The organism is Pseudomonas sp. NY15181, assembly GCF_048068055.1.
In the GTDB taxonomy this organism is placed as follows: domain Bacteria; phylum Pseudomonadota; class Gammaproteobacteria; order Pseudomonadales; family Pseudomonadaceae; genus Pseudomonas.
Window position 1 is genome coordinate 1 of sequence record NZ_JBLUPT010000011.1, and the last position, 114156, is coordinate 114156.

92 protein-coding genes and 1 pseudogene (1 of these 93 only partly in view) are annotated in these 114156 nt (G+C 67.2%); 38 read left to right on the plus strand and 55 right to left on the minus strand.

From position 1 onward, the window contains the following. Nucleotides 1-151, plus strand: a 151-nt coding sequence (locus ACNFBT_RS22400; protein WP_416753124.1) for a muconolactone Delta-isomerase family protein, incomplete at its 5' end; no start/stop codon positions are given. 37 nt (nt 152-188) lie between these two features. After that, nucleotides 189-1121 (plus strand): catechol 1,2-dioxygenase, encoded by a 933-nt coding sequence (gene catA, locus ACNFBT_RS22405; protein ID WP_416752938.1) that lies wholly within the window; start codon nt 189-191, stop codon nt 1119-1121. A gap of 351 nt (nt 1122-1472) precedes the next feature. Here catA and ACNFBT_RS22410 read toward each other — a convergent pair whose 3' ends face one another. The 25 genes and pseudogenes from ACNFBT_RS22410 to paaF all read right to left on the minus strand — a co-directional run bounded on the left by ACNFBT_RS22410 (nt 1473) and on the right by paaF (nt 28030). Continuing rightward, nucleotides 1473-2228 (minus strand): methyl-accepting chemotaxis protein, encoded by a 756-nt coding sequence (locus tag ACNFBT_RS22410; protein WP_416753125.1) that lies wholly within the window; start codon nt 2226-2228, stop codon nt 1473-1475. Nucleotides 2229-2330: 102 nt separating this feature from the next. After that, nucleotides 2331-3683 (minus strand): annotated as a pseudogene (locus tag ACNFBT_RS22415) (HAMP domain-containing protein); the annotation flags it as partial. A 12-nt stretch (nt 3684-3695) separates the two neighbouring features. Continuing rightward, entirely contained in the window at nt 3696-5021 is a 1326-nt protein-coding gene (locus ACNFBT_RS22420) for a hypothetical protein (protein ID WP_416752939.1), read from the minus strand. Nucleotides 5022-5273: 252 nt separating this feature from the next. After that, on the minus strand, nt 5274-6221 hold the full coding sequence (locus tag ACNFBT_RS22425) for a helix-turn-helix domain-containing protein (protein ID WP_416752940.1): 948 nt from the start codon (nt 6219-6221) through the stop codon (nt 5274-5276). Between the two features lie 92 nt (nt 6222-6313). Continuing rightward, nucleotides 6314-7333 (minus strand): phosphotransferase enzyme family protein, encoded by a 1020-nt coding sequence (locus ACNFBT_RS22430; RefSeq protein WP_416752941.1) that lies wholly within the window; start codon nt 7331-7333, stop codon nt 6314-6316. A 25-nt stretch (nt 7334-7358) separates the two neighbouring features. Continuing rightward, the gene (locus tag ACNFBT_RS22435; protein WP_416752942.1) at nt 7359-8633 is read right to left on the minus strand and encodes an aspartate aminotransferase family protein; all 1275 of its coding nucleotides are present in this window, start codon (nt 8631-8633) and stop codon (nt 7359-7361) included. Then, nucleotides 8626-9942: an amino acid permease gene (locus ACNFBT_RS22440; RefSeq protein ID WP_416752943.1), complete on the minus strand. Its 1317-nt coding sequence runs from the start codon at nt 9940-9942 to the stop codon at nt 8626-8628. Before ACNFBT_RS22440 ends, ACNFBT_RS22435 begins: the two co-directional genes overlap by 8 nt. A 612-nt stretch (nt 9943-10554) precedes the next feature. Next, the gene (locus ACNFBT_RS22445; protein WP_416752944.1) at nt 10555-11079 is read right to left on the minus strand and encodes a cytochrome C; all 525 of its coding nucleotides are present in this window, start codon (nt 11077-11079) and stop codon (nt 10555-10557) included. A 7-nt stretch (nt 11080-11086) separates the two neighbouring features. Beyond that, entirely contained in the window at nt 11087-11608 is a 522-nt protein-coding gene (locus ACNFBT_RS22450; protein WP_152223868.1) for a methylamine dehydrogenase light chain, read from the minus strand. Nucleotides 11609-11629: 21 nt separating this feature from the next. Next, nucleotides 11630-12259 carry a methylamine dehydrogenase accessory protein MauD gene (gene mauD, locus ACNFBT_RS22455; RefSeq protein ID WP_416752945.1) on the minus strand — a complete coding sequence of 210 codons (630 nt, stop codon included), beginning with the start codon at nt 12257-12259 and terminating at the stop codon, nt 11630-11632. 3 nt (nt 12260-12262) lie between these two features. Continuing rightward, nucleotides 12263-12802 (minus strand): MauE/DoxX family redox-associated membrane protein, encoded by a 540-nt coding sequence (locus tag ACNFBT_RS22460; RefSeq protein WP_416752946.1) that lies wholly within the window; start codon nt 12800-12802, stop codon nt 12263-12265. Between the two features lie 14 nt (nt 12803-12816). Beyond that, nucleotides 12817-13968: an amine dehydrogenase large subunit gene (locus tag ACNFBT_RS22465; protein WP_416752947.1), complete on the minus strand. Its 1152-nt coding sequence runs from the start codon at nt 13966-13968 to the stop codon at nt 12817-12819. Nucleotides 13969-14646: 678 nt separating this feature from the next. After that, entirely contained in the window at nt 14647-16698 is a 2052-nt protein-coding gene (gene paaZ / locus ACNFBT_RS22470; RefSeq protein ID WP_416752948.1) for a phenylacetic acid degradation bifunctional protein PaaZ, read from the minus strand. Between the two features lie 258 nt (nt 16699-16956). Then, nucleotides 16957-18033, minus strand: coding sequence for a 1,2-phenylacetyl-CoA epoxidase subunit PaaE (paaE, locus tag ACNFBT_RS22475; protein ID WP_207886818.1), 1077 nt, complete (start codon nt 18031-18033; stop codon nt 16957-16959). A gap of 25 nt (nt 18034-18058) precedes the next feature. Further along, nucleotides 18059-18592, minus strand: coding sequence for a 1,2-phenylacetyl-CoA epoxidase subunit PaaD (gene paaD, locus ACNFBT_RS22480; RefSeq protein ID WP_207886817.1), 534 nt, complete (start codon nt 18590-18592; stop codon nt 18059-18061). After that, nucleotides 18579-19340 (minus strand): 1,2-phenylacetyl-CoA epoxidase subunit PaaC, encoded by a 762-nt coding sequence (paaC, locus tag ACNFBT_RS22485; protein WP_416752949.1) that lies wholly within the window; start codon nt 19338-19340, stop codon nt 18579-18581. Before paaC ends, paaD begins: the two co-directional genes overlap by 14 nt. A 10-nt stretch (nt 19341-19350) precedes the next feature. After that, complete coding sequence (gene paaB / locus ACNFBT_RS22490; protein ID WP_017520939.1) at nt 19351-19632, minus strand: 1,2-phenylacetyl-CoA epoxidase subunit PaaB; 282 nt, start codon at nt 19630-19632, stop codon at nt 19351-19353. A 20-nt stretch (nt 19633-19652) separates the two neighbouring features. Then, a complete protein-coding gene (gene paaA / locus ACNFBT_RS22495) occupies nt 19653-20645 on the minus strand; it encodes a 1,2-phenylacetyl-CoA epoxidase subunit PaaA (protein ID WP_207886815.1) in 993 nt (330 codons plus the stop codon). Between the two features lie 423 nt (nt 20646-21068). Beyond that, the gene (locus ACNFBT_RS22500) at nt 21069-21422 is read right to left on the minus strand and encodes a DUF1428 domain-containing protein (protein ID WP_416752950.1); all 354 of its coding nucleotides are present in this window, start codon (nt 21420-21422) and stop codon (nt 21069-21071) included. A 344-nt stretch (nt 21423-21766) separates the two neighbouring features. Beyond that, nucleotides 21767-23086, minus strand: a complete 1320-nt coding sequence (paaK, locus tag ACNFBT_RS22505; protein ID WP_416752951.1) for a phenylacetate--CoA ligase PaaK — start codon at nt 23084-23086, stop codon at nt 21767-21769. Between the two features lie 173 nt (nt 23087-23259). Next, nucleotides 23260-24465: a 3-oxoadipyl-CoA thiolase gene (gene pcaF / locus ACNFBT_RS22510; RefSeq protein ID WP_416753126.1), complete on the minus strand. Its 1206-nt coding sequence runs from the start codon at nt 24463-24465 to the stop codon at nt 23260-23262. A 5-nt stretch (nt 24466-24470) separates the two neighbouring features. Beyond that, entirely contained in the window at nt 24471-24911 is a 441-nt protein-coding gene (paaI, locus tag ACNFBT_RS22515) for a hydroxyphenylacetyl-CoA thioesterase PaaI (RefSeq protein ID WP_416752952.1), read from the minus strand. Then, nucleotides 24904-26421 carry a 3-hydroxyacyl-CoA dehydrogenase PaaH gene (gene paaH, locus ACNFBT_RS22520; protein WP_416752953.1) on the minus strand — a complete coding sequence of 506 codons (1518 nt, stop codon included), beginning with the start codon at nt 26419-26421 and terminating at the stop codon, nt 24904-24906. Before paaH ends, paaI begins: the two co-directional genes overlap by 8 nt. 3 nt (nt 26422-26424) lie before the next feature. Further along, a complete protein-coding gene (paaG, locus tag ACNFBT_RS22525; protein WP_416752954.1) occupies nt 26425-27216 on the minus strand; it encodes a 2-(1,2-epoxy-1,2-dihydrophenyl)acetyl-CoA isomerase PaaG in 792 nt (263 codons plus the stop codon). 40 nt (nt 27217-27256) lie between these two features. After that, nucleotides 27257-28030 (minus strand): 2,3-dehydroadipyl-CoA hydratase PaaF, encoded by a 774-nt coding sequence (paaF, locus tag ACNFBT_RS22530; RefSeq protein ID WP_207886808.1) that lies wholly within the window; start codon nt 28028-28030, stop codon nt 27257-27259. Nucleotides 28031-28434: 404 nt separating this feature from the next. Here paaF and paaN point away from each other — a divergent pair, with 404 nt between their 5' ends. From paaN to ACNFBT_RS22560, 6 genes are all read left to right on the plus strand, one after another. Further along, the gene (gene paaN / locus ACNFBT_RS22535) at nt 28435-30129 is read left to right on the plus strand and encodes a phenylacetic acid degradation protein PaaN (protein WP_416752955.1); all 1695 of its coding nucleotides are present in this window, start codon (nt 28435-28437) and stop codon (nt 30127-30129) included. Nucleotide 30130: 1 nt separating this feature from the next. After that, complete coding sequence (paaY, locus tag ACNFBT_RS22540; RefSeq protein ID WP_416752956.1) at nt 30131-30730, plus strand: phenylacetic acid degradation protein PaaY; 600 nt, start codon at nt 30131-30133, stop codon at nt 30728-30730. 77 nt (nt 30731-30807) lie between these two features. Beyond that, a complete protein-coding gene (gene paaX / locus ACNFBT_RS22545) occupies nt 30808-31731 on the plus strand; it encodes a phenylacetic acid degradation operon negative regulatory protein PaaX (protein WP_416752957.1) in 924 nt (307 codons plus the stop codon). 139 nt (nt 31732-31870) lie between these two features. After that, complete coding sequence (gene feaR, locus ACNFBT_RS22550) at nt 31871-32785, plus strand: transcriptional regulator FeaR (protein WP_416752958.1); 915 nt, start codon at nt 31871-31873, stop codon at nt 32783-32785. A 561-nt stretch (nt 32786-33346) separates the two neighbouring features. Continuing rightward, nucleotides 33347-33754 (plus strand): c-type cytochrome, encoded by a 408-nt coding sequence (locus ACNFBT_RS22555; RefSeq protein WP_416752959.1) that lies wholly within the window; start codon nt 33347-33349, stop codon nt 33752-33754. A gap of 49 nt (nt 33755-33803) precedes the next feature. Continuing rightward, nucleotides 33804-35294, plus strand: a complete 1491-nt coding sequence (locus ACNFBT_RS22560; protein ID WP_416752960.1) for an aldehyde dehydrogenase family protein — start codon at nt 33804-33806, stop codon at nt 35292-35294. Nucleotides 35295-35659: 365 nt separating this feature from the next. Here the strand turns inward: ACNFBT_RS22560 and ACNFBT_RS22565 are convergent, their stop codons facing one another. After that, complete coding sequence (locus ACNFBT_RS22565) at nt 35660-37129, minus strand: PAS domain S-box protein (protein ID WP_416752961.1); 1470 nt, start codon at nt 37127-37129, stop codon at nt 35660-35662. A gap of 214 nt (nt 37130-37343) precedes the next feature. Between ACNFBT_RS22565 and ACNFBT_RS22570 the strand changes: the two genes are divergently transcribed. From ACNFBT_RS22570 to ACNFBT_RS22605, 8 genes are all read left to right on the plus strand, one after another. After that, nucleotides 37344-38495: an acyl-CoA dehydrogenase family protein gene (locus tag ACNFBT_RS22570; protein ID WP_416752962.1), complete on the plus strand. Its 1152-nt coding sequence runs from the start codon at nt 37344-37346 to the stop codon at nt 38493-38495. A 30-nt stretch (nt 38496-38525) separates the two neighbouring features. Continuing rightward, complete coding sequence (locus tag ACNFBT_RS22575) at nt 38526-38897, plus strand: hypothetical protein (protein ID WP_416752963.1); 372 nt, start codon at nt 38526-38528, stop codon at nt 38895-38897. A gap of 3 nt (nt 38898-38900) precedes the next feature. Further along, nucleotides 38901-39401, plus strand: a complete 501-nt coding sequence (locus ACNFBT_RS22580) for a nuclear transport factor 2 family protein (protein WP_416752964.1) — start codon at nt 38901-38903, stop codon at nt 39399-39401. Next, complete coding sequence (locus tag ACNFBT_RS22585; RefSeq protein WP_416752965.1) at nt 39398-40546, plus strand: amidase; 1149 nt, start codon at nt 39398-39400, stop codon at nt 40544-40546. The genes ACNFBT_RS22580 and ACNFBT_RS22585 overlap by 4 nt, the downstream gene beginning before the upstream one ends. Nucleotides 40547-40556: 10 nt before the next feature. Then, entirely contained in the window at nt 40557-41825 is a 1269-nt protein-coding gene (locus ACNFBT_RS22590) for an aromatic ring-hydroxylating oxygenase subunit alpha (protein WP_416752966.1), read from the plus strand. Beyond that, nucleotides 41822-42322 (plus strand): aromatic-ring-hydroxylating dioxygenase subunit beta, encoded by a 501-nt coding sequence (locus ACNFBT_RS22595; protein WP_416752967.1) that lies wholly within the window; start codon nt 41822-41824, stop codon nt 42320-42322. The genes ACNFBT_RS22590 and ACNFBT_RS22595 overlap by 4 nt, the downstream gene beginning before the upstream one ends. Before the next feature lie 10 nt (nt 42323-42332). Continuing rightward, a complete protein-coding gene (locus ACNFBT_RS22600) occupies nt 42333-43073 on the plus strand; it encodes an SDR family NAD(P)-dependent oxidoreductase (RefSeq protein WP_416752968.1) in 741 nt (246 codons plus the stop codon). Nucleotides 43074-43169: 96 nt separating this feature from the next. Continuing rightward, nucleotides 43170-44123: a PDR/VanB family oxidoreductase gene (locus ACNFBT_RS22605; RefSeq protein WP_416752969.1), complete on the plus strand. Its 954-nt coding sequence runs from the start codon at nt 43170-43172 to the stop codon at nt 44121-44123. Nucleotides 44124-44405: 282 nt separating this feature from the next. Here ACNFBT_RS22605 and ACNFBT_RS22610 read toward each other — a convergent pair whose 3' ends face one another. After that, complete coding sequence (locus ACNFBT_RS22610) at nt 44406-45308, minus strand: LysR family transcriptional regulator (RefSeq protein WP_416752970.1); 903 nt, start codon at nt 45306-45308, stop codon at nt 44406-44408. A gap of 127 nt (nt 45309-45435) precedes the next feature. On the opposite strand from ACNFBT_RS22610, the gene ACNFBT_RS22615 reads away from it, so the two are divergent. From ACNFBT_RS22615 to ACNFBT_RS22625, 3 genes are all read left to right on the plus strand, one after another. Further along, nucleotides 45436-46131: a CoA transferase subunit A gene (locus ACNFBT_RS22615; RefSeq protein WP_416752971.1), complete on the plus strand. Its 696-nt coding sequence runs from the start codon at nt 45436-45438 to the stop codon at nt 46129-46131. A gap of 153 nt (nt 46132-46284) precedes the next feature. Further along, a complete protein-coding gene (locus tag ACNFBT_RS22620; protein WP_416752972.1) occupies nt 46285-46941 on the plus strand; it encodes a CoA transferase subunit B in 657 nt (218 codons plus the stop codon). Nucleotides 46942-47123: 182 nt separating this feature from the next. Beyond that, on the plus strand, nt 47124-48305 hold the full coding sequence (locus ACNFBT_RS22625) for an acetyl-CoA C-acetyltransferase (protein ID WP_416752973.1): 1182 nt from the start codon (nt 47124-47126) through the stop codon (nt 48303-48305). A 411-nt stretch (nt 48306-48716) separates the two neighbouring features. Here ACNFBT_RS22625 and ACNFBT_RS22630 read toward each other — a convergent pair whose 3' ends face one another. Genes ACNFBT_RS22630 through ACNFBT_RS22650 form a run of 5 tightly spaced genes read right to left on the minus strand, consistent with a single transcriptional unit; the run spans nt 48717 to nt 65096 of the window. Then, nucleotides 48717-50816, minus strand: a complete 2100-nt coding sequence (locus ACNFBT_RS22630) for an HlyD family efflux transporter periplasmic adaptor subunit (protein ID WP_416752974.1) — start codon at nt 50814-50816, stop codon at nt 48717-48719. Then, on the minus strand, nt 50816-52156 hold the full coding sequence (locus ACNFBT_RS22635; RefSeq protein ID WP_416752975.1) for an efflux RND transporter periplasmic adaptor subunit: 1341 nt from the start codon (nt 52154-52156) through the stop codon (nt 50816-50818). The genes ACNFBT_RS22630 and ACNFBT_RS22635 overlap by 1 nt, the downstream gene beginning before the upstream one ends. Further along, nucleotides 52149-52931, minus strand: coding sequence for an efflux RND transporter periplasmic adaptor subunit (locus ACNFBT_RS22640; protein ID WP_416752976.1), 783 nt, complete (start codon nt 52929-52931; stop codon nt 52149-52151). The genes ACNFBT_RS22635 and ACNFBT_RS22640 overlap by 8 nt, the downstream gene beginning before the upstream one ends. After that, entirely contained in the window at nt 52912-54462 is a 1551-nt protein-coding gene (locus ACNFBT_RS22645; RefSeq protein ID WP_416752977.1) for a TolC family protein, read from the minus strand. Before ACNFBT_RS22645 ends, ACNFBT_RS22640 begins: the two co-directional genes overlap by 20 nt. Before the next feature lie 38 nt (nt 54463-54500). Further along, nucleotides 54501-65096, minus strand: a complete 10596-nt coding sequence (locus ACNFBT_RS22650) for a VCBS domain-containing protein (RefSeq protein WP_416752978.1) — start codon at nt 65094-65096, stop codon at nt 54501-54503. Between the two features lie 289 nt (nt 65097-65385). Between ACNFBT_RS22650 and ACNFBT_RS22655 the strand changes: the two genes are divergently transcribed. After that, entirely contained in the window at nt 65386-67029 is a 1644-nt protein-coding gene (locus tag ACNFBT_RS22655; protein WP_416752979.1) for a mechanosensitive ion channel family protein, read from the plus strand. 28 nt (nt 67030-67057) lie between these two features. Here ACNFBT_RS22655 and ACNFBT_RS22660 read toward each other — a convergent pair whose 3' ends face one another. Together ACNFBT_RS22660 and ACNFBT_RS22665 are read right to left on the minus strand one after the other, a co-directional pair. Then, nucleotides 67058-67348, minus strand: coding sequence for an antibiotic biosynthesis monooxygenase family protein (locus ACNFBT_RS22660; RefSeq protein WP_416752980.1), 291 nt, complete (start codon nt 67346-67348; stop codon nt 67058-67060). 163 nt (nt 67349-67511) lie between these two features. Continuing rightward, the gene (locus ACNFBT_RS22665; protein WP_416752981.1) at nt 67512-68945 is read right to left on the minus strand and encodes a PLP-dependent aminotransferase family protein; all 1434 of its coding nucleotides are present in this window, start codon (nt 68943-68945) and stop codon (nt 67512-67514) included. A 150-nt stretch (nt 68946-69095) separates the two neighbouring features. Between ACNFBT_RS22665 and ACNFBT_RS22670 the strand changes: the two genes are divergently transcribed. Next, entirely contained in the window at nt 69096-69536 is a 441-nt protein-coding gene (locus ACNFBT_RS22670) for a carboxymuconolactone decarboxylase family protein (protein WP_416752982.1), read from the plus strand. 226 nt (nt 69537-69762) lie between these two features. Here the strand turns inward: ACNFBT_RS22670 and ACNFBT_RS22675 are convergent, their stop codons facing one another. Further along, on the minus strand, nt 69763-70920 hold the full coding sequence (locus ACNFBT_RS22675) for a YbfB/YjiJ family MFS transporter (RefSeq protein WP_416752983.1): 1158 nt from the start codon (nt 70918-70920) through the stop codon (nt 69763-69765). After that, nucleotides 70917-71789 (minus strand): LysR substrate-binding domain-containing protein, encoded by an 873-nt coding sequence (locus ACNFBT_RS22680; RefSeq protein ID WP_416752984.1) that lies wholly within the window; start codon nt 71787-71789, stop codon nt 70917-70919. The genes ACNFBT_RS22675 and ACNFBT_RS22680 overlap by 4 nt, the downstream gene beginning before the upstream one ends. Nucleotides 71790-71887: 98 nt before the next feature. Between ACNFBT_RS22680 and ACNFBT_RS22685 the strand changes: the two genes are divergently transcribed. Continuing rightward, nucleotides 71888-72940, plus strand: a complete 1053-nt coding sequence (locus tag ACNFBT_RS22685; RefSeq protein WP_416752985.1) for an NAD(P)H-dependent flavin oxidoreductase — start codon at nt 71888-71890, stop codon at nt 72938-72940. Here the strand turns inward: ACNFBT_RS22685 and ACNFBT_RS22690 are convergent, their stop codons facing one another. Beyond that, the gene (locus ACNFBT_RS22690; RefSeq protein ID WP_416752986.1) at nt 72941-73834 is read right to left on the minus strand and encodes a DMT family transporter; all 894 of its coding nucleotides are present in this window, start codon (nt 73832-73834) and stop codon (nt 72941-72943) included. Between the two features lie 94 nt (nt 73835-73928). Between ACNFBT_RS22690 and ACNFBT_RS22695 the strand changes: the two genes are divergently transcribed. Continuing rightward, nucleotides 73929-74726, plus strand: a complete 798-nt coding sequence (locus ACNFBT_RS22695; RefSeq protein ID WP_416752987.1) for an AraC family transcriptional regulator — start codon at nt 73929-73931, stop codon at nt 74724-74726. Between the two features lie 32 nt (nt 74727-74758). Here the strand turns inward: ACNFBT_RS22695 and ACNFBT_RS22700 are convergent, their stop codons facing one another. From ACNFBT_RS22700 to ACNFBT_RS22710, 3 genes are all read right to left on the minus strand, one after another. Further along, entirely contained in the window at nt 74759-75235 is a 477-nt protein-coding gene (locus ACNFBT_RS22700) for a Bro-N domain-containing protein (RefSeq protein ID WP_416752988.1), read from the minus strand. A gap of 368 nt (nt 75236-75603) precedes the next feature. Next, on the minus strand, nt 75604-76848 hold the full coding sequence (gene lysA, locus ACNFBT_RS22705) for a diaminopimelate decarboxylase (protein ID WP_416752989.1): 1245 nt from the start codon (nt 76846-76848) through the stop codon (nt 75604-75606). Nucleotides 76849-76927: 79 nt separating this feature from the next. After that, nucleotides 76928-77863, minus strand: coding sequence for a LysR family transcriptional regulator (locus tag ACNFBT_RS22710; protein WP_416752990.1), 936 nt, complete (start codon nt 77861-77863; stop codon nt 76928-76930). 143 nt (nt 77864-78006) lie between these two features. On the opposite strand from ACNFBT_RS22710, the gene ACNFBT_RS22715 reads away from it, so the two are divergent. After that, nucleotides 78007-78612, plus strand: coding sequence for a hypothetical protein (locus ACNFBT_RS22715; protein WP_416752991.1), 606 nt, complete (start codon nt 78007-78009; stop codon nt 78610-78612). A gap of 25 nt (nt 78613-78637) precedes the next feature. On the opposite strand, the gene ACNFBT_RS22720 is transcribed toward ACNFBT_RS22715, so the two are convergent. The 8 genes from ACNFBT_RS22720 to ACNFBT_RS22755 form a co-directional block, all read right to left on the minus strand. Then, nucleotides 78638-81727 carry an error-prone DNA polymerase gene (locus tag ACNFBT_RS22720; protein WP_416752992.1) on the minus strand — a complete coding sequence of 1030 codons (3090 nt, stop codon included), beginning with the start codon at nt 81725-81727 and terminating at the stop codon, nt 78638-78640. After that, complete coding sequence (locus ACNFBT_RS22725; protein WP_416752993.1) at nt 81724-83133, minus strand: Y-family DNA polymerase; 1410 nt, start codon at nt 83131-83133, stop codon at nt 81724-81726. Before ACNFBT_RS22725 ends, ACNFBT_RS22720 begins: the two co-directional genes overlap by 4 nt. 7 nt (nt 83134-83140) lie before the next feature. After that, nucleotides 83141-83755, minus strand: coding sequence for a translesion DNA synthesis-associated protein ImuA (imuA, locus tag ACNFBT_RS22730; RefSeq protein WP_416752994.1), 615 nt, complete (start codon nt 83753-83755; stop codon nt 83141-83143). 434 nt (nt 83756-84189) lie between these two features. Then, on the minus strand, nt 84190-86505 hold the full coding sequence (locus ACNFBT_RS22735) for an ATP-dependent DNA helicase (protein WP_416752995.1): 2316 nt from the start codon (nt 86503-86505) through the stop codon (nt 84190-84192). Beyond that, nucleotides 86502-88151 carry a VRR-NUC domain-containing protein gene (locus ACNFBT_RS22740; RefSeq protein ID WP_416752996.1) on the minus strand — a complete coding sequence of 550 codons (1650 nt, stop codon included), beginning with the start codon at nt 88149-88151 and terminating at the stop codon, nt 86502-86504. Before ACNFBT_RS22740 ends, ACNFBT_RS22735 begins: the two co-directional genes overlap by 4 nt. 444 nt (nt 88152-88595) lie before the next feature. Beyond that, nucleotides 88596-89534, minus strand: a complete 939-nt coding sequence (locus ACNFBT_RS22745; RefSeq protein ID WP_416752997.1) for a class I SAM-dependent methyltransferase — start codon at nt 89532-89534, stop codon at nt 88596-88598. A 52-nt stretch (nt 89535-89586) separates the two neighbouring features. Beyond that, on the minus strand, nt 89587-90072 hold the full coding sequence (locus ACNFBT_RS22750; RefSeq protein ID WP_416752998.1) for an AAA family ATPase: 486 nt from the start codon (nt 90070-90072) through the stop codon (nt 89587-89589). Continuing rightward, nucleotides 90069-90485 carry a YybH family protein gene (locus ACNFBT_RS22755; RefSeq protein WP_416752999.1) on the minus strand — a complete coding sequence of 139 codons (417 nt, stop codon included), beginning with the start codon at nt 90483-90485 and terminating at the stop codon, nt 90069-90071. Before ACNFBT_RS22755 ends, ACNFBT_RS22750 begins: the two co-directional genes overlap by 4 nt. A 271-nt stretch (nt 90486-90756) precedes the next feature. Here ACNFBT_RS22755 and ACNFBT_RS22760 point away from each other — a divergent pair, with 271 nt between their 5' ends. Beyond that, on the plus strand, nt 90757-91380 hold the full coding sequence (locus ACNFBT_RS22760; RefSeq protein WP_416753000.1) for a DUF4157 domain-containing protein: 624 nt from the start codon (nt 90757-90759) through the stop codon (nt 91378-91380). Here ACNFBT_RS22760 and ACNFBT_RS22765 read toward each other — a convergent pair. The 5 genes from ACNFBT_RS22765 to ACNFBT_RS22785 are packed head-to-tail and all read right to left on the minus strand — an operon-like array spanning nt 91377 to nt 97918. Then, nucleotides 91377-92870, minus strand: a complete 1494-nt coding sequence (locus tag ACNFBT_RS22765; RefSeq protein WP_416753001.1) for an efflux transporter outer membrane subunit — start codon at nt 92868-92870, stop codon at nt 91377-91379. The two genes, ACNFBT_RS22760 and ACNFBT_RS22765, sit on opposite strands and share 4 nt — an antisense overlap. 10 nt (nt 92871-92880) lie before the next feature. Continuing rightward, nucleotides 92881-93984: an ABC transporter permease gene (locus tag ACNFBT_RS22770; RefSeq protein ID WP_416753002.1), complete on the minus strand. Its 1104-nt coding sequence runs from the start codon at nt 93982-93984 to the stop codon at nt 92881-92883. A gap of 6 nt (nt 93985-93990) precedes the next feature. Next, the gene (locus ACNFBT_RS22775) at nt 93991-95133 is read right to left on the minus strand and encodes an ABC transporter permease (RefSeq protein ID WP_416753003.1); all 1143 of its coding nucleotides are present in this window, start codon (nt 95131-95133) and stop codon (nt 93991-93993) included. Continuing rightward, nucleotides 95130-96917: an ATP-binding cassette domain-containing protein gene (locus ACNFBT_RS22780; protein ID WP_416753004.1), complete on the minus strand. Its 1788-nt coding sequence runs from the start codon at nt 96915-96917 to the stop codon at nt 95130-95132. The genes ACNFBT_RS22775 and ACNFBT_RS22780 overlap by 4 nt, the downstream gene beginning before the upstream one ends. Further along, nucleotides 96917-97918 (minus strand): HlyD family efflux transporter periplasmic adaptor subunit, encoded by a 1002-nt coding sequence (locus ACNFBT_RS22785; protein WP_416753005.1) that lies wholly within the window; start codon nt 97916-97918, stop codon nt 96917-96919. The genes ACNFBT_RS22780 and ACNFBT_RS22785 overlap by 1 nt, the downstream gene beginning before the upstream one ends. Before the next feature lie 178 nt (nt 97919-98096). On the opposite strand from ACNFBT_RS22785, the gene ACNFBT_RS22790 reads away from it, so the two are divergent. Further along, on the plus strand, nt 98097-98339 hold the full coding sequence (locus ACNFBT_RS22790; RefSeq protein WP_416753006.1) for a hypothetical protein: 243 nt from the start codon (nt 98097-98099) through the stop codon (nt 98337-98339). Between the two features lie 151 nt (nt 98340-98490). Here ACNFBT_RS22790 and ACNFBT_RS22795 read toward each other — a convergent pair whose 3' ends face one another. Further along, nucleotides 98491-98685, minus strand: coding sequence for a hypothetical protein (locus ACNFBT_RS22795; protein WP_416753007.1), 195 nt, complete (start codon nt 98683-98685; stop codon nt 98491-98493). A gap of 208 nt (nt 98686-98893) precedes the next feature. Between ACNFBT_RS22795 and ACNFBT_RS22800 the strand changes: the two genes are divergently transcribed. The 7 genes from ACNFBT_RS22800 to ACNFBT_RS22830 all read left to right on the plus strand — a co-directional run bounded on the left by ACNFBT_RS22800 (nt 98894) and on the right by ACNFBT_RS22830 (nt 105211). Further along, complete coding sequence (locus tag ACNFBT_RS22800; protein WP_416753008.1) at nt 98894-99874, plus strand: quinone oxidoreductase family protein; 981 nt, start codon at nt 98894-98896, stop codon at nt 99872-99874. 11 nt (nt 99875-99885) lie between these two features. Further along, entirely contained in the window at nt 99886-100734 is an 849-nt protein-coding gene (locus tag ACNFBT_RS22805) for a TauD/TfdA dioxygenase family protein (RefSeq protein ID WP_416753009.1), read from the plus strand. Nucleotides 100735-100778: 44 nt separating this feature from the next. Then, complete coding sequence (locus tag ACNFBT_RS22810; protein WP_416753010.1) at nt 100779-101831, plus strand: 3-keto-5-aminohexanoate cleavage protein; 1053 nt, start codon at nt 100779-100781, stop codon at nt 101829-101831. 92 nt (nt 101832-101923) lie between these two features. Further along, nucleotides 101924-103213, plus strand: coding sequence for an MFS transporter (locus ACNFBT_RS22815; RefSeq protein WP_416753011.1), 1290 nt, complete (start codon nt 101924-101926; stop codon nt 103211-103213). Next, nucleotides 103210-103872 (plus strand): DsbA family protein, encoded by a 663-nt coding sequence (locus ACNFBT_RS22820; protein WP_416753012.1) that lies wholly within the window; start codon nt 103210-103212, stop codon nt 103870-103872. Before ACNFBT_RS22815 ends, ACNFBT_RS22820 begins: the two co-directional genes overlap by 4 nt. After that, entirely contained in the window at nt 103869-104204 is a 336-nt protein-coding gene (locus tag ACNFBT_RS22825) for a Rieske (2Fe-2S) protein (RefSeq protein ID WP_416753013.1), read from the plus strand. Before ACNFBT_RS22820 ends, ACNFBT_RS22825 begins: the two co-directional genes overlap by 4 nt. Continuing rightward, entirely contained in the window at nt 104201-105211 is a 1011-nt protein-coding gene (locus ACNFBT_RS22830; protein WP_416753014.1) for a YeiH family protein, read from the plus strand. Before ACNFBT_RS22825 ends, ACNFBT_RS22830 begins: the two co-directional genes overlap by 4 nt. Before the next feature lie 309 nt (nt 105212-105520). Here the strand turns inward: ACNFBT_RS22830 and ACNFBT_RS22835 are convergent, their stop codons facing one another. Next, entirely contained in the window at nt 105521-106525 is a 1005-nt protein-coding gene (locus ACNFBT_RS22835; protein WP_416753127.1) for an AraC family transcriptional regulator, read from the minus strand. Between the two features lie 357 nt (nt 106526-106882). On the opposite strand from ACNFBT_RS22835, the gene ACNFBT_RS22840 reads away from it, so the two are divergent. The 5 genes from ACNFBT_RS22840 to ACNFBT_RS22860 all read left to right on the plus strand — a co-directional run. Next, the gene (locus ACNFBT_RS22840) at nt 106883-107446 is read left to right on the plus strand and encodes an RBBP9/YdeN family alpha/beta hydrolase (protein ID WP_416753015.1); all 564 of its coding nucleotides are present in this window, start codon (nt 106883-106885) and stop codon (nt 107444-107446) included. 132 nt (nt 107447-107578) lie between these two features. Then, nucleotides 107579-109426 carry a DUF1302 domain-containing protein gene (locus tag ACNFBT_RS22845; protein WP_416753016.1) on the plus strand — a complete coding sequence of 616 codons (1848 nt, stop codon included), beginning with the start codon at nt 107579-107581 and terminating at the stop codon, nt 109424-109426. Nucleotides 109427-109467: 41 nt separating this feature from the next. Continuing rightward, nucleotides 109468-110826 carry a DUF1329 domain-containing protein gene (locus tag ACNFBT_RS22850; RefSeq protein WP_416753017.1) on the plus strand — a complete coding sequence of 453 codons (1359 nt, stop codon included), beginning with the start codon at nt 109468-109470 and terminating at the stop codon, nt 110824-110826. Between the two features lie 62 nt (nt 110827-110888). Beyond that, nucleotides 110889-111953: a WD40/YVTN/BNR-like repeat-containing protein gene (locus ACNFBT_RS22855; protein ID WP_416753018.1), complete on the plus strand. Its 1065-nt coding sequence runs from the start codon at nt 110889-110891 to the stop codon at nt 111951-111953. A gap of 25 nt (nt 111954-111978) precedes the next feature. Further along, nucleotides 111979-114156 carry the 5' portion of an efflux RND transporter permease subunit gene (locus tag ACNFBT_RS22860; protein ID WP_416753019.1) on the plus strand. Its footprint extends 258 nt past the window's final position, so only the first 2178 of its 2436 coding nucleotides appear in the window; the start codon lies at nt 111979-111981; the stop codon falls past the right edge of the window.

Genomic DNA, 114156 nt, shown 5'->3' on the forward strand with positions numbered 1-114156 from the left:
CGGGCACTACGCCAACTACAGCGTGTTCGACCTGCCCAGTGTCGAGGAGCTGCACGACACCCTGATGCAGCTGCCGCTGTTCCCCTACATGGACATCGAGGTCGACGGGCTCTGCCGCCATCCGTCCTCGATCCATGCCGACGACCGTTGATTCCACGCCAAATAAAAACAAGACGAGGTAACGCCGAATGACCGTGAAGATTTCCCATTCCGCCGACATCCAGAAGTTCTTCGAGCAAGCCGCCGGTTTCGGCAACGACCAGGGCAGCCCGCGCTTCAAGGCGCTGATCAATCGCATCCTCATCGACACCGTGCGCATCATCGAGGACATGCAGGTCACCGACGACGAGTTCTGGAAGGCGGTGGACTACCTCAACCGCATGGGCGCTGGCCAGGAAGCCGGCCTGCTGGTGGCCGGCCTGGGCCTCGAGCATTTCCTCGACCTGCTGCAGGACGCACGCGACGAACAGGACGGCCACACCGGCGGCACCCCGCGCACCATCGAAGGCCCGCTGTACGTGGCCGGCGCGCCGTTGTCCGAGGTCGAGACCCGCATGGACGACGGCAGCGAGGAGGGCGTCGCCACTCCGATGTTCCTCGAAGGCCGGGTGCTGGACCTGGACGGCAAGCCCATCGCCGGCGCCACCGTCGACCTGTGGCATGCCAACACCAAGGGGATGTACTCCTACTTCGACCAGAGCCAGTCCGAGTTCAACCTGCGCCGCCGCATCGTCACCGACGCCGAGGGCCGTTATCGCGCCCGTAGTATCGTGCCCAGCGGCTATGGCTGCCCGCCGACCGGCACCACCCAGGAAGCCCTGAATCTGCTCGGCCGCCACGGCCAGCGTCCGGCGCACATCCACTTCTTCATCTCGGCGCCGGGCTATCGCCACCTGACCACCCAGATCAACCTGGCCGGCGACCAGTACCTGTGGGATGACTTCGCCTATGCCACCCGTGATGGGCTGGTGGGTGAGGTGGAGTTCCGCGAGGACGGCGCGCGGGGTGTGGCGGGGCGCTATGCCGAGCTGCAGTTCAACTTCCAGCTGCAAAACGCGGCGGGTGCCGACGCCGAACAGCGCAGCCAGCGTCCGCGCGCGCTGCAGGTGCAGGGCGCCTGATTTCGCTGTGATATCCCCGTAGGAGCGGACTCCGTCCGCGATGCTCTTGTGCTTGGGCTATCGCGGACGGAGTCCGCTCCTACGAGATACATCTGTGCTGGGGTCGGCCCTCACCCTAACCCTCGGCTTTGGCATCCTGCGTCGCCCTACCTCCTGCATCCCTGCAGTCGTCTCCCAGGGGGAGAGGGGACCGTTCGGTGCAGGATGAAACCTTCGCGTCAGCCGGCTCGGACTGCCCCCTCTCCCTACGGGAGAGGGTTGGGGTGAGGGGACAAGCCTCGCCCCATCCCTCCAGAATTGCACGCTCCTACTTAAGAGCCTGTCGTGTCACCCGCCAGCACGATCAGCCCCTCAAACCCTGAACCGCTGAATCAACTGCCGCTGGTAGTCCGCCATCTCGTTCAACCGGTGGCTGACCTGCGCCGACTGCTCCGCCTGCCCCGACAGCGAATGGGTCACATCGCGGATGGCTTCGATATTGCGGTTGATCTCCTCGGCGACGCAGCTCTGCTCCTCCGCGGCGCTGGCGATCTGCAGGTTCATCTCGCTGATCAGGTTGACCGACGCGGCGATGCGTTGCAGCGCCTCCACCGCCTGTTGCACCTGGCCGACGTTGTGCTGTGCCTGGCCGTGGCTGCCGTGCATGGCCTGGGCGACTTCACGGGTGCCGGTCTGCAGGTTGGCGATGACCTGGCGGATTTCCTCCACCGAGCTCTGCGTGCGTTGCGCCAGGCCGCGCACCTCATCGGCGACCACGGCGAAGCCACGGCCCTGCTCGCCGGCGCGGGCGGCTTCGATGGCGGCATTCAGCGCCAGCAGGTTGGTCTGTTCGGCGATAGAGCGGATCACCTCCAGCACCTGGCCGATCTGCTCGCTGCGTTCGGCGAGGTCCTGTACCTGGCCCATCGCCGCGGTCATGCCCTGGGCGAGTTCGCCGATGCCGTGGGTGGCGTGGGCGATGACGCCGAGGCCTTCGCGTGCCGCCTGGTCGGCCTGGTTGGCGGCTGCGGCGGCCTGGGCGGCGTTGCGCGCCGAGTCCTGGGCGGTCGCCGACATCTCCTGCAGCGCCGTCGCCACCTGGTCGATCTCGCGGAACTGCTGCTGCATGCCATCGCTGGCCTCGCGGGCGACCAGCGCCGACTGGTCGGCGGTGGCGCGGGTGTCGCTCACGGCACCCTGCAACTGGCCGATCACCGGTTGCAGCTTGTCGAGGAAGCGGTTGAAGCCCTGGGCCACCCGGCCGAGTTCGTCGCGGCGGCTGTAATCGAGGCGACGGGTGAGGTCACCGTCGCCATCGGCAATGGCCTCGACCATGCCGGCCAGGCGCAGCAGCGGGCGGGTGACACCGAGCGCGGTGAGCCAGACAAGCAGGATGCCGAGCAGGCTGAGCGCCAGGCCGACGCCGAACTCGACCATCGAGCCGTGGGCGCGTTCGTCATCCATGGCGCGTTGCAGGCTGACGGAGGGCGCCATCAGGGTGTCGTGCGGCACGCCGAGCAGCACGCCCCAGGGCGCGGCGCCGGTGATCGGCTCCAGCGGTTCCAGTACCTGGATCTGTTCGGCATCGCTGAGGGTGAACGGCTGGTTGCGCTGCTGGGCTGCGAGCAGGGCTTGGGCCTGGGCAGGCTGCACGTCGGGCAGACGCTTGCCGACTGTCGCGGCGTTCTGGCTGTTGCCGGCGATCACCCCGTCCGGGCTGAGGATGCTGATGCGCCCACTGCCGTCGTACAGGCCGGCGGCGCTTGTACGGGCATTCTGCTGCAGGCTGTCGAGGCTGATGTCGAGGCCGACCACGGCAATCACCCGGCCGTCTTCCAGCAGCGGGAAGGCGATGCTGGTAACCAGCCGGCGGGTGCCGGACGCATCGTCGCTGTAAGGGTCGAGTACGCATGCCTGCCGGCTGTCGCGCGGACAGGTATAGAAGGCGTTGTAGGGCTTGCCGCTGGGGCCGGGGGAGGTGTCGGAGAGGGTCTTCTCGTCGCCAATCACCGGCGTCGGCACGCCGCCTTCTCCACGTACCCAGTAGACGGAGAAGCGCCCGGTCTCGTTGCTGCCGGCCTCGGCGTCGCCGTGGAACTGGGCATCGGCCTTGTCCAGCGCCTGGGGCTCGAAGACCAGGTAGAGGCCGAGCAGGTCGGCCCTTTCGGCGATGGCGTCGCGCAGTTCACGGGTGAGGCGCTGGCGCAGGGTACGCGTGTCGATCTCGCCGCGCGCCGCCTGGGCGCGCAGGCTCAACAACTGGCGACTCAGGCCCTGGCCATAGTCGTAGGTGCGCAGGAACAGGCGTTGCAGTTGCAGCGCCTGCACCTTGCCCTGCGCCTGCAGGTTTGTTTCGGCGGCGCGGGCCAGCATCTGTCGGCTGGCGTCCTTCACGCGCGCGGTGCTCTGCTGGGTCTGGTACAGCGACAGGCCGACCAGCAAGGTGACCACCAGGGTCAGGCACAGGCTGGCGAGCAGGACGATCTTGTTCTGGATATTCAGGGTGGGAAGGGGCATGGGAAGGCACCTGATGCAGAAACAGGAACGGGGCGGCGCCTTGCAGCGACCGCCCCGTGGAGTCATGCGCGACCGTGGTCAGTACATGAAGGAGAAGACCACCTGGCTGTACAGGTTGGTGTCGTTGTTGCCCAGCTGGGTGCCGCCTTGCTCGGCGCTCTTGTCCGGCTGGTAGAGGCCGATCAGCGGCATCACCATCAGGTTCTGGGTGACACCCCATTCGGCGTACAGGTCCAGCTCCTGGCCGTCGGTGTTGCCCAGGTCCTTGTCGAGGGTCTTGAAGTCGAACAGCATCGCGCCGAGGTTCAGGTTCTCCAGCGGGGAGACCTTGAAGGTGAGCTGCTGGATCTTGCTGTTGCTGTTGAAGGGGCCGGCGTAGTTGCCCGCGACTTCACCCTGGAACCAGGTGCCGTAGCCACGGCTGAAGCCATAGAACAGGGTGTCGTAGTTCTCCGAGAAGCGGCTGTAGCGGTAGCTGACGCCTGGCGTCCAGGCCACGTCCTTGAAGGTCCAGCCGGCTTCGAGATACCAGGCGTCCTCATTGTCGACGTGGCGCTTGTCCTGCTCGGCGTATTCGCCGGAGAGGAACAGGTTCTCCACGCCGGCGTTGCCGGTGGCGCGCAGGCTGTAGGTCTTCATGTCGCGGCGGTCGAGCTGGAGGGGCGAGGCGTATTGCTCGTCGATGTCGGTGACGTCGATGAAGGTCAGGCCGACGGTGGCTTCCTTGGCCACGTGCTCCAGGGTGCCGACGTAGAGTTCGGACTTGGCCTGGGCGCGGTTGTCCGACTTCAGCCACATCAGGTCGCTGCGCCAGCCTTCCTTGCCACCCAGACGCAGCACGGCGGTTTCGTCGAAGTTCTTGCGTGCCGCCAGGTAGTAGGCGCCGCCGCGGTTGAACTCGCCATCGGCCACGCCGTTGCCGAGGTTCAGCGCGTCGCCGTCGATCAGGAAGCCGTCGCCGACCACGATGTTCTGCCGGCCGAAGGACAGGTCCACGCCATCCTCGCCCAGGGCGGAGAACAGGTTGCCGGAACGCCAGCCGAGGGAGGCGTCCTCGATCTTGGTGGTGCGCTCGGAGCCATCGCTGAAGCCGGCGGCGTCGCCGTCGCCCCAGGTGCCGGAGCTGAGCAGGCCGAAGGCGCCGTAGGTTGTGCCCGCGCCAGCCAGGCCCTGGTCGAAGCTCAGGCCGTACTTCACATAGCCCTCGCGCCAGGACGACGAGCCCTCGCTCAGCCTGCCGCTGGGAGCGTAGTTCTCCTGGCTGTGGAAGATGCCGAAGGTGGCTTCCAGGTTGGCGTTCAGGTGGGTGTCGTCGTCGGCATACAGCTCGTACGCGCTGGCATTGCCGGCCCCGGCGATGAGCAGGGCGAGCAGGGTGGGGCGCAGCATGGCGGCGTGGGTCATGGTGAAGGCATCCGTTTCGTTATTGTCGATTGAGGGGATGTGTCTTCTGCCGATGCTAAGGAAGGGCCGGCCCTGCGCCGTTGCTCCTGTCTGCCAAGTGATTGTGTGTGATTGCCAGATCGGTGGGCCGTTGCGGCGCCGTCTTTTGTAGGAGCGAGCTTGCTCGCGAACGAGCCATCCGGCGGCGCCAGCGTCGAGCGGGTTCGCGAGCAAGGACTGGGCGTCCCCCTCGCTCCTACAGGGGGGCAGGACTTAGCGCGAGCGGGAGATCAGTGACGGCTGTTCGGCGTAGAGACGCTTGTACAAGGCCGAGAAATGGCTGGAACTGGCAAAGCCCAGGTCCAGCGCCAGGTGGGTGATGCTCTGCTGCGGCTCCTGCTTGAGCCGGCGCCGCGCCTCGGCCAGGCGCAGGCTGAGGAAGAACTGTTGCGGTGTGCTCTGGCAGATCTGCCGGAAGCAGTACTGCAGGGTGCGCTGGCTGGTGTTCAGGCTCTGGCTCAGCTCCAGCAACGACAGTGGCTCGGCGAGGTCCGCCTGCATCCGTTCGATGGCCGCCAGTACCAGCCGGCGATGCTGCTGCAGCGAGCGCGGTGCGCCATCGCGGGCGCTGCCGGGGAGGACTTCTTCCAGCGCCTGCAGCACGTGGCTCAGCACCAGGTCGACAGCGTGGCCGGCCTGTTGCGGGTCGGCCACCCGCCAGGGCTCGCTCTCGAAGACGGCGATGGCGTCGCACAGGCTGCGGCGCAGGTCGCCCGCGCCGGTTGGTGAAAGCTGCAATCGCCGCTGCTCCAGCGCGCGCTCGAACAGCTCGCGTTCCTCGGCGCCGAGCAGGCGTTCCAACTGCGGCTGGCTGAAGGTCAGGCCAAGCATGTGGATCTCTCCGGCGGCGCAGATTTCCAGCTCGCGGCCGCCTTCGAGCACCAGCAGGGTGTCGTCGTGCAGGGCCTGGCCGTTGAAGCGTGAATCGCCGTTGGCGCGCAGGGGAATACCGATCACCAGGTGGCCGGCGGGTGGCGCCATGTTCTCCTGCAGGTGCAGGTTGGAGTGTTCGTAGATCAGCGAGGCGTCAGGCAACTGCACATGCAGCAGCTCCGCCTGCAGGCGGCCGTGGCCGAGCTGGGTGTAGTCCTGGCTCCAGCCGGCGAGGGCGCAGGCCAGTTCATCGGAATCGGTTGCCTGGTGGCGGGCTATGCCGGTCATGGCGGTTCACCTCGGTTGTGCGCCGAGTATCGGTCAGCACTGGCGCGCAGGATTGTGCCTGCGCGCCAGGGGCTTGTAGCTGGCTGCCAGATTCAGCGGCCGGCGAGGTAGGCAGCGGCCAGTGTACAGGCACGCTCGATCAGCATGGGCGCCAGTTCCCGAGCGGTTTCGCTGTTGCGCCGGGTGTGCACCCAACCCAGGTAGGTGGTGCCGCGCAGGGCGAGGAACAGTGGCAGCGCGGCGCGATCGGCGGCGGCCAGCGGCTTGACCGAGTGGTAGCCGGCCAGCAGCGCCGCCTGGATCTGTTCAAGGCGCGGGTCGTCCAGGCAGAAGTACAGCGCGGTGGCCAGCTCGAACATGTGCCAGCCGAAGCCGGCATCGTCGAAGTCGATCAGTTGCAGCTCACCGCCGTCGAGCAGCAGGTTCTCCGGCACCAGGTCGGCGTGGATCATGCCGAAGTTGCTCAAGGTTCGGCCGTAGCGGCGCAGGTCCAGGCGGGCTTCCTGGCGGGCGTGCTGGAGCAGCTCGCGTTGCTCCTCGCTGAGAAGGTCGAGCTCCCAGAAACGCCCCCAGAACGGGTTGGCGCCCACCAGGCCTTCCTCGTCCCAGGCGTGCCGGGTGAACTCGTTGGGCTGGCGCCACTGGGCCGAATTGAGGTGGATGCGCGCGGCCACCGCGCCGGCCTGGTGGAACAGCGCCTCGATGTCGCCATCGGCGCTCAGGCCCTGTTCGGCGGAACCCAGGGTGCTGCCGCCGAGCCAGCCGAGCATGTCGACGAAGCGCGGCTCCGCCAGCGCGGCGCTGCGCACTTCGGCCAGGTGTTCGCCGTTGCGGGTGCGGATGATGCTCGGCACGCCGATGCCGGCGGCGGCCAGTTGCTCCATCCAGGTCAGCTCGGAGCGCAGCGCCGCTTCGCTGTGGTAGCCGCCGCGATGCACGCGCAGGGCGCTGCGCGTGCCGTCGCTGCGGGTGGCGCAGAACACCGCGTTCTCGCGGTACTTGAGCAGTTCCAGGCCGACGAAATCGCCGTCCCAGTGGCGCAGGGCGTCCAGCGCCAGTTCGCGCAGGCAGGCGAGCTGCTGGTCGTGGTCCAGCGTTGAGAAGTCAGTCATGGGCATTCTCTCCATCGGTATTGTCTCAGAGCTCGCTCAGGACCTGGTCCAGGGTGTCGATGAAGCGCTCGCCGTGCTCGGCCTCGAATACCAGCGGCGGGCGGATCTTGAGGATGTTGTCGTCGCCGCCGATCTTGCTGATCAGCACGCCGCGCTGACGCATGGCGTTGACGATGCGCCGCGCCTCGAGGCCGGCCGGCTCGCGGCTGGCACGGTCGCGTACCAGCTCCACGGCGAAGAACAGGCCCTGGCCGCGTACGTCACCGATGATCGAATGGCGCTCGGCGAGGCGGTGCAGCTCGGTGCAGAGCTTCGCGCCCTGGCGCCGTGCGTTGCCTTGCAGGTTCTGCTCGGCGATCACGTCCAGCACCGCCTGGCCCACGGCGGCGGCCACCGGCGAGCCGCCGAAGGTGTTGAAGTACATATTGCTGCGGCCGAAGGATTCCACCCGCTCGCGGTTCGTGACCACGCCCGCCAGGGGGAAACCGTTGCCCATGGGTTTGCCGAGGGTGACGATGTCCGGCACCAGCGGGTGCGACTGGTGGCCCCACATGTGGTCGCCGGTGCGGGCGAAGCCCGATTGCACCTCGTCGGTGATCAGCAGGCCACCGGCGTCGCGCACCAGTTTCGCCACGCGTTCCAGGTAGCCGGCCGGCAGACGCGGGATGCCTTCGTTGGCGAACAGCGTGTCGATCAGCATGGCCGCGAGGCCCACGCCAGCCGCCTGCAGTTCGGCGATGGCTTCGGCGACCCTGGCCACATAACGGTCGGCGACCTGCTCGGGCGTGCCGTCGGCATGGTAGAGGCAGGGGATCGGCACGGCCCGCGCATGGGCCGAGAACGGCTCGGAACTGGGCAGCGCGGTGGTCACCGCCGCCAGGCTGGTGGTGTTGCCGTGGTAGTTGTAGTCGCTGACGATCACGCCCTTGTTGCCGGTGGCGAAGCGCGCCATGCGCAGGGCCAATTCGTTGGCCTCGCTGCCGGTGCAGGTGAACATCAGGCTGTCCAGGGGCTCGGCGAAGGTCGCCGTGAGGCGCTCGGCGTAGCGCACCACGCGTTCGTTGAGGTAGCGGGTGTGGATGTTCAGCGTCGCCGCCTGTTCGGCCATTGCCGCCACCACCCTGGGGTGGCAGTGGCCGACGCAGGGCACGTTGTTGTAGCAGTCCAGGTAGCGCTTGCCGGCGGCGTCGATCAGCCAGACGCCTTCGCCTTTCACCAGTTCCAGCGGCTCGTCGTAGAACAGCGGCGACGCGTCGCCCATGACCTGATGGCGGCGTTGCAGCAGGGTTGGTTCAGACATTCTCTGCATTCTCCAGGGGCTTGCCCGCGCGGGTGGCGCGCAGCAGGTAGTTGAGGACAAGCGCGGCGACCACCAGGGCCAGCGTGCTGAGCATGGCCACTTCCAGCTGGAAGCAGGCGGCGATCACCACCAGCGTCAGCAACATGCCGACGCTCGCTACGACGGGACCGCCGCGCAGGCGGAATGGACGGGCCAGGCCCGGCTGGCTGCGGTGCAGGCGCAGGTAGGCGGCGAACAGCACCAGCTGGCAGCTGCCCAGCAGCAGGACGATGCAAAGCAGGAGTTTTTCCGGCGGCACCAGGGTCAGCGGCAGGCCGATCACGGTCAGCACCAGCAGGGCGATGTAGGGCGAGCCACGGCCGTTGGTGCGCGCCAGCGCGGCGGGGAAGAAGCCGTCACGGGCCAGGGCGAACAACTGGCGGGAGGCGGAGAACACCACCGAGAAGAAGGTCGCCAGCAGGCCGCACACGGCGCCGGAACCGACCAGCAGCGGCAGCCAGTCGCGCTCGCCGTAGAGCCCTCCGTGGGTCATGGCGGCGTACAGCGGGTCGCCGGCGTTGCCGACCACCTCCACGCCGGCCGCGCCCGGCGCGCTGATCACCACGGTCAGGGCGGTCAGCAGCAGGGTGGCGACGGCGGCGATGATCCCGCGCGGCATGCTGCGGCCCGGATCGGCGGCTTCCTCGGCGGCGGAGGCGACCTGCTCCAGGCAGATGAACATCCAGATGGCGAAGGGCACGCAGGCGAACACGCCGGCGACGCTCACGCCCGGCAGGGCCGCGCTGGCACTGGGCAGCAGGTTTTCCCAGTGTACGTGGGGCAGCATGGCGCCGCCGAAGGCCAGCAGGGCGATGGCCGCCACGGCGCCGGCCAGCAGGGTCAGCCCGAGGGCTTCGCCGACGCCGATGATGTGGATGCCGATGATCACCGCGAACAGGCCGATGCGCACCGGCCAGCCGCCGAAGCCGAACACCGACTCCATGTAGGCGGCGAGGAAGTTGGCGGCTGCTCCCGTGCCGATGGTCAGCGCCAGCGCGCAGGCGGCGCCGACCAGGTAGCCGACGAAGGGCCCGAAGGCCAGCTGCGCGTAGGCGAACACGCCGCCGGCATGGGGCCGCGCGGTGGAGAGTTCGCACACGCACAGCGCCAGGCCACCGCAGAGCACGGCCATCAACAGGGTGGCGACGAGCATGTTGGCCCAGCCGCTGCTGGCCAGACCATAGTTCCAGCCGGAGAACTGCCCGGCGATGACCAGTGAAATGCCGAGCCCTGCAATTTGGGGCCAGCGGAGTACGCCTTGTTTGAGCATGGTGATTGTCCCTTGCCTGTGAGTGATGGGGAGTGAACGGCAGTCAGCCGCGAGCGCCGGAGCGCAGCGGGCAAGGGAGGGCGTCGGCGTGCGCCGACGGTTGGATGCGTGGATTCATGGAGCGGGCCCTTCTTGTTGTTTTATGGGGTTTGCACGCGCCCGCCGTGATGTGCGGCGGGCAGGGAAAAGGTACGAAGGGCGCGGGGTGGGGCGATATCAGAAATGCGCAAAGACGCGGAGTGGGGAAATTTGCGGGTGCGAGCCTGGTGCCAGCCTTGCCGGCGACGGAACATTTACGCTCGGGTTTGCCGTCACCCTGGCCCTCTCCCGGAGGGAGAGGGGACCGATCGGAGTTCGCTGAGGGATCTGCGTTAGCCGGATGACGTTGGTGCAGAAAGAACGCCAACCTCAACGGCTGCTGCGGACTGCCCCCTCTCCCTGAGGAGCGGGGCGCGCAGCCAGGGCTGGGGTGAGGGAAGTGTACAAGCACGGCCTGTCCGGAGTAGGGCAGTTGCACCTGCAGGCCATCTCGCGAGCCTTGCCACGGTGCCATCGATACCTCCCGCGCAAAAAAAAAGCCCGCCAGAGGCGGGCTGCAGGAGACCAAAGGAGTCAGGGTTTGCTGATGCCATCGTCGATGGCGATGCCCTTGGCGCGCATCTGGCTGATCAGCCCGGCGCGGGTCGAGGGCAGGTTGAGCATGGCCTCGTGGCGGATCGCCGCGACTTCCTGCTCGGTATACGGCTGGTAGTTGGCCGGCATGCTCTTACCGGCCATGCCGTCCTCGCGCATGATCCAGTTGATCAGGTCCGCCAGCTGCGCGTTGCTCAGCGCGGACTGCGACATCCCCGGCACGCGCACCAGGAACTGGCGCCCACCGTCGACCTTGAGAAAGTTGCCGACGAAGCCCTTCATGCGTGGCGTGTCGTTGGCGGCCGAGCCTTCGCCGTCGCCCAGGTGGCACCCGGCGCACTGCAGCTGGTAGTTCACCGCCGTGCTGTAGTGCGCCTGGGCAATCGGCGTCTGTGGCGACTCGTTGCCCGGGGCGTGTTTCTGGTTCGGGTTGGGGATGGCCCGGGCCATGGCGAGCGGAGCCGCCATGGCGCAGGCCAGTCCGACGATCAGCAGCGTGCGCATGGGCGCCTCACACCGCGACGCCGCGGATGATCGAAACGGTGCAGTGGTAGATGTGCGACTTGGCGGCCAGGCACCAGTTCACATCGTTGTTGTTGAACGGACGGTAGGCCGGTTCCTCGCTGTCGTTGCGGGTGCAGGCGCACTGGTTGCAGCTGTGCTTACCGCAGCAGTCGTTGTAGGAAATGATGTAGTCCTTGCCGTCCGACGGGTTGCGGCAGGTGCCGATCCAGGTCACCTGGGAGGCCTCGGTGCCGGGAGGGCAGGAGGTCACGCTACCGCCGCAGCAGGAGCAGAGGAAGCCGTCGATGGAGCAGTAGCGCCAGTAGTCGCAGCTGTTCGGGTCACCCGGATCGCCGGCCTTCGGCGCTTCGGCGGCGAGCGCCTTGCTGGTGCGGTCGATCGGCAGCAGGACCGGCAGGGCGGCGCCGGCGACCATCAGCGAGCCGAGGCGGCCGAGCAGCTTGCGGCGGGAGGTGGTGTCGGCCACGTGACGGGCGGAGCGCTCGAACAGGAGGTCGAGGAGTTTCATGGGGATCTCCTTTCGTTGTCGTTATGCGTGGGAGTGCGGGGTGTCGTGGCCGTGGTCGTGTGCGTGGGCATGGCCGTGCAGGTACTGCTGCAGGGTGGCGCTGCCCAGGTGCTCGGCCTCGAACAGGCTGTCCAGGTGCTCGCGGGAGTTGACCAGGCCCTTGGAGCGCAGGATGCCGTTCTGGTCGATCAGCGCCGCGTAGGGCAGCTTGCCGATCTGGTAGGTCATGCCGACTTCCGGGCCGACCACGTAGGTCGCGTCTTCCAGCTTGTGTTCGCGGATCAGCGCCTGCTGGGCGTCCATGTCGCCATCGCTGACGTACACCACGTCGAGGCGGTCGGCCTGCTGCTTGGCAATGGACTTGATCGCTGGCAATAGCGACTTGCAGATCGGGCAGGTCGGCGAGAGGAAGAACAGCAGCTGGGCTTTCCCGCCGGCATAACCGAAGTTGACCGGACGGCCGTTGCGATCAGCCGCGGTGACCTGGGGTGCGGGTTCGTTGACCGCGACGCCCTTGTCGACCATCAGTGCACCGGCCGGAGCCAGGCGCGAGTGGAGGACGCCGATCTGGCGAACCAGACCCATGACAGCGAAGGCCAGGGCGATCAGCAGTGCCCAGAGCAGGATGTTGGAAACGATCAGGGCTTCCATGGTTCACCTTCCAATAAGTTTGAACAGACGGGGGCCGTTGGACAGCAGGCCTTCGGCGGCGGCATAGATGAGCAGGGCGGTGGCGCTGGCGGCGATGACCACGAAGCCGTCGAACAGACCGAGTTCGCGGGCCTGCGGCGACAGGCCGGCGGCCAGTGCCAGGGCGACCAGGATGGCGTTGCGGGCCAACAGTACCGGGCGCAGCGGTTGCGCCTGGTCGGGGCCGGAGCAGCCACAGTCGATGTCGCGGCGGCCGCGCCACAGGTTGAGCCCGATGGCGGCGGCGTACAGCGCCAGCAGCAGCGCGGCGACCAGCGCGGCGCTTGCCCGGCTGGCCGGAACCAGCAGGGCGAAGGCGACGCCGATTTCCAGCAGCGGCAGGCAACGGGCGACCGGCTTGAGCAGCGCCTTGGGCAGCAGCTGGTAGTCTTCCAGTTGCTGGGTGAAGCGGCCCGGCGCGCGCAACTTGTGGGTGGCGGCGTTGGCCAGGATCACCGAGATGGAGACGGCGCTGGCGATGACGTAGATGGGATCGATGTTCATGAGCTGTGCCTCGCTCAGTGACTCATGATCTGAGTCGCGGTTTTGTGCAGCTTTTCCATGGTCCCGGTGAGCTTGCCGGTCTTCAGGTCGAAGATGTCCACGCCGCCCTCGACGTTGATGCCCAGCAGCAGCGGGTTGGCGTCGCTGGTGGCCTGCAGGCTCCAGATCGGCGCCTTGCCTTCCAGGGTGCCGATCTTCTTGTGGGTCTTCAGGTCGAAGGCCCAGATGATCGGGCTCGGGTCTTCCCACTTCATCGGCTCGTGGGCGTCATGCATCAGCACGTAGAGGCGGTCCAGCTTCGGGGCGATGGCCATCAGCTGCCAGCCACCCGGTGCCCAGCCGGCCTTCTTCTCTTCGTCGGTGACCAGCGACCATTCGGGCAGGACTTTCGGCTGCTTGCCGGACAGGTCGATGCCACGCACGGTGCCGGTGGTGGTGGTGAAATAGTAGGTGTCGCCGACATTCACGGCGCGCTCGACCAGCTTCTCCTTGTCCGGGGTGAAGAACGGCGTGCGGGTGCGGGCGGTTTCCTTGCCGTCGTCGCCGAGGGTCACCAGCTGGACGCTGCCGTCGCCGCACAGCGAGGCGATGCCGCGCTTGCCGACCGGGTAGCTGAGTACGCAGCCGGGAATGGCGATTTCGCTGGTGACGGATTTGCCCTGGGTGTCGACCACGGTGATCGAGGTGGACGGGGTGAAGTTGTAGACGTAGACGAAGCGGTCGTCGGTACTGGTGCCGATGCCGAAGCGCTGGGTCAGGGACTCGGCGCGCTTGGACGGAATCACGACTTCCCAGTCCGGCGACAGGGTCGAGGTGTTCCAGGCGGTCAGCACGTCGGTGCGGGTGCCACGGGTGCCGCGCGAGTAGAACAGGTCGGCGCTGTACAGCAGCTTGCCGTCGCGGCTCAGGGTCGAGGGCGCGGCGAAGCCGGTGCTGACCATGCCCAGCAGGCGCTTCTGGTCGGCATCGATCACGGTTACCCGGCCGGCGACGAAGCTGTCGAACTCGACATCGACCACGTAGGCGCGGTGCGGGCTGGGCGGGAACGGGAGGGTGGTCTGGCCGATGCCCTTGTCGGCCGGGAGGTCGGCGAAGGCGCCGTGCACGCACGCAAGCGCCACGCCGAGGGCCAGCGTTGTCTTGGCGAGGATCCTGTTTATTCGCATCAGGTGGACTCCCTGGATTTATTGGAATGGTGGAGCGCCAGAGGTGGCAGGGTTCTACGGACCCAGTCTGCCCGCGACGGGGTGCGGGGGAATTGTTCTGCGTGCCAATCGGTTGTCTGGTTGTGCCACTGCTGCCTGAGCGGTCATGGCGGGTGGGCGGTTGGCGGGCCTGTCCGGGGCGCGCCGCGACTCGTCTAGATGACTGTAGAGCACGCTGGAGCGGGGCTTGGGGAATCTTTGCGGCGCTATGCGCATCGGCTTGCTGGAAGGTTTGGATTCTCTGCCAGGGGGCTGGCCCTATGCAGAGCAACGATATTGCGGACGGTGTCCACTCCAGCCGGGGCATGCGGTTCTCGTAAGAGCGACTGTCTTCCGATAGACCGGTGGCTGTCTTTCCCCTCACCCCAGTCCTCTCCCAAAGGGAGAGGGGGCGGTCCGAGCCGGCTGACGTTAAGGTTTCATCCTGCACCGAACGGTCCCCTCTCCCTTTGGGAGAGGGTTAGGGTCGACCCGAGCGCAGATGTACCTCGTAGGAGCGGAGCTTCTCCGCGATGCTCCTTGGCGCGGTCGGCGATTCGTCAACAAGGCCCGCTAGTCGATACCCCCTCAAGCGGCAGGCAAAAAAAGACCGGCCCGAAGGCCGGTCGAGGATTACACCGGAGTGGAAACCGTCGAGCCTTAGGCGCGCTTGAGCACCAGGGTCAGGATGTCGTAGCTGGCCACCAGCTCGCCGAGCTGGTTGGTGACTTCCACGTCCCAGGCCACCACGCCCTGCGGTTCGCCCTTGGGGCTCTTCTTGCCCTGGTCGATCTTGCGCTTGCAGGTCAGGCGCGCCTGAATGGTGTCGCCGATGCCCACCGGGTTGATGAAGCGCAGGGTGTCCAGGCCGTAGTTGGCCAGCACCGGGCCGACGCCGGGGGAGACGAACAGGCCGGCCGCCGCCGAGAGCACGAAGTAGCCGTGGGCGATGCGCTTGCCGAACTGCGAGTCCTTGGCGGCCAGCTCGTCGAAGTGCATGTAGAAGTGGTCGCCCGACAGGCAGCCGAAGTTGACCAGGTCAGCCTCGGTGACGGTGCGGCGGTGGGTCAGCAGCGACTCGCCGATCTTCAGGTCGTCGAAGAAGCGGCGGAACGGGTGCACCTCGGTCTCGTAGACCTGGGCGCCGCGCACGTACTCGCCGGTGACGGCCATCAGCATGGTCGGCGAGCCCTGTACGGCAGTGCGCTGCAGGTAGTGCTTCACCGCGCGCAGGCCGCCCAGTTCCTCGCCGCCACCGGCGCGGCCTGGGCCGCCGTGCTTGAGCACCGGCAGCGGCGAGCCGTGGCCGGTGGATTCGGCGGCGGATTCGCGGTCGAGAATGTGCAGACGGCCTTGCAGCGCGCCCATGGCCGGTACGACCTTGGCGGCCACCTGCGGATCACGGGTGATCAGGCTGGCGACCAGGCTGCCCTTGCCGCGGGCGGCGAGGGCGACGGCTTCGTCGATGTCGTCGTAGGCCATCAGGGTAGTCACCGGGCCGAAGGCCTCGATGTCGTGGGCGCCGCCTTCGGCGTGCGGGTCGCGGCTGCGCAGCAGGGTCGGTGCGAAGAACGCGCCTTCGTTGACGCCATCGCCACGCGGGGCGAAGCCATCTTTCGCGCCGAACACCAGCTCGCTGGATTTCAGCAGGGCTTCCACGCGCTCGGCGACGTCGGCCTGCTGGGCATGGGAGGCGAGTGCGCCCATCTTCACGCCTTCCACCGACGGGTCACCGACCACCACCTTGGCCAGGCGCTCGCGCAGGCGTTCAGCGACGGCGTCGGCATGCTTGGCGGGAACGATGGCGCGGCGGATGGCGGTGCATTTCTGCCCGGCCTTGACGGTCATCTCGCGGGCCACTTCCTTGACGAAGAGGTCGAACTCCTCGTCGTCCGGGGTGACGTCCGGGGCGAGGATGGCGCAGTTCAGCGAGTCGGCCTCGGCGTTGAACGGCACGGAATTGCGGATCAGGTTGGGGTTCACCCGCAGCTTGGCGGCGGTGTCGGCGGAGCCGGTGAAGGTCACCACGTCCTGGCCCTGCAGGCGGTCCAGCAGGTCGCCGGTGCCGCCGATGATCAGCTGCAGGCTGCCGGCGGGGAGCAAACCGGACTCGTGCATCACGCGCACGGCGGCTTCGGTGATGTAACTGGTGGCGGTGGCCGGTTTGACGATGCACGGCATGCCGGCGAGGAAGCTCGGCGCGAATTTCTCCAGCATTCCCCAGATGGGGAAGTTGAAGGCGTTGATGTGCACGGCGATGCCGCCGCGCGGCACCAGGATGTGGCTGCCGGCGAACTTGCCGGTCTTGCCCAGCGGGATGGCCGGACCTTCGTGGACCACGTTGCCCGAGGGCAGCTCGCGGCCGCCGACGCCGGCATAGGCGAACAAGGTGCCGGCGCCGCCTTCGATGTCGATCCAGCTGTCGGCGCGAGTGGCGCCGCTGTGGCGGGAAATCTCGTAGAGCTGTTCCTTGCGCTCGGTCAGGTACAGCGCCAGGGCCTTCAGGCGCTGGGCGCGCTGCTGGAAGTCCATGGACATCAGTTCCTTGAGGCCCTGCTCGCGGGCATGGGCAACGGCTTCGGCGAAGTCCAGCGCCTCTTCGTGGGTGCGCGCGACGGTCTGGCCGTTGAGCGCGCTACGCAGCGCCTGGGCGCCGTGCTGGCCGACCCAGCGGCCGCCGATGAAACTTTGCAGGATTGGCTCTTGGGCCATGGTTGTCTTCCTCCGGATCGCTACGCAAGGGGCCGGCTTCTGCCGGTGACCGCCGCGCCGGGTGGGCGTTGGCGGCGCTTGATCAATTGGCGGAACTATGCCGCCGGATTAGGGGCGCCAGGGGCCTTGTGGGCCGCTGGCGGTGAAACTGATGCGTTACGTGTAGGAGCGAGCTTGCTCGCGAACCGATTGATGCTGGTGTATCGGTGGAGTGCGGTTCGCGAGCAAGCTCGCTCCTACGAAAAACGCAGAGCCAGTTCAGAGTTGGTCGAAGTCCAGGACGACGTTGTCGCTGACCGGGTACGCCTGGCAGCTCAGCACGTATCCCGCTGCCACTTCGTAGTCCTCCAGCGCGAAGTTGCTGTCCATCTCCACCTCGCCCGAGACCACCTTGCACTTGCAGGTCGAGCACACGCCGGCCTTGCAGGAGTAGGGCAGTTCGGCGCCCTGGGCGTTGCCGGCGTCGAGCACGCTGACGCTGTTGCGGGCCAGCTCGAAGGACAGCTCGCGGCCATCGCTGATGACGGTGATCTGGCTTTTCGCGCTGTCGATCGCGGCGGCGGCCTGGCGGGCCTCGCGCTTGCTCTCGCTGCCGGCGGCGGCGAACAGCTCGAAGTGGATGCGGTCGGCCGGCATGCCATTGCCCTTGAGCTGGTCGCGCACGGTCTCGGTCATCGCCTGCGGGCCGCAGATGAAGGCGGCGTCGAGGCTCTTCACGTCGAGCCAGCGGCTGAACAGCTGGCCGCATTTGTCGGCGTCGATACGGCCGTTGTAGAGGTCGACGTCCTGCTGTTCGCGGCTGAATACGAAGATCAGGTTCAGGCGCTGCAGGTAGCGGTTCTTCAGGTCTTCGAGCTGTTCGCGGAACATCGCAGCGTTGCTGGAGCGGTTGCCGTAGAGCAGGGTGATGCGGCTGTGCGGCTCGGTTTCCAGGGTGGTCTTGACGATCGACAGGATCGGCGTGATGCCGCTGCCGGCGGCGACCGCCAGGTAGTTACCGTGGCGCGCCGGGTCCAGGGCGACATTGAAGTGGCCGGCCGGCGGCATCACTTCCAGGCTGTGGCCGACCTTCAGCGTCTCGTTGGCGTAGGCGGAGAACCGCCCGCCCGGTACGCGCTTGATCGCCACGCGCAGCTCGCCGTCGTTGACGCCGCTGCAGATGGAATAGGAGCGGCGCACTTCCTCGCCGTCGAGCTGGGTGCGCATGACCAGGTGCTGGCCGTGCTGGAAGCGGAAGCTGTCGGCCAGCTCCGCCGGGACGTCGAAGGCGATGGACACGGCGTCGCGGGTTTCGGCGCGCACTTCCTTGATTTTCAGGCTGTGGAACTTGCTCATTGTTCTTCTCCGGCGGCGATGCCGCTCAGATGCACTTGAAGTAATCGAAAGGCTCACGGCAATCGATGCAGCGGTACAGCGCCTTGCAGGCGGTGGAACCGAACTGGCTGAGCTGCTCGGTGTGCAGGCTGCCGCACTGCGGACAGCGCACTTCCGGGGTCTCGCCCAGCAGGCTGCGCTTGCTGGTGCTGCCGGCTGGCGGGGCGATGCCGTAGTCGCGCAGTGCCTTGCGGCCCTCGTCGCTGATCCAGTCAGTAGTCCAGGCCGGGTCCAGGCGGCGCTCCAGCTGCGGCGCGGCGAAACCGGCGTGCTCCAGGGCGTGCTGGATGTCCTGCTCGATGACCTCGGTGGCCGGGCAGCCGGAGTAGGTCGGGGTGACCACCACGTGCAGGTGGCCATCCAGCCAGTCGAGCCCGCGCACGATGCCCAGATCGACCACGCTGACCACCGGCACTTCCGGGTCCATCACCGCGCCGAGCACGCTCCAGGCGCGGCTGAGGTCGTCAGCCGTGCCGGCGCGGGCGCCGCGGTCGCTGGTAATCAGCTCACCAGGTCGCATCGGGATAGGCCCGCTGGAGGAACTGCATCTCGGCCAGGAGGATGCCCAGGTGCTCGGTGTGCAGGCCGCGGCGGCCGCTGAGGTAGAAGTTCACCGCAGGCTCGGGCAGCGGCAGGGTCGCGGCGGCGAAGATGTCGGCGACCTTGGCTTTCCAGGCGGCTGCCAGCTCTTCGGGGTTCGGTGCCACGCTTTCGACGAACAGGCGCTGTTCCACTTCATCCGCGTTGCACAGCTCGACCGTGAAGCGCCACACCTGCGGGATGGCCGCGAGCATGCGCGCGTGGCTTTCCTCGGTGCCATCACCCAGGCGCTGCACCCACTCGGAAGAACGGCGCAGGTGGTAGGTGACTTCCTTCAGGCCCTTGGCGGCGATGGCCTTGATGCGCTCGTCGCTGGAGCTGCTCAGGGCGTGCAGCACATGGAAGTGCCAGGCGTCGTAGAGGAACTGCTTGGTCATGGTCACGGCGAAGTCGCCGTTGGGCTGCTCGACCAGCAGCAGGTTGCGGAAGGCGCGCTCGTCGCGGCGGAAGGCCAGGGCGTCGGCGTCGCGGCCGTCATCCAGCAGTTCCACGGCGTACTCGTACCAGTTGCGCGCCTGGCCCACGAGGTCGAGGCCGACGTTCATCAGCGCCAGTTCTTCTTCCAGTGCCGGGGCGTGGCCGCACCATTCGCACAGGCGCTGGCCCTGGATCAGGGCGCTGTCGGCAAGGCGCAGCAGGTATTCGATCTTGTCAGAGTTCGGGTTCATCGCACGCGTCTCACATGTGGCCGACTTCGGGCGGCAGCTCGTAGAAGCTGGCGTGGCGGTAGACCTTGTCCTGCGACGGGTCGAACAGCGGGTCCTTCTCGTCGGGGGAGGAGGCGGTGATCAGCGCGGAGGGCACGACCCACAGGCTCACACCTTCGTTGCGGCGGGTGTACAGCTCGCGGGCGTTCTCGATGGCCATGGCGGCGTCGGCGGCGTGGACGCTGCCGACGTGCTTGTGGTTCAGGCCGTGTTTGCTACGGACGAATACTTCGAACAAAGTCCACTCGGACATGACTTTTCTCTCCTCGCGACTCAGGCGGCGTCTTTTTTCTGTTGTTGTTTGCGGGCGTAGGCGACCGCGGCTTCGCGGACCCAGGCGCCGTCTTCGATGGCTTTGCGGCGGGTGGCGACGCGCTCGGTGTTGCACGGGCCGTTGCCCTTGAGCACTTCGTAGAACTCTTCCCACTGGATGTCGCCGAAGTCGTAGTGGCCGCGTTCCTCGTTCCACTTCAGGTGCGGGTCTGGGGCGGTGCAGCCGAGCAGCTCCAGTTGCGGCACTGTCTGGTCGATGAAGCGCTGGCGCAGTTCGTCGTTGCTCTGCCGCTTGATCTTCCAGGCCATGGACTGGGCGCTGTTGGGGGAGTCGGCGTCGCTGGGACCGAACATCATCAGGGCCGGCCACCAGAGGCGGTTGATGGCGTCCTGGACCATGTCCTTCTGCGCCTGGTTGCCGTGGCGCATCATGGTCAGGAGGATTTCGTAGCCCTGGCGCTGGTGGAAGCTCTCTTCCTTGCAGATGCGGATCATGGCGCGCGAGTACGGGCCGTAGGAGGTGCGCTGCAGCACCACCTGGTTGACGATCGCCGCACCATCCACCAGCCAGCCCACCGCGCCCATGTCGGCCCAGTTCAGCGTCGGGTAGTTGAAGATGCTGGAGTACTTGGCGCGGCCGCTGTGCAGCTTGGCGACCTCGGCGTCGCGGTCGGCGCCCAGGGTTTCCATGGCGCTGTAGAGGTAGAGGCCGTGGCCGGCTTCGTCCTGGATCTTCGCCATCAGCTGGAGCTTGCGCTTGAGGGTCGGTGCGCGGGTCACCCAGTTGCCCTCGGGCAGCATGCCGACGATCTCGGAGTGGGCGTGCTGGGAAATCTGCCGGATCAGCGTCTGGCGGTAGGCGTCGGGCATCCAGTTCTTCGCTTCGATCTTGATCTCGGCATCGATCTTTTCCTGGAAGGCGCGTTCTTCCGGTGACATCTCGTCCAGCGCCTTGATGCGCTTCACGCCGGTCTCAACCAGTTGTGCGTACATGCTGTGTCTCCAGCCTTTTGTCGTGTTCGTGGGACGGCCTTGGCCATGGCTGTATTTTTAAATGATACATAAATGAATGTCTAACACTAAATGATGTGTCGCAATTGGATTTTGTATCGCTTGGGCCGGCGCCGGGGGCTTTGGATTGGCGAGAAAAGGTCAGAATATCGCGATTAATTTAGCGAATGGCATTGAACGTGAAGGTAAGTTGCGGGGATTTTCTGCGCGGTTGTTGCACTTGATTGGCGGGCTGTTCTGAGTCGAAAGGCGACGAAGTGATACAAAAAAGATGTTTAGATGAATTGATTGCTAGTTGTTTGGTGGGTTTTGTAGGAGCGAGCTTGCTCGCGAACCGCCTAACTCCGTAGCCGCCGGAAAGCATGGTTCGCGAGCAATCTCGCTCCTACGAAGAGCCGGAAGGCGTCAGGCTTGGACGATCACCTCGAAGCCGCCGAAAATCATGCGTTGCCCGTCGAAGGGCATGTCGCTGAATTCGGTCTTCATCCGTGGGTCCTCCATAAACTTCTTCATGCCCGCGTCCCGCACTTCCTTGCTGGGCCAGGTGATCCAGGAGAACACCACGGTTTCGTCTTCCTTGAGCTTCACCGCCATGGGGAAGGAGGTCACCTTGCCCTCGGGCACGTCATTGCCCCAGCACTCGACGACGCCGAGCGCGCCATGCTCCTTGAACAGCGCCGCTGCCTTGCGCGCCACTTCTATGTAGCGTTCGCGGCTGGCGGTGGGTACCGGTACGAGGAAGCCATCGACATAGTTCATCGTTCATCTCCTGCGGGTGGGCGAGCAGCCGGATGCCGTCTGCTTTTGAGGAATAGTCGAAGGGCGGGCTGGGAGATCGACAGTAAAGATTGCTGGGGCGACGGGCGGTCGCGGTGTGGCGGGTAATTCCGGAGTTGGGTGTTCCCTCACCCTAACCCTCTCCCGGAGGGAGAGGGGACCGTTCGGTGTGAATGGAGATGCCGAGTCAGCCGGCGACTGAGAATCGCCCCCTCTCCCTCAGGAGCGGGGCGCGCAGCCAGGGCTGGGGTGAGGGCGGATCGGCGACGAATTATCAGAAAGCAAAAAGCCCCGCCGAAGCGGGGCTTTTTCATCACGCTGATCGATCAGCCCTTGGGCCGATTGTCATACACGTGGCAGGCCTTGCCTTCCGAGCGCTTGAGGCTGTGGGACGGCTGCACCAGCACGCGGGCGCTGATGCCGATGTGGGTTTTGATCTGCTTGCCCAGCTCGTTGCCGATGGCCTTCTGCTCGTCCGCCGAGAGCCCTTGCAGGTCGTGGCGCAGTTCGACGTGCACGTCGATGCAGTCGAGGTTGCCGTTGCGGTGCAGGTGGATCTCGTAGCACTCGGCGAGCTGCTTGATCTTCAGCACCTGCTCCTCGATCTGCGTCGGGAACACGTTCACTCCGCGGATGATCAGCATGTCGTCGCTGCGCCCGGTGATCTTGTCGATGCGCCGCATCGGCCGCGCGGTGCCCGGCAGCAGGCGGGTCAGGTCGCGGGTGCGGTAGCGGATCATCGGCAGCGCTTCCTTGGACAGCGAGGTGAACACCAGTTCGCCGTATTCGCCGTCGGGCAGTACGGCGCCGGTGGCCGGGTCGATGATCTCGGGGTAGAAGTGGTCTTCCCAGACGGTCGGGCCGTCCTTGGTTTCGGCGCATTCCATGGCCACGCCCGGGCCCATGATTTCCGAGAGGCCGTAGATGTCCAGGGCGGTGATGCCCATGCGTTCCTCCACGGCGCGGCGCAGCTCGGCGGTCCAGGGTTCGGCGCCGAAGATGCCCAGGCGCAGCTTGAGGCTGTGCGGGTCGATGCCCTGGCGCTCGATCTCGTCGGCGATGTTGAGCATGTAGGACGGGGTGACCATGATGATGTCCGGCTGGAAGTCGCGGATCAGCTGGACCTGCTTCTCGGTCTGGCCGCCGGACATGGGGATCACGGTGCAGCCCAGGCGCTCGGCGCCGTAGTGCGCGCCCAGGCCGCCGGTGAACAGGCCGTAGCCGTAGGACACGTGCACCTTGTCACCCTTGCGGCCGCCGGCGGCGCGGATGGAGCGGGCGACCACGTTGGCCCAGGTGTCGATGTCGTTCTGCGTGTAGCCGACCACGGTGGGTTTGCCGGTGGTGCCGCTGGAGGCGTGCAGGCGCACGATCTCGCTCTGCGGCACGGCGAACATGCCGTAGGGGTAGTTGTCGCGCAGGTCGTTCTTGCCGGTGAAGGGGAACTTCGCCAGGTCTTCCAGGGTTTTCAGGTCGTCGGGGTGGACGCCCGCCGCGTCGAAGCGCTGGCGGTACAGCGGGACGTTGTCGTAGGCGTGCTTGAGGCTCCAGCGCAGGCGCTCCAGCTGGTGCTGGCGCAGCTCGTCGACACTGGCGGTTTCCATCGGGTCAAGCAGGGCACGTTCGGCATCATGGTACATGTTCATGGGTTCACTCGATTTGTTCTTGTACGCCAGCCCGGGTGCGGGCTGCGAGTGTCATGGGAGCAGGATAACGCCCCCGTTCGCGGAAAGTTTCGAACCCCTGTCAGAGATGTTGCTCTGCCTGCCAGGCGGTGGCTTTCACGACTGGCGGTACGGGGTTCGAAACTTCTGTGGGTTCAGATCCGTTCGATGATCAGCGCGATGCCCTGGCCGACGCCGATGCACATGGTGCACAGGGCGTAGCGGCCGCCGCGTTCTTCCAGTTCATGCAGGGCGGTGGTGACCAGGCGCGCGCCGCTCATGCCCAGCGGATGGCCGAGGGCGATGGCGCCGCCGTTGGGGTTCACCCGTGCGTCGTCATCCTTCAGGCCCAGCTCGCGCAGCACGGCCAGGCCCTGGGCGGCGAAGGCTTCGTTCAGCTCGATCACGTCCATGTCGTTCAGCGCCAGGCCGGCCAGCTCCAGCACCTTGCGGGTCGCCGGCACCGGGCCGATGCCCATGATGCGTGGCTCGACGCCGGCGGTGGCCATGGCCACCACGCGGGCGCGGGCCTTCAGGCCGTGGCGCGCGGCGGCCGCCGGGGTCGCCATCAGCAGGGCGCAGGCGCCGTCGTTGACCCCCGAGGCGTTGCCGGCGGTGACGCTGCCGCCTTCGCGGAACGGCGTGCCGAGCTTGGCCAGTTGCTCCAGGGTGGTATCGCCGCGCGGGTGTTCATCCTGCTCGACCAGCTTGGCCGGGCCCTTGCGCTGGGGAATCTCCACCGGGACGATTTCCTTCGCCAGGCGGCCGTTGGCCTGGGCGGCGGCGGCCTTGTGCTGGCTGCGCAGGGCGAAGGCGTCCTGGTCGGCGCGGCTGATGTTGAACTGCTCGGCGACGTTCTCGGCGGTCTCCGGCATGGAGTCGATGCCGAACTGCTGCTTCATCAGTTTGTTGACGAAGCGCCAGCCAATGGTGGTGTCGAAGATTTCCGCGCTGCGGCCGAAGGCCTGCTCGGACTTGCCCATCACGAAGGGCGCGCGGGACATGGATTCCACGCCGCCGGCCAGCATCAGCCCGGCCTCGTTGCAGCGCAGGGCGCGCGCGGCGCTGCCCACGGCGTCCAGGCCCGAGCCGCACAGGCGGTTCAGCGTGGTGCCGGGCACGGTCACCGGCAGGCCGGCCAGCAGCGAGGCCATGTGTGCGACGTTGCGGTTGTCCTCGCCGGCCTGGTTGGCGCAGCCGAAGATCACGTCATCGATGGCGCTCCAGTCCAGCTCCGGGTGGCGCTGCATCAGGGCCTTCATCGGGATGGCCGCGAGGTCGTCGGCGCGCACGCCGGACAGGGCGCCGGCGTAGCGGCCGATGGGCGTGCGCACGGCGTCGATGATCAGGGCGTCGGTCATATCGCTCATTCGGAGGTCTCCTGCGCCAGCACGGTGCCGCGCACTTTGTAGGATTTGCCGTGGAACAGGGCGATCAGTTGGCCCTGGGAATTCTCGATGCGCACGTCGTAGTTGCCGGTGCGGCCGCTGCGGCTCTGCTCGCAGGCGCTGGCGGTCAGCTCGTCGCCCTCGCGGGCCGGCGCCACGAAATCGATGCTGCAGCCGATGGCGACGGTGGCGTCGTTGTAGCTGTTGCAGGCGAAGGCGAAGGCCGAGTCGGCCAGGGCGAACAGGTAACCGCCGTGGCAGGTGCCGTGGCCCTGGATCATGTCCTCGCACACACGCATCGACAGCTTCGAACTGCCGGGGCCGGCATCCAGCAGCTGGATGCCCATGCGCCGGGTGGCCTGGTCGCGCTCATACATGGCCTCGGCGCAGGTCAGGGCCAGTCGGCTGGCGTCAGCCATGGAAGGTTCTCCCCTCGGCGTGCAGGCGGCGCAGCAACAGGGACGGGCGATAGCGGTCCTCGCCGTAGGCGGCCTGCAGGTTGTCCAGCACGTGCAGTACGCAGCCGATGCCGATTTGCCCGGCCCAGGCCAGTGGGCCCTGCGGGTAGTTCACCCCGGCACGCATGGCGAGGTCGATGTCGCCGGCGCTGCCCACGCCGTGCAGCACGGCATCGGCGCCTTCGTTGGCGAGCATGGCGACGGTGCGCAGCACGGCGAGGCCGGGGCTGTCGCTCAGGCGGCTGGCGGAGATGCCGGCCCTGGCGAGCAGGGCGACGGCCTGGTCGAGCGCTTCGGGCGTGGTGTCCGCCGAGGTGGAAATGCCCAGGCGCGAAGCCTTGGTGTAATCCAGTGCGAGGTCGATCAGCACCAGGTTGCGCAGGCCGTCTTGCTTGGCGCGCTGGCTGGCGAGGCGGCCGTCGGACAGCGCGATCACTGCATCGCCGACGCGCAGCAGGCCGCTGCCGGCGCGCTGGACAACTTCGATGCCGGCATCTATCAGGCGCTGGGCCAGCGGCTGGGCGACGCCCAGGTTGCCTTCCAGCACGCAGGTGTTCACGGTGGCGGCACTGCTCAGGCTGGCCGGCTGCGGGCGCTCGGCGCCTTCGGCGTAGTCATAGAAACCCTGGCCGCTCTTGCGGCCGAGGCGGCCGGCGTCCACCAGTTCCTTCTGGATCAGCGAGGGCTGGAAGCGGAAGTCGCCGTAGTAGGCGGCGAACACCGAACAGGTCACTGCGTAGTTGACGTCATGGCCGATCAGGTCGGTCAGCTCGAAGGCGCCCATGCGGAAGCCGCCGGCGTCGCGCATCAGCGCATCCAGCGTGGCGCAGTCGGCGGCGCCTTCCTGCAGCAAGCGCAGGCTCTCGGCATAGAAGGGGCGCGCCACGCGGTTGACGATGAAGCCGGGCGTGGATTGGGTGTGGACCGGCTTCTTGCCCCAGGCGAGCGAGGTGGCGTAGAGGCTGTCAGCCAGCGCCGGATCGGTGGCGAGGCCGGAGACGATCTCCACCAGCGGCATCAGCGGCGCCGGGTTGAAGAAGTGCATGCCGACCACCTGCTGCGGGCGTTTGAGGCCGGCGGCGAGGCTGGTGATGGACAGCGAGGAGGTGTTGCTGGCGAGGATGCAGTCCTCGGCGCACAGCGCTTCCAGCTGCTGGAACAGGCCGCGCTTGACCTCCAGGTTCTCGACGATGGCTTCGATCACCAGCTTCGAGTCGGCCAGCGCCTCGACGGCTTCCACCGGTTGCAGGCGTGCAACGATGGCGGCTCGTTCCTCCGCGCCCAGCTTGCCTTTCTCCACCAGGCGACCGAGTTGGCGGTCGATGCCATCGATGGCCTGGGCGGCAGCGCCGGGGCGGTTGTCATGGAGCTTCACCGGGTGACCGGCCTGGGCGGCGACCTGGGCAATGCCCGCGCCCATGGCGCCGGCGCCGATCACCGCGACTTTCGCGTCTTGCAGTAATGCGCTCATCGATCAGCGGCCCTTGAAGCTGGGGGTGCGTTTTTCCATGAAGGCGGACACGCCCTCGCGGTAGTCCTCACTGCGGCCGGCCAGGCGCTGCAAGTCGCGCTCCAGTTCCAGCTGCTCGTCGAAGCTGTTGTTCAGGCTGGCGTTGAGGCTGCGCTTGATCAGCGCCAGGCCATAGGTCGGCTGGGTGGCGAGGTGGCGGGCGAGCTTCAGGGCTTCTTCGCGCAGGTTGGCGTCATCCACCACTTGGTAGATCAGACCCCATCGCTCGGCCTGTTCGGCTGTGAGGCGGTTGCCCAGCAGCGCGAGAGCCTTGGCGCGGGCCATGCCGACCAGGCGCGGCAGGGTCCAGGTGCCGCCGGAATCGGGGATCAGGCCGATCTTGCAGAAGGCCTGGATGAAGCTGGCCGAGCGCGCCGCCAGCACCAGGTCGCAGGCCAGAGGGATGTTCGCGCCGGCACCAGCGGCTACGCCGTTGACCGCGCAGATGACCGGCAGCGGCAGGTCGCGCAAGGTGCGGATCAGCGGGTTGTAGAACTGTTCGATGGACTGGCCCAGGTCGGGCATGTCCGCGCCGGGGGCGACGTTGCGATCGGACAGGTCCTGGCCTGCGCAGAAGCCGCGGCCTTCGCCGGTCAGCAGCAGGACGCGGGCTTCCGGGTTCTGCCGGACCTGCTTGAGTGCTTCGCGCACTTCGCCATGCATGGCGGCGTTGAAGCTGTTGAGCTGCTCCGGGCGGTTCAGGCTGAGGAGGGCGACGCCGTCCTCGATGGAAAACAGGATGTGCTCGAAGTTCATGGGCGGACTCGCTCCATCAATGGGCAATAGGAGAAGGGGCTCAGCAGCCCTGATAGACGGGTTTGCGCTTTTCCTGGAAAGCACTGATGCCCTCATTGCGGTCGGCAGTGCCGGCCAGCAGGGTGAAGGCGTGACGTTCGAAGCGCAGGCCGGTGGCCAGATCGGTGTCCTGCGCCTTGAGCAGCGCTTCCTTGGCCAGGCGCACGGCCAGCGGCGCCTTGGCGGCGATGCTGCGGGCTATCTGCAGGGCGCGCTCGACGGTGAATTCAGGCTGGGTGACTTCGCTGACCAGGCCGGCGCGCTGGGCGTGGCGGGCGTCGATGGCTTCGCCGGTGAGCACCATCTGCATCGCCAGTGGCTTGCCCACGGCGCGCAGCAGGCGCTGGGTGCCGCCGGCACCGGGCATGATGCCGAGGTTGATTTCCGGCTGGCCGAAGCGGGCGTCTTCGCCGGCGACGAGGATGTCGGCGTGCATCGCCAGCTCGCAGCCGCCGCCCAGGGCGAAGCCGTTGACGGCGGCGATCAGCGGCTTGGAGAAGGCGGCGATGCGCTGCCAGTAGCCGACGCGGGGGTCATTGAGGATGCCGACCAGGTCGCGCTCGGCCATCTCCTTGATGTCGGCGCCGGCGGCGAAGGCCTTGCGGCTGCCGGTCAGCACCACGGCGCGGGTTTCGCTGTCCTGCTCGGCGGCGTCGAGTTCGGCGGCCAGTTCGCCGAGCAGTTCGGTGTTCAGTGCGTTCAGCGCCTCGGGACGCTGCAGGGTGATCAGGCGGACGCCCGCTTCAGGCATCTGAACGGCAAGGGTGCGAGGCATGACATCGTCCTCAGGCTGCACGCACGGCATCGCAGGCCGGCTCATTGTTGGAATCCAGGGTATGTCCTGCGCGGTAGGCGGAGGTCTCCCGGGTTTTCCGCAGTATATGCCTAAAGCGATACAAAACAACAAGTGCAAAATGTATTTGTGTGTCTTGTATTGGGTCGGTTTCGAATTTTCCCCACGCTCGCATTTCGGGTTGTCGGTCAGAAATGGCGGGCTTCTGAAGCGATGTTGCCGTTTGTCGGTGGCTCTGTTGAGGCTTGTTGAAAGCGATACGGCGTGTGGTGCTTTCCTGTTTCAAAATGATGTGATACAAAATCTGAAAGCAAGTTGATCGCTTTGCGAAGTGTCCCGCCCCTTGCGTCGCGTGCACCGCCACAACTACTAGAAGAGGAATCCCCATGTCGTCCGCCGCCCAGGCCTCCGCCCTCGAACTGTTCGAGCATCACCGCGCCACCCTCGAACGCGCCGTGGAGGCCATCGCCCGCCGCGACTACTGGTCGCCCCACGGGGAAAGCCTCAAGCAGTATCCGGAGGAGTCGGTGAAGGGCGCCCAGGCGGCATTCGAGGCCTTGCTCAACCGCCATTTCCAATTGCAGGGACCGCAAGCCGTTGGCCACGCTGGCGCCGAGCGCTCGCCCTATGGCTTCGATCTGGGCGTGACCTACGACCAGTACGACACCGATGAATTGCTGAACCGCCAGCAGCAAGCCCTGCCGGCCTGGCGCGATGCCGGGGCCAAGGCTCGCGTTGGCGCCTGCCTGGAGATCGTCCGGCGTCTGGCGGCGTTGAGCCCGACCATGGCTCATGCGGTAATGCACACCAGCGGGCAGGGCTACATGATGGCCTTCCAGGCTGGCGGCGCCCACGCGCAGGACCGAGCCCTGGAAGCGCTGGCCTACGCCTGGCGGGCCATGGCCGAAGTACCGGAAACCGCCTGCTGGACCAAGCCGCAGGGCAAGGCCGAGCCGCTGGTGCTGGACAAGCGCTGGCATATCGTCCCGCGTGGCCTGGCGCTGGTGATCGGTTGCGCCACCTTCCCGACCTGGAACACTTATCCGGGCCTGTTCGCCAGCCTGGTCACTGGCAACCCGGTACTGGTCAAGCCGCACCCGGCGGCTATCCTGCCGGTGGCGATGAGCGTCCGGGTGGCGCAGGAGGTTCTCGGCGAGCTGGGCTTCGATCCGGCGCTGGTCAGCCTGGTGGTGGATACTGCCGAAGCACCGGTCAGCCAGGTGCTGGCCCTCGATCCGCGGGTGAAACTGGTCGACTTCACCGGCTCCAGTGCCTTCGGCAACTGGCTCGAAGACAACGCCCGCCAGGCCCAGGTGTTCACCGAGAAGGCCGGCGTCAACAGCGTGATCATCGACAGCATGCGCGACCTCAAGGCCGTGACGCGTAACCTGGCCTTCAGCCTCAGCCTGTATTCCGGACAGATGTGCACCACCACCCAGGCCATCTACGTGCCGCGCGGCGGCATCCGCAATGGCGCGGAGCATGTCAGCTTCGACGAGGTCGCCCAGGCGCTGGCCGGTGCCGTGCGTGGCTTCCTTGCCGACAACGAGCGCGCCTGCGGTGTGCTTGGCGCGATCCAGTCCGAGGCGACCGCCGAACGCATTCTGGCCTGCCGCGAACTGGGCGAGGTCCTGCTCGACAGCGAGTGCCGTGAACACCCGCAGTTCCCCGGAGCCCGCGTGCGCACGCCGCTGCTGCTCAAGGTCGATGCCGCCGACCGCGCCGCGTTCGGCGAGGAGCGCTTCGGCCCGATCGCCTTCGTCATCGCCACCGATGACAGCGCCCACAGCCTGCAGGTGGCCGGCGACGTATTGAAAGAGAAGGGCGCCATGACCCTGGGCGTCTACTCCACGGACGCTGACTTCCTCGACCGGGCGGAGAGCTTCGCCCAGGACGTGGCGGTGTCGCTGTCGGTGAACTTCGACGGCGGCGTGTTCGTCAACCAGTCGGCGGCCTTCAGCGACTTCCACGCCACCGGTGGCAACCCCACGGCGAACGCATCAATCACCGATGGCGCCTTCGTGACGCGGCGCTTCGTGGTGGTGCAGAGCCGCCGTCACGCACCGGTGGAGGGCGCCTGAGATGCCGTGCTACAGCCTGGACGGGGTGACCCCGGTGGTGCACCCGACCGCTTTTGTTCATCCGACCGCCGTACTGATCGGTGACGTGATCGTCGGTCCGGGTTGCTATATCGGCCCGCTGGCGGCATTGCGCGGCGATTTCGGGCGGATCGTCCTGGAAGAGGGGGCCAACTTGCAGGATACCTGCGTGATGCACGGCTTCCCCAACAGCGACACCGTGGTCGAGCGCAATGGCCATGTCGGCCACGGTGCGGTGCTGCATGGCTGCGTCGTCGGTGCCGATGCGCTGGTGGGGATGAACGCGGTGGTGATGGACAACGCCCGGATTGGCGAACGTTCCATCGTTTCCGCCGCCGCCTTCGTCAAGGCCGGCTTCGAATGCCCGCCACAGAGCCTGGTGATGGGCGCGCCTGCTGCCGTGAAGCGCGTGCTGAGCGACGAGGAGGTGGCCTGGAAGCAACGTGGCACCCGCGAATACCAGGAGCTGGCCCGGCGCTGCCTGGCAAGCCTGGTGGAATGCGCGCCGCTGGCGGAAGTGGAGGCGGACCGCCCGCGCATGGGCGATTCGGGAGTGCGCCCCAAAGGGGACAACTCCCAATGACCACTGGGGTTCACACCAATGGCAAGGCGGCCCGGCGGGCAGGTATAGTCGGGCCTTTGTCCGTGCCCAGCCAGACCATGACCGCCCTCGCACCGCTGAAACAGCTGATTACCCGTTTCCAGGAACAGACGCCGATCCGCGCCAGTTCGCTGATCATCACCCTCTATGGCGATGCCATCGAACCCCATGGCGGCACCGTCTGGCTGGGCAGCCTGATCAATCTGCTGGAGCCCATCGGCATCAACGAGCGATTGATCCGCACCTCGATCTTCCGCCTGACCAAGGAGGACTGGCTGACCGCCGAGAAGGTCGGCCGGCGCAGCTACTACAGCCTGACCGGCACCGGCCGGCGGCGTTTCGAGAAGGCCTTCAAGCGGGTGTACAGCTCCAGCCTGCCGGCCTGGGACGGCGCCTGGACCCTGGTGATGCTCTCCCAGCTGGCCGCGGACAAGCGCAAGCAGGTGCGCGAGGAGCTGGAATGGCAGGGCTTTGGCGCCATCGCCCCGACCGTACTGGCCTGTCCGCGCGGCGACCGCGCCGACCTGGTGACGACCCTGCAGGACCTGGAGGCGCTGGACGACAGCATCATCTTCGATACCCACGCCCAGGACGTGCTGGCGTCCCGCGCCATGCGCCTGCAGGTGCGCGAGAGCTGGAACATCGACGAGCTGGCGAGCCACTACAGCGAGTTCATCCGCCTGTTCCGCCCGCTCTGGCAGGTGCTGCGCGAGCAGGACAACCTGCAGCCGTCGGACTGCTTCCTGGCGCGCATCCTGCTGATCCACGAATACCGCCGGCTGCTCCTGCGCGATCCGCAGCTGCCGGACGAACTGCTGCCCGGCGACTGGGAAGGGCGCGCGGCCAGGCAGCTGTGCCGCAATATCTACCGGCTGATCTACGCCAAGGCGGAAGAGTGGTTGAACGCCAACCTGGAAACCGCCGACGGTCCGCTGCCGGATGTGGGTGAAAGCTTCTACCGCCGTTTCGGCGGATTGAAGTGAAGTTGGCCTGAAATGTGCCTTGGTCTGCGTCACCGATAGGCGGCGCAGGCCAAGTGATCGGTCCTGATATCGATCAACGTCGATCCGCCCATTGAGGTGGACGCTGATAACAACAAGAAAGCGCGAGGCTTTGCTGGTCATGAATACCTCAACCCAAGCGCGCGGCGATGCCTTCGAGGCATGGCTGGCGCGGATCAACCAGGCGTGCGGGCGTTTCGCCGCGCATCCCCTGGGGCCGGAGTTCAGTAGCGAGCTCAAGGAATTTCAGGGCGGCGCCATCAAGCTGAGCCAGGTCGAACTGGCCCAGATCAGCCTCTACCGGACCAGCAAGGAGATCTCGGCCGGCGGCAGCAACAACTATTACGCCGTGTTCCAGCTCGACGGCCGCTCGCGCCTGGAGCAGGGTGACAACCGCGTGGAGCTCTCCCGTGGCGACATCACCCTGATCGACGCCAGCCAGCCGAGCAACATGACCTACCTGGAGAAGGCCCGCCAGGTCTCGCTGATCGTGCCGCGCCAGGTGTTCGAGCGTGCGCGGATCACCACGGTGAACTGCGCGACGCGTATTCCCGGCAGCGCGCCGATCGCCGCGCTGGCCAGCGGCATGGTCGGCGAAGTCAGCCGCCACGACGGCATCGGCATGCAGGAAAGCGAAGCCACCCTGGACGCCCTGGTCAGCCTGCTGCGTCCGGCGATCAGCGGCCAGGAAAGCGAGTGCGACAGCCATGAGCGGCTGTTCCGCAAGTCGGTGTCGTTCATCGACGAACACATCAGCGCCGAGGAGCTCTGCCCGGAACTGATCGCCCGCGAGGTCGGCGTCTCCGTGCGCGGCCTGTACCGCATGTTCTCGAAGAAGGGCATGGTCGTCGCCCAGTACATCAAGAACCGCCGCCTGGACTTCTGCGCCGAGTCGCTGCGCAACGCGCACTTCGAGCAGAAGCTGTCGGCGCTGGGCTATGCCTGGGGCTTCTCGGACTCCAGCTATTTCTCCACGGCGTTCAAGTCGCGCTTCGGGGTTTCCCCGGGCGAGTACCGCAAGCGGTATGCACAGTAGGGCGTACAACCGTTCGCGGTTGTACGCCGATACACCGGCGTCATCGCCCACGCATTGGCTGAGCTGGACCTCTGATCCGATGGTCGATCCCGAGCAGGGGAGGGCCCAGGTCAGTTGGCGTATAACGCGGAGCGTTATACGCCCTACGTGTCTGAACATCGGTGTCCGCGAACAACCCCTCACCCTAACCCTCTCCCGGAGGGAGAGGGGACTGTTCGGAGCTGCTGGATGGCACGGCCTATCTCCCGATGCCGATGTGCTCCCTCTCCCTATGGGAAACGACTGCATGGATGCAGACACGTAGGGCGCATAACGCGCCAGCGTTATCCGCCGAAACCCGGGTGTGAACGTCTGTCGGCGGATGAAGCGTTCCGCTTCATGCGCCCTACACCAAGCTCAACCCCGTCATCCCGCTTCTTGGCACCCCCGCCAAACCAACTGGCACACAGAAAAAGTCCCGCCGTTCCGACCCCGGTAACAATCCCCCTCGTAAAGCGCGAATCCCTTGCGCGTGCCGGCGTGCCTCCCAGGCCGGCCTGACTGATTCCGAGGTGGAGCCAGATGTCTTTCCACAAATCCCTCAAGGCCGCCGCCGGCGCACTGTTGCTGGCGCTGGCCGCCACCCAGGGCGCTGTCGCAATGGCGGATACCTGTCCGGCCGCCGAAGCCGAGCAGGGCCAGAACGTATTCGCCCGCGACTGCTCCGTCTGCCACTCCGCGCAGAAGAACGGCCCGGGAATGATGGGCCCCAACCTGCACGGCGTGGTCGGTCGGATGTCCGGCTCGCTGGCCGGCTTCAGCTATTCCGAGGCCATGAAGACCAAGGGCGCAGCCTGGACCCGCGACAACCTCGACGCCTTCATCACCCAGCCGCAGTCCGCGGTGCCCGGCACCTACATGCCGTTCACCGGCCTGGCCGACGCCGCCGAGCGCCGTGCCGTGACCTGTTGGCTCAGCCAGCAACACTGACCCCATTTCCGAACGGGCCACAGCGGCCCGCTTCCAGACAGGAGCGAACATGAGCACGACTGAAATCCTGCCGCAGGTAAGCGCATTCCTCAGCCGCCGCCACGGCTGCTTCATCGATGGCGCCTGGGTGGTGCCCGAGGGTGCCCGCACCGACGTGCTGAACCCGGCCACCGGCCAGGCCATCTCCAGCGTCGCCGACATCGACAGCGACCTGCTCGACCGCGCCGTGCAGTCCGCCCAGGCCGCCTACAAGTCGCGCGTCTGGGCCGACCTGCGCCCGGCCGACCGCGAGCGCATCCTGCTGCGCTTCGCCGACCTGGTGGAAGCCAACGGCGAGGAACTGGCCCAGCTGGAAACCCTCAGCCAGGGCAAGTCCATCAATATTTCGCGCATGCTCGACGTGGGCGCCACCGTCGAGTTCATGCGCTACATGGCCGGCTGGGCGACCAAGATCGAAGGCCAGTCGCTGAACGTCTCCATCCCGCTGCCGCCCGGCGCCAAATTCACCGCCTACACCCGCCGCGAGCCGCTGGGCGTGGTGGCCGGCATCGTGCCGTGGAACTTCCCGCTGATGATCGCGGTGTGGAAGCTGATCCCAGCGCTGGCCACCGGCAACAGCGTGGTGATCAAGCCCGCTTCGGAAACCCCGCTGACCGCCCTGCGCCTGGCCGAACTGGCCTTCGAGGCAGGTGTGCCGGCCGGCGTGTTCAACCTGGTGACCGGCGACGGCCCGCGCATCGGCGGCGGCCTGGCCAGCCACAAGCTGGTCAACAAGGTCTCCTTCACCGGTTCCACCGCCGTGGGCCGCAGCGTCGGCCTGGCCGCCGTGCAGAACATGACCCGCTTCGCCCTGGAACTGGGCGGCAAGAACCCGATGATCGTCCTCGCCGACGCCAACATCGACAACGCCGTGCAGGGCGCGCTGCTGGGTGGTCTGCTGAACAACGGCCAGGTCTGCGCCGCGGCTTCGCGCTTCTATGTGCACCGTTCGCGCTACGACGAGTTCGTCGAGAAGCTGGCTGCCGCCGTAGCCGGCATGAGCCTGGGCGAGGGCATGGACCCGACCGCGCAGATCAACCCGCTGGTGTCGCGCAAGCAGCAGCGCAGCGTGCTCGACCACATCGCCCGTGCAGGCGAGCAGGGCGCGCGCATCGTCTGCGGCGGCGAGCAGGTCGGCGGCAATGGCTTCTACGTGCAGCCCACCGTGCTGGCCGACGTGACCATGCAGATGGCCGTGGCCCGTGACGAAGTGTTCGGCCCGGTGCTGGCGGTCCTGCCGTTCGACGAGGACGACCAGGCCATCGAGATGGCCAACGACAGCGAATACGGCCTGGGCGCGAGCCTGTGGACCAACGACCTGTCCAAGGCGATGAACCTGGTGCCGCGCATCGAATCCGGCACCGTCTGGGTCAACGCCCACGTACTGCTCGACCCGAGCATGCCGTTCGGTGGGGTCAAGCAGTCGGGCATGGGCCGCGAGTTCGGCCGCGCCGTGGTCGAGGCCTATACCGAGATCAAGTCGGTGTGCATCGCGCACTGATTGATAGTGAGAGCAACACCCTCGTTTAGCAGCGGGCCTTCGGGCCCGTTTTTTTGCCTGGATGAAACCTGCAGGAGCGGACCCTGCCCGTCGATGCACAGTGGCCAGTCACCCGTGCCAGGGCCGAGTTCGGAGTACCAGGATGCCAAGGTCAATCGGCGTATAACGCGGAGCGTTATACGCCCTACACGGGGTTCAACGCTGGCGTAGGGCGTACAACCGTTCGCGGTTGTACGCCGATACACCGTGACCGGTCGCCGGTGCCAGGGCCGAGTTCGGAGTACGAGATTGCCAAGGCCAATCGGCGTATAGCGCGGAGCGTTATACGCCCTGGGTTCCAGATGCGTAGCTCTGTGTAGGCGTGTTCAGGCCAACGGCAAGGTAAAGCAGAACATCGCCCCACTGGGCTCGACGTTCTGCGCCCAGATGTCCCCGCGATGGCGGCCGATGATGTTCTTGCACAGCGCCAGGCCAATGCCATTGCCGCTGACCTTGGAGCTGAAGAAGCCGTCGAACAGCTTCTCCTGCGCACCGGCATCGATGCCGCGTCCGCGATCTTCCACGCAAAGCCGCGCCTTGCCGTCGCTGACCGAGGTGTGCATACGCAGCACGCGGCGCTCGGCCGGCAGCCCGGCCATTTCCTCGATGGCATTGAACGCCAGGTTGAGGATCACCTGGCCGACCAGCACCTTCTCGCAGCTCACCCGCAGCGGCTCGGTGCTCGGTTCAACGTCCAGGCGAACCCCGGCGTCCTGCGCCTTGAGGCTGATGAAGTAGCGGGTCTCGTGCAGCAGGTCGTTGAGGTCGACGACCTGTTCCGCCTGCTCCAGCTTGACCACGTATTCGCGCACGCTCTTGATGATCAGCGAGGCGTGCTCGATCTGCCGCACCGCGCTGTCCAGGCCCCAGGCCACCGACGGGTCGATCTCGCCCTGCTGGCCGAGGCGGATGCTGGTGCCTTCGATGAAGTTGCGCGTCGCCGCCAGCGGCTGGCTCAGTTCGTGGGCGATGGCCACGGCCATCTCGCCCATGGCGTTGTAGCGCGCCAGGTATTCCAGCTTGCGTTCGCTCTGCCGGCGCGACTCCTCGGCGCGCACCTGCTCGGTGACGTCGCGGAACAGCAGCAGGTGGCCCTCCAGGTCGTCCTCGATCGCGATATGGCGGCAGGTCGCATGGTGCCAGCGCCACTGCCCGTCGCGCCGCTGCAGGTGGTAGTGGACGCTGTACGGCGCGTGATCGGGCGGGTCGAGCGCCAGGCGCGGGGCCAGGCGCTCGCGGGAGGCGTCGTCGCACCAGGCGAGGAAGTTCTCGCCCAGCAGCGCGTGCTCTTCGCCTGCGAGCAGGCGCGCGGCGGACTCGCTGAGAAAGCGGATATCGCCGCCGGGACCGAGCACCACCACGCCCTCGGCGAGGTCCTGCATGAAGGCGCGCAGGCGGCTTTCGGTGCGTTTCAGGTCGCGCTTGACCTGCTCTTCGCGGGAGATGTCGCGGAACTGCACCATCAGCACGTCGCGCTCGGCCAGGTGCACCAGGGTGGCGACCGCCTCGGCGAGGATTTCCTCGCCCTGCTTGGAGCGATAGCACCACTCGATGGCGCGCTGGCCGGTGCGCGCCGCGCCTTCCAGCCAGCGCAGGCCGACCGAGCGGCGGTACTGCGGCGCGTGCTTGGTCATGTCCGGCGCCTTCAGCGGGATCAGCTCCTCCAGGGTGAAGCCCAGCACCGTCAGGGCGGCGCGGTTGGCCCAGAGGATCTCCTTGGTCTGCGCGTCGTGCAGGAGGATGCACAGCGGCATGGCTTCGATCAGTTGCTGGAAGTCTTTCTCGGCGGGCTGCATGGGGTGGCTCTCGCGGTGTACCTGCCCGTTATACCCGAGTGCCCGCCCGGCGACGCTTGGAATTTACCAGCGCGGGGCTAGGGGAATCCCTTAGTGGCCGGGCTGCACGCCCCAATAGAGGTGCTTTGGCCGCGCTCCCTACACTGGCCTCCATCGCCGCCCAAGCGGCATGGCCCCGATCAAGAACAACAGAACAACAACGGAGATGACGCCCATGCTGAGCCCAGCCGTCGCAGCGCAAGAAGCGCCCCGCGAAGCCGCAGCGGACTTCGAGCAGGTCCTCGACGAAGTGCGTCGGCGCCGCCAGGAGTTCGACCTGCGCAGCCACGTCCCGCGCGACATGATCGAGCGTTTCAAGGCCGTCGGCATCTACCGCGCCGCTACCCCGAAATGCTTCGGTGGTACGGGCATGGCGCCGGCTGACTTCCTGCACCTGATCGAGCGCATCTCGGAAGCCGACGGCTCCGCCGGCTGGGTCGCCAGCTTCGGCAGCGCCAGCACCTATCTCGCTGCGCTGCCGAAGGAAAGCCAGGCCGAGCTGTACGCCAAGAGCCCGGACCTGGTGTTCGCCGGCGGCCTGTTCCCGCTGCAGCCTGCCGAGCAGGTGGAAGGCGGCTGGAAGGTTACCGGCACCTGGAAATTCGCCAGCGGCTGCAAGGGCGCCGACGTGCTCGGTGTCGGCATCGGAGTCGCCGGTCCGGGCGGGCGCCCCCGCACCGCGCTGCTGCCGGCCAGCCGGGTGGAAATCGTCGAGAACTGGGACGTGGTCGGCCTCAAGGGTACCGGCAGCCACGACCTGCGTCTCGACGGCGCCTTCGTCGAGGACCGCTGGACCTTCATCCGTGGCGGCGAAGCGACCATCGACGAGCCGCTCTACCGCTACCCGACCATCGCCTACGCCGCCCAGGTGCTCGCCGTGGTCAACCTCGGCCTGGGCCGCGCCGCGCTCGACGAAGTGACCCGCATGGCCTCCGGCGGCGGCATCACCGGCGCGCCGAAGCTGGCCGACCGCGCCTACGTGCGCATCGAAGTGGGCAAGGCGGAAGCCGATCTGCGCGGCGCCCGCAGCTTCTTCTACGACGCCACCGGGGAAGTCTGGGAATCCATCCTCGCCGGCAACCCGGTCACCCCCGAGCAGATCAGCCTGCTGCGCCTGGCCGCCGTACACGTGTCCCGTGCCGGTGCCGCCGCCGTTCAGCGCGCCTACGGCCTGGCCGGCACTTCGGCGATCTACCTGGGCAACCCGCTGCAGCGCTACCTGCGCGACTCCATGGTGGTCACCCAGCACGCCTTCCTCAGCGACGGCATGTACGACGGCGCCGGCGCGGTGTTCCTCGGCGTGCCGCCGATCCCCGGCTACCTGTAATCGCCACCTACAAGATCAAGGATTTTCAGCATGACCCAAGCCACCCAGGAACCCTTGCGCGTACTGTTCTGCATCGGCATCACGCAGAACTTCTTCGACCTGCCCACCGGCGAAGGACTCGCCGTGTGGAAGGGCTTCAGCCAGATGATGGGCTCGCTCGGCGCGCTGCCCGGCGTGACCGTGCTCGGCGCGCTGGATGACGACCGCCTGATGGTCGGCGCCTCCACCACCTCGCCGTGGACCGTCTACATCATGGCCGACGTCGACTGCCACCAGAGCGTGATCGACGCCTGCAACCTGTTCCGCACCACCCCGGTGAACGAATACAGCCTGTGGAAGTACGCCAAGGTCGAAGCCCGCATCGGCCGTCCGCTGACCATTCCCGAAGCCGCGCGGACCTGAGCCATGAGCGATCTGGCGAACCTGCAACGCCGCCTGGCCGTGCTCGAAGGAGAGAGCCAGGTGCGCCGCCTGATGGCGCGCTACATGGATCTCTGCGACGTGCCGCGCAGCCCCCGCGCCAGCGAGGCCGAACTGGCGGCGCTGTTCAGCGAGGACGCGGTCTGGGAAGGCGTCGGCCGTGAGACTGCGCAGACCTTCGGCAGCCACCAGGGTCGCGCCGACGTGGCGGCCTTCGTCGCCGCCTACCTGCCGCCGTCGCCGCACTTCGGGCTGAACCTGCACTTCCTCAGCAGCGAGTCGATTCGCGTGGAAGGCGAGGGCGCCCGCGGGCAGTGGCTGATGCAGCAGATTTCCACCTACGAAGGCGGCCACAGCGAGCTGTTCGGCACGCGCCTGGACATCGATTTTCGCTGCATTGACGGCACCTGGCTGATCAGCCATTTCCGCACCCAGCGCCTGTACCGGCAGCCCCTGTGCACACCTTCCGAGGAGCACTCCGCATGAGCGTATTCGTCAGCGAATTCCAGCTGGGCGGCGACGGTTTGCGCGTCGCGGTCAAGGACACCCTCGACATCGCCGGCCTGCCGACCCGCTGCGGCAGCCGCGCACTGGCCGACGCCGCGCCGGCCGAACGCAACGCCGAGGTGGTCGACGCCGTGCTGAACGCCGGCTGGCGCATCGTCGGCAAGACCAACCTGCACGAACTGGCCTTCGGCGTCACCGGCATCAACGACTGGACCGGCACGCCGGGCAACCCGCAGGCGCCGGAGCGCGTGCCGGGGGGCTCGTCCAGCGGCTCGGCGGTGGCGGTTGCCGCCGGGCTGGCCGAGATCGCCCTGGGCACCGACACCGGTGGCTCGGTGCGCGTCCCGGCAGCGTGCTGCGGGGTCGCCGGCCTGAAGCCGACCTTCGGCCGCGTCAGCCGCGCCGGCGTGCATCCCGCCGCCAGCAGCCTGGATTGCGTCGGCCCGTTCGCCGCCAGTATGGAGCACCTGATCGCCGCGATGCAGGTGATCTGCCCGGACTTCGGCGAGGCTGTCGCACCCGAGGCCGGCGCGCGGGTGGCGCTGCTCGACGTGGCCGCCGAGCCGAACCTTCTGTCGCGCATTGGCGTCGCCGCCGACCGCGCCGGTTGGCGCCGCGACAGCCTGCGCCTGGAGGGCTTCGAAGAGGCCTTCGGCGCCGGCCTTGCGGTGATCAACCACGAAAACTGGGCGGCCCTCGGCAGCCTGACCGGCAAGGGCCTGCTGGGCGCCGACATCGAACAGCGCCTGCTGGCCGCCAGCCTCACCGACGCCGTTGCGCTTGCCGAGGCGGAAGCCGTGCGCCAGCGCTTCAGCCGGGCGGTGGATTCCGCCCTGGAGGACTACGACGTGCTGTTGCTGCCGACCCTGCCGGGCCTGCCGCCGCTGCTGCGCGAAGCCCGCGCCGGCGGCCGGATGATCGCCGGCCTGACCTCCCTGGTACGGCCTTTCAACCTCAGCGGCCATCCGGCGTTGACGGTGCCGGTGGAACTGGAAAGCGGCGGGCTGAAGATCGGCCTGCAGATCGTCGGCCGCAAGGGCGCCGACGAGCGTATCTGCGCCTTTGGCGCGCAACTGGAACAAGCACTGGCCGCCGAGCGGCCGGCCAACAGGAAAACGGGTTGAGGAGAAGCGCATGAACCTTATCGCCACCTCGCGCAGCACCGACGAACTGGTCCAGGGCGACCGCGTCGATGTTTCGCTGTACACCGACCCCGCGCTGTTCGAGGTCGAGCTGGAAAAGATCTTCTACCGCACCTGGGTGTGGGTCGCCCACGAAAGCGAAGTCCGCAATCCGGGGGACTTCAAGACCGCCACCATCGGCCGCCGTCCGGTGATCGTGGTGCGCGACAAGAAGGGCAGTATCAACGTCCTGGAGAACCGCTGCCGCCACCGTGGCGCCACGGTTTGCGAGAAGCACAAGGGCAACGCCACCGGCTTCACCTGCCCGTACCACAGCTGGTCCTACGGCCTGGACGGCAAGCTGCGCGCGCTGCCGTATCCGGACGGCTACGAGGACATCCTCGACAAGTCCGAGCTGCCGCTGACCAGCCTGCGCGTGGGCAGCTACGCCGGCATGATATTCGCCACCTACAACGACGAGGCCGAGCCGCTGGAGGACTTCCTCGGTGGGGCGAAGCACTGGATGGACCTGTTCATGAAGCAGGGCGCCGGCTACCCGATCAAGACCCAGGGCGAACACAAGTTCACCTTCAGGGGCAACTGGAAGATCCAGCTGGAGAACACCACCGACGGCTATCACTTCCCCATCGTCCACAAGTCGTGGATGAGCTCGGTGGATGACGAGACCAGCGAGATGCTCTCGTTCATGACCGACCCCCAAGCGGTGACCCATGCCCTGGGCAACGGCCACAGCGTGATGGTGATGGTTCCCGAGCATGTCGACCTCGACCACGACGACGGCTCCGAGCAGCTCCAGGAGCGCTTCGCCCACGTCACCGAGGAACTTTCCAAAACCATGCCGCCCGAGCAGGTGCGCCGCATCGTACGCTCGCTGCACGGGGCCGGCTTCAACCTCAACCTGTTCCCCAACGTCGCCATGTCGATGTCGTTCTTCCGCGTGCTGCGGCCGATCTCGGTCACCGAGACGGAGATCCGCCACGTGGCGCTGGGCATGGACGGCGGCCCGGAGATCGCCAACCGCGAGCGGATGCGCATCCACGAGCACTTCCAGGGCCCCTTCGGTTTCGGCAGCCCCGACGACGCCGAAGCCTGGGACCGCGTGCAGCGCGGCGCCCAGGCTGGCCCGGAGGCGCCGATCCTGGTCAACCGTGGCCTGAACCGCGAAGTGATTGCCGAGAACGGCGACAAGGTGTCCCACGCCACCGACGAAGGCGGCATGCGCGAAGCCTATGACATGTGGAAAAGGATGATGAGCCGATGAGCACTCTCGACACCCTGAACGGTCTGTCCGGCCCGTTGGCCCAGGCCATCGAATTCATCTGGCGCGAGGCCGAGCTGCTGGACCGCAAGGCTTACGCGGAGTGGGCGTCGCTGTGGAGCGAGGAGGGCCTCTACGTGGTGCCCATCGACCCGGACACCACCGACTTCGCCGCCAGCCTCAACTACGCCTACGACGACGCCCGCATGCGCGGCCTGCGCATCGAGCGCCTGACCTCCGGCCATTCGCCCTCGGCGGTGGACGCGGCGAAGACCGTGCGCAGCGTGTCGCGCTTCCGCCTGGTGGAAGCCGCCGGCGATGTGGTGGAAGTGAGCTCCGCGCAGATCCTCTACGCCTACAAGCGCGGCGTGCATAGCCCGTTCGTGGCCGACCTGACCCACCGCATCCGCTTCAGCCACGGCGTCGCCCGCCTGGAGCAGAAGGTGGTGCGCCTGATCAACTCCACCGATGCGCTCGGCGCGCTCGGCTTCCTGCTGTAAGGAGCGTCGCATGTCCCGAGTAGCACTAATCACTGGCGCGTCGCGCGGCCTGGGCGAGTGCATCGCCCGCCGCCTGCACGCCGCCGGCTACCGCGTGGCGCTGGCCGACGTGCGGCTCGACGCCGTGCAGCGCAACGCCGACCTGCTCGATCCCTCCGGTGAAACGGCCCTGGCCATCGAGCTGGACGTGCGCGAGAAGGCCGACTTCCAGCGTGCCCGCGACCTGCTCGCGGAGCGCTGGGGCGGCTGCGACATCCTGGTGAACAACGCCGGTGTGTCGAAGGTCGCGCCGCTGATGGAGATCACCCCGGAAGAGTTCGACGCCTCGATGGCGGTCAACCTGCGCGGCACCTTCGTGGCGTCCCAGGTGTTCGGCGCGTACTTCGCCGAGCGCGGTTTCGGCCGGATCGTCAACATCGCCTCCCTGGCCGGACAGAACGGCGGCACGGCCACCGGTGCCCACTACGCGGCGGCCAAGGGCGGCGTGGCGACCCTGACCAAGGTGTTCGCCCGCGAACTGGCCGGGCGCGGCGTGACGGTCAACAGCATCTCCCCGGGCCCCCTGGACCTGCCGGTGGTGCGCGAGACCGTGGCGCCGGAACGGCTGGAGCAGATCCTGCAGATGATCCCGGTCGGCAGCCTCGGCTCGCCCGAATACATCGCCGATACCGTGCTGCTGCTGGTTTCCGACAATGCCGCTTCGGTGACCGGGGCGTGCTGGGACATCAATGGCGGGTTGTTCATGCGCTGAGCGGCGCTCCATTACCCAACCGACGAACCCGTCCGCTCTCTGCAGGGGCCGGGAAGGGGCCACAGAGCCCGCACCAATGCCTTGCAAGGTGATGCAATGATGAAGGTAAGAATCGAAAGCATCGTCGACGAAGCCCTGGATATCCGTTCCTTCCGCCTCGTGCGCAGTGACGGCCAGCCGTTCGACGTCTACGAGCCGGGCGCCCATGTCGACGTCACCGGCCCCACCGGGGTGACCCGCCAGTATTCGCTGTGCAGCCCGCCGGACGACCGCGTTGCCTACCTGGTGGCGGTGAAGAAGGAAGCCGCCTCGCGCGGCGGCTCCAGCGCGCTGCACGAGCAGGTGAGCGAGGGCATGGAGCTGGAAATGGGCGCGCCGCGCAACCTGTTCCGCATCGCCCCCGAGGCGAGCGAGCACCTGCTGTTCGCCGCCGGCATTGGCGTCACGCCGCTGCTGTCCATGGCCTACAAACTCAACGTCAGCGGCCAGCCGTACCGCCTGCACTATTTTGCCCGCTCGCCGGAGCACGCGGCCTTCGCCCGCCTGCTGGAAAGCGAGGCCTTCGCCGGCAAGGTGGAGTTCCACTACGGCGTCGAGCCGGCCGACCTGGACAGCGCGCTGTCGGCCTGCGTGGAGCAGGCCGGCCCGTCGGCGCACGTCTACACCTGCGGCCCGGCGCCGTTCATGAACAAGGTGGTGGAGGTCGCTTCGCGCACGCGCTCGGCGGACAACATCCATCTGGAACACTTCCAGGCGGACCCGGCGGCGAATTTCGCTCCGTCAGGCTCGTTCGAAGTGGAGCTGGCCAGCTCCGGCGTGGTGCTGCAGGTGCCGGCGGATTCCAGTCTGGTCGACGTGCTGCAGGCCCACGGCTGCGACATCGACACCGAATGCCGCGAGGGCATCTGCGGGACCTGCATCGTCGAGGTGATCGATGGCGAACCGGAGCATCGCGACAACTGCCTGTCGAACAAGGAAAAGGCCGCCAACAAGCAGATCTGCGCCTGCGTCTCGCGGGCCCGCAGTGCGCGGTTGGTGCTGGACCTGTAAGGCTGGCGCCGATGCACCCGACCTGATCGTCGGCGCTGAGGTTCAGCTCGACGCGCCTTGGAACCACGGTCAATCGGCGGATAACGTCGAACGTTATCCGCCCTACGTTCTGCAGTCTTTGGCGTGATCCGGACAGGCCTTTCGTAGGAGCGAGCTTGCTCGCGAACGGAGTTTCCTGGCTGCTCCGGAGCTGGGCGATTCGCGAGCAAGCTCGCTCCTACACGATTCGAGCGCGCGTTGAAGCATCGGCGCGCGGAGAATGGGACGCTCGAGGTCGGGGGCTCACTCCCGTTCCATCTCCGCCCAGTCCGTTCCCTGCACCAGCACGTCGCTCAGCGCCTGTGCCGCGCTGGAGAGCTTGTGCTCCGCCAGGCAGATCAACCCGACGCGCCGCTCGATGCGCGGTTCATGCAGTGCCACGCAGCGCGCGCCCAGTTCTTCCATTTGCTGCCGACACAGCCGTGGCACCGCGCTGACGCCCAGCCCCTCGGCGACCATCCGCCCGACTGTCACCAACTGGTGGCTTTCGAACGCCACCGGCAACCGGCCGTGCCGTGCCGCCACCCGGTCTTCCAGCAGCAAGCGCACGGCGGACGGGCGCTGCAGGGTGATGAAGTGGTCTTCCAGCAACTGATCCCAGGTGATCTGGCTGCACTGCGCCAGCGGTGAATCGGCCGGCAGCACGGCGACGAAACGGTCGGTGTAGAAGGGCGTGAACGCCAGACCGTCGAGGCTGTCCGGCTCCAGGACGATGCCCAACTCCACGCGGCGGTTGCGCACCATCTCCAGCACCTGCTCGTTGATCACGTCGTGCACCGCCACGTTCACCTTCGGGTGGCGGTCGCGGAAGGTTCGCAGCACGGCGGGCAGCAGGTTGCCGGCGAAGGAGGGCATGGAGGCGATGGAGACCTTGCCCAGTTGCAGGGTGAAGTGCTGGCGCATCAGCTCTTCGGCGTTGTCCCAATCCGCCAGCAGGCTGCGGGCCAGCGGCAGCAGCGTCTCGCCCTCGGGCGTCAGCGCCACGCTGCGGGTGGTACGCACCAGCAACTGGCCGCCGAGGGACTCCTCCAGGCTCTTGATCGCAAGGCTCAGCGCCGGTTGCGACAGGTGCAGGCGCTCGCAGGCCTGGGCGAAACTCAGGGTCTGGGCGACGGCGAGGAAAGCGCGCAGTTGCTTTACGGTCATATTGATAAGGAAAGCATATTAATCAATTGGAAAAACAAACTTAACAAATCAGTTGCGAGCGGAGAAGCTGCAACCGCTCTCTGACCGGCTGGTCGGATACCCCAAATAAGAAAGAGGCAGCAGCAACATGGCAGGACTCGACAAGCGTGTAGGCAGTTACGAGGAAGCCCTGGCCGGGCTCACCGACGACATGACGGTGGTGGCCGGCGGCTTCGGCATCTGCGGCATCCCGGAAAACCTCATCGCGCAGATCCGCAAGATGGGCGTGAAGGGCCTGACGGTGGTCTCCAACAACTGCGGCATCGATGGCTTCGGCCTGGGCGTGCTGCTGGAGGACCGACAGATCCGCAAGATGATCGCCTCCTACGTTGGCGAGAACGCCCTGTTCGAGCAGCAGCTGCTGTCCGGTGAACTGGAGGTCGAACTGACCCCGCAGGGCACCCTGGCGGAGAAACTCCGCGCCGGCGGCGCCGGCATCCCGGCCTTCTTCACCGCCACCGGCTACGGCACCCCGGTTGCCGACGGCAAGGAAGTGCGCGAGTTCGAAGGCCGCCACTACGTGATGGAGCGCGCCATCACCGGCGACTTCGCCATCGTCAAGGGCTGGAAGGCCGACCACTACGGCAACGTCATCTACCGTCACACCGCACAGAACTTCAATCCGGTGGTCGCCACCGCGGGCCGCATCACCGTGGTCGAGGTGGAGGAGATCGTCGAGCCGGGCGAGCTGGACCCGACCCAGATCCACACCCCTGGCATCTACGTCGACCGCATCATCCAAGGCTCCTTCGAGAAGCGCATCGAAAAGCGCACGACTCGCTAAGGATCGGCTGCGCGTCGGCCTGGCGGCGTTGGATTTGAAACGAGGCCTGCTCATTTAGGGCATCTAAACTCCGCGTCCTCGTTTCAAATCCGCCTAGCCAGTCGCTAGCTCGCTCGATCTTCAACCGCATTGAACAAGAGAAGAGATTCAGCCATGGCACTTACCCGCGAACAGATGGCTCAGCGCGTGGCGCGCGAGCTGCAGGATGGTTACTACGTGAACCTGGGCATCGGCATCCCGACCCTGGTCGCCAACTACGTGCCCGAGGGCATGGAAGTGATGCTGCAGTCGGAGAACGGCCTGCTCGGCATGGGTGCGTTCCCCACCGAAGACGCAGTGGACGCCGACATGATCAACGCCGGCAAGCAGACCGTCACCGCCGTGAAAGGCGCGTCGATCTTCTCCTCCGCCGAGTCCTTCGCAATGATCCGCGGCGGCCACGTCGACCTCACCGTGCTGGGCGCCTTCGAAGTGGACGTGCAGGGCAACATCGCCTCCTGGATGATCCCCGGCAAGCTGGTGAAGGGCATGGGCGGCGCCATGGACCTGGTGGCCGGCGCGGACAACATCATCGTCACCATGACCCACGCCTCCAAGGACGGCGAATCCAAGCTGCTGGAGCGCTGCTCGCTGCCGCTGACCGGTGCCGGCTGCATCCGCAAGGTGCTGACCGATCTCGCTTACCTGGAGATCGAGGACGGCGCCTTCATCCTGCGCGAGACCGCGCCGGGCGTGAGCATCGCCGAGATCGCCGAGAAGACCGCCGGCCGCCTGATCGTGCCGGACGATGTGGTCGAGATGACGTTCTGAGTTCCCAGTCATAGCTTCCTTCCCCTGACCCGCGGTATGGACGCCCCCTTTCTTTCGGGTGGGCAGGGGGGGAGAAAAGCGGCGTAGGATGTGCGCAGCAACGCGGAGCCGGCAGCAGCATGGGTTTCGCTTCGCTCTACCCAACCTACGTAAGCGCGGTACCCGATTCAGGAGATCGAAACATGCAAGACGTCGTAATTGTTGCCGCCACCCGCACCGCCATCGGCGCCTTCCAGGGCAGCCTGGCGAACGTTCCCGCCCATGAGCTGGGCAGCCTGGTTATCCGTTCGCTGCTCGAACGCAGCGGCGTGAAGCCCGAGCAGATCGACGAAGTCATCCTCGGCCAGGTGCTCACCGCCGGCGCCGGCCAGAACCCCGCTCGCCAGGCCTCCATTGGCGCCGGCCTGCCGGTGGAAGTGCCGGCCATGACCATCAACAAGCTCTGCGGCTCCGGCCTCAAGTCGCTGTTCCTCGGCGTCCAGGCCATCCGTTGCGGTGACGCTTCGGCGGTGATCGCCGGCGGCCAGGAGAGCATGAGCCTCGCTCCCTACGTGCTGCCCAAGGCCCGCACCGGACTGCGCATGGGCCACGCCGAACTGCAGGACACCCTGCTGCGCGACGGCCTGGTCGACGCCTTCAACGACTACCACATGGGCATCACCGCCGAGAACCTGGCGGAGAAGTTCGGCATCAGCCGCGAGGCGCAGGACGCCTTCGCCGCGCAGTCCCAGCTGAAAGCCGCCGCAGCCATCGAGGCCGGTCGCTTCAAGGACGAGATCACCCCGGTGCTGATCCCGCAGCGCAAGGGCGACCCGCTGTCCTTCGACACCGACGAGCAGCCGCGCGCCGGCACCACCGCCGAGTCCCTGGCCAAGCTCAAGCCCGCCTTCAAGAAGGATGGCACCGTCACCGCCGGCAACGCCTCCACCCTCAACGACGGCGCCGCCGCCGTGCTGCTGATGAGCGCCGACAAGGCCCGTGAACTGGGCCTGCCGGTCCTGGCGCGCATCCAGGCCTACGCCAGCAGCGGCGTTGACCCGTCGATCATGGGCATCGCCCCGGTCACCGCCACCCGTCTCTGCCTGAAGAAGGCCGGCTGGTCGCTGGACGAGGTCGAGCTGATCGAAGCCAACGAAGCCTTCGCCGCCCAGGCGCTGTCGGTCGGCAAGGAACTGGGCTGGAACGCGGAGAAGGTCAACGTCAACGGCGGCGCCGTCGCCCTTGGCCACCCCATCGGTGCTTCGGGCTGTCGCGTGCTGGTGACCCTGCTCCACGAAATGCTGCGTCGCGATGCCAAGAAAGGCCTGGCGACCCTCTGCATCGGCGGCGGCCAGGGCGTTGCCCTGGCGCTGGTGCGCGACTGACTGCCGCGCGAGCAACAGGTTATTGGCGAGTTCCGGGCCTGGTTCCCCGACCGGCCCGGTCAGCGTGATGGGAGGTGGCGACACCGACAGACGGCATCACGGCTGAACGGGCCAGGCGATGTTCCCCGGCATCGGCCAAGGTCCTTGCGTCACCGCCCGGCCCCACGCAGGCCGGGCTTTTTTATGGGCGGTCGTTTTCCAGCGCACGCCCGAGCACGCCGAAGCGGCGCGTGCACACCGAACAAGACGGCGGATAACGCTTCGCGTCATACGCCAAAACTGGAAACCGCTTTTCGTAGGAGCGAACCTTGTCCGCGAAGGCTCACCACAGCATCCACGTTGCGGGATGAACACCTGTAGGGCGAATAGCGCGCAGCGTTATCCGGCTTTGTAGGGGCTCGAAAAGCCGATCTAGAACCCACTCTCCCGCAACGCCACCGCCAGCAGCCGGGTAACGCCTTCGCCCAGCCAACTGCGGCGGGCGCCTTCGATCTGCAGGTGTCCACGGGTCTCGTGCAGGTTCGGCGGAGCCGCATCGAGCTTCACCAGCACATGGAACAGCGCCGGGTTGGGCACCAGCGCCTCGCCCTGGGCGTTGACGTTCAGCGGGCCGCCGTAGCGCGAGGCGAGCATCGGCTGTTCCAGCTGGCTGATACGGGTGGTGCTGATCAACACCACCTGGCCATCGATGGCGCTCGGCACGCCTTCGGGATAGAAGCGCACACGGCCGCCGTCGGTGAGGCGCTGTACCTCGTCCTGCTTGACGTAGGCATCCACCAGCCAGGAGCTCGGGTCGACCAGTACGCCGATGGGCTCGCGGGTGTTGATCCACTGGCCGGCCTTCAATTCCGGATTCACGTCCATCCAGCGGCCGGCGAAGGGCGCCTGCAGGGTGAGGCGGGCCATCTCGTTGCGGGCGGCGCGGGCCTGCTGGTATTCGACGCCCAGGCGCTGGCGGGTGACGGCTTCCTCGGAGAGGCCCGAAGGGTCGGCGAGCATGCCGGCCAGGCGGCCTTCGTAGCCACGGATGCTGGCCTCGCTGCCGCGTACCTTGGCGGCGATGTCGGGCTCCTCCATCACCGCCAGGGTTTCGCCCTTGGCCACCTCGCCGCCGGGGCGCACGTCGCGCAATTGCGCGGGGAAGGGCGCGTAGAGGTGCAGCTGCTGCGCCGCGCGGGCCACGCCCATGGCGTGGACCTGGGTGCGCCAGGGCACCGCGAGCAGGAGCAGCACGGCGCCGAGCATTCCGAGAAAGACCAGTTTGCGCCGCGGCTTCACTTCCGCGCGGCGCCCCCACCAGACCTTGAGTTCGCGCCACACGGGCTGAACGATGAACCAGCTGATTTCCACGGCGAACAGGAAGATCCCCAGTAGTTTGAAGAAGAAGTAATAGACCGCCACGGCGATGCCGAGGAACAGCAGCAGGCGGTAGACCCAGGTACCGAAGGCGAAGGCCACCAGCAGGCGGCGCTTACCGGTGGGGAAGTGCTCCGGCCAGGGTTCGTCCAGCCCCAGCAGGTTGCGCCGCAGCGTGGTGCGGGCGAGTGCCCCGGCGCGTTCGTGCAGGTTGGGGAAGTCCAGCAGGTCGGAGAAGATGAAGTAGCCGTCGAAGCGCATGAAGGGACTGGCATTGAGCGCCAGCGACAGCGCCCAGCTAGTGGTGGCCAGGTACAGCAGGCCATTGCGGAACGGCCCCGGATCGGCCAGCGCCCAGCCCAGAGTCGACAGGCCCGCCAGGCCCAACTCGGTGATGATCCCCGCGCTGGCGATCGCCAGGCGCTGGCGGTTGCTGCGCAGCTTCCAGCTCTCGCCGGTGTCGGTGTAGAGCATCGGCCACATCACCACGAAGGCAACGCCCATGTGCGCGACCTTGAGCCCCAGCCGCGTCGCCACCAGCGCGTGGCCCATCTCGTGCAGCGTCTTGGCCACCACCAGGGCGGCGGCGAAGCTGAGCAGCCCTTCGAAGGAGAAGGACTCCACCACGTCGTGGGTGAAGGTGTCCCACTGGTGCGTCACCATCACGATGCCGGCCAGGCTCAGAAGCAGCACCAGTGTTGCCACGTAGCGGTTGAACAGCCAGTCGAGGCTGCCGGCGATGGCGCGCAGGAAGCGCTGCGGGCGGATCAGCGGGATGCGGAAGAACAGGTAGTGGTGCAGCCACCACTTCCAGGTGGTCCACTGGTTGCCCTCGCTGCGCGCCTGCAGCCGCGCCAGCGCTTCCGGGCCGGAACGCAGCAGCTGGTGGTGTTCGAGGAACTGGCGGAAGCCCAGAACCTGCTCGGCGTCGGGTTTGAGCGCGGTCTGCTCGGCGATCTGCTCGCTGATCTGCCGGGGCGTCTGCTCCCAGCGCAGCAGGCATTCGAACTCCAGCCAGCCGATGCGGTAGAAGCGGTTGAGCACGCTGTCCTGGATCACCCATACCGGCTCGCCGTCCGGGCCGGGGGCGGCTTCGGACAGGCGCAGGTCGTCGCGCAGCGGCGGGGTGGGCAGGTCTTCGACGGCAGCGTCCATCACCAGCCGGTCCAGGCGCGCAGCGAGGCCAGCGGCCGGCGCAGCAGGTAGTAGCCGAGCACCACGCGTTCGCCGTAGAGCTTGGCGGTGCCGTGCAGGCCGAGGCGGGCGTGGGGCGGGGCGTTTTCCACGCTGGCCAGCAGGCGGTAGGAAGCCACGCCTTCGTCGCTGGGTTTGGCCTGGTAGCTGGTTTCGAGGATTTCCCCGTGCAGCGGGTCGAGCGGGTAGGCGGTAAGGAATAGCGCCACTTTCGCCCCCGGCTCCAGGGCGATGGCGTCGGCCACCGGCAGCTGGATGCGCATGCCCGGCTCGCTCGGGTCGGCCACCTGGAGAATACGTTCGCCGGTGACCACCGGCTTGCCCAGCCAGTCGTTGGGGTCGCTGTACACGGCCACGCCGGCGCGCGGCGAGAGCACCCGGGTGCGCGCCAGTTGCGCCTGCACGGCGGCCAGTTCGGCACGGCGCTGGCGGGCGCGGCCGTCGAGTACCGACAGTTCGCTCTTGCTCTGCGGGTTGTCGAAGGCGCGCTGGCTGGCGGCCATCAGCTCGGCGTCGGCCACCGCGACTTCCTTGGCCAGCACCTCGGCGCGGCTGCGCAGGGTGGTTTCATCCAGTTCGAAGAGCGGCGTGCCGACCTCCACGTTCTGGTTGGGCCGGACCAGTATCTTCGCGATCACCCCGTCGATGGGCGAGCTGATTACCTGGGCGTTGCGCGAGACCACCTCGGCCGGCGCCAGGGCGGTCTGCCGTACCGGAACCAGCAACAGCGCGGCGAGGGCGATCACGCCGACCAGCACCTGGCGCTTGCTTGGCCGCCAGAAGCGCAAGCGCGGGCGCGGGCCGAAGGCGGCCCAGGCGTGGGCCCAGGTCTGCCAGATGCCTTGCAGCAGCGGTTGCAGGTTGCGCGCGGGGGCTTCGTCGAGGAGGAACAGCAGCAGAGCCTGACGCTGGCCGGCGCGGTCGTGCAGCGGCACGCACCAGAGCCCGGCGGGCCACCATTCGCTCCAGCCTTCGGCGATGTCCGCCGGCGGGTCCAGGGCTTCGCGGGCGAGCCAGGCCGGCGCGGCATCCGGCAGCTGCGTGGCGACCCAGCGGCTGGCACGTTCCAGCCAGACCAGGTAGGGCGAGTCTTCCGTGGGCTTGGCCAGGCCGGAGACGGCCAGCAGCTCGTTGCGCGAGTCATGGCAGGCGAACACCAACGCCTGGTGGAAGCGCAGCAGCGGGAACAGGTCGTTGGCGATGCTGAAGGCCAGGGCGTTCAGCGAGTCGGCCGCCAGCGCCCGGTCGCGCACATTGGCCAGGCTCAGCAGCAGCTGGGGTGGCGGCAGCAGTTCACTCATGGCTTTCGGGGAAGCGCGCGACCCCGCTCATGCCGGCGATCAGTTCGGGGTAGCTGGCGTCCAGCTTGGCCTCCAGTTCCACGGTCTGCGCCACCGCGTCGACCCGCGCGTTGATCGCGCTGACCTTGGCCGGGTAGTGCTTGCCGGTCTCGTGGATGTCCACCTGCAGCGGCATGCCCGGTTGCAGGCGTGGCAGCAGCGAGGAGGGTACGTTGAGGCGGACCTTCAGGGCGCCGTCGCTGACCAGGTCGAACAACGGCGTACCGGCGGAGACGGTCTGGTACGGCTTGACGTAGACCTTGGCGATGCGCCCTGAGAAGGGCGCGTCGACCAGGCAGTAGCCGGCCTGGGCACGGGCCAGGGTGAGGGCGCCGTCGGCCTTTTCCACCTCGGTGTTGGCCATGGCCACTTCCAGGTCGCCCACGGCGTCGAGCTTGCGCAGGTTGCGCTTGGCGGCGAGGTTGGCGCGGGCCATGTTCAGCTCGGCGGCGGCGACCTTGGCGCGGGCGTTCACTTCGGTGCAGCCCAGCTGGGCGAGCTGCGCGTCCTTGGCGACCTTCTCGCCGAGGCTGGCCTTGAGCGCGCCGAGGGTGCCGTTCATCTGCGCGGAGAGGGTGGTTTCCAGGTCGGAGACCAGCAGCACGCGGATCGCCCCCGGATCGTTGTCCGGGGGCGTCGGCAGGGTAGTGCTGGCGTCTGCGGCCAGCGCCGGGTGCAGGAACATCAGGCAGAACGGGAGGAACAGGTACGACGATTTACTGCGCGGGTGTGGCATTGGCGGTTCCTTCTTGGCCACGGAGACTGTTGCTGGCGAGCAGGTTGGTGCTGGACTGCTGTTCCAGGGTGCGCTGGATTTCCCGCGCGAGGGTCTTCACGTCGTGGCTCTGGATTTCCTTGGGCATCACTTCGAAGCCCACCGAGTTGTACAGCCGGCCCCAGGCGGCCTGGGCATCGGAGTAGGCGGCTTCGCGCTGGTAGCGCGAGAGCAGGTAGCGGCCTTCGGCGCGGATCAGCTCCAGCTCGCTGCCCAGGGCGGCGCCACGGGCGGACTGGGCGTAGCTGAGCAGGCTCTGGTCGACGCGCAGGCTCTCGTCGGCGAACTCCACTTCCTGCTTGGCCAGCTGGTAGCGCAGCAGGCCGACGCGGACCTGGGTGAGGATGGCCATGGACAGCGCGGTGCGGCGCATGTCGTCGGTCTTTTCCTGGCTCTCCTCGGCGGCCTTGATGTCCGGGTACTGCAACAGGCGCAGCAGGTTCATCGAGACGTTGATGCCGGTCTGGTTCCAGTCGTTGTTGTAGAGGTACTTGTTGGAGTCGTACTCATAGCCGTAGTTGAAGCTGATGTTGGGCCACAGCTGCGCCTTGGCGATCTTCAGGTCGTTCATGTCGACGCGCTTTCTGTACCACTCTTCCATGATCTCCGGGCGGCGTTCCAGCGACAGGCGTTCCAGTTGCTCGACGTTGTTGGTCACCAGCGGCAGCGGCTGCTCGCCGATGTCGGCCAGGACCATCTTGGTGTTCGGCGGCAATGACATCAGCGCGGCCAGTTCGGCGCGGGCGAATTCCAGGTCCTGGCGACGTACGGTGAGCATGTACACCGAGTCGAGCAGGGCGCGCTGGTAGGCGAGGATGTCCTGGCGCGGCAGCAGGCCCTTGCCCTCGGCCTCGCGTGCGGCGGTCAGGGCACGGTGGGTGCGCATCAGCAGGCCGTCCACTTCCGGCAGCAGGCGCTGGGCACCCAGGGCGCGCCAGTAGGCGTTGCGTACGTCCTGCAGGACGTTCTGCGCGACCTTCTCGCGGCGCTCCTCGGCCATCAGTATCTGATCGTTCTTCTGTTGGGTGCGGTAGTAGGCGACGCCGAAGTCCAGCAGGCTCCAGGACAGGCCGAGGCTGTAGAGGGTGCGGTAGCGCTCCTCGGAGGTGGAGGGCCGCAGGCTGACCTGGCGGTCCTCGATGCCGATGGAGGTGCCGCCCGAATCGTTGTTGCGCCCGGCGTAGCCGGCGGAGGCCACCACGCGCGGCAGCATTTCGTGGCTGGTGACATCGCGCAGGTCCGAGGCCAGCGCGCTTTCAAGCAGCTTCAGGCGATAGTCGAGGTTGTATTTCAACGCACGCGCCGAGGCTTCGTAGAAGGTGATCGGCCCGTTCACCGGCTCCTGTTCCTTGTACATCCGTGCCTGGTCTTCGATGACCCGCTGGCGCATCTCGTCCTGAGTGTAGGGCTTGGGTTCGAAGTGCGAGCAGGCGGCCAGCAGCACGGTACTGGCGATCGTGGCGCTCAGGCATTTCAGGGCGTATGCGGGCATGTTGAGTCCTTGGTCCTTCCGTGAATGTTGCGTACGCATCATGGGTTGCCGCTCCGGCGCTGGGCGGCGTCGCGCAGTTGGGCACGGAAGCCCCGTGCGGTCTGCGCGGTCTTGTCGGGTTTGGCCACCATGTCGCCGGGCAGGGGCGCCCACAGCGAAGGATCGGGGAGCAGGCCGTCGGCGCTCAGGCTGGTGACGCCGTGGCGGCCGTCCACCCAGCGCTTGTCCAGGTCGCTGGCCCGCCGGCTTTCGCCAACGGCACGGGCGACGAACTGGCCCTTGATCTGGCCGAGCTGGGCGCCGAGGGATTGGCTCTCGATTTCCGGGGTGGCAAACAGGTCGAGGTTGCTGCCGTCCACGCCCCAGGCGGACAGCGAGAGGTTGTGGTCGATGCGCTCCACCACCGGCTGGACGAAGATCGCAGGGTCGACGCCAAGCAACGGTTCGGGTGGGTCGCCGCCCTCGGCGAAGCTGTCGAAATACGGTCCCGGCGGGATGTAGGGGGTCGAGATATCCAGGGTGATGGTCAGCTGCGCCTGATCGGTGAGCCCGGTCAGGTCGCTGATGGTGTAGGTGAAGTAGTCCTTGAGGACTTGCCCGAGGCCGGCTGCGGCCAGCACTTCGCGGTTGCTCAGGTCGATGGTGTAGGTGTAGCTGCCGTCGGCATTGAGCACGAGGGTGCCGTAGCGGCCGGCGATGGGCTGGCCGACGACACCGGCGGTGCCGCTGCCGCTTTCCTCGCCGGTACGGATGCCGGTCACGCTGATGGCATCACCGCCGTCCACGTCGCTGTCGTTGGGCAGCACGTTGCCGGTTGCCTGCGGTGCGGGAGTTTCGTCGCTGGCGAAGTTGCTGTCGTCGCGCGCGGTCGGGTTGTCGTCGGCGCCCCGCACGGTCACGGTCAGGCGCGCGTCCGAGGTGGCTCCGGCGGTGTCGCGCATGCGGTAGATGAAGACTTCGCGCAGGGTTTCGCCAGCGGTGCGCAGGGCCTGAACCGTCGGGTTGGCATTGTCCACGACATACTGGTAACTGCCGTCGGCATTGATCGTCAGCTTCCCGTAGAGCCCCTGGAGCACCTGGCCAGCGCTGGCAGTGCTGCCGTTTTCGCCGGTGTAGTAGAGGACGGCCTTGGTCTCGCCGTACTGCACGCCGTCGACGTCGGTGTCGTTGTCCAGCACGTTGCCGCGCGGATCGACCCCCGGAGTGCCGTTGTTCACGCCACCGGCCTCGACCGCGATGGCGGTGTCGTCGCTGGCAATGGGGGTGTCATTGCGGCCGTCGATGGTGATGGTGAGCAGGCCGGCGGTGGCACCGCCCCAGATGTCCGCGCCCAGGTAGGTGAACTTGTCCTGCAGGGTCTGGCCGCTGGCGCGCAGGGCTTCGACCTCGGGCAGCGAGTTGTCCAGCTGATAGCTCCAGCTGCCGTCATCGTTCAGCGTCAAGGTTCCGTACTGGCCGCGCAGGCTCTGGCCGGGCACGCTGGCATCGGCGGGCAGCGGGCGGTCGCCGGTCCAGAACGACACCACGTGCATCACGTCCTGGGGGATCGTGGTGATGGTGTCCGGGTCGGTGTCGTTGGCCAGGACGTTGCCGGAAGGATTGCTGCCCGGCACGTTGTTATGCAGGCCGCCGTCCTCCACGGCAGTGCCGAAGTCCGGCTCCGTCACGGGCGGGTCGTTGCGTCCGCGAATGAGAATGATCAGGGTGGCCTGATCGTTGAGGTTGCCGTCGTCGGTCACCTGATAGGTGAACGACTCGATGGCGAACGCCAGTGGGCCCAGGGAAATGATGTCCGGGTTGGTGCTGTCGACGAAATACTGGTAGCGGCCGTCGGCGTTGATCACCAGGGTGCCGAAGGCGCCCTGGATGGTCTGCGGGCTGCCCGGCAGCACTGGAACCGTGTTCACCTGTGAGCCTTCCGGCCCCTTGGCGATGCTGGTGACGACCAGGTGATCGCCGGCATCGACATCGGTATCGGCGCCGATGCCGGCGAAAATCCCGGTCAGGCCGGTGATGACGTTGCCGGTGGGGTTGCGCCCGCCGCTGCCGTCGAGGTTGGCCACCGCGTAGTTGATGTCGTCGTTGGCCACCGGGGCGTCGTAGCGGCCCTCGATGGTGATGGTCAGCTGGGCGATGGAGGTGGCGCCATCGGTGTCGTGCATGCGGTAGGTGAAGACTTCCACCAGGCTGTCGCCGAGCTTAAGCGCCTGCACGGCGGCGAGGCTGTCGTTCACCGTGTAGGTGTAGGTGCCGTTGGCATTGAGCACCAGGGTGCCGTAGGCGCCGGCCACCACGCCACCGCTGGCGCTCAGGTCGACCAGCGCGCCGCTGGCATTCCGGTCGCCGAAGCGAGCAGCGTCGACCACCTTGGTTTCGCCATAGGCTGCGCCGTCCACGTCGAGGTCGTTGGGCAGCACGTTGCCGGTGGCGGGGGCGCCGGGGGTGGTGTTGAGCGTGCCGCCGGCTTCGATGGCGCGGCCCGTATCGTCCTGGGCGATGGGGATATCGTTCTGCCCATGGATGATGACGGTGAAGGTGCGGGTGATGGACTTGCCGTTGCCGTCGCTGACGGTATAGGTGAATACCTCTGTGAGCGTGTCGTTATAGGTGCGCAGGGACTGCACGGCCGGGTCGAGGTTGTTGACCACGAAGCGGTAGCTGCCATCGGCGTTGAGCAGCAGCACGCCATGGTTGCCAGCCAGGTCTGCGCCCACGGTGCCGTTGGCGCCGGTGGGGCTGACCACGGCGGTGATGGTGAGGACATCGCCGTCCGGGTCGGTGTAGGAGTCGCGGACGCTGCCCGTCGGGTCCAGCCCCGGGACGTTGTTGAGCAGGCCGCCGGCTTCGGTCGCATGGATCACCACCGGCTGCACGATGGGTGGATCATTCACGCCGGTCACGGTGATCACCAGCTGTGCCTGGTCGGTCAGGCCGCCGGAGTCGTGGATGCGGTAAGTGAAGATGACGTCCAGGGTCTGGTTGGCGGTCAGGGCACGAATCGCCGGGTCTGCGCTGTTGACGATGAAGGTGTAGGTGCCGTCCTCGCCCAGCGTGAGCTGGCCGAAGTTGCCGCTGATCAGCGTGCCGTTGGCCAGCCGCGCCACGGTGCCGTTGATGAACCCCGGCGCGCCGGTGCTGACGTTGTTGGGGATGGTGGTGCCGGCGCTTTCCAGGCCGCTGCGCACGCCATCCACCTTCAGCTTGGCGGCGGTGGGCTGGTCGAAGTTGTCGACATCGGTATCGGCGCCGGCACCACCCAGGCCACCGGTGATCACGTTGCCGCTGGCGTTGACCGGCGCCGGGCTGTTGTCGCTGGCGCCGGCGGTCGCGGTGTTGTGGTCATCCACCGCCACCGGCGCATCGTTGGCGCCCTGGATGGTGATGATCAGGGTGGCGATCGCGCTCAGGCCGCCTTTGTCGGTGACCTGGTAGGTGAATCGCTCGGGCAGGGTCTGGCCGGGTGAAAGCGCTTGCACCACGGGATTGTTGTTGTCCACCACGTAGCGGTAGGAGCCGTCGGCGTTGATGGTCAGGGTGCCGTAGAGGACCTGCAGGGTGGCCGGCGCCCCGGGGGCTACCGGGAAGATGCGGCCGCCGCCGATGCCGTCATAGCGCACCAGGCTGACGGCCTTGGTTTCGCCGTAGATCGTGGAGTCCACGTCGCGGTCGTTGATCAGCACGTTGCCGATGGCGTCCGCGCCGGGACTGCCATTGTTGGTGCCACCGGCCTCGACAGCGGTGCCGGCGTCGTTCTGCGCGACGGGGGTGTCGTTGGCGCCGTGGATGTCGATGGTCAGGGAGGTCGAGCTGCCGAGTCCGCCGCTGTCTTTGATGAAGTAGCCGAAGGACTCGCGCAATACGTCGCCCGCGCTGCGCAGCGCCTGTACCGCGAGGTTGGTATTGTCGACCACGTACTGGAAACCGCCGGTGGCGGTGATATACAGCGTGCCGTAGCGTCCGGCGAGGCTGGCCACACCGGTAGCGGGCACCAGCACGAAGCCGCCGAGGGAGTTCTCCAGGCGGGTGACCTTGAGGATGTCGCCGTTGGTGGCGATGTCCACGTCGGTGTCGTTGTCCAGCACGTTGCCGGTGGGGTCGACGCCGGGCGTGGCATTGTTCAGGCCGCCGGCTTCGATGGCGATGGCGAGGTCGGGGTGTGCGATGGGCGCATCGTTCACCGCGTCGAGGACGATGTTCAGCGTGTCGCTATCGGTCAGTGCATCCGCTGGATTCTGGCCGGGAATGCCGTCGTTGTTGGCGTCACCGAAGTTGCCCTGGTCGTTGGTGACCATGGTCAGCGTTTCGGCGGTGCGGGCGGTGTTGAAGTCCTGGTCGCCCTTGTAATAGATCTGGCTGAGCAGCACGTTGATCTGCTGCAGGGTGCCGGTGAGCGTCAGGCTGCGACCGGCGCCCGCGGGCGGCGCGTCGTTAGGTCCCGGCGCCGTCCCCGTCTGCCAGATCACCCCGTGCAGCACGCTGAGGGTGACGGTCATGATGCCGTTGGCGTTGCCGGCGTTGACGTCCACGTCACTGGTGGCCAGGCCGAGGATGTGCAGCACCGTGTCTTCCTGGCCGTGCTGGTCGGCGACGGTGTTGATCGGTGCTTCGTTGATATGCACGTAGCCGGCGTTGGCAATGCCAATGGCGCCTTCGCTCAAGTTCAGGTTGATGTTGCCCAGGCCGACGGTGGCGGTTCCGCTATCGCTATCGACGCGCACGTGGAAGCGGTTGTTGCTCGCCTGCGCGAAGTTCTGCGCCACCGCCACCAGGTAATTGCCTGAGGGCAGGATGGCGAACTGGTAGGTGCCGTCGCTGGCGGTCACTGTGCTGAAGGTGCGGTCGTCGGCCGTGCCGAACACACCATCGTCGCCGGCCCAGGTGAGGTCGACGCCGATGCCGCCCAGGCCAGGTCCATCGGGTGTCACGCTGTTATTGGCCGAGCGGGTGTCATCCCAAAGGGTCCCCCGCACTACGCCCATGCCGGCGCCGTCGCTGAGGATGTAGTTGTTCAACCCGCTCGCGCCGTCCTGGCCGGTCCGCTCACCGTTCGCGCCGCCGGCGGTCAGCGGCAGCGAGCCGCCCCAGCCGGCGTTCTCGAAGCTGGTGGGCAGGCTGGTCCAGGTCAGTACCGCGGAGCTGTTGGCGTCGTCGGGGATGATGGTGTTGGGCAGCGTGACGCTGTAGATCACCTGCACCTTGTCGTTGACGTTCAACTGGTCGAAGGTGAGCACCACCTGGCCACCCGCCACGCTGGCGGTGACACCCGCCGGCAGGTTGCTCGTGGTGTAGGTGTTGTTGTTGATGATGATGCTCTGGATGGCGTAGTCGCTGCCATTGGGGAACTGGTCGCGCAGCACGACGTTGTACGCAGGGACTTCACCGTTCTGCGTGAAACCGATCGATACGGTGGCCTTTGTGGTGCCGGCGACGGTGCCGGCGGCGATGTCGATGACCGACTTGTCCATGCCGGTGAATCCAGGCTCCACGACATGCTCGAAGACCGTGGAACTGTGGCCGCGATCGACTCCGCCGTTGAGGCCGACGTGCTCGAACACATTCATGCCCAGCTGTGCGCCGGTCTGGTTGCTGGCGATGTTGCTGACCCGGACGTTGAACTCCAGGATCACCCCTTCGATGTCGCCGTCGTTCACCTCGGTGTTGGTCAGGTTGCCCAGGTTGAAGGTGATGGTCCGGCCGTCCGTGGATATCTGCAGGCGCCCGCTGTTGATGTTGAAGACGCCGGTGGGCTTGTCGCCGGAGAGGTCGGGGCGGATCGGCAGCGATACCTCGCTGTTCTGGTTGCCGAACATGATCAGCGAGCCACTGCTGATCAGGTTGGTGGCGTCCGTGGTGAGGCCGCCGCCGGTGGAGCCCAGCGCAATGAGGATGTTGTTGAGGTTGGCGGGAATGAACTCGAGCCCGGGGGCCAGTTCGATGCGGATCTGGTAGTTGGGGTTGTCGCCGGTGGGGACGACGACCGCCACGCGGTAGCGGATGATCTCGCCTACCACCACGGTTTCCTGCAGACCCGCGGTATCGGTGGTGCCCGAGGAGTTGGTCGCCGGCGGCGTGGCATCGAGCCCGCCGACGCGGGACACCTGGATGCCGTTGGTGACCGGGATCAGCAGTGAGTTGACCAGCCGGTAGTCGTTGAGCACCCCGGAGTTGAGCACGCCGTCGTCGCCGCCGCGCTCGCCGGCCAGGGTGTCGGTGGCGTTGCTGGTGCCATCGAGGCTGGTCCAGCGCACCACGACGTTGTTTGGGATAACCGCCTGGCCGGCTGCCGTGGCGTTCACCACGCCGGACAGGCTGATGACGATCTTGCCGCCGTTGGCGATGTCGATGTCCGCGCCGTTGGCCGTGACCAGTTGGCCGTTCTGGATGATGAAATCCACGCCGCCATGGTTGGTGGCACCACCGCTGTAGGCGATGCCGGTAATCACCATGTTGTTCATCTGCGTGGGCAGCACGTTCAGCAGGCTGAGATCGAAGGCATTGGTGCCGGACGTGTTGGTGATGGTGATGCTGAAATTCACCGTGTCGCCTTCGTCGAAGCCGCCGAAGGTCGGGGTGGAGTCGACCTTCTGGGTCACGGTCAGGGTCGGCTCGACGATGGTCACCGACGGTTGTTGAGGGCTAACGACGGTGCGGTCGACCGCCGTGGTGCCGTTGGGCGTATCGCCGTCGGGGTCGCTGTAGGTGATTTGCGCACCGTTGTTCAGGGTCACGCTTTGCTGGTTGCTCTGCACGTTGCTCGCCACCAGCACCAGGCGGATGACGAAGGCGTTGTTGCCGACGATGTTGTCAGCGGCCGCGCCGGCCGCACTGAACACCAGTTGCAGATCGACACCATCGCCGCCGTTGGGGGTTGACGGATTAACACTGACGGTGCCGTTGAAGTTCTGCAGGAGCGCGCTGCTGTAAAGGTCTCGATCGGTGCCCGTCGCATTGAAGATGATCTTGTAGCCCGCTCCATTGAAAGCCGTGGTATCCAGGCGCAGGCCCGGTGGGATCAGGTCGGAAAGGCGCAGGTTGGCGGTTCCCCCTTCGGGCAGGGTGATGACGATGTCGTAGGTCATCTTCTCGCCGATCACCAGGTTGTCGCCGGTGGTGTGGCTGGCGCTGGAGTCGTCTTCGCTGAGGTTGCCGTCCTGGAAGGTCTTGGTGATGGTCGGCGCGGCCACCTGCTGGTTGGCGACCTCGACGATATCCACGGGAGTGAAGTCCTGGCCGCCGTTGACGCTGGCGTAGTTGGTCAGCGCGGCGCTGCTCTGCAGGGTGCTCGACGCGAGGATGGCGTTGTTCACGGTGACGTCGTAGGTGATCACCACCAGGTTACGGCCGGCGGCGTCGTTGCCGTCGGCGGCGTTGGCGCGGCCGGCGAGGAAGGTCGCCTGGCCGTTGGCATCGAGGAAGGTGATCGTGTTTCCGCTGACGCTGTAGTCCACCCCGGCAATCAGCTTTATGCCGTCGCCCCGGTAGATCTGCAGATTGGTCGCGATCGCGCCCAGGCTGCCGCCGACGAAGGTTAGGCCGGCGGGCAAGGTAATGCTGGTGGTGACATCGTAGGCGACGCCACCACCGGTGTTCTTGATCGCGGTGGCCAGGCGCAGGGTATCCCCGCCATCGATGCCGCTGACGTTGCCGTCTACCGCGGCCAGGCTGGTGACGCTGCCGCCGAAGGGCACGCCGCTGGTGCCCGGAGCCGACCAGCTGCCGGTGGTCCCGGTGACGGTGCCATTGGTGCTGGAAACCACCCCGTGCTTGATGTCCAGCACCGGCTCGGCGACCGACTCGATGACCGCGACATCCGAGGAGATCAGCACTGTCTTGTCGATGGTGGTGGTCTGGCTGGACTGTGCCAGCACATCCAGTTCGCGCTGGTCGGCGAAGGGCTGGTCGCCTACGCGCATGGTGAACTGCACCTGTACCCGGCCGCCGTTCAGGCCGCCGGAAACATAGTTGCCGAAGTTGAAGATGATCGAGTTGCCCGGGCCGGTGCGTACGCTGTCGGGCACATCGCCGATGTTGTTGCCGGCGCCGAAGGTCCATTGGCCCACGCCGGTGCCCTGGGTCCAATCGGTGACTTGCGAGGCGAGCAGCGGCAGGGGCAGGTAGGCGGTAAGGGCGAAGTTCTCGTAATCGGCCACCAGCAGGTCATAGGTGATCGTGAAGGTCACCACGTCGCCAGGGCGCAGCTCGCCGTTGCCCGGGGGGGCGCCGCCGTTGACTTGGGTGAGCTGGATATCGATGTTGGAGGTCTTGATGGTGCTGGTGGTGCTGGATCCGTCGGTCTGCTCGCCGCCGATGTTCACCGAGTCGCGCAGCACGGTGGCATCCACCAGCGCATTGTTGCTGATGCTGTCGCCCTCGTTGAGCTGGTCGTGGGGCGGGTGGTCGGAGGTGTAGGTGGTGTCGATGGTCGCATCATAGACGACGGACATCCGCGTGGCGCCTTCCTGAACGTCGCCGTTCCATAGGTCGCCGAACAGCGCGTAGAGCCCCGGCCCTTGGACGGCGGCGGCGATGGATGCGCCGATATCGAAGACCAGCGTGGTGCTGCCATCGGCGTTCACCGTGGCGGTGTAGATCACCGGGATCACCTGCGATGCACCGTGCTGCTGGATGACGATGCGCGGTGCGTTGGCGGCGGAGAAGGTCTGGCCGTCGCTGAGTTGGTCGGTGATGGTGAACTGGCCCTGGCCGAGGATGTTCTTGCCGAAGGCGTAGAAGTCGGAGATGGCCACGTCCATGGTGTAGCGCAGGGTGTCGCCGGGGGTGATGCCGACGGTGCCGACGTCGTTCTGCAGGTTCACCGTCTTGAGCAGGGTGATGGATTTGGCGACGAAGGTGACCCCCGCGCCGTTGCCGGTAACGGTGAAGGGGTAGCCGTCCGGGTCGGTCGGGCGGTCGCGAACGTCCAGCGGGTTCCAGTCGCCGCTCACGGTAGCAGTGCCGAAGGTGATGGTGCGTGGATTGCCCGTGGCCGGATCGAGCACCGGCCGCCCGGCAGCGTCGATCTCCGGCACGTAGAAGCCCACCGTGGTGGTACTGGCGGCGCTGAGGGTGTTGTAGTGGATGCTGTAGCTGGCGACGAAGGCGTTGGGGTTGTTCAGTGCCGCGGCGATCAGCGTCGGGTTGGTCAGAACAGTGCCGTCGTGCAGGGTGATGGAGGTCAGGGTGCCGCCAGCGCCGGGGGTGATGGAGCTGACATGCACCTGATCGGGCACCGTCTGGGTGACCGTCACGTTGGTCAGAGTCTGGCCGGGGGCCGGGGTTACGGTGACCGTTTCGGTGCGCGTGAAGTTCGGCCCGGTGACAGTCTCGCCCTCGGGCATGTTCACTGTTTGGGTGACCGACAGCAGGGTCGGGGTGACCACGAAGCTGTGCAGCGCGGCTTCCACCAGGGTCGGGTCCTGGGCGGGGTTGTTCAGCGAGTCGTTGCCGTACTCGAAGCCGCCGCGGGCGTTGATGGTGAGGTTCGGCGCGCCGTCGGAATAGCTGGTATCGGCCAGGTTGCTCAGCTGCGCGGTGACCTGGATGTCGATGGCCGGTTGGCCGCTGGTGACGCTGCCATAGGGCAGTTGCAGCACGATCATCTGGTCACCGGGTTTCATGCCGACGCTGGCGGCATTGATAACCAGCGCATTGCCGTTGGCGTCCTTGGCGAACGGATGGGTGGCATTGCCGTTGGCGTCGAAGGTGACAGGGGTGAACTTCACCGCCTGGCCCAGGTAGGTGGCGGAAACGAAGGTGGCGCCGTCATTGCCATCGCGGCCGGTGGCCGGCATGAACAGGTCGATGTAGGGGGCATAGCCGACCTGGGTGGACGGGTTGCTGAAGATCACGTCGAAGGTGAAAGTATCGCCCAGGCGCACCACCGCGCCGCCGCTGCCCATGGCCACGGTGGGGCTGGCATTGGCCAGCAGGCCCTGAAAGTCCGTCAGGGTGCTCGCGCTCAGGGCGATGGTCTTGTCGACATCGCCCGCGCGCACTTCGAGGTTCCAGTCACCCCCGACGCGGCTGGCCCCAGTGGCGTTGCTGGACGCGCCGACATCGGCGCCGGTCCAGCGCGCCAGCTCGTTGACCAGGGTCTGGCCGGCACTGCCGGCGCCCACGTCGCAGCCATAGAGCTGGATGTCCGCGCCGGGATTGAGTTCGCCGCGCCAAGCGTTCAGGCGTTCGCCGAGCTGGTCGACGGTCTGCGCGGTGAAGGTCTGGTTGCCCAGGGTGAACTGGCCGGTGGCGCCGTGGGAGAAGACCTGGATGGAGTCAACCTTGCCCAGTTGTGCCAGGGCGTTGCTGATGGCCGCGATGGCGTCCTGCCCGGCGTCGACCACCAGCGCCGTGCTGCCCAGCGGCAGGTTGGCAGCAAGCTGGTCGCGGTTCTCCAGGCGGGCATCGATCACCACCAGGTTGCGCGGGGCCGGCGCAGGCGCTGCGGCCTGGGCGCGTGCCTCCACGGCAGTGGCGGGCGGGGTGCTGTCCTTGGCCTCGGCGGCCTGGGAGTCGTGGTGCTGCTGGTCGACTGCCGCCGCGGCGGCGCCGTCGAAGAGAATTCGTTGCTCCAGAGCCAGAGCGTGGGTGTGGGGGCGAAGAAGGAATGCGGCGCGCGCCTTGCCCTGATTATCCATTTCAGTACCCGTCGGATCGGTCAATGATCACGGCTTGGAACACAATCTCAAGCACATACGAGGGGCAAGCTTAGACGGAGATTCTCGATAGCGAAAAGGAATATGCGTGTGCATTTCACGACTTTCACACAGTCAGATTCTGACTAGTCAGACAATCTGACAGGACGATGCACAGCGCCGGGTTCACACTTTCCAGCTAATTCCCGAATGACTACGCTTGGGCTTCAGGAGCGGCCCGGCCCCGGCGAACAAGAGGCAGGCCGCAGTCAGTACAAGTGGAGAGCGGGGAATGCGTTACAGGATGTTGCTGCTGTTGTGGGCAATGTTGGTCTGGCCGCTGGCGGGAGCGGCTGATTCGCTGGCGGGCGATGCGGCCAGCGTGGCCGATGTGGCGCCGGAAGTGACGCCAGCGGAGCTGAAGATCGAGAACCGTGTCGTCATGACCTTTCGCGGCACCTTGCTCGGTGAAACCCCGGAGGTCCGGGTACGCCGGGCGAAGTCGGCCATCGAGGACGCCCTGCAGAGCAGCGGCGAGCTGAAGGTCAACATCGATCCGATCCAGAACAGCTACATCGTGCTGCTGGGCTACAGCCGCGCCTTCATCGTCACGCCGCAGGATGTCGACCCGCCGGGCGGCTCGGTGCGCGCCGCGGCGGAGCAGGCGGCCGACAACCTGCGCCGCGTGGTGACCGAGAGCGGTCAGGCGCGCAACCTGCGCTTCCTGCTCATGGCGCTGGGCTATTCGGCGCTGGCCACGGTGATCTACTTCCTGCTGCTGCGCGGCGTCAGCCTGGGACGGCGCAAGCTGTTCGAGCGCCTGCCGGGCCTGATGAGCCGGCACAAGCAGTGGCTGAAGCTGGGGCATACGCCGCTGTTCGACGTGCAGTACCTCTACTACCTGTTCGGACGGCTGGTCTGGCTGTTCTACTGGGTGGTGGTGTTCCTGCTCAGCTACCAGTGGCTGAGCTTCGTGCTGTCGCAGTTCCCCTACACCCGGCCGTGGGGCGAGAGCCTCAACGTGCACCTGATCGATCTGGCGCGCTACCTGCTCAACGGCATGCTCGGCGCCATGCCGGGGCTGGCGGTGGCGCTGTGCATCGTGCTGATCGCGCGGGGGATCAGCGGTTTCTCCCGGCGCCTGCTGCAACGCCTGGCGCGCCCCGGCACCCTGGGCTGGTTGACCGAAGAGACGCTGCAGCCGACTACCCGGCTGACTTCCCTGGCGATCTGGCTGTTCGCGCTGGTGATGGCCTACCCCTACCTGCCGGGCTCCGGCACCGAGGCCTTCAAGGGTGTTTCGGTGCTGATCGGCCTGATGATCTCCCTCGGCGCGTCCAGCGTGGTCGGCCAGGCCGCCGCTGGATTGATCCTCACCTACTCGCGGACCCTGCGCGCCGGCGAGTTCGTGCGGGTCGGCGAGCATGAAGGAACGGTGACCGAGGTTGGCATGTTCAACACCACCATCCGCACCGGCCTGGGCGAAGTGCTGACCCTGCCGAACTCGATGATCACCGGCTCGGTGACCAAGAACTACTCGCGCATCGTCCAGGGCCAGGGCTATGTGGTGGATACCGTGGTGACCATCGGCTATGACACGCCCTGGCGCCAGGTGGAAGCCATGCTGATCGAAGCCGCACGGCGTACCGACGGCATTCTGGAATCGCCGGCGCCGCAGGTCTTCCAGACCGCGCTGTCGGACTTCTATCCCGAATACCGACTGGTGGCCCAGGCCATCCCCAGCGAGCCGCGCCCACGCGCGCTGCTCCTGAGCATGCTGCACGCCAATATTCAGGACGTGTTCAACGAGTACGGCGTGCAGATCATGTCGCCGCACTACCTGGGCGATCCGCACCAGCCCAAGTGGGTGCCCAGGGAGCAGTGGTACAGCGCACCGGCGCGCCCGCCGGGCGATGAGGTGTCGCGAAAAGAATAACCCCGTGCCCCGTGCGGTTGGGGCTGGCTCACGCGGTGCTGCGGCTTTCGAACGCCAGTCCCAGCGCCAGATCGCCGCAGCCGAGCCGGCCGAGCCACTGCTGCGCCTTCGGGCCGGACAGGTGCGCCTCCAGTTCGGCCTGGCTGGCCCATTGGGTCTGCACCTGCCAGCGGTCGTGCCCCAGGGGTTTCAGCTCGCCGGACTGGCATCCGGGCTGCTGGCGAACCTGCTCCAGCAGCTCGCCCAGATAGGCGCCCAGCGCAGCGGTCTGGCCGGGGAATGCCTGGACTCGAATGATGGCAATGGCGGACGGGGACATGGCGAGGCTCCTTTTGGCAGGGTGGGAGGCCATTGGGCGCTTGGGCCGGGCGGATGCATAGGCCGGAACCGGTTTTCAAAATCGATGCTGAAAGGTTAAGCGCGCCACCCAGGCGCTTGAACCGCCAATTCCCGGGAAAACCGCCGGGCCAATCCGCCGCGCATCAGCCCATCTGCTGAAGCAGGTCGCGCACCTTGTCCAGCGCCGGGTCGATGTCCAGGGTGTCGATGGCGCCGAAGCCCAGCAACAGTCCATCGCGTACCGGCTCGTGGTCGTAGAAGGGCGCCAGCCCGTAGAGGCCGACCTCGACCTTGCGCGCCAGCTCCATCAGCAGCGGCACGTTGGTCGGCTGGCGCAGCAGCGCGCAGAGGTGGAAACCGGCCACCGAGGGCACCGCTTCCAGCCAGGGCGACAGGTCGCCGTCCAGCCGGGCGAGGATGCGCTCGCGGCGGCCGGCGTAGATGCCGTGGCAGCGGCGGATGTGCTTGAGCAGGTAGCCCTCGGCCATGAACTTGGCCAGCGCCCATTGCGGCAGGGTCGAGCTGTGCCAGTCGCACAGCTGGCGGGCGCGGATCACCGCCGGGAACAGCGAGGGCGGCAGGATCAGGTAGCCCAGGCGCAGCTCCGGCAGCAGCACCTTGGAAAAGGTGCCGATGTAAGCCACCACGCCGTGGCGGTCGAGGCTCTGCAGGGCATCGGTGGGGCGCCCTTCGTAGCGGAACTCGCTGTCGTAGTCGTCCTCGATCACCAGCGCGCCCAGCTCGACGGCCCGCGCCAGCAGCGCCTCGCGGCGCGCCGGGCTCATCGGCATACCCAGCGGGAACTGGTGCGAGGGGGTGGTGTAGATCATCCGCGTGCCGTCGGGGATCCGCTCAACCTGCAGGCCCTCGGCGTCCACCGGCACGCTCACCACCTCGGCGCCAAGCATGCGGAACAGCAGCCGCGCCGGCGGGTAGCCGGGGTCTTCCATGGCGACCTTGTCGCCGGGGCGCAGCATCACCCGCGCCAACAGGTCCAGCGCCTGCTGCGCGCCATTGCAGACCATCACGTCGTCGAGCTGGCAGTTCACCCCGCGCGCATAGGCGATGTGCCGGGCGATGCCGTCGCGCAGCGGGGCGATGCCCTCCGGGCGGCTGTAGTGCCCGCGCGGCGTGCTCATCTGGCGCATGGCGTGGTTCACGCAGCGCCGCCACTCCTCCTGGGGGAACTGCAGCTGGGTGGTGGCGCCGCCGATGAAGTCGGCCCGCGCCGTGCCCTCGCCACCGGGGTGGCTGAGGCGGGTATCGAGGTTGGCCCAGTGGTCGATGTTGGCCTGGCTGGCGAAGCGGAAGCGGTCCTGGCGCCGGTCGTTGCGGGGTATCCGCGTGTTGACGAAGGTGCCGCTGCCGACCTTGCCGACCAGCACGCCCTCGTAGGTGAGTTGCGCGTAGGTGTCGGAAATGGTCTTGCGCGAGATGCCCAGTTGCTCCGCCAGCAGGCGGCTGGGCGGTAGCCGGGTGCCGGCGGCGAGGCGGCCGGAGTCGATGGCCTCGCGGAGCTGGCGATAGAGTTGCCCGGCCAGGTCTTTCTGGCCGTGGATGATCAGGTGAAGCTCCAAAGCTGGCTCCGGCAGGCGTGACAGAGCAGGAAGAGTAGCGCCGGGCGGATTGGCCGGTGAAGTTGCGTGACGAATTTTCCGCGAATTGGCCACCAGCCGTGCGTCCGGCGCCGCGCACAATGCGCGTGTCCCATCCCCGAGGAAAGCGCCATGCAACCGCGCCTGGATTACTACACCGCGTCCCCCGAGGCCCTGAAGGCGGTATTGGCCCTGGAGGCCGCGATCTTCGAGCTGTCCGTCGAACGCCCCTTGCTGGAGCTGGTACGCCTGCGCGTCTCGCAGGTGAACAACTGTGCCTTCTGCGCCGACATGCACGCGATGGAAGCCCGGCGCGCCGGAGAGACGGAGCGGAGGCTGTTCGCCGTCAGCGTCTGGCGCGAGTCGCCGTTCTTCTCCGAACGCGAGCGGGCGGCACTGGACTGGTGCGAGGCGGTGACGCTGCTGTCCGAGTCGAAGGTGCCGGATGCGGTATTCCAGCATGCGCGGGAACAGTTCAGCGAACGCGAACTGGTGGACCTCACCGTCGCCATCGGCGCGATCAATGTGTGGAACCGCCTGGGCGTGTCCTTCCGCCAGTTGCCGCCAGTCTGAAGCGATCAGGCGGGACAGCCATGGCCCGAGCTCATCCGCGAAAGCACATAAGAGCCCCTCTGCCTAACCCTCTCCCGCAAGCGAGAGAGGGGACCGTTCGGTGGAGGATGCAACTTCAGCGTCAGCCGGCACGGACGGCTCCCTCTCCCTGAGGAGCGGGGCGCGCAGCCAGGGCTGGGGTGAGGGGGATACGCAGGCACGACCTTGCCCGTGGAAACCGTTGCCCTTACACCGTCCGGCAGAGGGTCGTCGCTCGCCGCAGCGGCAGGCAGCACAGCGCGCCAATCAACAAAGCCCCGGCGGCGGCGCCGAGGGCCGGAATGAAGCTGCCGGTCAGGCCGCGCAGGGCGCTGGCCACCAACGGCCCGACGATCTGCCCGACGCCATACAGCGCCGTCATCGCCGCCAGCATGTTGAAGCGCACCTGGCCGGCCACCGCGCGGGCCGCCGGCATGGCGATGGTTACGGTGCCCATGAAGCTGCCGCCCACCAGCACCGCGCTGCCCAGATAGAGAAAAGCCGACTCGCCCAGCGCCGGCAGCATCACGCCCAGCGCCTGCACCAGCAGGTTGAGTGCCAGGGCGCGGCGGCTGCCCAGCTTCAGGTGCACACGGTGCCAGAGGAAGCACGACGGCGCCGCGCCGAGGCCGAACACCGCCCAGACTTGCAACGGGTCGATGGCGCCCAGGCTGCTCTTCATCAGCAGCGGCAGGTAGGTGGCGGTGATGATGTAGCCAAAGCCCGCCAGCCCGTAGACCAGCAGGATGATCGGTGCACCGAGCTGCGGCGAAAGGCTGTCATGGGCCGCAGTGTGCCGTGCGGCGGATGGCGCCGAGTACCGCAGCGCCGGGGCGGCCAGCAGCGTGAGCAGCAGCCCGGCCAACGCCAGCACGCACCAGATCGCCGCGCTGCCCAGGCCGAAGGCGTTGCCGGCGACGATCAGCTCGGCGGAGAGCAGGATGCCCACGCCAACCCCGGCGAACATCAGCGGCGCGCCGTGGGTCTCGCCCATGCATTGCAGCAGCCACTGCGCCGCGCCCACCAGCGCCATGGCGCTGAGTACGCCGGCCAGCAGGCGTACGCCGATGGCGAACCCGGTGGGCGCCGGGATGGCCATGGCGGCCAGGGCGATCAGCGTGCCGACCAGGGCCAGCGCGCAAATGCGCGCGGCGTGGCGTTCATGACTGCGCGCCAGGAGCAGGGCGCCGAGCAGGTAGCCGGCGTAGTTGGCTGAGGCGGCCAGCGATCCACCGGTGACGCTGAGCAGGCCGTCGCGCACCATCAGCGGGTAGAGACCGGTGAAGGCGAAGCGGCCGAAGCCCATGCCCACCGCGAGGATCAGCGCCGCCGACAGCGCGGCGGGCAGCCGAGGTGACGGCTTCACGGACGTGCCTCCAGGGTCTCCCGCCAGCGCCGGAAGGCACCGGTGGCGTAGCCGTCGCGCCAGACCAGCAGGGTATCCACTTCCATCATCGGCACGACCTGCAGCTCCGGCGTTTCCCGTTGCAGCTCCAGCACCGAGCGCGGCAGCACGCCGATACAGGAACCGGCGTTCACGCAGGCGAGGATGCCGTGGTAGGAGCCCACTTCCTGCACCGCCAGCGGCGTGCCCTGCAGCCAGCGCTCGGCCAGCAGGCGATAAGTGCAACCCCGGGTAAAGCCGGCAAGGGTACGGATCTGCACGTCCGCAGGCGCGCTCACCGGGGGGTGGTTGCCGGGCAGCACCAGCAGCAGTTCCTCGCGGAACACCGGCTCGGCGCGCAGGCCACGTTCCAGCGCCGTCTCGAAGCCGGGTTCGGCACGCAGGATGTCAGGGTGGGCGATCAGCGCGCAGTCGAGTTGGCGATTCAGCACCTCGTCCAGCAGCTTCTGGCTGTGGCCGGTGCCGACCCGCAGTTCCACCTCGGGATAGTCGCGGTGGAAGCGCGCCAGGGGTTCCGGCAGGCGGCTGGCGGCGGTGGCTTCCATGCTGCCCAGGCGCAGGCTGCCGCTGGCGCTGTCCGGGTGCAGCGACTGGCGCGCCTCGGCGGCCAGGGCCAGCATCCGTTCGGCGTAGACCAGGAACCCGCGGCCCTGGTCGGTCAGCGTCATGCGCTTGCCGTCACGCAGGAACAGCGCCGCGCCCAGGTCGTCCTCTAGCTGGCGAATGCGCGTGGTGACGTTGGACTGCACTCGTTGCAGGCGGGCGGCGGCGCGGGTGACGCTCTGTTCCTCGGCCACGCAACGGAAGATTTCCAGGCTGGAGAGATCCATGATTAATCTTCAATAGAGAATATGTTGCGACAAATATTCTCTTTATGAGATGTTGAGTCAAGCGGCGATATCGCCGGACCGACGATGAGGACCCCGTCATGCGCATCACCGAACTGCTCGGCATCCAGCACCCCATCATCCAGGCGCCCATGGTCGGGGTGTCCACGCCGGCATTGGCGGCGGTGGTGTCCAATGCCGGTGGCCTGGGCTCCATCGGCCTTGGCGCGAGCAACGCGGCGCAGGCCCGCGCACTGCTGGAGCAGACCCGCGCGCAGACCGACAAGCCGCTGAACCTGAACCTGTTCTGCCACCGCCCGGCGCAGGCGGATGCGGAGCGTGAAGCGGCCTGGCTGGAACACCTGCGCCCGCTGTTCGCCGAGTTCGATGCGCAGCCGCCGCAGCGGATCACCGAGATCTACCGCAGCTTCCTCGCCGACCCCGAGATGCTGGCGTTCCTTATCGAGACCCGTCCAGCCGTGGTCAGCTTCCACTTTGGCCTGCCGGCGCAGGACTGGATCGATCGCCTGAAAGCTGCCGGTATTCGTCTGCTCGCCACCGCCACCTGCCTGGAAGAGGGGCGCGCCATCGAGGCGGCAGGCATCGACGCCATCGTCGCCCAGGGGTATGAGGCTGGCGGCCACCGGGGCGTGTTCGAACCGGAGAAGGACGCACGCATCGGCACCTTCGCGCTGGTCCGCACGCTGGTAAAAGGCACGGGCCTGCCGGTCATCGCGGCGGGCGGGATCATGGACGGACAGGGCATGCGTGCCGTGTTCGAATTGGGCGCGCAGGCGGTACAGATGGGGACGGCGTTCATCTCCGCCAACGAGTCGTCGGCCAACGCTGCATTCAAGGCGGCGCTGCGTGGCGAGCGTGGAGAGCGCACCGAGGTGACGGCAGCGATTTCCGGGCGTGCCGCGCGGGGCATGGTGAACAGGCTGTTCACCGACGTGGGGCGTGCCGATGCGCCGGCCCTGCCGGATTACCCGATCACCTACGATGCGGCCAAGGCGCTGACCGCTGCGGCCACCGCCAAGGGCAACACCGACTTCGCCGTGCAATGGGCCGGGCAGGGCGCGCCCCTGGCGCGGGAAATGCCGGCGGCGGAGCTGGTGGAAACCCTGATGCGGGAGTTCCGCGCCGGCGCCTGATCAGCGTGCGCTGATGGCGGCTGCGGGTTTCTCCCGCGGCCGCCAGAGTTCGGCCAGCAGCACCCCGGCCAGGGTCAGTGCGCCGCCGACCAGGTGATAGCTGGTCAGCCGTTCGCCCAGCACCACGGCGGCAATGGCGGCGGTCAGGACCGGCAGCAGGTTGAAGAACAGCGCCATGCGGCTCGGCCCCATGCGCGCCACGCCCTGCATCCAGGCCAGCGCGCCGACGATCGAGGCGAACAGCGCGGCATAGAGCACCAGCGGCAGGTTGGCGGCGTTCAGCCCCTGGTGCGGCGAGGCCAGGTACAGCGGCAGCAGTGCGAGGATCGCCACCAGCACTTGCAGGTAGAGCATCACCAATCGCGGCAGCGGCAGGTTCCATTTCTTCAGCAGCACGCCGTAAACGCCGTAGGCGAGGGTGGCGACGATCATCATGCCGTCGCCCAGGTTCACGCCGTGGCTGAGCAACTGGTGCGGGTTGCCCTGGGTTATCACCAGCAGCACGCCGGCCAGCGAGACCAGCGCGCCGAGCAGTGCCGCGACACTCATCCGGTGGCCCAGCAGCAGGGCGGCGAGGGCGAGGGACATCAACGGCATCAGCGAGAGGATGATGCCCATGTTGGTCGCCGAGGTCAGCGCGGCGGCGTAATAGGCCAGGCATTGGTACACGGCCATGCCGAGCAGGCCGAGGGTGACGATCTTCCAGAGGTTGGCGCGGATGGTCAGCCAGTGGGCGAGGGTGGCGCGCAGCAGGAAGGGCGTGAGCAGCAGGCCGGCCAGCAGCCAGCGGAAGAAACCGATCTCCGCCGGGGCGATCTGCCCCACGGCGAGCTTGTTGACGACGGTATTGCCGGACCAGATGACCACGGCCAGCAGGGGGAACAGGTAATTCATGGTGAAACGCTTCCGGGGATAACGGCGCCTATTGTCCGCTCGTCCGAATCGAGACGTATAATGAAATCCGGACAATCTACCCCGGCATTCGGACATGACCCGCGCCAAGGCACTTTTCCCTCCCGCGTTCGAAGCATTGCCCTCGGACATCTACTTCCGCTACGACGAGTTCGACGCCGGCACCCACTCGCCCAGCCATCGCCACGCCTGGGGCCAGCTCAACTACGCCTCCCACGGCGTGATGGAACTGGAGGTGGACGGCCAGCGCTTTCTCTCGCCGCCGCAGTACGCCGTATGGGTGCCGCCGGGGCGGGAGCACAGCTGCTACAACCGCCAGGCCATCGTCTATCGCTCGCTCTACGTGTCCGCCGAGCTGTCGCGCAAGCTGCCGGCTTCGCCCTGCACCCTGGCGATCAGCGACATCCTAAAGGCCATCCTCTCCGACTTCGCTGCGCGCCAGGTGAACATCCCGCAAAGTGACGCGGACCGGCGCCTGGCCGAAGTGGTGATCGACCAGTTGCAGGCGGCGCAGCCCCACGACGATTACCTGCCCTACGCCAGCGGCGGCGCGCTGGGCGAGGTGCTGGCCGCCCTGCAGGCGGAGCCCGGCGACAACCGCACGCTGGCCCAGTGGGCCGAGCGCGTGCACAGCACCGAGCGAACCCTGGCGCGGGCCTGCCAGCGGGAGCTGGGGATGTCGTTCGGGGAGTGGCGCCAGCGCCTGCGGTTTCTTGCCGCCATCGAGGCACTGGCATCGGGGGAGGGGGTGCAGCAGATCGCCTTCAACCTGGGCTACAGCAGCCCGTCGGCGTTCATCGCGATGTTTCGCCGGCTCTCCGGCACCACGCCGGAGCAGTACCGTGCGACCTTCCGTGCGCTGGAGCAGGAGTGAGTCCGGGCTCGAGGACTCCGAGCCCGATGCCCTCAGCGCCTCCAGAATCCCTTGGGGCCCGTGGGCTTGTCATCGACTCGCTCGAAGGTCGGCATTTCCTCCCGCGTGACCCAGACGTCCCCCTGCCAGTCGAGCGCGGGGATATCCAGAAAGCCCAGGTCCCTGTGGCGCGGCAGCTGCGGGACGTTCTGCTGCTGGTCGAGCAGTGGCGGGATCACGCTTTCGCGGAACCACTGGCCCAGACCCTGGCTGCCCGGATGGCGGTGGCGGCCGAGTGCCTCGTAGAGCGCCGGCTCGTTGAGCACTTCGACGGAAACCACGCCGCAGTCGCCGCGCAGGCGAACCGGCCGCAGGTCGTCCGGATAGACGCTACGGGCGAGAACGGTGGGGTGGTGCAGGCCGATCAGGCGTGACACATCGGGGACGACGAACCAGGGCTGGTTGTCGATCATCACTGCGCGCAACGCTTGGTCGTGACGGTGGAAGGTGATTGCGGCGAGGACATCCATGGCGGGCACTCCAGTGCGTTCAGGGAACCGCCGTCCAGCTGTGAGGTAAATGGGGAGGCGGATTGTGCGAGTCGAGTGCGCCGGGAACGGGGCACCCACCGGTCAGGGAATTGACCGTGGCGCAGAGGAATCTAGCGATGGCCTCTGTAGGCTCACAAGGCAGTTTGCCGGTGGGAAATTTCGTGGGCTGACAGGGTTGGCGGTGACTGTGGAGCGCCGTTAACGCTCTGCGTTATACGCCGATTGGCCTTGGTCGCATGCCTGCCCGGATTCGAACTGGGAGTCGTTGACCCAGCTGGAGCATGACGTTGGCGAGGAGCCGGGTGTAGCGGCGTACAACCGCGAACGGTTGTACGCCCAGCCAGGGATCAGCCCAGGGATTCTTCAAGCGCCAGCAGCTCTTCCACACGCTGACGGCGGCGGATCAGACGAGTTTCCGCGCCATCGAGCAGCACCTCGGCGATCAGCGGACGGCTGTTGTAGTTCGACGACATGGAGGCGCCGTACGCGCCGGTGTCGTGGATCAGCAGCAGATCGCCGACCTGGGCGCGGGGCAGGGTGCGGGGGATGACCACGCCGCCATCGCCCTGGGTGAATACGTCACCGGACTCGCACAGCGGGCCGGCCACCACGGTGTCGATCACCTCGCGGCTGTCCACGTCGCCGGCCAGCAGGCTGATGCCGTGGTAGCTGCCGTACATGGACGGGCGCATCAGCTCGTTGAAGCCGGCGTCCACCAGCACGAAGTGGTTGCTGCCGGCGTCCTTGGTGGCGCGGACTTCACTGAGCAGGCAGCCGGACTGGGCGACCAGGTAGCGGCCCGGCTCGATCTCCAGGTGCAGCGGGTGGCCGACCACGGCCTCGGCGGCCTTGCGCGCCTTGTCCCAGAGCTGGAAGTAATGCGCGGTGTCCACCTCCGGATCGCCGTCGCGGTAAGGGATGGACAGGCCGCCGCCGGCGGAAATCCCGGACAGGTCGTGGCCGGCGTCCTTCACCAGGCTCACCAGACCGAGCATGGCCTCGCCGACCTGGGCCAGGTGAGCGTAGTCGACGCCGGAGCCGATGTGCATGTGCAGGCCCACCAGGCGCAGGCCGCGCTCGCGGATCACGTCCAGGGCGGCATGCAGGTCGGCGTGCCAGATGCCGTGCTTGGAGTGCTCGCCGCCGGTGTTGGTCTTGTTGCTGTGGCCGTGGCCGAAGCCGGGGTTGATGCGCAGCCAGACCGGATGGCCGGGGGCGACTTCGCCCAGTTGGCGGAGCATGTCGATGGAACCGGCGTTCACCGGGATGCCGTGCTCGACCACGGTTTCCAGGGTGGCGCGGTCCAGCAGGTCGGCGGTGAAGACGATCTCGGATTCATCCTCGCGGCACGAGTAGCCGGCGGCCAGGGCGCGCAGCAGTTCGCCCTGGGACACCGCGTCGACCTTGACGCCCTGTTCGCGCATCAGGCGCAGGATGTGCAGGTTCGAGCAGGCCTTCTGGGCGAAGCGAATGATGTCGAAGCTCTTCAGACGCTCGATCTGGCCGCGGATGGTGGCGGCGTCGTAGACCCACAGCGGGGTACCGAATTGCAGGGCGAGCTGTTCGGCGCGGGGCAGGGCGAGGAAAGTCATGAATGGGCTCCGAAGATAGATGCCGCTAGTCTACCGAGCCTTTGCTGTGCTGAATAATGCCGCTTGTTGGTTAATCAATTCAATTTTGATATAGGGTGCAGCCCACGCCGGCTTCGCGCAGACGCTGCACCAGCAGGCCGGCTTCTGCCTGAAGCGCCGCCACGAAGCGCTCGCGCAGCGGCGTAGCCGGGCGGTACAGCGGTTTTGCCACGCTCACCTGGAATGGCAGCGAGAATGCCAACGGCCGCAACTGGATGCCCTGGCCCTGGAACATCAGCGCGGTGATCGGGTTGACCACGGCAAGGCCCAACCCCGCGCGGACCATGCTGCACACCGATACGGCGCTGTGGGTTTCCACCTGCATCTGCCGCTGCACGCCGGCGCCGAGGAACACGGCGTCGATCAGGTGCCGGTAGCGGTCGCTGGTGGCGAGGCTGACGAAGGGCTGGCCGGCGAAATCCGCCGCTTCCAGGCGCTCGCGGGCCAGCAGCGGATGGCCGTCGGGGAGGATGCAGACCTCGTCCACCGCCAGCAGCGGCTGCAACTCGGTGCCACGCGGTGCGTCGTCGTTCTCGATCAGGCCGATGTCGTGGTGTTGGGCGCTGAGTGCCTCTTCCAGATGCGGCGACTCCAGCGCCGCCACCTCCAGGCTGATGGCCGGGTTTTCCCGGCTGAAGCGCTTGCAGGCCTCCGGCAGCAGCGCCTGGGACAGCGCCGGCAGGCAACCGATGGAGAACTTGCCCTCGGCGAATTGCCCCAGGCTCCCGGCGAAGGCGACGATACGGTCCAGTCCGGTGAAGGAGCGCTCCACCTCCTCGAACAGCATCAACGCCCGCGCCGTCGGCGCCAGCCGCCCGCGCTCGCGCAGGAACAGCTCGAAGCCGACCAACTGTTCCAGCCGCGCCAGCTCGCGGCTGACCGTGGGCTGGCTGGTGTGCAGGAACGCCGCCGCGCGGGTGACGCTGCCGGTGGTCATGACCGCGCGAAAGACTTCGATGTGGCGGAGGGTGATCATGGACGGCGCCGATGGGGAGATGCGGATAGCCTAAAGGCCAGGGAGCAGATCAGCAATTGAATGGGCTTACCTTGGAGTGCAACCCAGCCAACTGATAAGTTCTCCGCTTCAAGGGATTTGAGCAGCCTGCGTCAGGGAGTCTTATGCGCATCGTCGGTTTTCTGTTGGGCCTGCTGGTGGTGGTGGTCGGGATAGCTTCACGAAATTTTGCCTTCATTCCTCTGGGGTTGGCTTTCGTCGCCTTTGGGCTTGGCTGGAAGAATATCCTGCTGCGGACGGTCCCGAAGGCGCAGGAGCACGTGTCTCCGCCGCAGATCGATGGGCAGCCCGTGGGGCAGTTTCTGTCTCAGCCCAGGTGGTTTTGGCCGTTGGTCATCGGCTTCCTGTTCCCCGTTTCGATTCACTACGGCTGGACCGTCGTGGACTGGGGCAGGCATACCGCTTCGCGTTTTCACGAGACGGAACAATTCCTGATCGGCGGCCTCCTATTCGCCCTGCCCATATTGCCGTTGGGAGTCTGCTGGATGACTGCTCGCGACGCGCGACGAGGATTACTGCCCGGGAAGGGCCGAGACTTGCGTCGTGTCATCCTTGGCTTCAGTGCGGGAATTTCGGGATGTTTGCTGATGCTTCCCTTTATGGCGGATGGCCTTTCGTTTGATCGCCTGGGGGCGCTCTGGTGGACGCTAATGAGCGTCGGCTTTTTTGTGATGCTTGCTCCGCCACCGGCAGAGAAAGCCCTATCGTAGATTCAGTGGCGTTCCATTGGCATGCTCAATGGAAATCCCGACTCCGCACATCCAGCCCCTCTAGCAATCCACTCAGATCCATCAGCCTTCCAGCGATCACATGGCGCACGCCGTCCTTGGCTTCCAGGGTGCCGTCCACCTGCATCAGGCGGGCGCTGAGGAAGGGGCGGCGCTGGTGCTCGGCCAGGTCGCGCCAGACGATCACGTTGATCATGCCGAACTCGTCTTCCAGGGTGACGAAGGTGACGCCGCTGGCGGTGCCAGGGCGCTGGCGGCCGACGACCAGGCCGGCGACGCGCACCGGGCGGTCGGCCTCCAGGCTGGCGAGTTCCCGCGAGCTGCGGCAGCGGCGGGCCTTGAGGGCGCCGCGCAGCAGGGTCATGGGGTGTGGGCCGAGGGTGGTACCGAGGGTGGCGTAGTCGGTGAGCAGGTCTTCGCCACGGCTGGGCAGCGGCAGGCTGACCGGTGCTTCCTCGGTGACCTGGCCGGCGAACAGCGGCAGTTGCGGCTCGACCCCGGCGATCGCCCAGCGCGCCTTGTGCCGGTGGCCGGCGAGGCCGCGCAGGGCGCCGGCGTCGGCCAGTTGTTCGCGGGCGCGGCCGTCGAGGTGGGCGCGCAGGCAGAGGTCGGCGACGTCGGTGAAGGGCTGTTGCCCGCGCGCCTGGGCGATGGCGTCGGCCGCGTCCTCGCGCAGCCCACGCACCATGCGCAGGCCGAGGCGGATCGCCGGCTGGCGTTCGGCGATGGGTTCCAGGGTGCAGTCCCAGTGGCTGTGGCGCACGTCCACCGGGCGGATCTCAAGGCCGTGGCGGCGGGCGTCCTGCAGCAGTTGGTCAGGGCTGTAGAAGCCCATGGGCCAGCTGTTGATCAGCGCGCAGGTGAAGGCTGCCGGTTCGTGGCACTTCAGCCAGCAGCTGGCGTAGGTGAGCAGGGCGAAGCTGGCGGCGTGGGATTCGGGGAAGCCGTAGCTGCCGAAGCCCTTGATCTGCTCGAAGATGCGGGCGATGTATTCCTGTTCGTAGCCCTTGGCGGTCATGCGCTCGAACAGCCGCTGTCTGTGCGGCTCCAGCCCGCCGTGGCGTTTCCAGGCGGCCATGGAGCGGCGCAGGTGGTCGGCTTCGCCAGGCGTGTATTCGGCGGCGATGATCGCCAGCTGCATCACCTGTTCCTGGAACAGCGGCACGCCGAGGGTGCGTTCGAACACCGGCTTGAGTTCCTCGGAGGGGTAGACGACGGGTTCTTCCTTGTTCCGCCGCCGCAGGTAGGGATGCACCATGTCGCCCTGGATCGGGCCGGGGCGGACGATGGCGACCTCGATCACCAGGTCGTAGAAGGTCTCGGGCTTGAGGCGCGGCAGCATGGCCATCTGTGCGCGGGATTCGATCTGGAACACGCCCACGGTGTCGGCGCGGCTGATCATGGCGTAGGTCTTCGCGCATTCCTGTGGCAGTGAGGCCAGCGTGTAGCGCTCCCCGCGATAACGCTCGATCAGGTCGAAGCAGCGGCGCAGGGCGCTGAGCATGCCGAGGGCGAGCACGTCGACCTTGAGCAGGCCGACGGCGTCGAGGTCGTCCTTGTCCCACTGGATCAGCGTGCGCTCGGGCATTGCTGCGTTTTCCACCGGCACCAGGGTTTCCAGTGGCTGCTGGGAGATGACGAAGCCGCCGGGGTGCTGCGACAGGTGCCGGGGGAAGCCGACCAACTGGCCGGTCAGCGCCAGCACGCGGCGCAGGATCGGGCTCTCCGGGTCGAAGCCGGCTTCCAGCAGACGCTCGGGCGGCGGCGCTTCGCGGCTCCAGGCGCCGCAGCAGTCGGCCAGCGCGCCGACCTGGTCGGGCGGCAGTCCCAGCGCCTTGGCCACGTCGCGCACCGCGCCGGCGCCGCGGTAGGTGCTGGCCACGGCGGTGAGCGCGGCGCGGCTGCGGCCGTAGCGCTGGAACACGTACTGGATGACTTCCTCGCGGCGGTCGTGCTCGAAGTCGACGTCGATGTCCGGCGGCTCGTTGCGCTCGCGGGAGATGAAACGTTCGAACAGCAGCTTGGCCTTGGACGGGTCCAGTTCGGTGATGCCCAGGGCGAAGCAGACCACCGAGTTGGCCGCCGAGCCGCGCCCCTGGCAGAGGATGCTCTGGCGGCGGGCGAAGGCGACTATGTCGTGGACGGTGAGGAAATAGCTGTCGTACTCCAGCTCAGCGATCAGCGAGAGCTCCTTCTCGACCTGCGCGCGGGTTTTGGCGCTTTCGCCATCCGGCCAGCGCCGCTTGATGCCTTCTTCAGTCTTCTCCCGCAGCCAGGTGGTGGGCGTGTGGCCTTCGGGTACCAGCTCGCGCGGGTACTGGTATTTCACATCCTCGCCCAGATCGAAGCTGCAGCGCCCGGCAAACTTCAATGTCTCCGCCAGCAGCTCGGCCGGATAGATCGCCGCCAGCGCCTCCTTCGGCCGCAGATGGCGCTCGCCGTTGGGATAGAGATACTGGCCGGCCTCGTGCACCGGCAGGTGCTGGCGGATGGCGGTCATGCAGTCCTGCAGGGCTCGGCGGCCACGGGCGTGCATGTGGACGTCACCGCAGGCCACGGCGGGGATGTCCAGGCGTGCGGCCTGTTCGCGCAGGCGGCGCAACTTGCCGGCGTCGTCCGGGCCCTTGTGCAGCTCGACGCCCAGCCACAGGCGCTCGGGAAAGCGTTCGCGCAGCCAGAGGCCGTCGTCGTCCCGGTCGTCTCGTGGCAGCCAGATCGCCAGCAGGTGCTCGAGGTCACCGTCGAAGTCCGTGCGCACCAGGCGATAGCTTCCTTTTTCGGCGCGGCGGCGGGCGTGGGTGATGAGGCGACAGAGGTTCTCGTAACCCGTGAGGTTCTCGGCCAGCAGCACCAGCTTCGGGCCTTGCTCGATGCCCAGTTCGCTGCCGGTGAGCAGCGCAATCCCGGTTTCCTTCGAGGCCTGCCAGGCGCGCACGATGCCAGCCAGGCTGCATTCGTCGGTGATCGCCAGGGCGCGGTAACCGAGCTTCTTCGCCCGCTCGAACAGCTCGGCCGCACTGGAGGCGCCGCGCTGGAAGCTGAAGTTGGACAGGCAGTGCAGCTCGGCGTAGCCGATGCATTCATCCGGCGCGCTCATGCGAACCAGCCGTGCAGCAGCAAGGGCCCCTCATCACCTACCGGGTGGAACACCCAGGCGCGCTGGCCGCTGCGGGTGCGTACCTGGTAGTAGTCGCGGCGGATGTCTTCGCCGTCCCACCAGCCGGATTCGATGCGCTCGGGGCCGGCCAGCAGGACCGGGGCGAATTCGCGCAGCGGCTGGGGCTCGGCCAGCAGCCAGCCGGGGCGAGGGATATCGGTGATGGCCTGTAGCGGCGTGGCACTGCCTTGCCAGGCGCGCTCCGGGCGATGGTCGGCGCGACCACCAAGACTGTGCACGGCGTCGTCGCCCAGGCGCGCGCGCAGGCGTTCGCGCAGCTGTTCCCAGGGCAGCGATTGCTGCGGGCGGTCGTCGAACAGCTCGCGGTGCTGCGGCACGAAGGGCGGCAGGTCGTCGGCCAGCAGCCGCACGCTGTGTACCGGGGCGCGCAATTGCAATTGCTCCAGGCGGCCACGGGCCAGCTCGAAGAGCATCGCCGCCTCGCGCTCGGCGCTGAGCAGGCCGACCGGCATCTGCGTGTCGGCGCCTTCGTGGTGCTCCAGGTGCAGGGTGAAGCGCTGCACGCCGCTGTCGCGCCCGGCGAGGAAGGCGGCGAGGTCGCCGGTCAGGCGGCGCAGCGGGAACAGCAGCGCCTGGGTGGATTCCACGTCGAAGTTCAGCTCGATGCGCGACTCGAAGCGGTCCGGCGGCCGGTAGAACTCCAGGGCCAGCGGGCGCTGGCCGAGCAGGGTATCGACCTGCCGCAGCACCTGCGGCGGGAAGCGCCGGGCCAGGCTCTCGCGGGGCAGGGCGAGCAGTTGCTGCAGGCTGCGCAGGCCCATGCGGCCCAGCGAAGTGGCGGCGTCGCGGTCCAGGCCGAGGCGCTCCAGCGGCATCCGGCCCAGGTACTGGCGCAATTGCTGGTTGTCGTGGATCGCCAGGCCGTCGTGGCCGTTGGCGAGAATGCGCGCAGCGGCCGGGTTCGGCGCGGCGGTGATGCGGTGGCGGAAGCCAAGGGCGTTCAATTCTTCGCGCAGGCGCGCCTCGAAGCGCGGCCAGGGGCCGAACAGTTGCAGGCTGGACTGCACCTCCAGCAGCAGCGCGCGGGGGTAGTGCTGGCTGACCTGCGAGCTGAAGCCATAGGCCCAGGCGGCCAGCAGGTTCTGCCAGCGCTCCACGTCGCGCAGGTCGTAGTCGGCGGTGACGAAGTCGCGGCTCAGGGCCTGGGCGGCGGTGAGCGACTGGCCGGGCTTGAGCCCCAGTGCCCGCGCCGCCGGGTTCACCGCCTGCAATACGCGGCGCTGTGCCGGCCCGGCGAGCAGCGCCAGGGCGTCGTCCGGTTCGGGGCGACCGCGCAGCACGCCGTCCATCGCCAGTTGCGGCAGGAGAATGCAGGCCCAGAGCATGGCGGCCTCAGTGCCAGGGCAGCGGGATAGGCCGCGCCGGCGCCAGGCCGCCCCGGCACTTGAGCACGCGCAGCTGCGCAGGGCTTGCGTCCAGCGCCAGGCGCAACGCGGCGGGCGAGGGGTTGAGCGCTTCGCGCTGCGAGCGGTAGGCGATGGCCAGGGTCTGCCCGGTTTCCGCGGCCACCTGCAGGCGGCGCAGGGCACGGTCGTCGGCCTGCTGCGGCCAGCACAGCACGGCGCCGCAGCTGCCCGAGCGCAGGCATTGCTCGGCGGCCCAGAGGGCGTCGCGGCCGGAGGCTTGGACGATGCTCAGTTGATCGAGCACCACGCCGGCGGCCTGCCACGCGGCCGGATAGGGCACATGGGGCGGAGCGACCAGCACGATGCGTTCGCCCGCCGCGCTGAGCCGCGCGAGGGTTGGCCACACCAGTTGCAGTTCGCCGGTACCCTCCTGGGCCAGGAGGATTTCGCTGAGTGCCGCTTCCGGCCAGCCGCCGCTGGGCAGGGCTGCGTCCAGCACGGTGTGGCCGGTGGGCTGCTGGCTGGGTGGCAGGCCCTGGGGTTGGCCTTTCCAGACCTGACGCTGGTGGAACAGGGTGTCGAGCGCGACCACGCTGCCCATCACGGCCTCCCGGCCGGAGAACGGCGACGGTCATGCGCCCGGCGGGTGGCCCGGGGGAGGGAGATGGGATGACGGGGCATGGGATGGCTCGGATTATGCTGTATGGATATACAGTTTATCCGGTGAAATGGTGCCGTCAATGGTGGTTGGTCTGACGATTATTCGGACGCGCCGTGGCGTTTTCTGTAGGAGCGGAGCTTCTCCGCGATGCGCCGGCAAGGCCGGCGCTGGGCGGGTTCGCGAGCAAGCTCGTTCCTATGCAGAGTCTGACCAGGCGTAGGGCGTATAACGTTCAACGTTATACGCCGATTGACCTTGTTATCCGGCCGCACGGACTTCACCAGGAAGCCTGTCACCGAGCACTTCGAACTCGACCGGTGCATCAAGCGGACGATCATGGTGTATCGGCGTACAAGCGCGAACGGTTGTACGCCCTACAAAAGCAGATACCCCTGCGGCTCCTTCGACCTCGGCGGATCGGCAACGAACTTCAGCCGCTCCGTTTTCCACCAACTCGGCAGCAACCGCTTCACCGCCGGCTGGTTGAAACGGTCGTCGAGCAAGTAGATCACTCCCGAATCCGTGGGCGTGCGGATCACCCGCCCGGCGGCCTGGACGACCTTCTGCAAGCCGGGGAACAGGTAGGTGTAGTCGTAGCCGTCGCCAAACATGCCCTGCATGCGCTGCTTGATCTCTTCGTTGACCTCGTTCACCTGCGGCAGCCCCAGCGTGGCGATGAAGGCGCCGATCAGACGGTCGCCCGGCAGGTCGATGCCTTCGCCGAAGGCGCCGCCGAGCACGGCGAAACCGATGCCGCGCGAGTGGGTGGTGAAGCGGTCGAGGAAGGCCTGGCGCTCCAGTTCGTTCATGCTGCGCGACTGCACCCAGCGGGGGATGTCCGGGTGTTCGGCGGCGAAGCGGTCCAGCGCCTGTTGCAGGTAGGCGTAGCTGCTGAAGAAGGCCAGGTAGTTGCCGGGGCGGGCGCGGAACTGGCGAGCCATCAGGGTGCTGATCGGCGTGAGGCTGGCCTCGCGGTGCTGGTAGCGGGTGGAAAGGTTGCTCAGCGCGTGGACTTCCAGTTGCTCGGCGCGGAAGGGTGATTCCACCTCGCGCCAGGTGGTGTCTTCCGGCAGGCCGAGCAGGTCCGCGTAGTAATTGGCCGGGTTCAGCGTGGCGGAGAACAGCGTGCTGCTGTGCGCCGCCTCGAAGCGCGGTTCGAGGAAGGGCGCCGGCACCACGTTGCGCAGGCACAGGGTGGACAGCGTGCGCTGGCCGCTGCCGTCGTGGCGGGTGATGTCGAACAGCGAGTGCGGCCCGTAGGCTTCTGCCAGCCGGCAGAACAGCATGGCGTCGAGGTAGAAGCGCAGCAGCTCGGCCTCGTTGCCGGTGGGCTGGTCGGTGAGGTGGTCGGTGATGGCGCTGACGGCCTTCTGCAACGCGGCGATGAACAGGTCCGGCACCGTCGGGTAGATCTGGTAGTCGACCTCCTGGTCGCGGTGCATCTGGTTCCAGTGGCGGCCGACGCGCTCCAGCACGCCTTTCAGGCCAGCCGGGGCAACCTTGCGCAGGGCGTTGAATTCGGACTGGTCCAGCTCGGCGCTGTACATGCCGCGACCGCGCTCGATGAGGTTGTGCGCCTCGTCCACCAGCAGCGTCACCTTCCAGTCGTTGAGCACGGTGAGGCCGTAGAGCAGGGCAGTCATGTCGAAGTAGTAGTTGTAGTCGCACACCACCACGTCGGCCCAGCGGCACAGTTCCTGGCTCAGGTAGTAGGGGCAGACCTGGTGCTCCAGCGCTACCTCGCGCAAGGCTTCCTGGGTCAGCCAGCGGCGCTTGAGCGCGGCCTCGCGGGCGGCGGGAAGACGGTCGTAGAAACCCTTGGCCAGCGGGCAGGATTCGCCGTGGCAGGATTTGTCCGGGTGCTCGCAGGCCTTGTCGCGGGCCACGTGCTCCAGCACCCGCAGCGGCTGGCCGGCGTCCTGCTGGCGCAGGGTTGCCAGGGCGTCGAGGGCCAGACGCCGGCCGGGGGTCTTGGCGGTGAGGAAGAACAGTCGGTCCAGCTTCTGCCCGGGGAAGGCCTTGAGCTGCGGGAACAGGGTGCCGAGGGTCTTGCCGATGCCGGTGGTGGCCTGGGCCATCAGCGTCTGGCCGTCGCGGGCGGCGCGGTACACCGACTCTGCGAGCATGCGCTGGCCCTGGCGGAAATCAGCGTAGGGGAAGCGCAGCGCCTCCAGCCCCTGGTCGCGTTCGACGCGGTGGGCGCTTTCCTGCTCGGCCCACTGCACGAAGCGGCTGCACTGCAGCTCGAAGAAGGCGCGCAGCTCCTCGGCGGCGAAGCGCTCGCGGAACACCGTTTCCTTCTGGGTGATGACGTTGAAGTAGACGACGGCCAGGTCGATGGCGTCGATCTCCAGCGTCTGGCACAACAGCCAGCCGTACACCTTTACCTGCGCCCAGTGCAGCAGGCGGTGGTTCTGCGGGATGCGCGCGACGTCGCCGCGGTGGGTCTTGATCTCTTCCAGCAGGTTGGCGTCCGGGTCGTAGCCATCGGCGCGGCCGCTGACCTCCAGCCCCGGATATTCGCCGCGCAGCGGCAGCTCGGCGATGTAGCTCAGGCCGCGACGGGAGACCACCGTGGCGTGCCCGGCCATGCCTTCCTGGGCGGTGGGCGCGGGGGTGAAACGCAGGTCGAGGTCACCTTCCTTGGCGGTGAATTCGCACAGCGCGCGCACGGCGATGGCGTAGCTCATTCGGCGTCTTCCGTCTCGCCCTGCCAGCGCACGTAGCAGACTTCCACCGGCATGCCGTGCTCGGCGCAGAAGGCCAGCCAGCGCTTCTGGTTGTCCTGCAGGCGGTCGCCGGGGCCTTTCACCTCGATCATCCGGTAGCGCGCGTCGCCGGGCCAGAACTGGATCAGGTCGGGCATGCCGGCGCGGTTGGCCTTGGGGTCGGCCAGCAGGCGTTCGAACCACAGCTTCAGGTGCGCCGCCGGCAGGCAGTGCAGGGCCTGCTCCAGCAGGTTTTCGTCCAGCAGCTCCCAGTGCACGAAGGGCGAGAGGATGCCGAACTTGGCGGCGTAAGTGTCGCGGATCGCCGTCAGGTACGCGTCGCTGTCCAGTAGCGCCAGGCGTGCGGCGAAGGCTTCCGCGCGGCGGCTGACGAAGTCGCCGCGGTACAGGTCGCTCGGCCCGGCCTGGAAGGGGTGGAAGAAGGCGCCGGGCAGGGGGGCGAAGATCACTTCCCAGCAGAGCAGGCCGAACAGGCTGCAGATCAGCGCGTTCTCCACGTAGTGCACCGGCGCTTCGTCTTCATGAAGCACGGCCTGTACGGCGAACTCGACATTGACGTCCGGGCGCGGTAGTTCCAGGTCGATGCGCAGCGGCGGCGCGGGTTTGGCGGCTTTCTCCTTGGGCAGGCCGAGCTGGCGGACCAGCCGGGTCAATGCGCGCTCGACCAGCTGCAGCTCGCCGTCGCTTTCCGGCGTGGCCAGTGCGGTCTGCACCAGCGCATGGGCTTCCTCGAAGCGTTGCAGTCGTTCCAGTACGCGAATCTGCCGCTGCCGCGAACCCCCGGCGGCAGTGCGCTGGTACAGCGCCAGTGCGGCGTCCAGCTCGCCTTCGCGCTCCAATTGGTAGGCCATGCGGTACAGCAGGCGGCCATGGCGCGCTTGCAGGTACGGGTTGTCGCTGCGGAAGTCACCCAATTCGGCCAGCAGGTCGGCGATGGGTTCGCCGGCGTCGAAGCGGACGGCGCCGTTCCACAGGTGGATGTAGGCCTCCAGGTCGTCGCGGCGGCGGAAGGCGCGGGAATCGGCGGTGAAGGGCACGCTTTCGTAGCGGAAGATACCGAGGTCGGCGAGCACGAACTCGGACCAGTCCTGCTGCAGGTTGCCGAAGAACAGCAGGCGCAGGCGGTCGCACAGCGGCGTCGCCATCAGGGTGTAGAGGCGGTCGAGGTCCGGATACCAGTGCCCGAACGGCTGCACCTGCTCGTGGTAGGTGTGCAGGTGCTCGTAGAGATCGGCCTTCTTCAGCGGGCCGCGCGGCAGGTCATCGCGGAAGCGCGCGAGCAGTTCGTCCTTGAGCAGCAAGGGCAGCAGGTCTTCCAGCGCCAGCGGATAGGCGTCGTCCAGCCAGCCCAGCTCCAGCAGCGGCGCAGCGGCCTGGGGGATGTCGCCGATCTCGGCGTAGCTCAGCTTGCCGGCGCGAAAGTGCGGTCCCTTGCGCATCACCAGTCGCACCAGCAACGCCTGGGACGGCAGCGGCAGCGCGCGGAAGTCGGCGATGAACCGGGCTTCCTCGGCGTCGAGCAGGTCGGCGTAGCGTTCGTCGATCCAGTCGAGGGCGCGGTGGAAGTTGGTCAGGTAATAGAGGCTGGGGTCGAGCGGCGCAGACATCGGCGGGCACTGGTTTTACATACAGTGGCAAGAATGGCAAGAGGGTGGCTTGGCCGCAAGGGTTGTGGCGGCCTTTTATCGGGAGATTGCCTACACGGCGTCGGACTGCTCTTTGTAGGACCGAGGGGATGCCTAGTCCTTGCTCGCGAACGGTGCCCTAGAGTAGCGCCCCATGGGCGCGATCGCAGGCACGGCCCGCCTCTATGACGAAACTCCTGCGCTCGGGATCGCCCTCACCCTAGCCCTCTCCCAGAGGGAGAGGGGACCGTTCGGTGCAGGATGAAACCTCGGCGTCAGCCGGCACGGTCTGCCCCCTCTCCCTGAGGGAGAGGGCTGGGGTGAGGGGGAAAGCCCTGGCACAGATTTAGCCGGAGCAAGTCGTCGGGTGAATCACCGTTTACGGTTATCCGAAATTCCAGCGCCAAGGCGTAGCGAAATGCTGGGTCAAGCGAGGCGGAACACCAGCGCCTTCAGGCCGCTATCTTCCTCGATATCCGCAAATTCCGGCGGATTCTCCAGGCGCTCGACGAAGCGCAGCTGCGGCGCCTCGGCGGCCATGCCCTGGAGGAGGAAGTCCACGCCCACCGCCGGGTCGTTCACGCAGGCCAGCACGGTGCCGGAGCCATCGAGCAGTTCCGGCAGGCGGCGCAGGACGCGGGCGTAGTCCTTGTCGAGGACGAAGCTGCCTTTCTGGAAGCTCGGCGGGTCGATGATGATCAGGTCGTAGGGGCCGGATTTCTTCACCTTGCCCCAGGACTTGAACAGGTCGTGGTCGAGGAAGCTCACCTTCGACAGGTCGTGGCCGTTCAGGCGGTGGTTGTCGCGGCCACGGCTGAGGGCGGCGCGGGCCATGTCGAGGTTGACCACCTTCTGCGCGCCGCCGGCGATGGCCGCCACGGAGAAACCGCAGGTGTAGGCGAACAGGTTGAGCACGCGCAGGCCTTCGGCGTTGGCCTGCACCCACTGGCGGCCGTAACGCATGTCGAGGAACAGGCCGTTGTTCTGCTTGCGGCCCAGGTCCAGCTGGTAACGCAGGCCGTGTTCAGTGATCTGCCAGCCGTCGAAGGCTTCGCCGAAGAGCACTTCCATGGTGCTTTCCAGCGTGTAGCGGTGCTGCAGCATCAGGCTGCGGGCGCCGCTGGCGCGCCATGTCTCGCTGTCAGCCAATTCGATCAGTATCGCCCTGAGCGCAGCCAGCTCCTCTGTTTCAGGCTCACGGAACAGCGACACCAGCAGCACGCCTTCCAGCCAGTCGGCGGTCACCTGCTCCAGCCCCGGCCAGCGGCGGCCGCGGCCGTGGAACAGGCGGCGGGTTTCCGCGGGGGCGGGGTTCAGGGCGGCGAGCAGTTGCTCGCGCAGGGTGGCGATGGCGTCGGTGTTCATTCTGCTGGTCTTTCTAAACAGGCTGATTGGGCGGGGCGGCGATTCTACGCGCTCAGGCGCCGTGGCGCTGCACCTGCAGTTTTTCCTCCGGGCGCGGGGCGACGAAGTAGCGGTTGAGCGCCTCGTAGCCGGCCGGGTCCAGCGGCGCGGCCAGGGGCGCCAGGGCGTGGCGGGCGAGCAGGCGGCTGCGGCAGGTGTCCGGGTCGACATCGAGGAAATGCAGGCAATGCGCGGCGCCGGCCTGCTGCGCCAGGTCGATCAGCCAGCGGCGGTCGGCCAGGGTGTTGGCGGGGATGTCCAGGGCCACGCTGGTGCCGGCGCGCAGCAGGCCGACCACGTGCGGGCCCATGACCTTGCGCACGCGGCGGGCGTAGAGCTGGTAGTCGTCGGGATTGCTGATGCCCCAGGGGAACAGCTCGGCCAGCCACTGTTCTTCGGCCAGCATCACGGTGCCCGGCGCTTCGGCCAGTTGCCGCGCCAGGCAGGACTTGCCCGAGGCCGCCTTGCCGCATAGCAAATGTAATGTGCCGGTACTCATGTCGTAGCCTCCAGCAGGTCGGTGCCGTAGGAGTTGTCCACGGCGCAGCGCCAGGCGCCATCGGCTTCGCGGCGGAAGACGTAGGTGGCGCGGCGGGTCAGCTTGCCGTGGCGGGTGTCGAGCAGGGTTTGCGCGACCACCAGGGCGGTGTCGCCGGTCTCGAGGATTTCCAGGCGGCCCTGGCGCACCCGCAGCTTGTGCCCGAAGTGTTCGGCGATGGCGACGAAGGCGCGGCGGATCTGCTCCTTGCCCCGCGCGAGCAGGCCGGGCTTGACCACCAGCAGGGCGTCGTCGGTGTAGAACTCCAGCAGCGCGTCGAAATCCTCGCGGCCGATGGCTTCGTCGGCGGCCTGGATGAGCGCTTGCAGGGGGTGCTGCCCAGGGTGGAGGGCTGCGGGGAATGCCTGGTCCATCAGTGTCTCCTCGTCGGGAGCCTCGGACGGCGGGCATTAAAAAACCCGCCGGGAGGCGGGTTTGGTTGTTCGCGGAATGCGCTAACCCACCATCGGAGCGATGGTGGTAATAATCTGCTGGAAGGTGCGGTTGGCGGCATTCATGGCTCAGAAGCTATCAGAAGTTTCATACGTCGCGCCAGCGCTCTTTTTTTGCTGGCGGCATGGCATGATCGCGCCGCGCCGTGGTCCAACCGCCATGCCTTCCTCCACGCCGTAGCGGAGCCCCTCAATGCCATCCCCCATTCCGACCCGCATCCTGCACGCCCTGGCGCTGCTCGCCGGGTTGGTCGTGTCCGTCGAAACCCCCGCCGTCAGTTGTCCCACGGGGCAGCGCCAGGTCTGCCTGGACACCTGCGTCTGCCTGCCGGACCTGGGCGCCGTGCTCGGCCCGGTGATCGCCGACACCCGCAAGATGGCCGGCCAGGCGCTGGGCGTGTGGCTGCAGCAGTCCCGTGAACAGGCGGAGCAGGGCGGCACCCAGCCGATCCCGCTGGAAATCCGCGCGCAGCTGCAGGCCTATTTCCCCGACGAGGTGCTGATGGCCGCGCGCTATTCCACTGGCGCACTGGACGAGCTGAACGCCGCCCAGACCATGATGCAGAACCCCGACACCGAGGCCGTCACCCTGGTGGACGTGATCGTCTTCCGCCGTGAGGAAGACGCGCAGAAGGACGTCGCCCTCTGGGCCCACGAGCTGTGGCACGTGAAGCAGTTCCAGGAGTGGGGCGTGCAGGGCTTCGCCAGTCGCTACAGCGAGGACTACGAGGCCGTGGAATCGCCGGCCTACGCGATGCAGCGCAAAGTGGCCAAGGACCTTCGCGACAACCAGCAGACGGCTGCCGCAACCCACTAGCGGCTGGCGGTTTCTTTCGCTTCCGGCGCTGGCGTGCCGCCACCGAGGGCCTTGCACAGGGCGATCAGGGTCAGGCGCAGCTGGGTATCGCTGTCCACCAGGTCGCGGCGCGATTGCAGGTAGGCGCGCTGGGCGTCCAGTTCCACCAGGAAGTCGGTCATCCCGCCGGCGTAGCGCGCCTTGGCCATGCCGTAGGCGATGTCGGCGCTGCGCTGCTTGTCCTGCAACTGGCGGTTGCGCTGGCGTTCGGCGCCGTAATGGCTGAGGGTGTCGTCGACTTCCTGCCAGGCCTTGAGCACGGTCTGCTGGTAGGCAACGGCGGCTTCCTGCTGTTCCAGCTTGCGCAGGTTGATGCTGGAGCGCCGCCGGCCATTGTCGAAGATCGGCACGGAAAGGCTCGGGCCAACGCTCCAGGTGCGGCTGCCCCAGTCGCTGAGGTGGCCGCCCTCGGTGGACTCGAAGCCGAAACGCGCGCCCAGGCGGATGGCCGGGTAGAGATCGGCCACGGCCACGCCGATATTGGCCGTGGCGGCATGCAGCTGGGCTTCGGCGGCGCGGATGTCCGGGCGGCGCCGGGCCAGTTCCGAGGGCAGGCCGAGGCTGAGGTCCGGCGTCTGCGGTTCGGCCTGTGCCACCGGGTTGAGTTCGTCGCGCAGGCTGCCGGGTTCGGCGCCGATCAGCACGCCGATCTGGTTGATCGCCGCGCTCTCGCTGGCCAGCAGTTGCGGCAGGCGCGAGCGCAGGTCGGCCAGCTGGCCGCGCTGGCGCTCCACGTCGAAGTCGTCCACCAGGCCGCCATCGGCGCGCACCTGGATCAGTTGCAGGGATTCCTCGGTGGCGGCCAGATCCTGGCGGGTCACCGCGATCTGCTGCTGCACACCGCGCAGCTCGAAGTAGGCGCGGGACAGCTCCGCCGCGACGCCCAGGCGCACTTCGTCGAGCATTGCCGCCTGCGCCGCCACGCCGGCGTCGGCGGACTCGATGGAGCGGCGGATGCGGCCCCACAGGTCCGGCTCCCAGGAGGCGTCGAAGCCCGCCTGATAGAGGGTGAAGGGCTCGGCGAGGACCTTGCTGATCTGCTCGCTGTTCGCGCCGGGGGCGATGCGCTGGATCATCAGCGCGTTGGCGCCGTTCTCGCTCATGCGCTGGCGATTGACCGCCGCCGAGGCGTTGATGTCGACGCCGCGCTGGGACGCCACCATCTGCCGCTGCATGCGGCTCTGGGCGAAACGCAGCACGGCGGTGTTGAGGTCGGGGCTGGCCTTGCCGGCGCGGCGCTGCAGGTTGTTCAGCACCGGATCGTTGAACAGCGTCCACCAGTCCTCGGCGAGTTGGGTGGTGCCGGCGCTGGGCGCAAGCGCCGCCTGGCCGGAATGGGCTGCCTGCCAGCTGGCCGGGCTCCGGGTCTTCGGCGCTTCATAGTCCGGGCCGACGGCGCAGCCGCCGAGCAGGATCAGGCAGCAGGCGAGGGGAGTGAGGGAATGCTTCATGGGGTTTCTCTCACGTCAGGCGGTGGCGGAACAGCCACGAGGCGAGCGGCAGGGTGACGGCGGCCACCACCAGCATGGGAACGAGGTTGAGCGACACGCTGGCGAGGCTGGCGCCTTCCAGGTAGATGCGCTGGATCAGATCGATGCCGAAGCGCAGCGGGTTGGCGTAGGTCACGATCTGCAGGAACTCCGGCATGTTGCGCACCGGTGTGGCGAGGCCGGAAAGCAGCGTCAGCGGCATGATCAGCACGAAGGTGTAGAGCATCGCCTGCTGCATGTTCAGCGAGATGGCGGAAATCGACATGCCCAGCCCGACGCAGGCGACGGTGAACACCGCCAGCCCGCCGTACAGGTCCAGCAGTGAGCCGGCCATGGGGATGCGGAACCAGAACAGCGCCATCAGCAGCACCAGGCTGGCCTGCGCAAGGCCGATCAGCGTCGGCGGTATGGCCTTGCCGAGCATGATTTCCAGCGGCGTATAGGGCGTCACCAGGAGCTGGTCGAAGGTGCCCTGTTCGCGCTCGCGGGCCACCGAGAGAGCGGTGAGCATCAGCGTTTGCATCATGCTCAGGGTGGCGATCAGCGCCGGGATCAGCGGCCAGCGGGTTTCCAGGTTGGGGTTGTACCAGGCGCGGCTGACCACGCTCAGCGGCGGCGTCGCCAAGCCCCGGTCGCGGTTGAAGTCGACGACTATGTTGGCCAGCCCCGCGGCGGCGGAGCCGGCGGTGTTGGAGTTGCGTCCGTCGAGGATGACCTGGATCGGCGCCGGATCGTTCTGGGCCAGGCGGGTCTGGAAGTCGGACGGGATGTGCACTACCAGTAGCGCCTTCTGCTCGTCGATCACCGTCTGGATTTCCTCCACCCGCGTGAGGGTCGCCACCCGGTGGAAGATGCCGCTGCCGTCCAGGCGCGAGGCAAGCTCGTGGGAGGCCTCGCCATTGCTGAGGTCGAGCAGGGCGTAGGGGGCGTCGTTGAGGTCGAAGGTCACCGCGTAGCCGAACAGCACGCTCTGCAGCAGCACCGGCACCACCAGCACGATGCGGTTGGCCGGGTCCTTGAGGATTACCAGCAGTTCCTTGCGCCAGAGGTTGAGGATGCGCCAGAAGAATTCCATCGTGTTCTAGTCCAGTCGCTTGCGCGTCACCAGCCTTGCCAGGCCCAGCAGGACCACGGCGTAGGCGGCGAGGATCGCGCAGTCCTTGAGGATCATCGGCCAGAAGTTGCCGGCCAGGAACAGGGATTTCACCAGTTCCATGAAGTAGGTTGCCGGCAGCAGGTCGCCCACCACCCGGATGGCGGTGGGCACGTTGCGCAGGTCGAAGATGAAGCCCGAGAGCATCATGGCCGGCAGGAAGCTGGCGAGCAGGGCGATCTGGCTGGCGAGGAACTGGTTCTTGGTCATCGCCGAGATCAGCAGCCCGATCCCCAGGGCCACCAGCATGTAGAGCATGGAGGCGACCAGCAGCACGACGAAGGAGCCGTACAGCGGCACGTCGAACAGGAAGCGCGCGGCGACCAGGCACAGCGCGAGACCAATCATGCCGATGCCGAAGCAGGGAATGATCTTCGCCAGGAGGATTTCCACCGGCCGCACCGGAGTGACGAACAGCGCTTCCAGGGTGCCGCGCTCCCATTCGCGGGCCATCACCAGGGCGGTGAGGAAGGCGCCCACCAGGGTCATGATCAGCACGATCAGCCCTGGCACCAGGTACCAGGTGCTGGTGTTGGCGGCGTTGAACCACATGCGCTGGACGATGGTGACGGCGCCGCCTTGATTCTGAGGCTGGCCTTGCACGCTGGCGCTGCGGTCGGCCTGCTTCTCGCCCCAGCCGGCGAGGGCGCTGCCGACGTAGGTGGCGACGCTGGCGGCGCGGGTGGCATCCGAGCCCTGCACCAGTATCTGGATCTGCGCATTGCCGTCACCGAGGCGGCGCGTGAAGTCCGAGGGCACCTGCACCAGGGCGTCCACCTCGCGGGCCTTCATCAGCGCCTCGCCCTCGGCGAGGGAGCGCACCGGGTGCGGCACCAGGTACTCGGTGCGGCTGATGCTGGCGGCGACGTCGCGGGCGATGGGCGAGGGGTCGTCGAGGACGATGGCGATGATGGCGCGCTTCACGTCCAGCGACAGGCCGTAGCCGAAGATCAGGATCAGCGCGATGGGCAGGCCGATGCCGATCAGCAGGTTGCTGCGGTCGCGCACCAGCTGCCGCACCTCCTTGCGGGTCAGCGACAGCAGGCGCCGCCAGAAGCCGCCGGCGCTCATGGGGCCCCCGCCTTGGCCTGCTCGCGGTTGCTTTCCACGATCTCGATAAAGGCCTGCTCCATGTTCAGCGTGCTGTCCTTGCCGCCCGCCTGTTCGCGCACTTCCCGTGGGGTGCCCATGGCTAGCAGCCGACCGGCGTCCTGGATGACGATGCGGTCGCAGTACTCGGCTTCTTCCATGAAGTGGGTGGTGATGATGATGGTGGTGCCCGACGCCGCCAGCGCCGTGATGCGCTGCCAGAAGCCGCGTCGGGCGAGGGGGTCGGCGCCGCTGGTGGGTTCGTCGAGGAAAAGGATTTCCGGTTCGTGGAGCAGGCCCACGGCCATGGCGAGGCGCTGCTTGAAGCCGCCGGGCAGCTGGCCGCTGGGGGCGTCCTCCTGGCCGGCGAGGTCGAACTGCCGGGACACCGCGTCCATCCGCTGGCTCAGGCGCTTGCCGATCAGGCCATAGGCGCCGCCGAAGAAGCGCAGGTTCTCCGCCACCGAGAGGTTGCCGTAGAGGGAGAACTTCTGCGACACGTAGCCGACCTTGCGCCGTGCCTGGGCCCGCGCGTGGCGCAGGTTGACCCCGGCCACCTGCAGGGTGCCGCTGGTGGCCGGCAGCAGCCCGCAGAGCATGCGGAAGGTGGTGGTCTTGCCGGCGCCGTTGGGGCCGAGCAGGCCGAAGATCTCCCCACGCCGCACGCTGAAGCTGGTGCTGGCCACGGCGGTGAAGTCGCCGAACCTGCGCACCAGGTCCTTCACTTCGATTACCGCCTCGTCGCCGTCTTCGTGGCGTTGCGTGCCGGTCTTGAGCGACTCCATGTCCACTGCCTCGGCGTCGCTGCGGGCGCGTAGCAGGAACATGAATCCGTCTTCCAGCCGCGCCTCCACCGGACGCACCGGCGCGCCGTCGAGCAGTCGCTCCAGCTTTGACGGGTCCGCGCCGGGCTGGCGGATGAAGCGCACCTCGCCCGACTGCGGCACGGCGTCGACGATGTTCTGGTGATCCTCCAGCAGCCGCGCCTGCAGGGTGCGAGCCGGCTGCTCCTGCGGCGGCGTGGCGATGAAGCAGAGGTTGTCGGCGTGCTGGCGGATCGATGCCGGGTCGCCCTTCGCCATCAGCTGGCCCTGATGCAGCAGGAAGACCTCGGCGCAGCGCTCGGCCTCGTCCATGTAGGAGGTGGAGACCAGCACGCTGAGCTGCTCCTGCTCGATCAGTTGCTGGATGATTTCCCAGAGTTCGCGGCGCGACAGCGGGTCGACGCCCACGGTGGGCTCGTCTAGCAGCAGCAGGTCCGGCGAGCGCACCAGGGTGCAGGCCAGGCCCAGCTTCTGCTTCATGCCGCCGGAGAGCTTGCCCGCCGGGCGCTCGGTGAAGCGCGCCAGGTCGGTCATTTCCAGCAGGCGCCGGTAGCGCTCCTCACGCTGCCCGTGGGGCACGCCGTGGAGGTCGGCGTACAGGTCGAGGTTCTCCTGCACGCTGAGGTCTTCGTAGAGGCCGAAGCGCTGCGGCATGTAGCTGATGCGGTCCTGCACCTGCTGCGGGTGGGCGTGGACGTCCAGGTTCAGCACCGTCAGGCTGCCGGCGTTGGCCTGCAGCAGCCCTGCGACCAGGCGCAGGAAGGTGGTCTTGCCGGCGCCGTCCGGGCCGACCAGCGCGGTGAGCTGGCCGCGCGGGATGTCCAGGCTTATGTCCTTGAGCGCTTGTACCGTCTTGCCCGACTCTTTGACGAGGAACTGCTTGGCCAGGCCTTCGGCGCGGATTACCGGGCCTTCGTTGTGGACTCCCTGAACAGGGTACATCAGCGCTGCTCGTCGGCGAAACGTACCGTGGCCGGCATGCCCAGGCGCAGGCGGTTGTCGGGGTCGGCGACCAGCACCCGGACTTCGTAGACCAGGCTCGTGCGCAGTTCTTCGGTCTGCACCGACTTGGGGGTGAACTCGGCGATCGAGGAGATGAAGCCGACGTGGCCGTCGATGGCCTGGTCCGGGTGGCTGTCGGTGAAGACCTGGGCCGTCATGCCCGGCTTGAGCCGCCCCAGGTTGATTTCGCTGACGTAGGCGCGAATCCATTTCGGGTCGGTCAGCGCCAGGGAGTACACCGGGCGCTGCGGCGAGGCCATGTCGCCGGGCTCCAGCAGGCGCGAGCGCACGGTGGCGTTCTGCGGTGCCTTGAGGTCGGCTTCGTCGAGGTTGTGCTGGAGCAGGGCGAGGTCGGCGCGGGCGGCGGCGAGCTGGGCCTCGGCCTGGGCGATGTCTTCCGCGCGCGGGCCGATCTGGGCCAGGCGCAGGGACTTCTGGCGGTCTTCCAGTTGCGCCTGGGCGACCTTCTGCTGGGAGGTGGCGCTGTCGATGTCCTGCTGGCTCACGGCGCGGCCGCCTGGGCTGTTGGCGCGGATGTTGTGCAGGCGGCGCAGCTGGGTGTTGGCGAGGTCGAGTTGGGCGCGGGCGGCCTGGTCCTGGGCGCGGGCGCGGTCGATGTCTTCGGGGCGCGTACCGTTCCGCAGGCGCAGCAGGTTCTGTTCCTGGGCAGCGATCTGTGCCCGGGCCTTGTCGATCTGCAGACGCAGGGTACGGGTATCCAGGCTGGCCAGCACATCGCCGGCCTTCACCAGGTCGCCTTCATCGACGTTCATCTTCGCGATGCGTTCGCTGCCGATGAAGGCCAGCGAAACCTGGCGGATATCAACGTTGCCGTAGAGCACTAGTCCTTCATCTCCGCTTTCGCGGGATTGCAGGTACCACCATGACCCGCCCCCCAGCAACAGCACCAGAACGACGACCAGCAACAGCTTCTTCGGCATGAAGACTTTCCCTGTTTCGTGACAGCCCGGTGAAGGATAGCCAGTTATTCGCCTCCAGAGCAGCAAAAAGACGGCTACGGCGCGTCGCAGACGGGTTTGGGCATCGTTTCGTCAGTTGCGCCGCCGTGGCCGGAGATTGCTGTTAGCGTGGAGAAGCAACCTCAACGGGAGCGCTGTCATGAGCGATGAAGTGAATAGTCTTCAGGCCGTCAAACAGTCCCCTTGCGTGCGACGCGCGCAGTTGATGCAGTGGTTCGGCATGGTGATGTTCGTCCTGGCCATCGGCCTGGCCGCACTGACGGACTTCCTGACCCAGCGCGAGGGCATGGTGACCATCGTCCTCTTCGGCGGGGTCGGCTTGCTGGCGATGGTGTCGGCGCGCCTCACCGCGATGGCCTGCCTGCGGAAGCAGCATCCGTAGGGCAAGGAGTATCGGTGTACAACCGCGAATGGTTGTACACCCTACGCACGGCTTTTCGTAGGAGCGAGCTTGCTCGCGAAGAAGAGGTACCGGCAGCTCCGGCGCTGGGTGGTTCGCGAGCAAGCTCGCTCCTACAACAGAGCTGGCGCTTTCAGCGCCGGGGCGCTTGCGGCTGGATCCGCTGCGGGTCGATCCCCTGGTCGCCGATATTGATGTCGTCGGACATCTGCGGCTTCGGCGGCGGCGCGACGTTGTGCTCGGCTGGCCGGCTGTGGCCGCTGCAGGACGATCCGCCCAGGGCGAGGGCCAGTACGCCCGTCAGCAGCAGCGCGATGAATCTCGGCATCTCCGCGTCCTCCCGTTGGCTGTCCCACCCTCCAGTGAACTCGCCTTGGCGCCCCTGCCTGCGCGCGCCTGACGAACGGCGCCACCTCCCTGTCACGAAATGAAAAGCCCCTGTCGTTCGATGTGAAGCGGCTGTCCGGCCCCCTCCCTAGAGTCCGATCCATGGGCATCCGCCCAATAAAAAAACAAGACAGACTGGAGAATCCGGCATGGCCAAAGCCGTTCGCTTCTATGAAACAGGGGGTCCCGAAGTCCTGCGTTACGAGGACGTGGAGGTCGGCGATCCCGGCCCGGGGCAGGTTCGCCTGCGCCACGTCGCCGTGGGGCTGAACTACGCGGACACCTACTTCCGTAATGGGACCTACGCGGTGCCCCTGCCCAGCGGCATGGGTGTGGAAGCCGCCGGGGTGGTGGTGGCGGTGGGCGAGGGCGTGAACAACGTCGTCCCCGGTGACCGCGTTACCTATACCGGCTTCATCAATACCCTGGGCGCCTACAGCACCGAGCGCCTGGTGCCCGCCGCACCGCTGATCCGCCTCCCCGAAAGCATCGCCTTCGAGACTGCCGCCGCGATGACCATGCGCGGCCTGACCTCGGCCTACCTGATGCGCCGCATCCACGACTTCAAGCCCGGTGACAGCATCCTGCTGCACGCTGCGGCCGGTGGTGTCGGCCTGATCGTTTCGCAGTGGGCGCGCCTGCTCGGCCTGCGGGTGATCGGCACCGTTTCCAGCGAAGCCAAGGCCCAGGTCGCCCTGGCCCACGGCTGCTCGGAGGTCATCGACTACAGCCGCGAAGACGTCGCCCCGCGGGTCCGCGAGCTGACCGATGGCCGCGGCGTGGACGTGGTCTTCGACAGCGTCGGCAAGGACACCTTCATGTCCTCCCTGGACTCGCTCAAGCGCCGTGGCCTGATGGTCTGCGTCGGCACCGCGTCCGGGCCGATCCCGCCGTTCGATCCGGTACTGCTGGCGATGAAGGGCTCGATCTTCCTCACCCGCCCGGCGCTCGCCGACTACATCGCCGACCCGGCGGAGAAGGCCGCGCTGCTGGATGAACTGTTCACCCACGTCGGCAATGGCGACATCCGCATCGAGATCAACCAGCACTACGCGCTGGAAGATGCCGTGCAGGCCCATCGCGACCTGGAATCGCGCAAGACCACCGGCTCGTCGATCTTCGTCATCTGAGGTGACTCGTCATGCACGTGGAGCAACTGACTTGCAGCATCGGCGCTGAAGTTTCCGGCGTGAACCTGGGCGATGCCGCCCGTGACGATGCACTGTTCGACGAAATGCGCAGCCTGCTGCTGAAACACAAGGTGCTGTTCCTGCGCGACCAGGACATCAGCCGTGCGGACCACGTGGCCTTCGCTCGCCGTTTCGGCGAGCTGGAGGACCACCCGGTGGCTGGCAGCGATCCTGAACATCCGGGCCTGGTGCGTATCTACAAGACCCCGGACCTGCCCAACGACCGCTACGAGAACGCCTGGCACACCGACGCCACCTGGCGCGAGGCGCCGCCCATGGGCTGCGTGCTGCGCTGCGTGGAGTGCCCGCCGGTGGGTGGCGACACCATGTGGGCAAACATGGTGCTGGCCTACGAGAACCTGCCGGCCGAGATCAAGAGCAAGATCGCTGAGCTGCGCGCTCGCCACAGTATCGAGGCGAGCTTCGGCGCGGCGATGCCGATCGAGAAGCGCCTGGCGCTCAAGGCGCTGTACCCGGACGCCGAGCACCCGGTGGTGCGTACCCATCCCGAGACGGGCGAGAAGGTGCTGTTCGTCAACGCCTTCACCACCCACTTCACCAACTACCACACCGCGCAGAACGTGCGCTTCGGCCAGGACGCCAACCCCGGCGCGCTGGACCTCCTGCGCTACCTGGTGAGCCAGGTGTACATCCCCGAGTACCAGGTGCGCTGGCGCTGGAAGAAGAACAGCGTGGCGATCTGGGACAACCGCAGTACCCAACATTACGCGGTGATGGATTACCCGCCGTGCGTGCGCCAGATGGAACGCGCCGGAATCATCGGCGACAAGCCGTTCTGATCCTCGGAAAAAGAGCTCTACAAGAACAATTTACGGAGACTGACATGCAATTTTTCGACGATTCCCTGCACCCGGAAAACCAGGACAAGGTAGTCATCACCGTGGCCCCCTATGGCCCGGAATGGATGCCCGAAGATTTCCCCGAAGACATCCCGGTGACCATGGACGAACAGGTCCAGAAGGCCGTGGATTGCTACGAAGCCGGTGCCACCGTACTGCACCTGCACGTGCGTGAACTGGACGGCAAGGGCTCCAAGCGCCTGTCCAAGTTCAACGAACTGATCGCCGGCGTGCGCGAAGCCGTGCCGGACATGATCATCCAGGTCGGCGGCTCGATCTCCTTCGCCCCGGAAAGCGACGGCGAAGCGGCCAAATGGCTGTCCGACGACACCCGCCACATGCTCGCCGAGCTGACGCCCAAGCCCGACCAGGTGACGGTGGCGATCAACACCACCCAGATGAACATCATGGAGCTGCTCTATCCGGAGTACCTGAAGGGCACCTCCCTGGAAAACCCGCTGTACCAGGCGGCCTACAGCGAAATGACCGTGCCGGCCGGCCCGGCCTGGGTCGAGGAGCACTTGAAGCGCCTGCAGGCGACCAATATCCAGCCGCACTTCCAGCTGACCGGCATGCACGCCCTGGAAACCCTCGAGCGCCTGGTGCGCAAGGGCGTCTACCGCGGCCCGCTGAACCTGACCTGGATCGGCATCGGCGGCGGCTTCGACGGCCCCAACCCGTTCAACTTCATGAATTTCGTGCACCGTGCGCCGGACGGCGCCACCGTCACCGCCGAGTCGCTGCTCAAGAACGTCCTGCCGTTCAACATGATGGCGATGGCCATGGGGCTGCACCCGCGTTGCGGCATCGAGGACACCATCATCGGCCAGCATGGCCAGCGCATGACTTCGGTCGAGCAGATCCAGCAGTGCGTCCGCGTCGCCCATGAGCTGGGTCGCGAGGTCGCCAGCGGCAAGGAAGCCCGCGCCATCTACAAGATCGGCGTGCAGTACGACAGCATCGAGGAAACCCTGCGCATGAACGGCATGGCGCCCAACCGCCAGCCGGGCCAGAAGTCCGTCCCGCTTCGCGCGTGACAGGCTCCGGTGCGGGTTCTGCCAGTAACCCGCACCGGTTTTACCCCAGAAGAAGAACAAGAACCTGATTACTCGCCTGGAGAGGTAGCGTCATGGCCATCCACTCCGTCGCCCTGGGCGACATTTCCGCCACCACGCCCAGCGTGCCGCGTCGTTATGCCTGGGTCGTGTTCGCCCTGACGTTCGGCCTGCTGATTTCCGACTACATGTCCCGCCAGGTGCTCAACGCCGTCTTTCCGCTGATCAAGGGCGAATGGGCCCTGAGCGACGCCAAGCTTGGCCTGCTCAGCGGCATCGTCGCCGTCATGGTCGGCCTGCTGACCTTCCCCTTATCGCTGCTCGCCGACCGCTGGGGCCGGGTGCGCAGCCTGTCGCTGATGGCCATGCTCTGGAGCCTGGCGACCCTGGGCTGCGCGCTGGCGCAGACCTTCCCGCAGATGTTCGCCGCACGCTTCTTCGTTGGCGTCGGCGAGGCGGCCTACGGCAGCGTCGGCATCGCCGTGGTGATCTCGGTATTCCCCGCGCACCTGCGCGCCACCCTGACCGGCGCCTTCATGGCCGGCGGCATGTTCGGCTCGGTGCTGGGCATGGGCCTGGGCGGCGTGCTCGCCGCTCACATGGGCTGGCGCTGGGCCTTTGCCGGCATGGCACTGTTCGGCCTGTTGCTGGCGTTGCTCTATCCGCTGGTGGTGAGCGAGAAGCGCATCGCCCCGGTGGCCGCCGCCGAGGCGCCGCGCCAGGCCGGTGGGCGCTCGCTGCGCAGCCTGTTCGGCAGTCGTTCGGTGGTTGCCGCCTACCTGGGCAGCGGCCTGCAACTGTTCGTCGCCGCCGCCGTGATGGTGTGGATTCCCAGCTACCTGAACCGCTACTACCACCTGGACACCGACAAGGCCGGACTTATCTCGGCGGTGATCGTGCTGGTGGGCGGCAGCGGCATGGTGCTCTGCGGCATCCTCTGCGACCGCCTGGGTCGTGCCAATCCGCCGCGCAAGATCGCCCTCGCCATCGGTTTCTGCCTGGCCAGCTGCCTGCTGCTCTCGGTGGCGTTCCACCTGCCGCCGGGCGCGACGCAACTGAGCCTGCTCGCCCTCGGCATGCTGGTGGCCGCCGGCACCTCAGGGCCGTCCGGCGCCATGGTGGCCAACCTCACCAGCCCGGCCGTGCACGGCACCGCCTTCGCCACCCTGACCCTGGCCAACAACCTGCTGGGCCTGGCGCCCGGCCCGCTGCTCACCGGCGTACTGGCCGATGCGGTGGGACTGGACCGCGCGTTCCAGATCGTCCCGCTGCTGAGCATCTTCGCCGCGCTGGTGTTCATCTACGCCCGGCGCCACTACCACAGCGATATCTGCCGCCTGCGCGGCGAGGAGGAGGGCGCATGATGCCGACGCTGAACCTGGACATGACCTTCGACTTCATCTGCCCCTGGTGCCTGATCGGCAAGCGCAACCTGGACAGCGCGCTGCGCCTGCTGGCCCGGCAGCGTCCGGAACTGGACGTGCGGGTGAACTGGCTGGGCTTGCAGTTGCTGCCCCAGGTGCCAATGGAGGGTGAGCCCTTTGCCGCGTTCTACCAGCGCCGCCTGGGCGGCAAGCGGGCGGTGCGCGCGCGCCAGATGGAAGTGCGCGACGCGGCCCGGCAGGCTGGCGTGGAGATCGACTTCGAGCGCATCCGCAGCATGCCCAACACCACCTACGCCCATCGCGTGTTCCAGCGCGCCGCCCAGCTGGGCAGCCAATCGCAGCTGGAGCGCCTGCTGGAGCTGCTGTTCCGTGCGCATTTCCAGCTTGGCGAGGACATCGGCCAGCGCGACACGCTGCGCCGCATGCTGCGCGCCTGCGACTACATCCCCGAACAGTTCGAAGAGGCCCTGGCGGACGGCGCTCGGGCCTTCATCGGCCGTCGCGTGGGCCTGGCGGACTCCAGCGTGCCGCTGTTCCTGCTCGACGGGCGTGCCTTCGCCCTCGGCGGGCAGAGCCCGGACCAACTGCTCGTGGCCTTGCTGCGCGCCTTCGATCGGCAGGAGGCGCTGTCGGCATGAGCTATGAGCTGCACATTCCGAGCGAACGCCTGCCCGCGCCGGGCGGACGCAGCCTGTTCCATCACGACAAGGGCATCGTCCTGCTGTTTGACGTCGAGGGCTGCCTGTATGCCATCGACGACCGCTGCCCCCACGCAGGGGCTTCGCTGTTCACCGGCCGCCTCGACGGCCGCTGGCTGCAATGCCCGGCGCATGGGTTGAAGTTCAATCTGGACACGGGTTGCCCGGCGGGCCTCAAGGGCTTCGGCGTGCGCCGCTATCCCATCGAGTGGCGCGCCGACGAGTGCTTCCTGCTGCTCGACGAGACGATCGCCGAGGGAGCTTCCGCATGAGCACCGCTGTTATCTCCGCGCTCGGCACCCGCAGCCGCACCCTGCTGCCGGGGCTGCTGGTCAGTGCCATGGTCGCCGCCGCGGCGACCTTCCTCTCCGAACACTATGGCGCGCCGGTGATGCTGTTTGCGCTGCTGCTGGGCCTGGCGCTGAACTTCCTCGCCACCGACAGCGTGTGCAAGGCCGGCATCGAGTTCACCGCCCGCGAGATCCTGCGCCTGGGCGTGGCGCTGCTGGGCATTCGCATCACCTTCGGGCAGATCGCCGAACTGGGCTGGCAGCCGGTGGTGATGGTCGTGGTGCTGGTGACGGTGACCATCCTGGTCTCCATCGCTGCCGCCCGCGCCATGGGGTTCAACTTCCTCTTCGGCCTGCTCACCGGTGGCGCCACGGCCATTTGCGGCGCCTCGGCGGCTCTGGCCCTGGCGGCGGCGCTGCCAGCCCACACGCAGAAGGAAAAGGCCACGCTGTTCACCGTTCTCGGTGTTTCGGCGCTCTCGACCCTGGCGATGATCCTCTACCCGATGATCGTCCACGCCCTTGGGCTGCCGCCGTTGCAGGCGGGTATCTTCCTCGGCGGCACCATCCACGACGTGGCCCAGGTGGTCGGCGCCGGTTACAGCATCTCGCCGGAAGTCGGCGACAGCGCCACGGTGGTCAAGCTGATGCGGGTGGCCATGCTGCTGCCGGTGATCCTCTGCGCGGCGATGATCACCCGCGCCCGGGGCGTCGAGCCGGGCGACAAGCGTCCGCCGCTGTTGCCCTGGTTCGCCGTGGGTTTCGTGCTGCTGGCGGCAATCAATAGCACCGGTGTCCTGGCGCCGGTGGTGCAGCAGGCGGGCAGCAAGCTGTCGCAGTGGTGCCTGGTGATTGCCATCGCGGCATTGGGCATGAAGACCCAGCTGCGCGCCCTGGCGACGGTGGGGATCAAGCCGATCCTGCTGATGGTGGGGGAGACGGTGTTCCTGGCGGTGCTGGTGCTGGGGATGTTGAAGATCGCGGGCTGATGAGTGCCCTTGAGTGCTGATCGCGGACGGAGTCCGCTCCTTCGAGATACATCTGCATTTGGGGCGGCCCTCACCCTAACCCTGGCTGCGCGCCTCGCTCAGAGGGAGAGGGGACCGTTCGGTGCAGGATGAAACCTTTGCGTCAGTCGGCTCGGACTGCCCCCTCTCCCTAAGGGAGAGGGCTGGGGTGAGGGGGATGCGTCGGCACGGACTCCCCAGAAGAAGACTGTTGCTCCTACGAAGAGCGCTCTGAGCTTTGTCCTGTAGGAGCGAGCTTGCTCGCGAACCGAGCGGCCCCTCGGAAGGAAATCACTCCGACTCCCGCCCCGTATGCTCCCGCCGCCAGGCCGCCGGCGACATGCCGTACTGAATGGTGAACCAGCGCGTAAAGGAACTGGGCATCCCGTACCCGAGCAGGTCGGCGATACGGCTGAGCGAGTAGCGCGGGTTTTCCATGTAGCGCAGCACCAGCTCGCGGCGCACTTCGTTGATCAGGTCGGAGAAGGTCACGCCGTTCTCCTCCAGGCGGCGTTGCAGGGTGCGAACGTTCAGCCCCAGCGACTGGGCGATCTGCTCGATGGTGGCGCGGCCCATGGGCAGCAGCAGGTAGATGGCCTTGCGCACCTCGTTCAAGGTGCTGCCGTCGGTGGCACCGGGCAGCGAATCGACGAAGCTGCGCGCGTGGCGGGCCATGGCCGGGTCGGCCATGGGGTTGGCGGCGTCGAGGTCGGCCGCCGGGATGACGATTCCGTTGAACTCGCTGCCGAACTCGATCTTGCAGCCGAACAGGCGCTTGTGCACCTGCAGATCGGCCGGCGCGTCGTGGGTGAGGTTCACGCTCATCGGCCGCCAGTGCGAGCCGAGGAGGGCGGCGCAGAGACGGTAGAGGGTGCCGATGGCCAGTTCGATGCCCTGGCGCATGGGCATCGGCGGCACGGTGATGATCTCTTCGCGCAGGATCGCCGTCTTGCCTTCCTGGTCCACGTACAGGGCCAGCGACTCGTTGATCAGGTGGCGGTACTGGACGATGGTGTCGATGGCTTCGCGCAGGGTCGCCTGGTGGGTGATCAGCAGGCTGATCACGCCGAAATCGGCGAGCTGGCGGGATTCGGCCATGCGCAGGCCGAAGGTCTCGCAGCCGCAGGCGCGGGCCGATTCTTCCAGCAGGCTCACCACCGGGGTGATGGGCACGCGCTGCTCGGGGTGCTCCAGCATGGACAGGCTCAGACCGACCTGGCTGAGCTGATGCTGGGGGTTGAGGCCGAGGTGGCGGGCCACCTCCAGGTAGTTGGTCAGGGCCGCAATACGAACCATTGGGGTCATGCCGATCGCCTTCTTGTTCTTGTGGCTGCGTCGCACCGGTGGGGTCTGTCACGAAATGACAGGTGCGTAACCCTCACCGGAGCACGTTTGGCTTGTTCGCTGACGACAGATTGTATCGGCGAGTTCAGTAAAGCGTGTACGAAGTTTTGCATATCGACCAGCGCTATTGACTGCTCTCGAACGGCCCTAGCTCGCGTGATGCGTGGGATCTGGCCTACGCACAGAGTGCCGGATGACATCCGCGCTGTCATCAATTGCGAAGTGCCTGACGTTCTATGCAAAGCAGCGTAGCCGGGCTGCCTCTACTGTCTTGTCCAACAAGTTCGAAAATAGCTGCAAGGTGACCCGGTGAAACACAACAACTCCACCACCGTCCTCATCGTTCCCGGCCTGCGTGATCACGTGGCCGAACACTGGCAAACCCATCTCGAGGCCCGCCTGCCGAATGCGCGCAGCGTGCCGCCACTGACCGAGGACAAGCTGGACCTCGATGCCCGCGTCGCTGCCATCCAGCATGAGCTGGCGCAGATCGACGGCCCGGTGATCCTGGTCGCCCACAGCGCCGGCACCCTGATGGTGGCGCACTGGGCGGCCCGCCACGACCGTCCGATCAAGGGCGCGCTGCTGGTGACCCCGCCGGACCTCGAAGGCCAGTGGCCGGAGCACTACCCGAGCCCGGCGAGCCTCGCCGAGCGCGGCTGGGCACCACTGCCGCAGCAGCCCTTGCCGTTCCCGACCCTGGTGGCGGCCAGCGACAACGATCCGCTCGCCACGCCAGAGGCCGTGCAGCGCCTGGCCGACACCTGGGGAGCAAGCCTGGTGGAGCTGGGCCATGTCGGCCACATGAACCCGGCCTCAGGCTTCGGTGACTGGCCGGAGGCGGAAAACCTGATCCAGATGCTGGATCGCTGATCCTGACAGGAAGTACACGTTCCGGCGCCTGGCGCCGGGGCGGGCTCGCGTGCGCCCTGAAGGCGGCGCGGGCGAGGGCCGCGGGACGGGCCCGGATAGCGTCCCGATAACAACAAGAAATGGAGCACACGCATGCACTACCAGAGCAACCCACCGCGGCGGCTGCGCCGTTGCCTGCTCGCCACGGCGATTCTCGGCGCTTTCGGCGGCACCACGGCCCAGGCGTTCGAACTGAACACCGGCAACCCGGACATTGCCGTCCGCTTCGACAACACCGTCAAGCTCAGCTATGGGCAGCGGGTCGAGGCGGCCAACAGCAAGATCGCCGGCACCGCCAACACCAACGACGGCGACCGCAATTTCTCTTCCGGCAGCCCGGTGACCCAGCGCTTCGACCTGCTCAGCGAGCTGGACTTCGTCTACCGCGACAGCATGGGCTTCCGCGTCAGCGCCGCCGGCTGGTATGACAACGCCTACGAAGACGTCGGCTCGAGCAACCCGTTCCCCGGCCAGAAGGGCAACGCCGGCCACCTGGTCAGCAAGAACGGCACCGTGATCGCTCCGCGCGGCGCCCAGCCGGTCACCGACGGCCTGAGCAACTTCGCCGACCGCTACTACAACGGCCCCTCCGGCGAGCTGCTCGACGCTTTCGTCTTCGGCAGCCGCCAGATCGGTGACGACATGCTGCTCAGCGGCAAGCTCGGCCGCCACACCGTGTACTGGGGCGAGACCCTGTTCAGCGCCGCCAACGGCATCAACTACGGCCAGTCGGCCCTGGACCTGGGCAAGCTGTACAACGTGCCGGGCACTGAGGCGAAAGAGCTGTTCATGCCGCGCAACCAGCTTTCCGCGTCGCTGACGGTGAACCCGGAACTGACCCTGGCCGCGCAGTACTTCCTCGAGTTCGAGAACTCGCGCTTCCCCGAAGGCGGCACCTACATGGGCCCCTACGACATGCTCAACGACGGCGGCAACGTGTTCTGGCTGCCGCTGCCTTCGCTCAATGCCTTCTACGGTGCGCCGCGCGGCCACGATCGCGAGCCGGACAACACCGGCGACTACGGCCTGATGGCCAAGTGGAGCCCGGAATGGCTCGACGGCACCCTCGGCTTCTACTACCGCAAGACCTCCGACACCCTGCCGGCGGTGCTGGTGGACGCGCCGAACCTGCAGAAGCCGGGTCTGGCTGGCCTGAAGGACATGAACTACTTCACCGCCTACGCCGACGACATCGACATCTATGGCATCAGCCTGTCGAAGGAAGTCGGCGGGGTGAGCGTCGGCATGGACCTGAACTACCGCGAGAACATGCCGCTGGCGAGCAACTTCACCACCGTCAACTCGACGCTTTACAACGCCGCGCAGAAAGGCCTGGTCAATGGCGCCAACCTGATCGGCTCGCTGCCCAGCGACGGCGACACCGGCCTCGCTCGCGGCCGCACCTTCCACGTAGTGCTCAACGGCCTGGTGACCTTCGGCGCCACGCCGCTGTGGGACGCCTCGTCGCTGGCGGTGGAGGGCACCCTGACGCACCTGATCCAGGTCACCGAAGGCGAGCAGACCTTCAAGGGCGACTCCAGCTACCACGGCGTGGACAAGGTCACCCCCAATGCCTACGCCATGTCCGCCAACTTCACCCCGACCTGGTACCAGGCCTTCCCCGGCGTCGACCTGTCCATGCCGCTGGCCTACAACGTCGGCCTGCACGGCAACTCGGCGGTGCAGCTGGGTGGCAACGAAGATGCCGGCAGCTACTCGGTCGGCGTGGCGGCGGACTTCCACCAGAAGTACCGCGTCGATCTGAAGTACGTCGACGCATTCGGTCCCTTCGATACCTGCGAAAGCGGACGCGACAACAACACCCCCGGGGCTAATGGGCAGTACCAGTGCATCCCCGGGCAGATCACCTCGCAGGGCGGCCTCGCGCCCCTGCTGAAGGACCGCGGCATGGTGACCGCGTCCCTCAAGGCGACCTTCTGATTTCACCCCAGGCTCCCTACCCGGAGCAGGAGAAAAACAGCATGAACTTCAAGCCCACCCTGATCGCCACCGCCCTCGGCCTGACCCTCTGCGGTCTGGCCCAGGCCGCCGTCTCGCCCCAGGATGCCGCCCAGCTGGGCACCACCCTGACCCTGGTCGGCGCCGAAAAGGCCGCCAGCAGCGACGGTTCGATTCCCGCCTACAGCGGCGGCCTGACCAGCGCCCCGGCCGGCTTCAAGGCCGGCGACAGCATGCGCCCGGACCCCTTCGCCGGCGAAAAGCCGCTGCTGGTGATCGACGGCAAGAACGTCGACCAGTACAAGAACGAGCTCTCCGCCACCACCGTCGAGCTGGCCAAGCGCTACCCGAGCTTCCGCGTCGACGTCTACCCGACCCACCGCACCGCCGTGCTGCCAGACGCGGTGCTGGAGAACAGCAAGAAGAACGCCGTCGCCACCCAGTCCCTGGAAGGCGGCACCGCCATCGACAACGCGCTGCCGGGCGTGCCGTTCCCGATTCCGAAGACCGGCGCCGAGGCCATGTGGAACTTCCTGCTGCGTTACCAGGGGGTGAACATCAAGGCCAAGTACGACTCCTGGAACGTCGACTCCTCGGGCAGCGCGAACCTCGCCACCACCGGCCAGGCCTTCATCAACTACCCGATCTACGAGAACCTCACCCAGCCGGTGAAGGGCTCCGAGGTCTACTACCAGATGAAGCTGTACTACAGCGGCCCGGCCCGCCGCGCTGGCGAGGCGATGATGCTCAAGGACGCCGCCAACCCGCTGCAGCAGCCGCGCCGCGCCTGGCAGTACCTGCCCGGCCAGCGCCGCGTGAAGCTGGCGCCGAACCTGGCCTACGACACCCCGAACCCAGGCATGGCCGGCGCCGGCACCTACGACGACGTGTTCGTCTTCAACGGCGCGCTGGACCGCTACGACTGGAAACTGGTGGGCAAGCAGGAAATGATCGTGCCCTACAACACCTACCGCCTGACCTACACCAGCGACATCAAGCCGGTGGTCACGCCCAATCACCTGTCGCCGGACTACGTGCGCTGGGAGAAGCACCGCGTGTGGGTGGTCGAGGGGACGCTGAAGTCCGGTGCGCGGCACATCTACGCCAAGCGCCGCTTCTACCTCGACGAGGACAGCTGGGTTGCCCTGGCCTCCGACCAGTACGACGCCCGTGGCCAGCTCTATCGCGGCTCCTTCGCCTTCCTCAGCCAGAGCTACGACAAGCACATCCCGGACGCCACGCCGTTCATGATCTACGACCTGACCGCCGGCTCCTACAACATCAACGGCGTCGTCGGCCCGTACGGCGGCATCACCTACATCGATCCGCTGGCCGCCACCCAGTGGTCGCCTGAAGCCCTCGCGGGCAGCGGCATTCGCTAAGCGGATGAGTCCGTTCGCGGCGACCTGCCAGGTCGCCGCGCCTTTCCCCTCGAGGTAGCCGTATGCAATTTCCCTTCAAGCTCGCCCTGGCTTCTGCCGGGCTGGGACTGGCGCTGCTCGCCGGTCATGCCGGCGCCGGTGAATTCGTCGACGTGCTGGACCTGCCTTCGCAGCCCACCGCACTGGCCATGAGCAGCCCGCTGGCGGCCATCGCCCGGGCCGACAAGCGCCTGGTGGTGGTCGGCCAGCGCGGCCACATTCTCTATTCCGACAACGACGGCAAGGACTGGCGGCAGGCCGAAGTCCCGGTTAGCTCCGACCTCACCGCCGTGCGCTTCCCCACGCCGCGCGACGGTTGGGCGGTGGGCCACGACGGCGTGGTGCTGCACAGCGCCGACGGTGGCGAAAACTGGACCCGCCAGCTCGATGGCCGGGCTATCGGCCAATTGATGCTCGATTACTACACGGCCAACCCCCAGGCGGATAACGAAACCCTGCTGGAGCAGTCGCGGCGCATGAAGGAGGAGGGGGCGGACAAGCCGTTCCTCGACCTCTGGTTCCGCAACGCCCAGGAGGGTTTCGTGATCGGCGCCTTCAACCTGATCCTGCACACCACCGATGGCGGGCGCAGTTGGGAGCCCTGGAACCATCGCATCGACAACCCGCAATCGCTGCACCTGACTGCCATGTCGGCGGTGGGCGGGGACCTGTTCATCGTCGGCGAGCAGGGCCTTCTGCTCAAGCTCGACCCGCAGGGCCAGCGCTTCGTCGCGCTGAATTCGCCGTACAAGGGCACTTTCTTCGGCGTGCTCGGCAAGCCCGGCCTGCTGTTCGCCTATGGCCTGCGTGGCAACGCGGTGCGCAGCGTCGACGGTGGCGCGAACTGGAGCGAGGTGGCCACCGGCCTGCCGGTCAGCCTCACGGCGGCCAGCGAAGGCGCCGACGGCGGCATCTACCTGTTCAGCCAGGCCGGCCAGGGGCTGCTCAGCCGCGACGATGGCGCCACCTTCAAACCGCTGACCCTGGCCCAGCGCACGCCGGTCAGCGGCGCCCTGGTCAGCGGCGACAGCCTGCTGCTGGTGGGCAACCGCGGTCTGCAGCGCAGCGCGCTGCCGCTCTCCCAATAAGAACAAGACGAAGAGACAGCCTCCTATGGTCGACCTCAAGCAAGGGCAGCTGCCCGTCATCAGCGATCTGCGGGACTTCGATGCGCACAGCGGCAGCCCGCTGGAGCGCCTGGTGTTCAACCACCGGCTCCTGTTCATCAGCCTGATCGCCCTGGTCACGCTGCTGCTCGGCTGGATGGCGGTGACCCGCCTGGAGATCAAGCCCAGCTTCGAGAAGATGATCCCGCAGAGCCACCCCTACATCCGCAACTACCTGGAGAACCGCGGGGCGCTGCGCGGCCTGGGCAACTCGGTGCGGGTGGTGGTGGAGAGCCGCGACGGCGACATCTTCGCCCCCGCCTACCTGGACACCCTCAAGCAGATCAACGACCAGCTGTTCCTCAGCCCCGGCGTCGACCGCGCCTGGATGAAGTCGCTGTGGTCGCCGGCGGTGCGCTGGACCGAGGTGACCGAGGAAGGCTTCCAGGGCGGCCCGGTGATGCCCGACGGCTATGCCGGCGACACCCCGAGCATCGCCCAGTTGCGCCAGAACATCGCCCGCGCCGGTATCGTCGGCAGCCTGGTGGCCAACGATTTCCGTTCGAGCATGCTGGTGGTGCCGCTGCTGGACCACGACTCGGCCACCGGCAAGGGCATCGATTACCAGCAGTTCTCCCACCAGCTCGACGCGCTGCGCCTGAAGTACGAGTACCAGGGCGACCAGCGTGCCTTCGACGCCGGCGAGCCGGGCAAGGGCAACGTACGCATCCACGTGATTGGCTTTGCCAAACTGGTCGGCGACCTGATCGACGGCCTGGTGCGGGTGATGATGTTCTTCGGCCTGGCGGTGGTTTCCGCCTTCGTCATCATCCTGCTCTACACCCGCTGCCTGCGCAGCAGCCTGCTGGTGATCGTCTGCTCGCTGCTGGCGGTGATCTGGCAGCTGGGCCTGATCGCCTGGCTGGGCTACGCGCTGGATCCGTACTCGATCCTGGTGCCGTTCCTGATCTTCGCCATCGGCGTGTCCCACGCCACGCAGAAGATGAACGGCATCATGCAGGACATCGGCCGCGGCACCCACCGCCTGGTGGCCGCGCGCAACACCTTCCGCCGCCTGTTCCTGGCCGGGGTCAGCGCGCTGCTCTGCGACGCCGTGGGCTTCGGCGTGCTGATGCTGATCGACATCCCGGTGATCAAGGCCCTGGCGATCACCGCGAGCATCGGCGTGGCGGTTCTGGTCTTCACCTCGCTGCTGCTGATGCCGGTGGCGCTGTCCTTCATCGGCGTCAGCCCGCGCGCCGCCGCCCGCGCCCTGCGCGAAGAGCAGCAGGAAGCCCGCGAGCAGGGCCTCGGCCGGCTGTGGAGCCTGCTCGACCGCTTCACCGAACGGCGCTGGGCGAGCATCGCCCTGGCGGTCGCCGCGCTGATCGGCGCCGGCAGCTTCATGGTCAGCCAGCACCTGAAGATCGGCGACCTCGACGCCGGCGCGCCGGAGCTGCGCGCCGACTCGCGCTACAACCGCGACAACGCCTACATCACCGGCCACTACGCGCTCTCCAGCGACCTGTTCGCGGTGATGGTGAAAACGCCGGCCGAGGGCTGCCTGAACTACAAGACCCTGATCCTCGCCGACCGCCTGGGCTGGGCGCTGCAACAGCATCCGGGGGTGCAGGCGAGCGTGTCGCTGGCCGACGCGGTGCGCCAGATCACCGCTGGCACCTACGAGGGCAACCCCAAGTTCGCCAGCCTGCAGCGCAACCAGGACGTGCTCAACTACTCGGCGCAGCAGGCCTCGGTGAATACCCCGGAACTGTTCAACACCGAATGCTCGATGATGCCGGTGATCGCCTTCCTCAAGGACCACAAGGCCAAGACCCTGGAAGAAGTGACGGCGATCGCCGAGGACTTCGCCAAGGCCAACAGCACGCCGGACCGCCAGTTCCTCCTCGCCGCCGGCAGCGCCGGCATCGAGGCCGCCACCAACAGCGTGGTGCACCAGGCCAACCGCACCATGCTGCTGTACATCTACGGGGCGGTCAGCCTGTTCTGCCTGATCACCTTCCGCAGCTGGCGCGCAACCCTGGTGGCCATGCTGCCGCTGGTGCTGACCTCCATGCTCTGCGAGGCGCTGATGGTGTTCCTCGGCATCGGCGTGAAGGTGGCGACGCTGCCGGTGATCGCCCTGGGCGTAGGCATCGGCGTGGACTACGCGCTCTACCTGCTC

Bases quoted from the DNA above. Each gene is read 5' to 3' on its own strand.
- catA (WP_416752938.1), top strand. From the start codon at position 189: ATGACCGTGAAGATTTCCCATTCCGCCGACATCCAGAAGTTCTTCGAG.
- ACNFBT_RS22745 (WP_416752997.1), bottom strand. From the start codon at position 89,534: ATGAACACCGACGCCATCGCCACCCTGCGCGAGCAACTGCTCGCCGCC.
- ACNFBT_RS22780 (WP_416753004.1), bottom strand. From the start codon at position 96,917: ATGTACCCTGTTCAGGGAGTCCACAACGAAGGCCCGGTAATCCGCGCC.
- ACNFBT_RS22700 (WP_416752988.1), bottom strand. From the start codon at position 75,235: ATGGATGTCCTCGCCGCAATCACCTTCCACCGTCACGACCAAGCGTTG.
- ACNFBT_RS22460 (WP_416752946.1), bottom strand. From the start codon at position 12,802: ATGAACATCGATCCCATCTACGTCATCGCCAGCGCCGTCTCCATCTCG.
- ACNFBT_RS22695 (WP_416752987.1), top strand. From the start codon at position 73,929: ATGACCCGCGCCAAGGCACTTTTCCCTCCCGCGTTCGAAGCATTGCCC.
- ACNFBT_RS22820 (WP_416753012.1), top strand. From the start codon at position 103,210: ATGATGCCGACGCTGAACCTGGACATGACCTTCGACTTCATCTGCCCC.
- ACNFBT_RS22845 (WP_416753016.1), top strand. From the start codon at position 107,579: ATGCACTACCAGAGCAACCCACCGCGGCGGCTGCGCCGTTGCCTGCTC.
- ACNFBT_RS22555 (WP_416752959.1), top strand. From the start codon at position 33,347: ATGTCTTTCCACAAATCCCTCAAGGCCGCCGCCGGCGCACTGTTGCTG.
- ACNFBT_RS22690 (WP_416752986.1), bottom strand. From the start codon at position 73,834: ATGAATTACCTGTTCCCCCTGCTGGCCGTGGTCATCTGGTCCGGCAAT.
- ACNFBT_RS22805 (WP_416753009.1), top strand. From the start codon at position 99,886: ATGCACGTGGAGCAACTGACTTGCAGCATCGGCGCTGAAGTTTCCGGC.
- paaD (WP_207886817.1), bottom strand. From the start codon at position 18,592: ATGCGACCTGGTGAGCTGATTACCAGCGACCGCGGCGCCCGCGCCGGC.
- ACNFBT_RS22735 (WP_416752995.1), bottom strand. From the start codon at position 86,505: ATGAGCTACGCCATCGCCGTGCGCGCGCTGTGCGAATTCACCGCCAAG.
- paaC (WP_416752949.1), bottom strand. From the start codon at position 19,340: ATGAACCCGAACTCTGACAAGATCGAATACCTGCTGCGCCTTGCCGAC.
- paaB (WP_017520939.1), bottom strand. From the start codon at position 19,632: ATGTCCGAGTGGACTTTGTTCGAAGTATTCGTCCGTAGCAAACACGGC.
- ACNFBT_RS22625 (WP_416752973.1), top strand. From the start codon at position 47,124: ATGCAAGACGTCGTAATTGTTGCCGCCACCCGCACCGCCATCGGCGCC.
- ACNFBT_RS22570 (WP_416752962.1), top strand. From the start codon at position 37,344: ATGCTGAGCCCAGCCGTCGCAGCGCAAGAAGCGCCCCGCGAAGCCGCA.
- feaR (WP_416752958.1), top strand. From the start codon at position 31,871: ATGAATACCTCAACCCAAGCGCGCGGCGATGCCTTCGAGGCATGGCTG.
- ACNFBT_RS22790 (WP_416753006.1), top strand. From the start codon at position 98,097: ATGAGCGATGAAGTGAATAGTCTTCAGGCCGTCAAACAGTCCCCTTGC.
- ACNFBT_RS22855 (WP_416753018.1), top strand. From the start codon at position 110,889: ATGCAATTTCCCTTCAAGCTCGCCCTGGCTTCTGCCGGGCTGGGACTG.
- ACNFBT_RS22825 (WP_416753013.1), top strand. From the start codon at position 103,869: ATGAGCTATGAGCTGCACATTCCGAGCGAACGCCTGCCCGCGCCGGGC.
- ACNFBT_RS22795 (WP_416753007.1), bottom strand. From the start codon at position 98,685: ATGCCGAGATTCATCGCGCTGCTGCTGACGGGCGTACTGGCCCTCGCC.
- ACNFBT_RS22425 (WP_416752940.1), bottom strand. From the start codon at position 6,221: ATGACCGGCATAGCCCGCCACCAGGCAACCGATTCCGATGAACTGGCC.
- ACNFBT_RS22615 (WP_416752971.1), top strand. From the start codon at position 45,436: ATGGCAGGACTCGACAAGCGTGTAGGCAGTTACGAGGAAGCCCTGGCC.
- ACNFBT_RS22445 (WP_416752944.1), bottom strand. From the start codon at position 11,079: ATGCGCACGCTGCTGATCGTCGGACTGGCCTGCGCCATGGCGGCTCCG.
- paaH (WP_416752953.1), bottom strand. From the start codon at position 26,421: ATGAGCGCATTACTGCAAGACGCGAAAGTCGCGGTGATCGGCGCCGGC.
- ACNFBT_RS22750 (WP_416752998.1), bottom strand. From the start codon at position 90,072: ATGAGTACCGGCACATTACATTTGCTATGCGGCAAGGCGGCCTCGGGC.
- ACNFBT_RS22710 (WP_416752990.1), bottom strand. From the start codon at position 77,863: ATGATCACCCTCCGCCACATCGAAGTCTTTCGCGCGGTCATGACCACC.
- ACNFBT_RS22500 (WP_416752950.1), bottom strand. From the start codon at position 21,422: ATGAACTATGTCGATGGCTTCCTCGTACCGGTACCCACCGCCAGCCGC.
- paaY (WP_416752956.1), top strand. From the start codon at position 30,131: ATGCCGTGCTACAGCCTGGACGGGGTGACCCCGGTGGTGCACCCGACC.
- ACNFBT_RS22670 (WP_416752982.1), top strand. From the start codon at position 69,096: ATGCAACCGCGCCTGGATTACTACACCGCGTCCCCCGAGGCCCTGAAG.
- ACNFBT_RS22740 (WP_416752996.1), bottom strand. From the start codon at position 88,151: ATGTCTGCGCCGCTCGACCCCAGCCTCTATTACCTGACCAACTTCCAC.
- ACNFBT_RS22600 (WP_416752968.1), top strand. From the start codon at position 42,333: ATGTCCCGAGTAGCACTAATCACTGGCGCGTCGCGCGGCCTGGGCGAG.
- ACNFBT_RS22720 (WP_416752992.1), bottom strand. From the start codon at position 81,727: ATGAGCGCGCCGGATGAATGCATCGGCTACGCCGAGCTGCACTGCCTG.
- ACNFBT_RS22850 (WP_416753017.1), top strand. From the start codon at position 109,468: ATGAACTTCAAGCCCACCCTGATCGCCACCGCCCTCGGCCTGACCCTC.
- ACNFBT_RS22610 (WP_416752970.1), bottom strand. From the start codon at position 45,308: ATGACCGTAAAGCAACTGCGCGCTTTCCTCGCCGTCGCCCAGACCCTG.
- pcaF (WP_416753126.1), bottom strand. From the start codon at position 24,465: ATGACCGACGCCCTGATCATCGACGCCGTGCGCACGCCCATCGGCCGC.
- ACNFBT_RS22590 (WP_416752966.1), top strand. From the start codon at position 40,557: ATGAACCTTATCGCCACCTCGCGCAGCACCGACGAACTGGTCCAGGGC.
- mauD (WP_416752945.1), bottom strand. From the start codon at position 12,259: ATGGAAGCCCTGATCGTTTCCAACATCCTGCTCTGGGCACTGCTGATC.
- ACNFBT_RS22755 (WP_416752999.1), bottom strand. From the start codon at position 90,485: ATGGACCAGGCATTCCCCGCAGCCCTCCACCCTGGGCAGCACCCCCTG.
- ACNFBT_RS22685 (WP_416752985.1), top strand. From the start codon at position 71,888: ATGCGCATCACCGAACTGCTCGGCATCCAGCACCCCATCATCCAGGCG.
- ACNFBT_RS22655 (WP_416752979.1), top strand. From the start codon at position 65,386: ATGCGTTACAGGATGTTGCTGCTGTTGTGGGCAATGTTGGTCTGGCCG.
- lysA (WP_416752989.1), bottom strand. From the start codon at position 76,848: ATGACTTTCCTCGCCCTGCCCCGCGCCGAACAGCTCGCCCTGCAATTC.
- ACNFBT_RS22435 (WP_416752942.1), bottom strand. From the start codon at position 8,633: ATGTCTGAACCAACCCTGCTGCAACGCCGCCATCAGGTCATGGGCGAC.
- ACNFBT_RS22650 (WP_416752978.1), bottom strand. From the start codon at position 65,096: ATGGATAATCAGGGCAAGGCGCGCGCCGCATTCCTTCTTCGCCCCCAC.
- ACNFBT_RS22810 (WP_416753010.1), top strand. From the start codon at position 100,779: ATGCAATTTTTCGACGATTCCCTGCACCCGGAAAACCAGGACAAGGTA.
- paaA (WP_207886815.1), bottom strand. From the start codon at position 20,645: ATGTACGCACAACTGGTTGAGACCGGCGTGAAGCGCATCAAGGCGCTG.
- imuA (WP_416752994.1), bottom strand. From the start codon at position 83,755: ATGGGCAGCGTGGTCGCGCTCGACACCCTGTTCCACCAGCGTCAGGTC.
- paaE (WP_207886818.1), bottom strand. From the start codon at position 18,033: ATGAGCAAGTTCCACAGCCTGAAAATCAAGGAAGTGCGCGCCGAAACC.
- ACNFBT_RS22800 (WP_416753008.1), top strand. From the start codon at position 98,894: ATGGCCAAAGCCGTTCGCTTCTATGAAACAGGGGGTCCCGAAGTCCTG.
- ACNFBT_RS22725 (WP_416752993.1), bottom strand. From the start codon at position 83,133: ATGCTCTGGGCCTGCATTCTCCTGCCGCAACTGGCGATGGACGGCGTG.
- ACNFBT_RS22760 (WP_416753000.1), top strand. From the start codon at position 90,757: ATGCCATCCCCCATTCCGACCCGCATCCTGCACGCCCTGGCGCTGCTC.
- paaN (WP_416752955.1), top strand. From the start codon at position 28,435: ATGTCGTCCGCCGCCCAGGCCTCCGCCCTCGAACTGTTCGAGCATCAC.
- ACNFBT_RS22785 (WP_416753005.1), bottom strand. From the start codon at position 97,918: ATGCCGAAGAAGCTGTTGCTGGTCGTCGTTCTGGTGCTGTTGCTGGGG.
- ACNFBT_RS22765 (WP_416753001.1), bottom strand. From the start codon at position 92,870: ATGAAGCATTCCCTCACTCCCCTCGCCTGCTGCCTGATCCTGCTCGGC.
- ACNFBT_RS22450 (WP_152223868.1), bottom strand. From the start codon at position 11,608: ATGAAACTCCTCGACCTCCTGTTCGAGCGCTCCGCCCGTCACGTGGCC.
- ACNFBT_RS22815 (WP_416753011.1), top strand. From the start codon at position 101,924: ATGGCCATCCACTCCGTCGCCCTGGGCGACATTTCCGCCACCACGCCC.
- ACNFBT_RS22465 (WP_416752947.1), bottom strand. From the start codon at position 13,968: ATGCGAATAAACAGGATCCTCGCCAAGACAACGCTGGCCCTCGGCGTG.
- paaF (WP_207886808.1), bottom strand. From the start codon at position 28,030: ATGCCTCGCACCCTTGCCGTTCAGATGCCTGAAGCGGGCGTCCGCCTG.
- ACNFBT_RS22775 (WP_416753003.1), bottom strand. From the start codon at position 95,133: ATGAGCGCCGGCGGCTTCTGGCGGCGCCTGCTGTCGCTGACCCGCAAG.
- ACNFBT_RS22585 (WP_416752965.1), top strand. From the start codon at position 39,398: ATGAGCGTATTCGTCAGCGAATTCCAGCTGGGCGGCGACGGTTTGCGC.
- ACNFBT_RS22770 (WP_416753002.1), bottom strand. From the start codon at position 93,984: ATGGAATTCTTCTGGCGCATCCTCAACCTCTGGCGCAAGGAACTGCTG.
- ACNFBT_RS22595 (WP_416752967.1), top strand. From the start codon at position 41,822: ATGAGCACTCTCGACACCCTGAACGGTCTGTCCGGCCCGTTGGCCCAG.
- ACNFBT_RS22680 (WP_416752984.1), bottom strand. From the start codon at position 71,789: ATGGATCTCTCCAGCCTGGAAATCTTCCGTTGCGTGGCCGAGGAACAG.
- ACNFBT_RS22580 (WP_416752964.1), top strand. From the start codon at position 38,901: ATGAGCGATCTGGCGAACCTGCAACGCCGCCTGGCCGTGCTCGAAGGA.
- ACNFBT_RS22575 (WP_416752963.1), top strand. From the start codon at position 38,526: ATGACCCAAGCCACCCAGGAACCCTTGCGCGTACTGTTCTGCATCGGC.
- ACNFBT_RS22830 (WP_416753014.1), top strand. From the start codon at position 104,201: ATGAGCACCGCTGTTATCTCCGCGCTCGGCACCCGCAGCCGCACCCTG.
- ACNFBT_RS22430 (WP_416752941.1), bottom strand. From the start codon at position 7,333: ATGACTGACTTCTCAACGCTGGACCACGACCAGCAGCTCGCCTGCCTG.
- paaI (WP_416752952.1), bottom strand. From the start codon at position 24,911: ATGGCTGACGCCAGCCGACTGGCCCTGACCTGCGCCGAGGCCATGTAT.
- ACNFBT_RS22645 (WP_416752977.1), bottom strand. From the start codon at position 54,462: ATGCCCGCATACGCCCTGAAATGCCTGAGCGCCACGATCGCCAGTACC.
- ACNFBT_RS22560 (WP_416752960.1), top strand. From the start codon at position 33,804: ATGAGCACGACTGAAATCCTGCCGCAGGTAAGCGCATTCCTCAGCCGC.
- ACNFBT_RS22640 (WP_416752976.1), bottom strand. From the start codon at position 52,931: ATGCCACACCCGCGCAGTAAATCGTCGTACCTGTTCCTCCCGTTCTGC.
- ACNFBT_RS22440 (WP_416752943.1), bottom strand. From the start codon at position 9,942: ATGCTCAAACAAGGCGTACTCCGCTGGCCCCAAATTGCAGGGCTCGGC.
- ACNFBT_RS22835 (WP_416753127.1), bottom strand. From the start codon at position 106,525: ATGGTTCGTATTGCGGCCCTGACCAACTACCTGGAGGTGGCCCGCCAC.
- paaZ (WP_416752948.1), bottom strand. From the start codon at position 16,698: ATGGCCCAAGAGCCAATCCTGCAAAGTTTCATCGGCGGCCGCTGGGTC.
- paaG (WP_416752954.1), bottom strand. From the start codon at position 27,216: ATGAACTTCGAGCACATCCTGTTTTCCATCGAGGACGGCGTCGCCCTC.
- paaK (WP_416752951.1), bottom strand. From the start codon at position 23,086: ATGAACATGTACCATGATGCCGAACGTGCCCTGCTTGACCCGATGGAA.
- ACNFBT_RS22630 (WP_416752974.1), bottom strand. From the start codon at position 50,816: ATGGACGCTGCCGTCGAAGACCTGCCCACCCCGCCGCTGCGCGACGAC.
- ACNFBT_RS22605 (WP_416752969.1), top strand. From the start codon at position 43,170: ATGATGAAGGTAAGAATCGAAAGCATCGTCGACGAAGCCCTGGATATC.
- paaX (WP_416752957.1), top strand. From the start codon at position 30,808: ATGACCGCCCTCGCACCGCTGAAACAGCTGATTACCCGTTTCCAGGAA.
- ACNFBT_RS22660 (WP_416752980.1), bottom strand. From the start codon at position 67,348: ATGTCCCCGTCCGCCATTGCCATCATTCGAGTCCAGGCATTCCCCGGC.
- ACNFBT_RS22565 (WP_416752961.1), bottom strand. From the start codon at position 37,129: ATGCAGCCCGCCGAGAAAGACTTCCAGCAACTGATCGAAGCCATGCCG.
- ACNFBT_RS22410 (WP_416753125.1), bottom strand. From the start codon at position 2,228: ATGCAGCAGCAGTTCCGCGAGATCGACCAGGTGGCGACGGCGCTGCAG.
- ACNFBT_RS22620 (WP_416752972.1), top strand. From the start codon at position 46,285: ATGGCACTTACCCGCGAACAGATGGCTCAGCGCGTGGCGCGCGAGCTG.
- ACNFBT_RS22715 (WP_416752991.1), top strand. From the start codon at position 78,007: ATGCGCATCGTCGGTTTTCTGTTGGGCCTGCTGGTGGTGGTGGTCGGG.
- ACNFBT_RS22420 (WP_416752939.1), bottom strand. From the start codon at position 5,021: ATGACCCACGCCGCCATGCTGCGCCCCACCCTGCTCGCCCTGCTCATC.
- ACNFBT_RS22635 (WP_416752975.1), bottom strand. From the start codon at position 52,156: ATGAGTGAACTGCTGCCGCCACCCCAGCTGCTGCTGAGCCTGGCCAAT.